Here is a 114,014-nt window from a genome sequence, read left to right on the forward strand (position 1 = left end):
TTTTTGAGATTCGCTCGCTCCACCTCACGGCATCGCAGCTCATTGTACCGGCCATTGTAGCACGTGTGCAGCCCAAGACATAAGGGGCATGATGACTTGACGTCGTCCCCACCTTCCTCCGAGTTGACCCCGCAGTCTCCTGTGAGTCCCCATCACCCCGAAAGGCATGCTGGCAACACAGAACAAGGGTTGCGCTCGTTGCGGGACTTAACCCAACATCTCACGACACGAGCTGACGACAGCCATGCACCACCTGTACACCGACCACAAGGGGGCGACCATCTCTGGCCGTTTCCGATGTATGTCAAGCCTTGGTAAGGTTCTTCGCGTTGCGTCGAATTAAGCCACATGCTCCGCTGCTTGTGCGGGCCCCCGTCAATTCCTTTGAGTTTTAGCCTTGCGGCCGTACTCCCCAGGCGGGGCACTTAATGCGTTAGCTGCGGCACGGACGACGTGGAATGTCGCCCACACCTAGTGCCCAACGTTTACGGCGTGGACTACCAGGGTATCTAATCCTGTTCGCTCCCCACGCTTTCGCTCCTCAGCGTCAGTATCGGCCCAGAGATCCGCCTTCGCCACCGATGTTCCTCCTGATATCTGCGCATTTCACCGCTACACCAGGAATTCCGATCTCCCCTACCGAACTCTAGCCTGCCCGTATCGAATGCAGACCCGGAGTTAAGCCCCGGGCTTTCACATCCGACGCGACAAGCCGCCTACGAGCTCTTTACGCCCAATAATTCCGGACAACGCTTGCGCCTACGTATTACCGCGGCTGCTGGCACGTAGTTAGCCGGCGCTTCTTCTGCAGGTACCGTCACTTGCGCTTCTTCCCTGCTGAAAGAGGTTTACAACCCGAAGGCCGTCATCCCTCACGCGGCGTCGCTGCATCAGGCTTGCGCCCATTGTGCAATATTCCCCACTGCTGCCTCCCGTAGGAGTCTGGGCCGTGTCTCAGTCCCAGTGTGGCCGGTCGCCCTCTCAGGCCGGCTACCCGTCGTCGCCTTGGTAGGCCATCACCCCACCAACAAGCTGATAGGCCGCGGGCTCATCCTGCACCGCCGGAGCTTTCCACCCACCGAGATGCCTCGGCAGGTCATATCCGGTATTAGACCCCGTTTCCAGGGCTTGTCCCAGAGTGCAGGGCAGATTGCCCACGTGTTACTCACCCGTTCGCCACTAATCCACCACCGAAGCGGCTTCATCGTTCGACTTGCATGTGTTAAGCACGCCGCCAGCGTTCGTCCTGAGCCAGGATCAAACTCTCCGTGAATGCTTACCGGACTCATACCGGTTCAACACTCGCGTTGAGCGGAACAGCCAGGCGGAATAAGCCCGGCCGTTCACAGCGTCCTCGCTGTGTTTTTCAAAGGAACCTCATCCCAACCGGTCAAACCGGCCGGAACGGGGTTGTTTTATAGTCTGGCGTTGACTTTTGGCACGCTGTTGAGTTCTCAAGGAACGGACGCTTCCTTCGCTCCTGTTTCACCAGGCGCTCCGGGCGCTTCCCTTCGTTGTTTCCAACCTTACCAGATCCGATTTCTAGTTTCCGGCCCCCTGCTGGATCGGGGTTTGCCTTCTCGCTTTCGCTGTCCGGCGATTTCGACTTTATCAGATTCGAGGCGAGCCGATTCGCACCGGCTTTTCGCTTCCGATAAGGAGTCAAGGTGCTTCATGTGGAGCGACCGAGCGGTCACTGCGCGAAGCGTTGTAGATGCTAACCGTTGAGAGCGATCTAGTCCAACCGCCTCAACCGTTTGAATCTACCTCCCTCGGGGGCCGTGTCAACGGTCCTCTTGGGGCAGATGAAACCTTACCAGGCTCCGACATCCCCCGCACACGCCCCCTCAGTCGAAGACCGTCGGCGGGCTCTCGAGGTCCTCGAGCTCGACGCCCGGGGCCGAGAGGACGACGTCGCCGGCGAGGTGGACGGTGTGCCGCTCCCCCGTGTCCAGGGCGCTGACCTGGTACTCGTCCACTTCGATGACCCCGTTGTCAGTGGGGTGTGGTGTCCTTCCGACCAAGGACCACGACTGGTCGACGGTGAGGGGGCGAGGACGGGGCGGTGAAGGCCACCAGGCGGATGCGGGTCGAGGGGCCACCGGGGGTCAGGCGCAGCAGACGGGCGAGGGCCACGTAGAAGGCGGGGGAAGCGCCGGTGAAACCGTGCGCGCGGACGTTGCCCTCAGTGGCGTGTTCGCCCGACGGGTCCGTGCGGACCCAGGTCACGCCGTCCAGCAGGGCCGCCCGCACCTGCCAGTCGGCGGACCGGAGCTGGAGACGGACGGGGCGGCCCAGGGCGTCGATCGAGAGATCGGCGGAGCCGGCGGGCTCGCCGGACGGAGTGGTGGTCGTGGAGACGTAGCGCCAGCCGGAGGGGCCGGCGGCGCACTGGAAGTGCTCGTCACCGAGGGGGTGTGGTCGTGCGGATCGTGGAGCGAGTAGCGGCCGCGGGGCATGGTGGGTTCCTTGACGCGAACGGGCCAGGCCCCCGCCGCGAGGGCGGGGGCCTGGCCGGCCGGTGGCTTCACCGGCTGCTGACGTTGCTCGTGCCGGTCCTGCCGGCACGGATGCGATCGTCAGTAACGGTAGTGGTCGGGCTTGTACGGGCCCTCGACCTTGACGCCGATGTACGCCGCCTGCTCCGGGCGGAGCGTCGTGAGCTTGACGCCGAGCGCGTCGAGGTGGAGGCGGGCGACCTTTTCGTCGAGGTGCTTGGGGAGCACGTAGACGTCGGTCGGGTAGGACTCCGGCTTGGTGAAGAGCTCGATCTGCGCCAGCGTCTGGTCGGCGAAGGAGTTCGACATCACGAAGGACGGGTGGCCGGTGGCGTTGCCGAGGTTCAGCAGGCGGCCCTCGGAGAGCACGATGAGGACCTTGCCGTCGGGGAAGGTCCAGGTGTGGACCTGCGGCTTGACCTCTTCCTTGACGATGCCGGGGATCTTCGCGAGACCGGCCATGTCGATCTCGTTGTCGAAGTGGCCGATGTTCCCGACGATGGCCTGGTGCTTCATCCTGGCCATGTCGGAGGCCATGATGATGTCCTTGTTGCCGGTCGTGGTGATGAAGATGTCGGCGGTCTCGACGACCTCGTCCAGGGTGGTGACCTGGTAGCCGTCCATCGCGGCCTGGAGGGCGCAGATGGGGTCGATCTCGGTGACGATCACCCGGGCGCCCTGCCCGCGGAGCGACTCGGCACAGCCCTTGCCGACGTCGCCGTAGCCGCAGACGACCGCGACCTTGCCGCCGATCAGGACATCGGTGGCGCGGTTGATGCCGTCGACGAGCGAGTGACGGCAACCGTACTTGTTGTCGAACTTCGACTTCGTCACCGCGTCGTTGACGTTGATCGCCGGGAAGAGCAGGGTGCCGTTGGCCTGCATCTCGTAGAGGCGGTGGACGCCGGTCGTGGTCTCCTCGGTGACACCGCGGATCTCCGACGCGAGCTGGGTCCACTTCTGCGGGTTCTCGGCCAGCGTGCGGTTCAGCAGCGTGAGGATCTGCGCGTACTCCTCGCTGTCCGCCGTGGACGGGTCCGGCACGGCGCCGGCCTTCTCGAACTCGACGCCCTTGTGCACCAGGAGGGTGGCGTCACCGCCGTCGTCCAGGATCATGTTCGGGCCGCCGGTCGGGGAGTCGGCCCAGGTCAGCGCCTGCTCCGTGCACCACCAGTACTCCTCCAGCGTCTCGCCCTTCCAGGCGAAGACGGGCACGCCCTGGGGGTTCTCGGGGGTGCCGTCGGGGCCGACCGCGATGGCGGCGGCGGCGTGGTCCTGGGTGGAGAAGATGTTGCAGGAGGCCCAGCGCACCTTCGCGCCCAGCGCCACCAGCGTCTCGATCAGCACCGCCGTCTGCACCGTCATGTGCAGCGAGCCGGTGATGCGGGCGCCCGCCAGCGGCTGCGCCTCCGCGTACTCCTTGCGGATCGCCATCAGACCGGGCATCTCGTGCTCGGCGAGGGTGATCTCCTTACGGCCGAAAGCCGCCAGGGAAAGGTCCGCGACCTTGAAGTCCTGGCCGGTGGAGGTGGTGGTCATACGGGCTGCTCCTCCTGAAGGGCGAGCGAGGGATGGGTACGGCCGTGCGACGGACAGGTCGCATGCGCGACGGTTGCCCTGAGGCTCCCGCGCGTCACACCTGGCCGCAGCGCAGTCCGTCGGAGGCCCTCTCTCCCTCGGCCGGTCCGTCGTGCGAACCGCCCGACCGCCATCAGCAGCGACGTCTGGCACCGCGTCCGAATCTACACCGGGCGGTGCGCCGAACCCCAGCCCCTTTGGGGTCCCGATCCGCGGAGCGATCGGTTCCGGACTGCGCCTGCCGCGCCGATCGGAGCACGTCCCGGCATCGCTCGGCCCCGGCGCGTAACACAATGTGATCACTCGCGTACGTATCGGAAGGATCCGGAGAGGAGAAAGCGTGTGACCAGTCCGGCCGGTTCCGCCGACGACGCGGGGGCCCGGGGAGGCGGAGCGGCCGGGGACGGCGCCCGGGCCGGGGGGCAACGGCTCAATCTGCTCGCCATCACCGCCTGCCCCACGGGCATCGCCCATACCTATATGGCGGCGGAGCGGCTGGCCCAGGCCGCCCACGCGCTGGGGCATGAGATCAAGGTCGAGACGCAGGGGGCGGTGGGGGCCGAGAACGTCCTCACCCCGCGCGACATCGAGGAGGCCGACGGGGTCGTCGTGGCGGCCGACAAGGACGTCGATCTCGGCCGGTTCGACGGCAAGCGGGTGCTGGTCACCGGTGTGACCGAGGGCATCGAGCATCCCGAGCGGCTGATCGAGGGCGTGCGCACGGCCCCCGTTCACCGGGCGGGCCGGCCCGGAGGCGGCAGGCGTGCGGGCGCGGTGGTCTACCGGGCGCTGATGACGGGCGTGTCGCACATGATCCCGTTCGTCGTCGTCGGCGGACTGCTGATCGCGGTGTCGCTGGCGCTGGGCGGGCACCCCGGTCCGAGCGGCCTGTTGCCGGCCGAGGGGTCGTTCTGGAGGCATCTGCACGACATCGGGGCCATCGGGTTCACGCTGATGCTGCCGGTGCTCTCCGGCTACATCGCCTATGCCGTCGCCGACCGGACGGCGCTCGTGCCCGGGATGGCGGGCGGCTGGCTCGCCGACCACGGCGGGCTGTACGACTCACGGTCGGGCGCGGGGTTCATCGGCGCCATCGTCACCGGCTTCCTGGCCGGCTGGCTGGTGCTGGGGCTCCGGCGGGTCACCGTGCCGGCGTTCGTCCGGCCGATCGTGCCGATCATCGTCATCCCGGTGGTGGCGACCTCCGCCCTGGGGCTGTTCTTCGTGTACGTCCTGGGCCGGCCGGTCTCCTGGGTCTTCGAGCACCTCACCGACTGGCTGGGCGGGCTGACCGGGGCGAGTGTGGCGGTGCTCGGGGTGCTCCTGGGGCTGATGATCACGTTCGACATGGGCGGGCCCGTGAACAAGACGGCCTTCCTCTTCGCGGCCGGGCTCATCCCGCGGAACCCCGAGGTCATGGGGATGTGCGCGGTGGCGATCCCGGTGCCGCCGCTGGGTCAGGGGCTGGCGACGCTGCTGCGGCGCGGGCTGTTCCGCGCGCAGGAGCGGGAGGCCGGGCTGGCGGCGTTGTTCATGGGCCTGTTCGGCCTTACGGAGGGAGCCATTCCGTTCGCTGCGGCCCGGCCGGTCCGGGTGATCCCGGCGAACATGCTCGGCGGCGGGGTGGCGGGCGCGATCGCCGGACTCGGGGCGGTCACGGACGGGGTGCCGCACGGAGGGCCGGTGGTGGTGGCGCTGGGCGTGGTGGGGGGCGTGCCGATGTTCCTGGTCGCGGTCGCGGTGGGGACGGTGGTGACGGGGGTGGCGACGGTGACCCTGATGTCCCTCGGCGGGGGCGGGCGCCTCCGGGTGGTCGGCCCGGAGGCGCCCGCCCCGGCGGTCGTCGTACCGCCGGCGTCGGCCGCTCCCGCCGCTGCCGCCGTACTGTCCGGCCGGCTCAGCGAGCGGACGGTGCGGCCGTGGCTGGCCGCGCGGGACAAGGAGGAGGCGGTCCGGGAGCTGGCCGAGCTGATGGCGGCGGACGGCGGCGTCACGGACGTCGGCCTCCTCGTCGCCGATGTGCTGCGGCGGGAGGAGCGGGGCACGACCGGGTTCGGGGAGGGCGTGGCGATCCCCCATGCCCGCTCCGACGCGGTGGTGGCGCCGGTCGTCGCCTTCGCGCGGTTGGAGGAGGGCGTGGACTGGGGCTCGCCGGACGGTACGGCGGCGCGGCTGCTCTTTCTCGTGGCGGTACCGCGGGGGGCCGCGGCGGACGAGCACTTGCGGATCCTGGCCGCGCTGGCCCGGAGGCTGATGGATCCGGGGTTCCGGGGGCGGTTGATGACGGCGGAGGGGGTGCGGGCGATTGTGGGGGTGTTGTCGGAGATTCGGTGACGGGGGGTCTGCAGGACGGGCCGGATCAGCCCGCGGCCCCCGGGCCGCCCGGCGTGGCCGCCGGGTCGGGGCCCGCCGCGGCGGCTGCCGCGTCGTAGATGTCGGGCTCCAGGTAGATGACGCGGGCGATGGGGACGGCGTCGCGGATGCGGGCTTCGGCCGCGTCGATGGCGCGGGCCACCTGCGCCGCCGTGTCGTCGTGCCGCACCGCGACCTTCGCCGCGACCAGCAGCTCCTCCGGCCCGAGGTGCAGCGTGCGCATGTGGATGACGCCGGTCACGGTCTCGCCGTCGACGGCCGCGGCCCGGATGCGGGCGACCTGTTCGGGCCCGGCCGCCTCGCCCAGGAGCAGGGACTTCGTCTCGGCGGCCAGGACCAGCGCGATCAGGACCAGCAGCGCGCCGATGCACAGCGTGCCGATGCCGTCCCACACGCCGTTCCCCGTCGCGATGGTGAGTGTGACGCCGAGCAGCGCGAGCACGAGGCCGACCAGCGCGCCGAAGTCCTCCAGCAGGACCACGGGGAGTTCGGGCGCCTTGGCCGTGCGGATGAACTGGCCCCAGGACTGCCGGCCCCGCAGTTCGTTCGACTCCTTGACCGCCGTCCGGAAGGAGAAGCCCTCCGCGACGACGGCGAAGACGAGCACGCCGACGGGCCAGTACCAGTTGTCCAGCGCGTGCGGTTCGCGGATCTTCTCGTAGCCCTCGTAGAGCGCGAAGACGCCGCCGATGGTGAACAGGACGATGGAGACCAGGAAGCCGTAGACGTAGCGCTCGCGCCCGTAGCCGAAGGGGTGTTCCTCGCTGGCCGCCCGGCGGGCCTTCTTCCCGCCGAGCAGCAGCAGCGCCTGGTTGCCGGAGTCGGCGACCGAGTGCACGCCCTCGGCGAGCATCGAGGACGACCCGCTGAACACGAAGGCGACGAACTTCGCCGCCGCGATGGCCAGATTGGCCCCCAGCGCGGCGACGATGGCCTTGGTCCCGCCTTGAGCACTCATACGCAGTCGTTGTCCTTTGCTGTTCCTTTGCCGCTTCGGCGGGCCATTGTCGCAGCAGGCGCGGCTGGGACGGGCGCGCCGCGGTCAGACGGCCACGGTGGCGCGGAAGACGGTGCACGCGCCGTCGAGCACGGCGTGCTCCCCGGCCCGGACGAAGACCGACTCCCCGGGGGCGAGCGGCAGTTCGGAGCCGTCGTCGCCCCGGAGGAGGGCGGTGCCCGCGGTGCACAGCAGGATCTGGGGGGCGCGCGCGTCCAGCGGTCGCGCCGGCGCGCCGACGGGCCGCACATACCGGGAGAGGCGGAACTCGCGCACGGGCGCCGCGTACACCTCCTCCCCGTCCGCCCCGGCCTCGGGCCGCAGCACACCGGGGACGCTCGGCTCGAAGCGGACGACGCGCAGCAGTTCGGGGACGTCGATGTGCTTGGGCGTGAGGCCGCAGCGCAGCACGTTGTCGGAGTTGGCCATGATCTCGACGCCGAGGCCGTCGAGGTAGGCGTGCGGCACCCCGGCGCCCAGGTAGAGCGCCTCACCGGGCTGGAGCCGCACGTGGTTGAGGAGCATGGCGGCGACGACGCCCGGGTCGCCGGGGTAGTGCCGGGCGACGAAGGCGTAGGCGGCGTAGTCGTCCCGGTGCGGCCCCTCGCGCCCGGCGAGCCGCTCGGCGGCGGCCCCCGCGGCGACGGCGGTCTCGGCCATGGCCGCGCGGTCGGCGGTGAGGACGGCGGTGAGGACCTCGCGTAGCGCGTCCGTCCCGGGGTGGGCGCGCAGCAGGTCGACGTAGGGCTTGAGCGGGTCGACGTCGAGGGCCGCGAGCAGGTCGGCCGTCGCCGCCGGGTCGCGGAAGCCGCACAGGCCGTCGAAGGGGGTGAGGGCGCAGAGGAGTTCGGGCTTGTGGTTGGTGTCCTTGTAGTTGCGGTGCGGGGCGTCGAGCGGGATACCGAGGGCCTCCTCGGCGGCGAACCCGGCGACGGCCCCGGCCCGGTCGGGGTGCACCTGGAGCGAGAGCGGGGCGGCCGCGGCGAGCAGCTTGAGCAGGAACGGCAGGACGGGGCCGAACTCCCGGACGGCCGCGGCGCCGAGCTCGCCGTGCGGGTCGGCGGCGATGACGTCGGAGAGGGGGCGGGGGCCGTCCCCCCGGTCGACGCGGGACGGGGCGCCGGGGTGGGCGCCCAGCCACAGCTCGGCCTGCGGCTCACCGGTCACCGGCGTGCCGAGGAGCTCGGGGATCGCGGTGGTGGAGCCCCAGGCGTAGGGGCGCACGGCGTTGGCGAGGCGGTCCATGAGGCGGTTCCTGACGTGGTCGTACGGGTCGGGCCGCGCGCGCCCGCTAGGGGGTGTTGGCGAGGGCCAGGTAGACGGCGGCGAAGTCGGTGACGGCCAGCAGCTCGGCGGCGGTCTCCAGCGCTGTGCCGTCCTCGGCCCCCTCCAGTTCGCTGACGGGTGCGCCGCGGTGGAGGGCGAGTTCACGGGCGCCGGGGGCCGGTGAGGTGACGTCGGGGGCGCGTTCGCGGAGGAGGACGACGCGGGCGTGGAGCGCTTCGGGGTCCTCGACCCGGTCGCGGAAGAAGTCCTCCGGGTCGGCCCCGGCGGCGAACGCCCCGGAGAGCAGGGTGCCGTGGGCGGTGAGCGCCTCGGGCAGCTCGGCGGCGAGCGCGGGGCGGCCGGCGAGCGCGGCCAGGACGGTGGCGAAGCGCCGGCCGGCCGCGGCGGCGAGGTCGCCCTCGGTCCAGATGAGCGGGAGGGTGCCGGCGAGCTCGGCGGCCAGGGTCTTGGCCGGGTTGCCGTAGGTGGCGATGGCCGGGCCGCAGCGCTCGGCGATCTCGTCGAGCCGGTCGGCGAGGCCCTCCAGGGCGCCGGCCGGGGCGTCGAAGAGGCCGATGCGGTCGGCGAGCGCGAGGAGCGGGGTGAGCAGCGACCAGAGGGTGCCGGGGCCGGCCGGCAGGACGTTCTCCCCGTTCTCCGGGGCGGGGCCGGCCGTCGCGGCCTCGTACGGGGTGCTGGTCAGCGGGATGGCCAGGCCGCGGGCTTGGGCGGTGGCGTCGGCCAGCGGCGAGCCGGCCGGGGTGACGCAGACGACCGTGCAGCCGCGGCGGTAGGCGGCCTCCAGCAGCAGGGCGAGGCCGGGTTCGGTGCCGTCGGGGGTGACGACGAGGAGCAGGTCGAGGGGGCCGGTCCAGCCGGGGAGCGTCCAGCGCAGGGCGCCGGGGGCGGGGGCGACGCCGGCCGGGCGGACGGTCGTCACCGGGCAGCTCCCGCCGCACAGGGCGGCCAGCAGCTCGGCGGTGGAGCCGGCGGCCGGGCCGGGGCCGGCGACGAGGACGGCGCGCGGGCGGCCGTCGGGCCGCAGGGCGCCGACGCCCGCCTCGTCGGCGTTGCGGGCGGCCGTGCGCACCCGGGCGCCGGACTCGGCCGCTCCGCGCAGGAGGCCGCGGACGTCCGCGCGGGACAGGGCGTCGGGGTCGTCCAGCAGTGACTCGTCGAACACCGTTGATCAGTCTCCGATCGCCGTCGGGCGGGCGCGGTGGGTCAGGCGGGGCGCCGGGCCTCGTCCACCAGCAGGACGGGGATGCCGTCGCGGACGGGGTAGGCCAGGCCGCAGCCGTCGCCCGTGCACAGCAGCTCGGCGGTCCCGCCGGAGGCGCCGCCCGCCTCGGTGGCCGCTGCCTCGCGGAGCGGGGCGTGGCAGGCCGGGCAGGCGAGGATCTCCAGGAGGCCGGCTTCGAGCGGCATGGGGGGTCCCTTCGGGAGGTGTACGGCTTCGTGCGTGGTGCGGTCAGCGTACCGCCGGGCCGTGGGGCCACGCGCCGCGTGGCCCCAGGGGGGTGACGGGGTCAGGCGCGGACGACGGCCAGGACCTCGTCGCGGACGCGGGCGACGGTGGCGGCGTCGCGGGCCTCGACGTTCAGCCGCAGGAGGGGCTCGGTGTTGGAGGCGCGGAGGTTGAACCACCAGTCGGGGGTGGTGACGGTGAGGCCGTCGAGTTCGTCGACGGTGACGTTCTCCCCGCCGGCATAGGCGGCCTTGACGGCGGCCATCCGGCCGGGCTGGTCGGCGACGGTGCTGTTGATCTCGCCGGAGGCGGCGTAGCGGTCGTAGGCGCGGACGAGCTCGGAGAGCGGGCCGGCCTGCTCGCCGAGGGCGGCGAGGACGTGGAGCGCGGCGAGCATGCCGGTGTCGGCGTTCCAGAAGTCGCGGAAGTAGTAGTGGGCGGAGTGCTCGCCGCCGAAGATGGCGCCGGTGCGGGCCATCTCCTGCTTGATGAAGGAGTGCCCGACGCGGGTGCGGACGGGCTCGCCGCCGTGCTCGCGGACGACCTCGGGCACCGAGTGGGAGGTGATGAGGTTGTGGATGACGGTACCGCCGGGGTGCTTGGCGAGCTCGCGGGCGGCGACGAGGGCGGTGATGGCGGACGGGGAGACGGGCTCGCCGCGCTCGTCGATGACGAAGCAGCGGTCGGCGTCGCCGTCGAAGGCCAGGCCGATGTCGGCGCCGGTCTCGCGGACCTTGGCCTGGAGGTCGACCAGGTTCTTGGGGTCGAGCGGGTTGGCCTCGTGGTTGGGGAAGGTGCCGTCGAGCTCGAAGTAGAGCGCGACCACGTCGATCGGCAGGCCGTCCAGGACGGTGGGGACGGTGTGGCCGCCCATGCCGTTGCCCGCGTCGACGACGGCCTTCAGCCGGCGGATGCCGGTGAGGTCGACCAGGGAGCGCAGGTGGGCGGCGTAGTCGGCGAGGGTGTCGCGCCGCTCGAGCGTGCCGGGCCGGGCGACGGCCGCGGGGGCCCCGCTCTCCGTCCAGCCCTCGACGAGCGCGCGGATCTCGGCGAGGCCGGTGTCCTGGCCGACGGGCGCGGCCCCGGCGCGGCACATCTTGATGCCGTTGTACTGGGCGGGGTTGTGGCTGGCGGTGAACATGGCGCCGGGCAGGCCCAGGTGCCCGCTGGCGAAGTACAGCTGGTCGGTGGAGCAGAGGCCGATCTCGGTGACGTCGGCGCCGCGATCGGCGGCGCCCTCGGCGAAGGCGCGCGAGAGGCCGGGCGAGGACGGCCGCATGTCGTGGCCGACCACCACGGCGCCGGCGCCCGTCACCTCGACGAAGGCCGCGCCGAAGAGCCGGGCGAGCCGCTCGTCCCACTGGTCGGGGACCACACCACGCACGTCGTAGGCCTTCACGAGCTGCGACAGATCGGCCACGTCAACCCCTCCTGGAGTCCTGGAACAGGGACCCCAACCTACCTGGCGGGACCGACAATCCGGACGCCGGACGGCCGACCCGGTGCCGAACCGGTGGTGGACGGCGCGCGAACGGCGGTGGACGGAACGTCACATCGGGGACGTTTCCGCCGTACGCGGCATCAGGAACCACCGTACGCGGGTCAGGAGCCACCGTACGCGGAGTCAGAACCGGCGAACGCGGCGTCAGGAGTCCGGCGAGCGCAGCACCCTGAGGTGGCCCCGGCGGGCGACCTCCATGGGGTTGACCTCCCGGGTGCTCGGCCCGACGGGGCCGACGGCCGGCCCGGCGCCCGGGCCCGCGGCGCGCTCCTGCGGACGGGCCGCCTCGCGCACGGCGTTGGCCAGGGCTTCGAGGTCGTCACTGCTGGGGCGGGCGGGGCCGGTGTCCACGGCGAGGCGGACGACGTCCCAGCCGCGGGGGGCGGTCAGGCGCTCCGAGTGCTCGGCGCACAGGTCGTAGCAGTGGGGCTCGGCGTAGGTGGCGAGCGGGCCGAGGACCGCGGTCGAATCGGCGTAGACGTACGTCAGCGTCGCCACGGCCGGGCGGCCGCACGCGGTGCGCGAACAGCGACGTACAGGGCTCACGACGTTGGACGGTACCGCACTCTTGAGCGGGCCGCGACGACTCACTCCTGGCTCACCCCTCCGTGTCGTGCCGGAGCGTCCCGTGGACACCGGCCCCGAACCGCCTGGCTGACCTGCGCGGGGAGCGATCGGGACGGGAAGGGCGCCGCTGGGACTCAGTCATCACCTGGCCACCATAGTGTCATTCGGCATGGGAGCACCGGTCTCGCGGGGGGCTTTATCCGATCGCAAGCAAGCGCGTAACGCTCATCGGGCGACATCCGATGAGATGCGCGGCTACGGCGCGTGCACGGCCGGGCGGCGGATACCCTCGGGGTGATGGACAGCCCCGTACCGCCACCGGCCGCCGCCGGCGGCGAACCCAGCCCCGCGGGTCCGCGCCCGCGCCATCGCGACCGGCACGGCCGCGGCATGCGCGGCCCGATCGCCCCGCCGCAGGTGCCGCTGTCGGTGAGTCGCGCGGAGGCGTTCGTCGACCTGGTCCACGACTCGGCGGAGCGGCTGGAGCGCCGCTGGCCGCAGCTGGCGTCGGTCGATTTCGCGGTGCGCGAGGTGCCCGTCCCGGGCGAGGACGGCGAGCCGCCCGGGGAGTTCCTCGACGGCGAGTCGGTGCCGCTCGGGCGGTACGTCCCGGCCCACGGCGACCGGCCCGACCGGATCGTCGTCTACCGCCGCCCCGTGGAGATCCGCACCAAGAGCCGCGACGAGCGGGCCCTGCTGGTGCACGAGGTCGTCGTCGAGCAGGTCGCCGAACTGCTGGGCCTGGCCCCCGAGTCCGTCGATCCGCGCTACGGCCAGGACTGAGCCGGCGGCCCGGCGGCGGGGTCAGCGGGTCACGGCCGAGAGGTCCTGACGGACCGTCGGGACGTCCACCAGGGAACGGTCGTCGGGCAGCGGCTGGATGGTGAACGCGGGCAGGCCGTCCTTGGGCAGGGCCAGCATGCGGGACGCGTGCACGGGCCCGCCGGACACCTTCTCCACGCTCACCGCCCAGACCCCCTTGCCCCCTTCGGGCTTCGGCGGCTCGACCGCCAGCGTGGTGCCGCCCTTGACGGTGTAGGTCTTCGACGCCGGCGTCCCGCCCTCGCTGCCCGCCGAGGCGACCACCTTGACCTGCGCGTCCTTCTCGGGGGCGGCGAGCGAGAGGGTCGTCCCCCGCGCGCGGGCGTCCGCGACGGTGCCGCGGGTGGCGACCGGGCGGACGGCCGGGACGAAGGCGGTCTCCTGTTTGTCGCCCTTGCCCCGGGTCACCCGCAGTCCCGCGGTGAACGGGACGCCGCCGTCGGACGTCAGCAGCAGCGACCCCGGTTCCCCCTTGGTGAGCGCGCCCAGGTCGGCCGAGGCGGTCATCCCGCTCTTGACGTGCAGCGTCTCGTGACCGGCCGGCCGGATGGAACCGCTCGGCCCGGCCAGCCGCAGCGACAGGTCGGCGTCGTCGGAGCCCGGCGCGAAGGCGACGAGCCGGACGGAGGTGGCGTCGGCGGGGATGCCCGGAAGCACCGCGCCCGTCCCGGCGTCGGAGGCCGGCAGCCAGTCGCCGCCGGCCTTCTCGTCGTTGGACTGCACCGCGGCGCCCACCCGCCCCGACCGGGCGGCCACGTGCAGCGTCAGATCTCCGTCCGTTCCGTCGGACGTCTCGGGCAGCGTGGCCAGCAGCACGGGCACGGTCGAGCGGGGCGGGACGGTGACGCCCTCGCCGGTGGGGGCGGCGACGCGGCCGTCCTCGCCGTAGAGCTCCAGGTCGACGACGGCGGCCGTGGTGGCGTCGGGGTTGGTCAGGTGGACGTAGTCCTGGCGGCCCTTGGCCGTGGCCACGCCCGGGAACCAGAAGGAGGTGTCCGGCGCCGTGCAGGTCAGCCCCTGGAGCCCGCGGCCGCTGCCGGCGGCGATCGTGGTGGTCTGCTGCACCGTCCAGCCGGGGGCCAGCGCCCCGTCCGCGGACCCGACCAGGGCGGGCGCGTCGGAGCGCCCGGTCGTGGCGGTCGCCGGCCGGCCCGGCGCCCTCAGGGACAGCACCGGCTTGCCGCCCGGCTTCTTCGCGTCGTCCTTCTTGCCGTCCGCCGCCGGCACCAGCTCCGCCGGCCTCGTCTCCCCCCGGCCGCCGCCCGGGGCGTACGCGGTGTACGTCGTCTCGCCGACCTCGCTGGAGGTGGGCGCCGGGCAGAGCGCGGAGGTGTGCTGGACGGGCATCCGGGCGGCGGTCCCGCGGGGCGCGCTCCCCCCGGCGTGCGACGGCCCGCCGACCACGGCGACGCCGGTGACGGCGGCGAGCGCCGCGGCCGTCGCGAAGAGGGAGAGGGTCGTGCGCTTCACTGCTGCTCGCTCCCGTCGCGGCGGGCCCCGTCGGCCCCGCCGTACGTCGTGTCGTAGGGCTGCGCGCCGTAGCCGTACGGGTCGTAGCCGCCGCCCGCGTAGGGATCCGCCGGGTACGTCCCGTCCTGTCCGGGGCCGGGCTGGTACGCCTGCTGCGCGTACCCGTGGTCGTAGCCGCCCTGCTGGTAGGGCTGTTGCTGCCCGTAGTACGCCTCCCAGCCCTCGGCGGCGGGCGCCTGGGCGTAGGGCTGCTGCGGTACGGCGGCGTAGGGGTCGGCCACCGGCTGCGCGTAGGCGTCCTCCGGCGCCGGGGCCGGCTCCGGTACGGCGGCGGGCGCGCCCCCCGCGGCCGCGCGCAGCCGGCGGGCCCGGCGGCCCTCCCCCGCGACGGCCTGCGCGGGCACGGCCGCGGCGGGCGCGCCGGCCTCGGGCAGGTCGTCGTCCACGTCGCGCCGGCGGCCCGGCAGGGCGAGGACGACGAGGACGACGCCGAGCAGCGCCTGCGTCCACACCCAGGCGGTGCGGGTGAGCGGCGTCTCGTACGAGAGCGTCAGCTTCCCGCCGTTCGCGGGGAGCCGGAAGCCCTGCGCCCAGCCGTCGACGGTGGTGCGGGGGAGCTCCTTGCCGTCGAGGGTGGCGTGCCAGCCGGGCGCCGCCCTGTCGGCGAGGCGCAGGACCCGGCCGCCGGGCCCGGCGGGCAGGGTGGCGCGGGCGCCGACGGGGCCGGAGGCCACCGGCACCGGGGCGGCGCCGTCGGCGACGACGGTGACGCGGGCGACCTGCCGGTCCACCCGCCACAGCGCGGTGCGGCCCTCCTGGCTGAGCCGGGTCAGGCCCGGCGTCGCGTCCAGCGCGGGGCCGAGCTCCTTGGCCGCGCCGTCGCGGACGAGGACGAAGCCGACGGCGTACCCGGCCAGCCGCGCCGCCTGGTCGGCCCCGGAGCCGGAGACGAGGTCGGCGACGACCGCGTCCAGCCGGCGGTCGCGCCCGCCGCCCAGGGCCTCGTCGCCCATGCGCACGCCGGCGCCGCGGACCAGGGCGTAGGTCAGGTCGCCGGACGTGCCGCCCAGGACGAGGGTGCGGGCCTGGTCGCGGGTGGTGGCGGCCTCGGCGACGAACGCCGGGACCTGCGCCGGGTCCCGCCGCTCCAGCGGGCCGCCCGCCCCGCCCGCCGCCCAGGCGACGGCGGTGACCAGCGGGCCCGCGGCGGCGGCGAGCGCGATCAGTCCGGCGACCGGCTGCCGCCAGCCGAAGCTGCGCGCGGCGACCCGCTCGCGGGCGCCCTCGGCGCCGACGACGGCCGCCGCGATCAGCGCGAGGCCCTGGACGAGGGTCGCGGGCCCGGCCCACGCCGAGCGGTTGGCGAGCGCCGCCGCCAGCATCCCGGCGAGGGCCACGGCCCAGGCGGTGAGGACGACGGGCCGCCGCTCGGCCCGCAGCAACGCGCCGAGCGCGGCGAGCAGGACGCCGGACAGCACCAGCCCGCCGAGGGTTCCCGGCCCGCCGGGGTCGCCCAGGAGCAGCCGCCACGCCGCGGCCGTGCCGCCGCCGTACGCCGTCCCGGCCTGGCCGAGAAAGCGGCCCGGGTGCGCGAACAGCCCGAACGACCAGGGCGCGAGCACCAGGACGGGGGTCAGCGCCACCGCGAGGAACGCCGGTCCGTGGGCCTTGAGCTGCCCGCCCCGGACGCGCAGCACCAGCACGCCCAGCCCCAGGACGACGGCGACCGGCCAGACCAGGGGCGTGAAGGCGGTGGTGACGGTGAGCAGGAGGGCGTACGCCCAGACCGCGCGCCAGGTGGGCCGGGCGCCCGCCGAGCGGAAGCCGCCGGCGGAGACGGCCGCGCGGGCCATGAGCGGCAGCAGGATCGCGAGCACCGCGGTGCCCAGCCGGCCCGTCGCGAGCGCCCCGGTGGCCGCCGGCAGGAAGGCGTAGGTGACGCTGCCCCAGGCCCGCAGCAGCCGGGAGCCGACCAGCGGCCGGGAGGCGAAGTAGGCGGTCAGCCCGGCCAGCGGGACGGAGCAGACGAGCAGCACGGTCAGCGTGAGGTGCACCGAGCCGAGCAGCAGCACCGACAGGCCCGCCAGGACGGCGAGATGGGGCGGGCCGCCGGCCGTGTCCCCGGTGCCGACGGGGTGCCAGCCGTCGGCGAAGCGCGACCACAGGCCGCCGATGCCGTCGGGCGCGGGCAGCAGGGCGCCGCCGGACAGCGCGCCGCCGCCGTAGAGCCCCCGGCAGGCGAGGGCGGAGACCACCAGCAGGAGCGCGAAGAGGACGGGTCCGGGCTTGCGGGCGAGCCGCTTGACCCGGGCGAACTGCTCGATCTCCAGGAAGTCCGCCTCGTCCCCGCCGGGCCCGGACTCGACCGCGCCGTGCCGCCCGGCCGACGACGCGGCCGGGTCCGACCGCCCGCCGAAGGCGGCCGTGAGCTGCTCGAAGGCGGCGCGCAGGCTCGCCCCGGGCGGCGGGAAGAGGGGACGCAGCTCCTTGGCGGGGACGGTCCGGGCCCCGGCCCGGCGCCTGCGGGCGGCGAGGACGCGGCCCGGCCGCAGCAGGACGGAGCCGAGGCCGGTGAGTTCGTCGAGGGCCGGGCCGGGGGCCTTGCCGACGAGGTAGCCGAGGACCCTCAGCAGCGTGCCGAGGACGATGCGGAACAGGACGTACGGCAGGGCGGCGCCATGGGTGTTGGCGAGCAGCGTGTGGACGGCGCCGGCCTTGTCCACGCGGTGCGGCGAGAGCGGCTTGCGGCCCGCGCAGTCCACCGGGCGGCGCTCGCGGGAGGCGGCCTCGGCGTGCCGGAGCACGGCGTCGGGGGCCACGAGGACGCGGTGGCCGGCGGCGTGGGCGCGCCAGCAGAAGTCGACGTCGTCGCGCATCAGGGGCAGCCGCGCGTCGAAGCCGCCCAGCGCCTCCCACACGTCGCGGCGCACCAGCATGCCGGCGCTGGAGACGGAGAGGACGGGGCGCACCTGGTCGTGCTGGCCCTGGTCCTGCTCGCGGCGGTCGAGTCCGGTCCAGCGGCGGCCGCCGCGGGCGATGGCGGCGCCGACCTCCAGCAGCTGCCGGCGGTCGTACCAGCTGCGCAGCTTGGGTCCGACGACGGCGGCGTCCTCGGCGTCGGCGACGCGCAGCAGCTCGTGCAGGGCGGCCGGTTCGGGCGCGCAGTCGTCGTGCAGCAGCCACAGCCACTGGACCGGGTCGCCGGTGGCGCCCCGGGCGTCGAGGTCCGAAGGGTCCTCGCGCCAGGTGCGGCTGACGGGATCCCAGCCGCTGGAGCCGGCGAGGTAGGGCAGGTCGTCGGCGGTGGGCGCGGAGGTGGCGCGCACCGCCTCCTCGACGGCGGTGCCGAAGCCGGCGCGACGGGCGAGGCGCAGGACGCGGTCGTCGCCGAGGGCGTCGGCGAGCAGCCGGGCGGAGTCGTCGTCGCTCCCGGTGTCGACGGCGACCGCCCGCTGGACGGGCCGGTCCTGGCCGAGCAGCCCGGTGAGCGCGTCGGGCAGCCAGCGGGCGCCGTCGTGGGCGACGAGGACGGCGGTGACGACGTGCCGGGGGAACGCCGGGGGGTGGGTGAGGTCGAACGCGGGGGTGCTGTGCGCGGACATCGGGGTACGGGCCCTCCGGCCGGTCGGACGGGAGGTGGTGCTCCCGGCGGACCGCGGTGCTGGACTGCGGTGGACGTGTGCGACCCCGGGTGGGGCGCCGGTGCGTCACGGACGGCACCCCAGACTAGTGGCTGGCAACACGGCGGTCCGCCTCCTGAGTGCGGGGCGCGGAGGCGGACCGGGCGGTACGAGCGGGTGGGGGGTTCGGTGCGGGCCGGACCTCGGGTCCTGCCCGGTTCACGCTCCCGGGTCACGGCGGACCGGTCGCGGCGCCCGGGGGGCGGCGTCGGTCCCGTCCCGGACGGGAGTCGGTGCGGGGTCGTGCGGGGTGGTGCGGAAGCGGTGCGGGGTGGTCGCGCAGCCGGTGCGGGCGGCTGACGCTGCCTCAGTCGCCTGGGAAGGCGGCCTTCTTGGGACCGCGCTTCGTCAGACCGCGGCCTTCTTCAGGCGGCGGCGCTCGCGCTCGGACAACCCGCCCCAGATGCCGAAGCGTTCGTCGTTGGCGAGAGCGTATTCGAGGCACTCGGAGCGGACTTCACAGGCGAGGCAGACCTTCTTCGCCTCGCGCGTGGAACCGCCCTTCTCGGGGAAGAAGGACTCGGGATCGGTCTGGGCGCAGAGCGCGCGCTCCTGCCAGCCGAGCTCCTCGTCCGCCTCCTCGACCAGCAGTTGCTGAAACAGCTCGGTCATGTGCGCCCCTCGTCTGTCATTGCGTCCCCGTGATGCTGCCGTGATCAGTACGGCAGAACGACACGAGTGAAATTACAAGTGCGCCGATCCGGGCCAGTCAAGCCGAGATCTGCTATTGGGCCCCTTATTCACTCTGCGGAACCAAGGCCGAGCGGAAAGTTGCCAAATCGCCACAAGAGTGGACACATCTCCCGCCCGCCACAAGCGTCCCGAGAGTCCCTCGCCATGAAGTACGGACGCCGTCCGCGGAGATCCAGTTGCACCGCGGGGGACGGAGGATGTTTGAGGGCCAGGATGCCGGGCGATTGTCCGGCGACGCGCCGACACAAACACTTCGCCGGACTCCGTTACCGGATGAGGTGAAAGATTGGCATCAAAACGGACATCCGGTTGACACCGAGCGGGTCACCCCGGTCTCCTTGTCAGCATGCTCGCGACCTCACCCGCCCCGTCCGGCCTGACCCGTGCCTACGGGTCGCGCTGTGCCGCGCAGGCGCGCTGTCGCTGTTCCAGCTGTTGACGCCCCAGAGCTCCGGCTGACACCTCTCCTTTCTCCGCCCTCCTCCGCCCTGCCCTCCTCCGGGCCGGGCCGGTCCGTGGCACCGCCTTCCCGCCCGCTCCCCGCCTGCGCGCACCGAGGAACACGACTTCCATGAACAGCGACGTCCAGATCGCCGGCGACCCGCTCGCCCTCCCCCACCTCATGCCTCCCCCGCCCGCCCACCCCGCCACGGTCGCCGAGTTCGCCGGCCTCTCCCGCGCCGTCGCCGCCGACCGCGCCGCCTGGTCCCGCCTCGTCCGCTACGACGCCACCAGCCGCTGGTACCGCCGGCTGCGCACCGGTCCCGGCTACGAGGTGTGGCTGCTGAGCTGGGTGCCCGGCCAGGGCAGCGGGCTGCACGACCACGGCCGCTCCTCCGGGGTGCTCACCGTCCTGCACGGCGAGCTCACGGAGACGCACCGGACGCCCGGGAAGGCGGTCCGGCGCCGCCTCGCCGCCGGGGACCAGCGGGTCTTCGCCCCCGGTCACGTCCACGAGGTCGTCAACGACTCCCTGGAGCCGGCCGTCAGTCTCCACGTCTACTTCCCCGGCCTGACCGAGATGCCGTTCCACGACCGGCACACCGGGGGCGCCCTGCACAACTCCCCGGCGCCCGCCCGCCAGTACGCGCCCCGGGACTGACACACTGGCGCTCATGCGCATTGTGGTTCTGGCCGGCGGGATCGGGGGCGCCCGCTTCCTCCGCGGCCTCAAGTCAGCAGTCCCCGACGCGGACATCACGGTCATCGGGAACACCGGCGACGACATCCACCTCTTCGGGCTCAAGGTCTGCCCCGACCTCGACACCGTGATGTACACGCTCGGCGGCGGCATCCACGAGGAGCAGGGCTGGGGGCGGGCCGGTGAAACCTTCGCCGTCAAGGAGGAGTTGGCGGCCTACGGCGTCGGGCCCGAGTGGTTCGGGCTCGGCGACCGCGACTTCGCCACCCACATCGTCCGCACCCAGATGATCTCCGCCGGCTATCCGCTCAGCGCGGTCACCGAGGCGCTGTGCGACCGCTGGAAGCCCGGCGTGCGGCTGCTGCCCATGAGCGACGACCGCGTCGAGACGCACGTCCTGATCGACGACCCGGAGGGCGAGGGCGGCCGCCGCGCCGTCCACTTCCAGGAGTACTGGGTGCGGCTGCGCGCCCGGGTGCCGGCCCGCGCCATCGTCCCGGTCGGTGCCGAGCAGGCCAAGCCCGCGCCCGGTGTGCTGGAGGCGATCGCCGCCGCGGACGTGATCCTCTTCCCGCCGTCCAACCCGGTCGTCAGCGTCGGCACCATCCTCGCCGTGCCCGGCGTCCGCGAGGCCGTCGCGGGGGCGGCGGCGCCGGTCGTCGGCCTCTCCCCGATCGTCGGGGACGCGCCGGTGCGCGGCATGGCCGACAAGGTCCTGGCCGCCGTGGGCGTGGAGTCCACCGCCGGGGCGGTCGCCCGGCACTACGGTGCCGACCTGCTGGACGGCTGGCTGGTGGACACCGTGGACGCGGAACAGACCGCCGGCGTGACGGCGGCGGGCATACGCTGCCGCGCCGTCCCCCTGATGATGACGGACACCGAGGCGACGGCGCGGATGGCCGCGGAGGCGCTCGCCCTGGCCGAGGAGGTACGCGCATGACGGAGACCCCTTCCTACCGCGTCTGGGCCCTGCCCGGCATCCCCGAGGTCCGCCCCGGCGACGACCTCGTCAAACTCGTCGCCGCCGCGGCCACCGCCGAGGGCACGCCCGGCCTGGCCGACGGCGACGTGCTGGTCGTCACCTCGAAGATCGTCAGCAAGGCGGAGGGGCGCGTCGTCGAGGCGGCGGACCGCGAGGCCGCGATCGACGCCGAGACGGTGCGGGTGGTGGCCCGGCGCGGCCCGCTGCGCATCGTCGAGAACCGGCTCGGCCTCGTCATGGCCGCGGCCGGCGTCGACGCCTCCAACACCCCTTCCGGCACGGTGCTGTTGCTGCCCGAGGACCCCGACGCCTCCGCCCGCGCGCTGCGCGCCGGGCTCCGCGCGGCGCTCGGCGTGGACGTCGGTGTCGTCGTCACCGACACCGCCGGGCGCCCCTGGCGCAGCGGGCTGACGGACATGGCGATCGGCGCGGCCGGCGTCCGCGTCCTCGACGACCTGCGCGGCGGGACGGACGCCCACGGCAACCCCCTGAACGCGACGGTCGTCGCGACCGCCGACGAACTCGCCGCCGCCGGCGACCTGGTGAAGGGCAAGGCGGGCGGGCTGCCGGTGGCGGTGGTGCGCGGGCTGCCGCACGTGGTGGACGGGACGGCGGACGAGGGCGCGCGGACGCTGGTGCGGGACGCCGCGTCCGACATGTTCCGGCTGGGGACGTCGGAGGCGGTGCGCGAGGCGTTGTCCCTGCGGCGCACGGTGCGGGAGTTCACGGACGATCCCGTGGACCCGGGCGCGGTGCGGCGCGCGGTCGCGGCCGCGCTGACCGCGCCCGCGCCGCACCACACCACGCCGTGGCGCTTCGTCCTGCTGGAGTCCGCGGAGTCCCGGACCCGGCTGCTGGACGCGATGCGCGACGCCTGGGTCGCGGACCTGCGCCGGGACGGGCGCTCCGAGGAGAGCGTCGCGCGCCGCGTCCGCCGCGGGGACGTCCTGCGCAACGCGCCCTACCTGGCCGTGCCGTGCCTGGTCATGGACGGCTCCCACGACTACCCCGACGCGCGGCGCTCCACGGCGGAGCGGGAGATGTTCGTGGTGGCGACGGGGGCCGGGGTGCAGAACTTCCTCGTGGCGCTGGCGGGGGAGCGGCTGGGGTCGGCGTGGGTATCGTCGACGATGTTCTGCCGGGACGTCGTGCGGGACGTTCTCTCGCTCCCCGCCGACTGGGACCCCATGGGCGCCGTCGCCATCGGACGCCCCGCGGCCCCCCCGCGCGACCGCGCCCCGCGCAGCGCGGAGGCCTTCATCGAGGTGCGCTGACCTTCCCGGCCCGGCCCTTTCCCCCCGGGCGGGGGCCGCGCCCGCCGCCTTCCTTTCGGTGCGGCTTCGCCGCCTTGTCCTCGGGGGCGCAACGGCGCGAGAGAGGACAGCAAGCGGCGGGAGGCAGCCCGAGGCAGCCGGGGCGCGTAGCCCGAGTGCGGGTCGGGGGGCGGAGCCCGGGCGGAGTGCAGGGGCGCAGCCCCGCTCGCCGTGCGCAGCGCGGCCCGGGCCGCAGCCCACTCCGCCCGGGCGCCACACGCTCCCCGCCCATGCGAGCCAGGGGACGGAGCCCAGCGGGGTGCAGGGGCGCAGCCCCCTCGCCGGGTCCGAGGACGGCCCGGCGCGGAGCGCGCTCCCGGGTGTGCCGCGCCCCCGCGGGGTGGCGCAGGGGGGAGCCCCTGCGGAAACGGGTTAGGGCGGGGCTGGGGCCGAACCCCCTACCACCCACGGATGTCGTTGACGGAGAAGCGCGGCGCCCGCCGCGGCTGCCCCCTGCTCATCAGCAGGATCAGCCGGCACGCCCGGTGCCGCTGCCCCGCGTAGGGGGCGAGCAGCGACAGCATCCCCGCGTCGTCCACACCGCGCACACCCGACAGCGCCCACCCCACCGTCTTCGGCAGGTGCAGGTCCCCGACCGTGACCGCGTCCGCCGCGCCGTGGCTGCGCTGGACCGTCTCGGCCGCCGTCCAGGGGCCGATGCCGGGCACGGCGCGGAGCAGGGACGCGGCGCGCGCGGGGTCCAGGGAGGAGGCGGACTCCAGGCGGGACGCCACCCGCGCCGCCCGCACGATCGTCGCCGACCGCTTGCCGTCGACCCCCGCGCGGTGCCACTCCCAGGAGGGGATCATGGCCCAGCCCCGGGCGTCGGGCATGACCCGCATGCGCGGCATCCCGGCCGGGCCCGGCGCGGGCTCGCCGTGCCGCCACAGCAGCAGGCGCCACGCCCGGTACGCCTCGTCGCTGGTGACCTTCTGTTCCAGGACGGCGGGCACCAGCGACTCCAGGACCAGGCCGGTGCGGGCCAGCCGCAGGCCGGGGTGGCGCCGGTGCGCCTCGTGGAGCAGCCGGTGCCGGGGGACGAACGCGGCGGGCTCGTCGTCCGCGCCCAGCAGCGCGGGCAGGTGGTCGAGGAGCCAGTCGCCGCCGGGGCCCCACGCCTCCGCGCACACCCGCCCGTCCCGCGCCGCGATCCGCACCGTGCCGGGACCGAGCGGGGTGCGGCTGGCGCGCCAGACGGCCCCGTCCCCGGCGACCCGGTACGCGGGGTCGCCGGGGCCGCGCGCCAGGACGCCGAGGGTGCGCCCCAGGTCGTAGGGGCCCGGCGGGGCCCAGGTGCGGGTGGCCATCCGGCCAGCGTAACTCCGGCGGCCGACGGCCCTGCTCGCCCCTGCTCGCCCCTACTCGTCGGACGAGAAGCGCACCGCCGCCGCCGGGATCTCCGCCCCGCACCACACCCGGGCCCCGGCCCGCAGCTCGTTGTCCGCGCCGACGACCGCCCCGTCGCCGACCACCACGCCGTCCAGCACGGTGCGCGCCCCGACGCGCGCCCCCGCGCCCACCAGCGAGTCGCGGATCCGCGCGCCCGGCTCGACGACGGCCCCGTCGAGGACGGTGCTGCCGTCGATCCGCGCGCCGGCCCCCACCCGGGCGCCCGCGCCGATGACGGTGCCGCCCATGAGCTTGGCGTCGGCGGCGACCTCGGCGGAGTCGAGGACGAGGCGCTCGCCGCGGCGGCCGGGCACGGCCGGCGAGGGGGCGCGCCCCAGGACCAGGTCGGCCGAGCCGCGGACGAACGCCTGCGGGGTGCCGAGGTCGAGCCAGTAGGTGGAGTCGACCATGCCGTGCAGGTGCGCCCCGTCGGCCAGCAGCCCGGGGAAGGTCTCGCGCTCGACCGAGACCGGCCGGCCGGCCGGGATGGTGTCGATGACGGACCGGTTGAAGACGTAGGCGCCCGCGTTGATCTGGTCGGTGACGATCTCCTCGGGGGTCTGCGGCTTCTCCAGGAAGGCGGTGACCCGCCCGTCCGGGTCGGTGGGCACGAGCCCGTACGCCCGGGGGTCCTCGACCCGGGTCAGGTGCAGCGACACGTCCGCGCCCGCCGCGCCGTGGGCGGAGATCAGCGCCCGGATGTCGAGGCCGGTGAGGATGTCGCCGTTGAAGATCAGGACGGGGTCGTCGGGGCCGGAGCGCAGCCGGTGGGCGACGTTGCGGATGGCGCCGCCGGTGCCGAGCGGCTCGATCTCCGTGACGTACTCCAGCTCCAGGCCCAGCGCGGACCCGTCGCCGAAGTACGGCTCGAACACCTCCGCCAGGTAGGACGTGGCGAGCACGATGTGCTCGATCCCCGCCGCCCGGGCCCGGGCCAGCTGGTGGGTGAGGAAGGGAACCCCGGCCGCCGGAACCATGGGCTTGGGGGTGTTCACCGTGAGCGGGCGCAGCCTGGTCCCCTTGCCGCCGACCAGGAGGATCGCTTCGCGCGACGGGGGCGGCTGGTGCGGTTCAGTCAACGGTTCGTCTCTGCTTCCTGGTGGGGCCGGGCCGTGAACGGCGGCCAGTGTATGCAGAACGTACGGTTCCGGCCGCGCCCGGTCAGCGTCGGCGCGTCAGCGGCCCTGGGCGCGGGCCGCCTTCGTGCGGACGGTGCCGAGCTTGCCGTAGAGCTTGTCGCCGGGGCACTCGGTGGAGTAGCCGTCCCGGTGGCCGGAGATGACCTTGAGTTTGACCTTCGCCCCCTTTTTGAAGAGGTTCCCGCCGGCGGAGACCAGGGTGGCGGTGCCGCGCGGGTTGGCGTTGTAGAGGCCGAGCTTCCATGCGGTGAGGGCGGCGATGGCGTTCACCGCGGCGGTGGGCGGGTTGGTCTTGCCGAACGTGCCGAGGACGGCGATGCCCATGCTGTTGGTGTTGAAACCGAGCGTGTGGGCGCCCTTGACGGGCTTGGCCACGCCGCCCGCCCGGCCCTCGTAGACCGTTCCGCACTTGTCGACGAGGAAGTTGTAGCCGATGTCGCGCCAGCCGCTGCTGACGACGTGATAGCGGTAGATACCGCGGATGACGGAGGCCGACTGCGAGCAGGTGTAGGTGTTGCCGGAGGCCGTGTGGTGGATGAAGGCGGCCTTCACCTTCTTGGTATAGACGAATCCCCGTTCGCGGAGCGACTCGTCCGCGCCCCAGCCCGCCCGGGTCACGATGCGCGGCCGGGGCCCGGCGTATCCGGCGTAGGCGCCGTTGTCGCCGTCCTCGTCCGCCTCGGCGTCGTCGTCGAAGACGTTCTCGTCGCTCCGCTGCGGGCCGTCGGACGGGCGGTCGGGACGGTCGGGGCGCTCGGGACGGTCCGGGCCGTACGGGCGGTCCGGCCGGTCGTGGCCGTAAGGCCGGTCGGGCCGGTCGGGGCGGTCGTGACCGTAGGGACGATCCGGACGGTCGTGGCCATAGGGACCGTCGTGGGTGTAGGGCCTATCGGGGCGGTCATGGGTGTACGGACGCCCGGGACGATCCGGGCGGTAGGGCCGGTCGGGGCGGTCGGGGTCCGTGGCGGCGGAGGTCCCGGCGGGTCCGTCGCCGGCCTTCCCCTCCCCCCGCGCGCCCTCGTCCTCCGCACCCGGCCGGTCCCGGTCGCGATCCCGGTCCCGGTCGCGGTCCCGCCCGCCGCTGCCGCCGCCGTTGGTGCCGGGAAGGGCACCCGGCAGGGCTCCGCCGTGCGCCGCGCCGGCCGCATCCGCCGAACTGGCGCGGCTCGCCGTGGCCCCGGCGTCGACCGCCGTGATGGCCTCGACCTCCCCCGCGCTCGGGCGCTTGCCGGAGGCGGGGATCTCGGTGGCGCCCAGCGGGGCCAGCGGGGCGTTGACCGCGGAGCTGTTGCGCTCCTCGTCGTCGGGGGACGGCATGGCCCGGGTCCGGGGCCGCCGCGCCGGGTCGGCGCCCGGATCGACGAGCTCGATGCGCATGCCCTTGGGGAGCACGGCGGCGGCCGGCTTGCGCCCGCCGGGGGCGGCGGGACGCACCCGTACCTCGACGGCGTCGGAGGCACCCACCCACAGCGGGGCGGTCGAGCCGCGGCGTCCGGCGCGGGCCTCGGAGGTGTCGAGGTCGGGCCGGTCGTGGTCCTGGGCCTGGACGTCCTGCCAGCCGGACCAGGCGCCGGTGTTCATGTTGCGGGTACGGACCTGGGCGCGGCCGCGCAGTTCGGCGCCCGCGTTGTCCCAGACGATGCCGACGAGGGAGAAGGGCTTGACCTTCTGGGCCCGCAGCCCCTGCGCGGGGGCGGCCTCGGGGGTCCGGGCGGCGCCGGTCTGGACGGTGTCCGCCGGCAGGGGCACCAGGGGCAGCGAGTACGTCGCACCCGGCAGGTCGGGCAGGGCCGGCGCGGCCGGCCGGGCGGCGGGTGCGGGGGCCCGTACGCCCGGGGCGGGCGCGCCGGGAACGACGGCACCGGAGGCGGCGAGGGAGGGCAGCACCAGGGTGGCGGCGCAGGCGGTGACGGCCGAGGTGACGAGGATTCCACGCATAACAAGATCCTGGGCATATCGGTACATATCTGTCCATTCGTAAGATGACACCCCGTCGGCCGGGGCCGCCCGCCGGGCGCGTCCGTCCGACTGACCGTCACCGGCCCCGCGGCGTACCCTGGCCGCGATGAACGCCACCGACCGCACCCCCGCCGACCTGCTGCGTTCCGCCCTCGCCGCGGACCCGGCCCGCCCCTTCGTGACCTTCTACGACGACGCCACGGGCGAGCGCGTGGAACTGTCCGTGGCCACCTTCGCCAATTGGGTGGCCAAGACCGCCAACCTGCTCCAGGACGACCTCGCCGCGGCCCCCGGCGACCGCCTCGCACTCCTGCTGCCCGCCCACTGGCAGACCGCCGTCTGGCTGCTGGCCTGCTCGTCCGTCGGCGTCGTCGCCGAGGTGGACGGCGACCCGGCCACAGCCGACCTGGTGGTCGCCGGCCCCGACCGCCTGGAGGAGGCGCGCGCCTGCTCCGGGGAGCGCGTCGCCCTCGCCCTGCGCCCCCTGGGCGGCCGCTTCCCCGAGCCGCCGCGGGGCTTCGCCGACTACGCCGTCGAGGTGCCGAGCCAGGGCGACCGCTTCGCCCCGTACGTCCCGGTGGACCCCACGGCCCCGGCGCTGGCCGTCGGCGGGCTGGAGCTGACGGGCGCCCAGCTCGTGGAGCGGGCGCGCGCGGACGCCGCCGGGCGCGGGCTCGGCCCGGGCTCCCGGCTGCTGTCCGGGCTGCCGTACACCACCTGGGACGGACTGTCCGCCGGCCTGTTCGCCCCGCTGGCCTCGGGCGCCTCGGTGGTGCTGTGCCGAAACGCCGACCGGCTGTCCGCCGAGGACCTCGCCGCACGGCAGGAGAGCGAGCGCGTCACCGTGACGGCCCTCTGACGCTGCCGGACCGCCGCACCGGGGCGATGATCGACGGGTACGCACCGCCGGAACCGCCCCGGAGGGAGGTCGCGCAGCCGTGGTCCACTCCTCCCGCAAGGCCACCGCGCGCCGCGGGCGCCGCTGGCTGCGCGGGACCGCCCTGGCCCTGGCGGTGCTCGTGCTGGCCGCCGGAGTCACCACCTGGGTGCTGTACGAACGCCTCAACGGGAACATCACCACGGACACCCGCACGGCGGAGGAGCTGCGGCGGTACGAGCGCGAGCGCCCCTCGGCGCTCGTCGCCGGCGCCCAGAACATCCTGATCATCGGCTCCGACAACCGCGGCGGCGGCAACGGCGCGTACGGCGCCGACAGCGGCACCCAGCGCTCGGACACCACGATCCTGCTGCACCTGGCCGCCGACCGCAGAAGCGCGACGGCCGTCAGCATGCCGCGCGACCTCATGGCACAGATCCCCCGGTGCCGCAGACCCGACGGCTCCTTCACCAACGAACGCTTCGCCCAGTTCAACTGGGCCTTCCAGTTCGCCGGCGCGGCCTGCACCATCCGCACCGTCGAGAACATCACGCACATCCGGATCGACCACCACATCATCGTGGACTTCTCCGGCTTCAAACGGCTCGTGGACGCCGTCGACGGCGTCGAGGTCTGCCTCCGCAGGCCGGTCGACGACCGCGAGGCCCGCCTGCGGCTGCCCGCGGGCCGTCAGATCCTGCACGGCGAACAGGCCCTGGGCTTCGTCCGGGCCCGCTACGGCATCGGCGACGGCAGCGACACCGAACGGATGGGGCGTCAGCAGGAGTTCCTCGGCGCCCTCTTCCAGGAGATGCACAGCGACGGCGTCCTGCTCAACCCCACCCGCCTCTACCCGGTGCTCGACGCGGCCACCAAGTCCCTGACCACCGACGCCGGACTGGGCTCGCTGCGCAAGATGTACGACCTGGTGCGCACCGTGCGCACCATCCCCACCGAGCGCGTGCAGTTCCTGACGGTGCCCCGGCGCCCGTACCCGTACAACGCGGAACGCGACGAGCTGGTGCAGCCGGACGCGGACCGGCTCTTCGAGCTGCTGCGCCACGACCGGCCGGTGTCCCTGACCGCGCGCATCCGCCCGGCGGACGGCAAGGCGGGACCGGACGACCCGTACGAACTCTACGAACCGTACGAACCGGACAGCGCCGAGACCCCGTTGGCACCGGACACCTCGTACGCCTCTCCCGCCCCGTACACCTCCACCACCCCGGCACCGTCCGCCCCTCCCTCCCCCACCGCTCCCCCCACCTACGAGGGCACCACCGCCGCCCGTGGCATCTGCGGCTGATCACCGCGGGGGTACGATCGGATTTTTCGTTCCGTCATTCCCGGGTGGGCAGTGTGGAGAAGAGATGGGACGGATTGCCCGGTTGTAAGGGAAGTGCGATTTGTCACCGGCGTCGCGCCCCGCTGAACTGGGCGGATAGTGTGAGCGGTCCGGTGCGCACGGCCGGGTGACCGCGCACTGCAAGACGACATGACCGAGCGCCTCGGGATACAGGCGCCGCGTGGCACCGACGGAGGATTCGAGCGACCGTGGACGCGCAAGGCCGTGGGCAGGCGGACGGCATCGACCCCGCCGACCAGTGGGTCTTCGACCCCAAGACCGGCAGCTACGAGCTGCGCCTGGATCCCCCCTCCGGCTCCCCGGGGCATCCCTCCCCCGATTCCGGCCGGTCCAATCCCGCCTCCGGCACTTCCCCGGCACGCAAGGTGCCCGCCCCCGCGAAGCCGGCGCCGTCCCGCGGCAAGGGCAAGTCCCTGCCCGAGCAGCGCGGTGGCGGACGGCGCGGCGCCAGGGCGGCGGCCGCCGCGGCCACGACGGGCCGGCGCAAACCCAAGCCCAGGAAGAGCGCCAAGAAGAAGGTCCTGCTGTGGACCGGCGGCACGCTCGCCTTCCTGCTCGTGGGCGGCTCGGTCACCGCGTACCTGATCTACGACCACTTCAACAACAACATCGACAAGGTCGATGTGGGCGTGTCCAACGAGGCGGTGCCGGACGGGCCGGTCAACATCCTGGTCATCGGCACGGACAAGCGCTCCGGCAAGGGCAACACCGGCTACGGCGACAACGGCAGCGTCGGCCACGCCGACACCACCCTGCTCTTCCACGTCTCCGAGGACCGCACCAACGCCACGGTGATCTCCATCCCGCGCGACATGATCACCGACATCCCGCAGTGCACCGCGAAGAAGGACGGCACGACCAAGACCATCCCCGGCTCGAAGGGCGTCCGCTTCAACGAGAGCCTGGGGCAGGAGGACCGCGACCCGGGCTGCACCTGGCGGACCGTCGAGCAGATCACCGGGCTGAAGGTCAGCCACTTCATGATGGCCGACTTCAACGCGGTCAAGGAGATGTCCTCCGCGGTCGGCGGCGTCGAGGTGTGCCTGGGCAAGGACATCAACGACAAGGACTCGCACCTGAAGCTGCCCAAGGGCCGCCACCGGGTCGAGGGCGAGCAGGCGTTGGCGTTCGTCCGCACCCGGCACTCCGTCGGCTTCGGCGGCGACCTCAGCCGGATCCAGCTCCAGCAGCAGTTCCTCAGCTCGATGATCCGGGAGATGAAGTCCTCGGACACGCTGTCCGACCCGGGGAAGCTCTACCACCTGGCCGACGCGGCGACCAAGTCGCTCACCGTCGACACCGGCATAGGATCCATCTCCAAACTGACCGCGCTGGCCAAGGAGCTCAGCAAGGTCAACCTGAAGAACATCACCTTCACCACCCTCCCCGTCCTCGACAACCCGGCCGACGGCAAGGTCCACAAGACCGTCATCCTCGACAAGGCGAAGGCCGATCCGCTGCTCGCGATGGTCCGCGACGACGTCTCCCTCACGGAGGTCAAGCGCAAGGAGCAGGAGGCGAAGGACAAGGAGAAGGCGGCCAAGAAGGAGCAGGACGCCAAGCAGGCCGCGCTGCTCAAGGGCCCCAAGGCCGAGCCGTCCAAGGTGCGCGTGAAGGTCCTCAACGGCAGCGGCAAGATCGGCGCCGCCCAGGAGACCGTCACCTGGATGCAGAACTCCCAGGCCATCGCCCACAGCAGCAACGGCGGCAACGCCCCCGGCGGCGGGAAGTCCGCCAAGACCACGCTGGAATTCGCCCCCAACCAGGCCGACCAGGCGCGCCGGATCGCCGAGGCCATGGGCCTGCCCGCCGACGCGCTCAAGCAGACCGGCACGGACACGGCCCCGCTCGCGGAGATGACGCTCGTCCTCGGCGCCGACTTCAAGGGGGCGGGCGTTCCCGTCACCCCGCCGAAGGCCCCGAAGAAGGCCCCCGAGGGCATTCAGAAAATCGAGGCCGACGACAAGAACATCTGCGCGAAGTGAATCCGGCGAACGTCCTTGCGCATCTCACTACCTGGTAACAGAGTCACCAGGTACGAAGCATCTGCCCATCGGGCCGGACGCACCACTCAGGGGAGGGCCCATTGGGGATCGGCAACGCGCGGGGGGACGAGAAGACGGAGACGACGACCGAGGACAAGCGCGACGCCGCCACCGAGGAGCGGGCGCCCCGCCCGAAGCGCCGCCGCGGCGTGCGAATAGCCCGCTGGACCGCCCTCTGCCTGGCGGTCCTGGTGCTCGCGGCGTCCGCGACCGGCTGGTTCTACTACCGGCACCTCAACCACAACATCCGCAAGAGCAACCTCAACCTCGGTGACAAACAGCTCGACCGCAGCGTCCCCAACGCTGCCGGCCAACGCCCCCTCAACATCCTGCTGCTGGGCTCCGACAGCCGCAGCGGCAAGGAGAACCAGGACCTCGGCGGCGCCCGCGAGGACGCCGACCGCCCCGCGCTCGCCGACGTCCAGATGCTCGTCCACGTCTCCGCCGACCGCAGCAACATGTCGGTCGTCAGCGTCCCCCGCGACACCCGGGTCACCATCCCCAAGTGCACCGACCCCGCCGACGGCAAGGTCTACAAGGAGACCAGCAGCCAGATCATCAACACCAGCCTCCAGAACGGCGGTCCGGGCTGCACGGTCGCCACCTGGGAGGAGCTCACCGGCATCCCCGTCGACCACTTCATGATGATCGACTTCGCCGGGGTGGTGAGCATGGCCGACGCGGTGGGCGGCGTCCCGGTCTGCGTCAAGGACAACATCCGCGACACCAAGTCCGGCCTGGAGCTCACCAAGGGCAGCCACACCATCAAGGGCGAACAGGCCCTGCAGTGGCTGCGCACCCGGCACGGCTTCGAGGACGGCAGCGACATCGGCCGCACGCACGCCCAGCACCTCTACATGAACGCGATGGTCCGCCAGCTCAAGAGCGGCACCAAGCTCAGCGACCCCGGCCAGCTCACCGACCTCGCCGAGTCGGCCACCAAGGCGCTCACCGTCGACAAGGACCTCGGCTCGGTCAAGAAGCTCTACGACCTCGCCAACGACATCAAGCGCGTCCCGTCCGGCCGGATCACCATGACCACCATGCCCTGGGTGCAGGACCCCCAGGACCCGGACGCCCATGTGATCCCCAAGCCCGGCGACGCCGACAAGCTCTTCTCGCTCATCCGCAACGACATCGCGCTCGACGGCAAGGACAAGAAGAAGCCCGAGAAGCCGGCCCCCTCGAACTCCCCGACCGCCAGGAGCGACGTCGCCGTCACCGTCTTCAACGGCACCGGCACGGCCGTCCTGCCGCCGGTCGGCGCCCGCGGCTCCGACATCGCCGCCCACCTGGTCAAGCAGGGCTTCACCAAGGCGACTTCGGACTCCAGCCCCCGCATGCAGGCCGACACCACCATCACGTACCCGAAACCGGCCCAGCGGGCGGACGCCCTGGCCGTCGCCAAGGCCATCGGCCTGCCGGAGGACGCCGTACGGCTGACGCCGGAGGCGACGGGCGTCACGCTGGTGATCGGCGGCGACTGGCGCGAGGGCACGTCCTACCCGAAGGCACCGGGCGCGGCGGAGAAGGCTGGCGCCAAGGGCGACGGCGACAAGGCCGACGGCAAGGACAAGAAGAAGGACAAGAAGGAAGAGAAGCCGGAGGACAACAAGGCCCCGGAGAGCTCCAACCCCCTCAACGGCGACGACAAGTCGGCCTGCATGGAGGTCAATCCGCTCAACAGGTTCTGAACGGAGCGGGCCGCCCCCCGCGTCGGGGGACGGCCCGTCGCCTCACGCCCTGACCGCGGGCCGGCGGCTGGCGATGACCCGCTTCGCCAGCGAGCGCGGGCTGGTCAGGAAGCCGAAGCCCCACGACATGTGCATCGTCGCCAGCGCCACGGGGATCTGCGCCCGCGCCCTCAGCGGCAGCCCCCGGCCCGCCGGCACCGACCCGGCGACGATCGCCGCCAGGTAGCCGCCCGGCACCACCAGCGCCCAGGGCGTCACCGCCGCACCCACGACCAGGCCCGCCGCGATGGCGACCACCGCCGTCGGCGGGGCCAGGTAGCGCAGATTGATCGACCCCTTGTGGAAACGGGCCACGACGTGCCGCCAACGGCCGTAGTCCTTGTACTGCTTGGCGAGCGCCCGCACGCTCGGCCGCGGCCGGTACGAGACCTTCAGCTCCGGCGAGAACCAGATCAGCCCGCCCGCCTCACGGATGCGGAAGTTGAGCTCCCAGTCCTGTGCCCGGATGAACTCCTCGTTGTAGCCGCCCTGCTGCTCCAGCGCCTGCCGCCGGAAGACGCCGAGATAGACGGTCTCGGCCGGACCCGCCTCGCCGCCCGTGTGGAACGCCGCGTTCCCCACCCCGATCCTCGAGGTCATCGCGGCGGCGACGGCGTGCTCCCAGTCGTTCTCGCCCTCGGCGTGCATGATGCCGCCGACGTTCTGCGCGCCCGTCTCGTCCAGCAGCCGCACGGCCGTCTTGATGTAGTCGGGCGACAGCATCCCGTGACCGTCCACCCGCACCACGACCGGATGGCGCGACGCCTTGATCGCGGCGTTCAGCGCGGCGGGGGTGCGGCCCGTGGGGTTCGGCACCGTGTGCACGCGGGGGTCCTCGCGGACGAGCTCGGCGGCGATCTCGTCCGTACGGTCCGTGGACGGGCCGAGGGCGATCACCACCTCGAGCTCACCGGCGTAGTCCTGCTCCAGGATGTGCCGCACGGCGGTGCGCAGATGGCGCTCCTCGTTGAGCACCGGCATGATCACGGAAACGGCGGGCGGCTGCTGCTCTGGCATGGTTCCTCGGGGGTACGGGGGTCGGAGTGCACCCCGTGGCGGTCTGCGGGATCGTCGGCCACGTTACCGCGAACGGGGGACGGCCGGCCGCGCCGCCCGGGTGGCGGGCCCCGGGCCGACGGCGCGGTGACGCGGACCGCTGATCGTATGGGCTTACGGTGACGGATCCCCGCCCTCCACCGGCAGCGGAGGTCCCCGTGTCCGTACCGCCCCGCCCCCGAGCCCGTCACGGCGCCCCGCACCGGCCCCGCTGGGGACTGCGCCTCGCCGCCGGGGTGGCCGTCCTGGTGCTGGCGGTCAGCGGCGCGGGCCACACGGTGGTGCACGGGATCGAACGGCGCCTCGCCCGCACCGACCCCTTCGCCGGGCTGCGCGACCGGCCCCGGCCCGGCCTCGGCACCAACCTCCTCGTCGTCGGCACCGACGGCCGCGACGTGATCACCGAGGAGGAGCGCGTCCGCTACCGGCTGGGCGGGGCGCCCTGCCACTGCACCGACACCGTGATGCTGGTGCACCTCTCCGAGGCGCGCGACCGGGTGACCGTGGTCGGCCTCCCGCGCGACTCCTACGCGATGCTCCCCGAGCACAAGGACGCCTCGGGCGTCCGCCGCCCCGCCCATCCGCAGAAGCTCAACGCCGCCTACGCGGAGGGCGGCCCCCGGCTGACCGTGCGCACCGTCGAGCAGCTCACCGGCGTGCACGTCGACCACTACCTGGAGATCGACTTCACCGCCTTCATGCGGACCGTGGACCTCCTCGGCGGGGTGCGGGTCTGCACGGAACGGCCCCTGCGGGACGCCTGGAGCGGGCTCGACCTGCCGGCCGGCCCCAGCACGCTCGACGGCGGGCGGGCCCTGCAGTACGTCCGCTCCCGGCACCTGGGCTCCGGCTCCGACCTGGAGCGGATGGAACGGCAGCAGCGGTTCCTCGCCGCGCTGCTGGAACGGGCGGGAAGCGGGGCGCTGCTCGATCCGGCACTCCTCCACGAGGTGCTCGTGACCGCCCTCGGCTCCGTCCGCGCCGACCGGGGCCTGGACGGCGAGCGGCTGGTCGAGCTGGGCGGCGCGGTGCGGCACCTGACGCCCGCCACGGCCGAGTTCGTCTCCGTGCCGGTCTCCGTGGCCGACTACCCCGTCCCGGGCGTCGGCTCGACCGTGCGCTGGGACGGGCCCGGGGCCGAGCGGATCTTCCGCGCCCTGCGCACGGACCGGCCGCTGGCCCCCCGCTCCGCCCGCTCCTCCCACGACGGGAAGGCGGGCGCGCCGCAGCCGCCGCGCTTCGTCGAGGTGCCGCCGGGCCGGATCCGCGTCCAGGTGCTGGACGGCAGCGGGCGGCGGAGGCTCGGGGGGACGGCGGACGCCGCGCTCCGGGCCACGGGCTTCGCGACGACGGGCGTGCCCGTCGCGGCCCCCTCCCCCGCCCCGCGCACGGAGATCGCCTTCGATCCGCGCTGGGACCGGTCGGCGCGGTCGCTGGCGGCGGCGGTGCCGGGGGCCGTGCTGCGGCCGGCCCCCGGGCAGGGGCCGCTGATGCGGGTGACGCTGGGGGCGGACTTCGCCGGGGTCCGTGCCGTACGGGCCGTGCGGCCGTCGCCCCCGGCGGGGGACCGCCCGGCGGTGCTCACGGGGGACCGGGCGGTCTGCCCTCCGGCGTCCGGGCCCCTCGGCGGTCAGTCGTCGTAGCCCTCGGCCGCCCGGTTCTGCCGCAGCTCCATGATCGCCCGCCGCCGCGCCAGCCGGTGCGTGCGCCGGATCTGCGCCTCCTGGTAGCGCCGCCGGTCACGGTCCGTCTCCGGGATCACCGGAGGCACGGGCCGCGGCTTCCCTTCCTCGTCGACGGCGGCGAAGACGAGATAGGCGCTCCCCACCTGCGTCGCGGGCCGCGACTCGTTCCACCGCTCGGCGAGCACCCGCACCCCGATCTCCATCGAGGACCGGCCGGTCCAGTTCACCTGGGCCTTGACGTGGACGAGGTCCCCGACGCGGACGGGCTCCAGGAAGGCCATCTCGTCCATGGAGGCCGTCACGGCGGGCCCGCCGGAGTGCCGGCCGGCGACCGCCCCGGCCACGTCGTCCACCAGTTTCATGATCACGCCACCGTGCACGGTGCCCAGCAGATTGGTCTCGTTGCTGGTCATGATGTGGGACAGCGTGGTGCGGGACGCCGAGGTCGGCTTGCCGGGTATCCCGGCCCCACCGGACTCGGCGGTCCGGTCGTGAGTGGTCATGCGTCCCACTGTATGCGGGCGGCGGGACGCGGGCCGCATCTGCATCAGGTCTGCAACAGCCCTGCTCCGGTCTCGTACCACCCCGCGGGGCACCTCGCGCGGGCGGGCACACTTGCCCTCATGAACCAGTGGCCCGAAGCGCGGAACAACGACCCCCGGAACCCGTACGGGAGCCCCGGCGCTCCCATACGTCCCCAGGGCTCCCCCGCCCCGCCCCCGCGCGACGGCTACAGCACGGGCCAGGTCTACGGCCGCGGCGGCGCCGTCCCCCCGCGCACGGGAGGCCGGCGCCCCAACTGGCGCAGGCGCATCACCATAGGTCTGCTCGCCTTCGTCGCGGTGCTGCTCGTCGTCTCCGTGAGCACCTACTTCTGGGCGGACTCGAAGCTGCGGCGCGAGGTGGACCTCGGCAAGGTCGCGGACCGGCCGCCGGCCGGCGAGGGCACCAACTACCTGATCGTGGGCTCCGACAGCCGCGAGGGCCTGTCCGACGAGGACAAGAAGGAGCTGCACACCGGCTCCGCCGACGGCAAGCGCACCGACTCGATGATGATCCTGCACACGGGCGACAACGGCACCACGATGCTGAGCCTGCCCCGTGACTCCTACGTCACCATCCCCGCCTTCACCGGCGCGAAGTCCGGCAAGCGGTACCCCGCCTCGACGCACAAGCTCAACCAGGCGTACGCGGACGGCGGTGCCGAACTGCTCGTCCGCACCGTCGAGTTCAACACCGGGCTGCGCATCGACCACTACGCGGAGATCGGCTTCGGCGGCTTCCGCAGCCTGGTCGACTCGCTCGGCGGCGTGGACATGTGCATCGACAAGCCGATCAAGGACCGTGACTCCGGCGCCGACTTCAAGGCCGGCTGCCAGACGCTGGACGGCAAGCAGTCGCTGGCGTTCGTCCGCCAGCGCCACCAGGAGGCGGACCAGGACCTGGGCCGGATGCGCAACCAGCAGAAGTTCCTCAACACCCTGGCCAAGCAGGCCGCTTCGCCGTCCACGATCCTCAACCCGTTCCGGCTCTACCCGGTGATCGGCTCCGGCCTCGACACGCTCATCGTCGACAAGGACATGGAGCTGTGGGACCTGACCTCGATGTTCTGGGCGATGAAGGGCGTCACGGGCGGCGACGGCCGGCAGCTGACGGTGCCGGTCGGGACCGCCAACCTGCCGACGCGGGGCGACGGCGTCGCGGTCAAGTGGGACCCGGTGAAGTCCAAGCAGCTCTTCGCGCAGCTGAAGAACGACGAGAAGGTGACCGTCCAGTAGCAGCGGCTCAGGCGGCCTCCGGCATCGCCGACTCGATGACCGCGAAGATCCCGCCCTGCGGGTCGGAGACGACCGCCATCCGGCCCGCCACCATGTCGAAGGGCGGCTTCAGCACCGATCCGCCGGCCCGCACCAGCGCGTCCACGGTGGTGTCGGCGCCGTCCACGGCGAAGTACGTCAGCCAGTGCGGCGGCGTGCCCGGCGGGAGGCGGTCGAGCCCGTGCAGCCCGCCGACGGGCCGGCCGTCCACCGTGAGGACGTAGTAGCCGGGCACCTCCGGGGACGGCTCGACCTCGACGCCCAGCGCCGCCGGGTAGAAGGTCCGGGCCGCGTCCACGTCCGGGCTCGCGAGCTCGTTCCAGGTCAGCGCGCCCGGCTCGTTGACCACCTCGCAGCCGAAGAAGTCGCGCGGCTCCCAGAGCCCGAAGACCGCCTCCGAGGGATCGGCGACGATCGCCATCCGCCCGAAGGTCAGCACGTCCATGGCGGGCATGACGACCGTACCGCCGTGCGCCGCGACGGCACGGGCCGCCGCCTCGGCGTCGGCGACCGAGAGGTAGGTCGTCCAGGCCGTGGGCGGCGCGGGCTGTCCGTCCTGGGCCATGGCGGGGCCGATGCCGGCCACCGCGCGGCCGTTCAGCGCGCACACCGCGTACCCGCCGGTCTCCGGCGGCCCGGGCTCGCCCTGCCAGCCGAAGAGATCGCGGTAGAAGTCGAGCGCCGCGCGCTGGTCCGGCGCCATGAGATCGACCCAGCAGGGGGTGCCGGGCGCGTAGCCGTTGCGTACCTCGGGCATGCCTCCAGCCTGGGCCCGGTCCCGGGCGGCCGCCACTCGGCGGGGTCTAGGCCCGCGGCCGGCCCATCGCCCGGTACGTCCAGCCCGCCGCCCGCCACGCCGCCGCGTCCAGCGTGTTGCGGCCGTCGAGCAGATGCCGTTCCGCGACGACGGAGCCCAGGGCCTCCGGGTCCAGGGCGCGGAACTCGCCCCACTCCGTGAGGTGGAGGACGGCCTTCGCCCCCCGGCACGCCTCCAGCGCGCTGTCCGCGTACGCCAGCGTGGGGAAGACGCGCCGCGCGTTCTCCATGCCCTTGGGGTCGTAGACGGTGACCTGCCCGCCCTGGAGGTGGATCTGGCCGGCGACGTTGAGGGCGGGCGAGTCGCGGACGTCGTCCGAGTCGGGCTTGAAGGTGGCGCCCAGCACGGCCACGCGCTGGCCGAGGAAGCTGCCGCCGACCGTCTCGCGGGCGAGCTCGACCATGTGGCCGCGGCGGCGCATGTTGATGGAGTCGACCTCGCGGAGGAAGGTGAGCGCCTGGTCGGCGCCCAGCTCGCCGGCGCGGGCCATGAAGGCCCGGATGTCCTTGGGCAGGCAGCCGCCGCCGAAGCCGATCCCGGCCCGCAGGAACTTCCGGCCGATCCGCTCGTCGTGCCCGATGGCCTCCGCCAGCTTGGCGACGTCGCCGTCGGCGGCCTCGCAGACCTCGGCCATGGCGTTGATGAAGGAGATCTTCGTGGCGAGGAAGGAGTTGGCGGCGGCCTTGACCAGCTCGGCGGTCGGGTAGTCGGTGACGACGAACGGCGACCCCTCGCCGACCGGCGTCGCGTACACCTCGCGCAGCACCTTCTCCGCGCGCTCGCCCCGGACGCCGACGACGATCCGGTCGGGGTGGAGGGTGTCCTCGACGGCGAAGCCCTCGCGCAGGAACTCCGGGTTCCAGGCGAGCTCCACCTCGGCGCCGGCGGGCGCGAGTTCGGCCAGCCGGCGGGCCAGCCGGGCCGCCGAGCCCACCGGCACGGTGGACTTGCCGACGACCAGCGCGGGCCGGCGCAGCCGCGGCGCGAGCGACTCGACGGCGGCGTCGACGTACGACATGTCACAGGCGTACTCGCCGTGCTTCTGCGGGGTGTTGACGCAGACGAAGTGGACGTCGCCGAACTCGGCGACCTCGTCCCAGGAGGTGGTGAAGCGCAGCCGCCCGCTGGAGCCCTCCAGCCCCGCGACGTGCTTGCGCAACAGTTCCTCCAGTCCCGGCTCGTACATCGGGACCTCGGCGCGGGAGAGCATCTCGATCTTCTCGGGGAGCACGTCGAGGCCGAGCACCTCGAAACCGAGTTCGGCCATGGCCGCCGCATGGGTCGCGCCGAGATAGCCGGTGCCGATCACGGTGATCTTGGGGGCCATGCGTGCTCCAGGGACGTACGGGGTGCCGATTGCGTGCGCCCGAGCATAGTCGGGGCCCCGGTTGGGGAGATTCCGGGTGATCGGGTGCTGTCGGCAAGCTCACGTATCCGGCCACGTCCGGCGCCCCTAGAATCACGGTTACTAGTCGGTAATTAATGCGCTCTGGGGAGTTTCGCCGTGGCGGGAAACAAGGACTTCGACCTGTACAAGGTGTCCGAGGAGCACGACGAGCTCCGCAAGGTCGTGCGCTCGCTGGCCGAGGCGAAGATCGCGCCGTTCGCCGCCGAGGTGGACGAGGAGGGCCGCTTCCCGCAGGAGGCCCTCGACGCGCTGGTCGCCGCCGACCTGCAGGCCGTGCACGTCCCCGAGGAGTTCGGCGGCGCCGGTGCCGACGCGCTGGCCACCGTCATCGTGATCGAGGAGGTCGCCCGCGTCTGCGCCTCGTCCTCCCTGATCCCGGCCGTCAACAAGCTCGGCTCGCTGCCCGTCGCCCTCTCCGGCTCGGACGAGCTCAAGAAGCGCTACCTGGGCCCGCTCGCCAAGGGCGACGCGATGTTCTCCTACTGCCTCAGCGAGCCCGACGCGGGCTCGGACGCCGCCGGCATGAAGACCCGCGCCGTGCGCGACGGCGACTCCTACGTGCTCAACGGCGTCAAGCGCTGGATCACCAACGCCGGCGTCAGCGAGTACTACACGGTGATGGCCGTGACCGACCCGGAGAAGCGCTCCAAGGGCATCTCCGCCTTCGTCGTCGAGAAGTCCGACGAGGGCGTCTCCTTCGGCGCCCCGGAGAAGAAGCTCGGCATCAAGGGCTCCCCGACCCGCGAGGTCTACTTCGACAACGTCCGCATCCCCGCCGACCGCATGATCGGCGAGGAGGGCACCGGCTTCGCCACCGCCATGAAGACCCTGGACCACACCCGCGTCACCATCGCGGCCCAGGCCCTCGGCATCGCCCAGGGCGCCCTCGACTACGCCAAGGAGTACGTCAAGGAGCGCAAGCAGTTCGGCAAGCCGATCGGCGACTTCCAGGGCGTCCAGTTCATGCTCGCCGACATGGCGATGAAGCTGGAGGCGGCCCGGCAGCTGACCTACGCGGCGGCCGCCAAGTCCGAGCGCACCGACGGCGACCTGACCTTCTTCGGCGCCGCCGCCAAGTGCTACGCCTCCGACGCCGCCATGGAGATCACCACCGACGCGGTCCAGCTGCTCGGCGGCTACGGCTACACGCGCGACTACCCGCTGGAGCGGATGATGCGCGACGCGAAGATCACCCAGATCTACGAGGGCACCAACCAGGTGCAGCGCATCGTCATGGCGCGCAACCTGCCGTAGCCCGTTCTTCCCGGAGGTCCGGAACAGCCTCGAGAGGGGCGGCTGTTCCGGACCTCCGGCGTACTACGCCTGCGGGCGGATGAGGGCGAGCAGCCTGAGCACGTGCCCGGCCTCGGCGAGTTGGCCGTCCCGTTCGGGCGCAGGGAGCAGCCAGAACGCCCCCGGGCCCTCCCGACGCCCCGGATGGGGCGTGCAGAGGTACCGGAGGTGATCATGTACCCCGACCGACGTGGTGCCGGATACGCGCCATGCCCGAGCCGTGCCCGGTTGCACGAGGACCGTGTAGAGGTCCCGGCGGCGGGAGACAACGACACCGTGACCGATGCCGACACGACGGAACGCCATCTCCACCGCGTCGTCGGTTCTGATGCCGGTGACGGCGGCCTCGACGATGCCGCTGGGCAGGTTGATGGCGTCGAAGCGATGCCCGATCTCGATGGCCGGTGTCTGACCCAGCGCCCATGCCTCGTGGACGAGTCGGGGGTGCACGACGCGGGAGACGAGCCACAGGGCGCCGGGGTGGCGTTGGGTGGGGTGGACGACGGGCGTCATGGGCGTACCTCGGAGGCGTTGTACATGCGGTGGGCCGACTGGAGCCGGCTGCGCTTCGGCGACTGTCCTCGCGGACCGACCGGGACGTCGTCGCTGCAGGCGCAAGATCTCCCATAGAAGACGCAGTGCGACCCGGTACAGCGACTCATGCGGCATGCGGTCATGGGCAACCCGCCGCACCGTTTGGCCGGGGCTCATCAGCGCCTCCGGGTATGCGGGTGCTGCCGCAGCTCGACGTTGCAGTCGGTGGCCTGCGAGAAGTCGCCGGTCCGCCGAGCCTCGACGCGCTGCCGTGCCAGCGCTCCGCAGACATCGCATCCGGGCGCGGGCTCGGGATCGTCCGTCAGCGCGGTCGCGGAAATATGGACGGGGACGGGTTCGTGCACGGTGGTCATCCCATGACCTCCAGCGCTTCCACACACAGGGCGATGCGCCCTACAGAGGACGGGACGGCCCGCAGTAGCGCGTGCTGACAGGTAGTTTGGAGCACTGTCATCAACCTCCATCTGGTTGGTGGCCACGCCCCCGGACGGCTCGCATCCGTCGCGGGGGTCTTCTCGTGCAGCCTGACTCTACCGCACTTAGTACGTCTTAGAACGTATTATCACGTGCCTACTTGACCTATGCTGGCCCGGCCTGACCTTTTACGCTCCACCTATGATCGAGATCGATCGGGAGAGCATCACCCCGATGTATGTGCAGCTGGCGTCCGTCCTGCGTGAACGCATCCGACGCGGGGAAATCCCGGTTGGCCGCCGCATCCCCTCCCAGCACGAACTGGAACTGGAGACCGGTGGCGCGGTCAGCCGCCGAACGATCAAGTCCGCTATCGGCGCGCTCGAAGCCGAGGGCATCGTTCGGGGTGTCCAGGGCAAGGGCGTGTTCGTCATCGCAAAGCCTGACGCGGCGACTCCGTCCGAAGGGCCAGGGTCCGCCGACTGAGTCTTGCGCGGTCCTGGACGCGTCCTTCGTCAGCTCTGGCGGGCGGGACGGCCGATCCGTTCTTCCCGCGCCTCGGCTCGTACGACCAACGTCCCTTCCCGCTCACCGTGCGGCGGATCGATGATCTCTGTCGTGATGTTCGCGAAGCGGGCTGACTCCAGCAAAGCGGCCCACTTACAGGGGGAATGGTCCCAACGCGACACCGCACGTGCTTCTCGAAGGGGCTCCCCTGGCTGCGGATCGGGCCGTGGCGGCTTGTGCGAGAACACGAAAGCCCCGCCTGCGGTCAGGCTCTGTCGCACCAGCGGCAGGAGCGTCGTCGGGTCTATGAACCAGACGGGCCCGAAGATCGACAGGACCACGTCGAAGCTGTCGGGGTGAGCGGCCAAGAACTCCGTCGCTTCTGCGGTCCGGAAGGAGAGGCCGGGAAGGTGGCCCCACCGGGCCGCCGCCTTTTCGCGCTGAGTTGGAGCGATATCGATGCCGACACATTGGGCGCCAAGTGTCGAGAGGTGAGCAAGGTTGCAGCCGGTACCGCATCCGAGTTCCAGCACGCGACGCCCATGGATCTCGCCGATCACCGACTCGTCGGGGCCGTGGTCGGCGTACTGAGTCCAGTTCAACCACGTAGTAGCCCCGGCCGCGTTGTGGGTCCTGCGTGGCGTCCGGCCAGCCGCGTATCGTTCCCACGCTGCGGTGACTGCTTCCATGCCGCTCCTTCCACGCGTGACGGCTCCCCCGAGTTGGGGGAGCCGTCCGTCTGACGAACCTCGCTGTTACTTCCCGCCGACAGGGCTGTCAGTGCACCCGGCGTGACACTGGGAACAGTCGGCTTCATCGGCGTTCCACAGGTCGTGGTTGACGGCGAACCCGGCTGCCTTGATCGCTCGGACGGTCTCCCCCAGAGAGGGAGCCTCGCCGCCCTTTTGTTGGGGGAGGTGCGGGACGTGGTGGATGTAGTGTCCGGCGACCGCGTTGCAGAACGCCGTGTAGTTGATGCTGTCGAGCACGAACGAGTGAACGCCGAAGTCCACGCGCGGGGCCGGGCCCATGTGGACGTCCGACCGTTCGGTGGACGTGACCAGGTAGGCGATCGTCTGGCCGAAGGTGCGTTCCGCCGTTTCGTGGTCCATGCCGTGGTCACGCATGATCAGCTGTACCTCACCCTCCCAGACTTCGGGGATGACGCAGGTGCGAGGATCCCTGAGCCGTACGGCTGTTGCCACCGTGTTCCCTTTCTCTTGATGGAGTGGACAGCCTGGGCTATCCGCGGGGGTGGTGCGTTGGAGCCCGGCAGTGCCGGCGGCGGTGGCCCGTGACGTGTTCCCAGGGCTGGCGCCGCTTCGCCGACTCCGCGTAGACCAGGGCGTCGATCAGCTTGCGGGCGGTGGGCAGCGGCACGGTCCCCAGGTACAGCGACGGCTCGCCGGAGAGGGAGGCGCGGCCCGTCATCTGGGCCACGAGTCCCGCTCTCCGACGTTGATGCCCATCTCCGCCAGCACCCGCGTGAGCATGAACGCGGTGTCGTCGGCCTTCCTCTTGCCCGCCATGAAGGCGTCGGCTTGCTGCGCGACCGCTTCGGTTTCCGTGGTCATGGTGAGGATTGCTCCCACTCTGCTGTCTGCCTGGCCGTGTCACTCAGTCAACCCCCATACACACGGGGGAACTTGCACAGCGTTTGCACAACGGGTGTGCGGTCAGGCGCGCAGCCTGTGAGCATGGACGACAGGACCTGCATCCGCGAGGAAGACATGAGCCCATGAGCACTGATCTGGCCCCCGGCGCGAACCTGGCGGTCCTCCGGAAGGCACGCGGCCTGTCGCAGGCCCGGCTGGCCGGAAAGGCGAACGTCTCTGTCTCCCTGCTGTCCAGGATCGAGGTGGGAGACCGGGCCCTCACACCTGCGACTGCCGCCGCTCTGGCCGAAGCTCTGGGGCTGTCCATGGCCGAAGTGCAGGGCAAGGTCACCGTGGAACACGACTCGGAAGCGCATCTGTCGGCGCTGCGGTCGGCCATCAGGAACTACGACCTACCCGGAAAGCAGAAGGTCAGGAAAGGAGAGATCAGCTCCGCCCTGGAGGCCGCTGGGCAACTCCGGGACGACGTAGAGGTGACCCGTCCCATGGCCATGCTGCCGAAGCTGCTCAGGGACGCCACGGCGTTCGCGTACACCGCGAACACGGCGGAAGCCTGGGCGGCGCTCACGGACGCCTATGGCACCGCCTATTGGCTGGCCGCACGGCACAGGTGGATGGACATGGCAGAGCTGGCCGTGACTCGTCAGCGGTGGGCTGTCGAGCAGCGGCACAACCCGCTGAGCGAGGCCATCGCGGCGCGAGACAGGGCCGGGGCGTACCTGAACGGCGGTGACTTCGAAGGCGGGCTGACCATCGTCGACCGCGCCATCGGTGCGGCTCAGAGGAGCCTGTCAGGGCAGGAACGCGCCTTCGCGGTCGGCCTGCTCAACCTTCGCGGCATGACCTTGGCGGGTCGGCTCAGGGGCAAGGAGGAAGGCAAGCGGCAAGCGGAGCGGCACATCGCGTCCGCCGCCGAAGCCGCTGAATGGTTCAGTCAGGACTGGAACCGCCACCACATGATCTTCGGCCCCCAGAACATGGCCACACACGTACTCGCCACCCGGCTGGACCTGGGCAAGCCCCGTGAGGCACTGAGCGCGGCAGAGAACATTGACGCCGTGCTGGACGGGCTGCCGCCCACTCGCATCGCCCCGACGCGGATCAACATGGCGCGGGCTCAGCTCGACATCGGCGACCGGGACGGGGCCCTGGAGAACCTGACCACCGCTTGGGGCGTGGCACCGCACATGGCGCGCATCCATCCGATGGGGCGGGAGGTCTTCCGAGTGCTGTCGTCCCTTCACCGCCGGAGCAACCCTCAACTCCTCAAGCTGTCGAAGCTGTCGGGAATCGCGGTCTGACGAGGGCCACCGAATCTCCGCCCTGAGGTCGAAGTCCTTCGCAACCTGACCGATCGAGCGGCCACCACGCCGGCACAGCTCCACGTCTCAGCTTGAACCCATGGGCGAATACGAGCGACGCGGACGCAGCTTCTTGTCGGCCGTGCTCTCCATGACGGACATCCGGGGCCATAGCCTCTGGCCTCGGATGTCCGTCAAACCGAATCAAGCCCAGGACACTACGGCTTCACGCCGAAGCCCTGCCCATTTATGGAGCGCTTTGACCTCGACCGAACCCCATGCCAGACCAGAAAGATAAGGACGGCCACCGCCACGAGTCGGGTGACATTCCAGGTGGCGGCGGCAACTGCCCCCTGCGAAGAGGATTCCACGTTGAGCCGCATTGATGTCTCAATGATAGCCACCAGCGGAATCGACGCCCGAAAGAGGACTCCACGAAGTTCAGGGTTCCGTCCCAGATGTCCGGCCACTCCCAGGAGCAGACCAAGAACTATAGCTGCCGCACACCAGAACAGCATTTTTGACAGGAACCCAGCCCAATAGATATGAGTCCCCTGCGAAGGGTCATCCAAGTTTACCCATTCTCGGAATTCCCCTTGAGCCAGTTTGGTCACATAGTAGGCAATCACACCTGCAGCCAGGGCGGCAGGAGCCAACACAGCAGACTTGATCCTGGATTTACACGCAAGGCCGACGCAGAAAGCCAAGGCCGCCCAAGACCATCCTGCCGCCAAGACGAGGTGCAGGACGTGAATTACTGGCGCATCAACCGTTCCAAGGAGCGGAGCGAAAATCCCGAGCGCCACGCCGGCGATCAGCGCGATCGCGGGGGCCAGAACAAAGGAGCGTAAAGGGGACACGAGATTCGAATGAGTCCTTTTCGGTAGCGAGCTATCCACGACCCTGCCGCCAAGCGAGACTTGAGAGTCTACCGGAGGCAGCGACATTTAACCACTACTTACCCGCCCTTAGAGCTAAGACAACGGGCCACAAAGCCCACTCGCCCATGTGCGATATTCCTGGCCGAAGTTTGCACTGTTGAGGTGCGGTATCACGCGCGCTGACATTGGAAGCCCGGACCGGCATTCGGGCATGGCATTCAGATCATCCGGATGCTAGCCAGTGACGCCCCAGTACGCGTGACACGTATACGCGGCACCGGCCGTCTTGCTGGCCCTGGCCGTCTCGCCGGCTTTCGCACCGACCTTCAAGCTGCCGCCGCCTATCTCTACGGTCGCGTTGTGCAGCTTCGAGCCATGGTAGTAGTACGAGTAGCACCGCTTGCCACCGGGCGTCAGTTCGGTGCCATATTCCCAGGTGCCACCGCCGACGTTCTTGCTGGCCATCGGGGCCGCCAACTTGGCGTTCGGGTCGACCTTGATCTCGACCATGCCCCACTCGGTGACGTTGCCCAACTCCTTGGGCGGACGAGGGGTTGCGCCGCTGGCGGGCGAAACCAGAACGCCAGCAGCCACGGCCGTGCTCGCGGCGACAACAACCAAGGATCTACCGAAAAGCTTCATGAGCGTTACATCCCTCCGTTGAAGTTCCCAATGCGTGGGCTCACGGAGGAAGATCCTGGCTGATGCAGACCTGTATTGTGAAGTTAATTTCAGAACTCTGTCCGAAAAACATCCCTAGATGCAGGGTGCCATTAGTTCATTTATGAGGTATCACCCACTCCACTTCATTGGAAAATGTCCGAATTTTTCGGACTGCCGAGCATCCTCTTCTCCGAGGCAGTCAGCATCCTTCTGCCCTGTTGCGGCCTCGTGTGACCGCTGGAGTGCTGTCTGCACGCCGGGAAACAGCAGGCTGTTGACGGTGCATACCTTGATCCGGCGGATCTCACCGCGGCCTTGCCCGTGTTCACAGGTCCGTTCCTGCGGATGTGGTGAGCGCCACGTCCCGGAAAAGTAGGTGGCGTGGTCGCACTGGGTGTGCGACACATCGCTGGTCACCACAGCACCGTCGAGGTCGGTGCTGTCCAGCAGCAGTTCGGCCGGGCGATCGGCGACTTCCAGGGCGTCCAGTTCATGCTCGCCGACATGGCGATGAAGCTGGAGGCGGCCCGGCAGCTGACCTACGCGGCCGCCGCCAAGTCCGAGCGCACCGACGGCGACCTGACCTTCTTCGGCGCCGCCGCCAAGTGCTACGCCTCCGACGCCGCCATGGAGATCACCACCGACGCGGTCCAGCTGCTCGGCGGCTACGGCTACACGCGCGACTACCCGCTGGAGCGGATGATGCGCGACGCGAAGATCACCCAGATCTACGAGGGCACCAACCAGGTGCAGCGCATCGTCATGGCGCGCAACCTGCCGTAGGACCCCCTCCCGCCGGGACGGCGCCGGGCGCACACCGCGGGCGGCCAGGATAAGGAGGCCGACCCCTCCCTATCCTGGCCGCATGGCTGAGACGCACACCTATGACGTGGAAATCGAATGGACCGGCAACAACGGCTCGGGAACGGACAGTTACCGGTCCTTCAGCCGTGCCCATGAAGTCCTGGCGACGGGAAAGCCTCCCATCGCCGCCTCCTCCGATCCGGCCTTCCGCGGCGACCCGGCCCGCTGGAACCCCGAGGAACTGCTGGTGGCCTCCGTCGCCCAGTGCCACATGCTCTGGTATCTCCACCTGTGCGCCGTCGGCGGGGTGACCGTCGTCGACTACGAGGACCGGGCCCACGGGGTCATGACGATGGACGCGAGCGGCGGCGGAGGGCAGATCACCGAGGTCACGCTCCGCCCCGAGGTGACCGTCGCCGATGTCTCCATGACGGACAAGGCCCGCGCACTGCACGACGAAGTGCACTCGGTGTGCTTCATCGCGCGCTCGGTGAACTTCCCCATCCGCCACGAGCCCCTGATCCACGTCCAGTAGGCGATCGCCGCGCTCAGCCGTCCAGCGCGCCGATCGTCGCCACCGACGGACCCCGGCGGGAGCTGACGTCCCGCGCGACGGCCTCCGCGTCGCGCAGCACCCGCACCGCGTTCTTCCAGGTCAGCTTCGCCAGATCCGCCTCCGACCAGCCCCTGCGCAGCAGCTCGGCGATCAGGTTCGGGTAACCGGCCACGTCCGCCAGATCCACCGGCGTGAACGCCGTCCCGTCGAAGTCGCCCCCGATCCCGATGTGATCGACGCCCGCCACCTCCCGCATGTGGTCCAGGTGGTCCGCGACCGTCGCCGCCGTCGCGACGGGCCGCGGGCGGGACGCCTCGAAGGCCTGGTGGACGGCCATCGCCTCCGGCGTCGTGTCCAGGTGGTGGAAGCCGTGCGCCCGCATGTTCTCGTCCGCCGCCGCGGTCCAGGCGACCGCCTCCGGCAGGATGAACTTGGGGACGAAGGTCGCCATCGCCACGCCCCCGTTGGCGGGCAGCGAGGCCAGCACGTCGTCCGGCACGTTGCGCGGATGGTCGCAGACCGCCCGCGCGGACGAGTGCGAGAAGATCACCGGCGCCTCGCTCACCCGCACCGCGTCCCGCATGGTGTCGGCGGACACGTGCGAGAGGTCGACGAGCATGCCGAGGCGGTTCATCTCGCGGACGACCTCCTCGCCGAAGCGGGTCAGGCCGCCGGCGCGGGGCTCGTCGGTCGCGGAGTCCGCCCAGGGGATGTTGTCGTTGTGGGTGAGGGTCATGTAGCGCACGCCGAGCGCGTGGAGCGAACGCAGCGTGGCCAGCGAGCAGTTGATGCTGTGGCCGCCCTCGGCGCCCATCAGGGAGGCGATGCGGCCCTCCGAGCGGGCCGCCTCCACGTCGTCGGCGGTCAGGGCGAGGCGCAGGTCGCCGGCGTAGCGGTCGGTCAACTGGCGGACGATGTCGATCTGTTCGAGCGTGGCGCTGACGGCGTCGTCGCCGGACATGTCGCTGCGGACGTAGACCGACCAGAACTGGGCGCCGACGCCGCCGGCGCGCAGCCGGGGCAGGTCAGTGTGGAGGCCGGCGCCGCTCTGGTCGGCGGCGATGTCGCACCGGTCGAGGTCGTAGGCGACCTGCTGGCGCAGTGCCCAGGGCAGGTCGTTGTGTCCGTCGACGACGGGGTGCGCGGCGAGGAGTTCGCGGGCGCGGTCGAGTGCGTTCATCGCTGTCCGCCGAACCCGAAGCCCGTGGCGCCCTCGGCCTTCGCGCGCAGGCGGCGGCCCTTCTCCGTGGCCTGCTCGTTGAGCTCGTCCTGGAAGCGCCGCATCCGGTCGCGGAGTCCGGCGTCGTGGGCGGCGAGCATGCGGACGGCGAGGAGCCCCGCGTTGCGCGCGCCGCCGACGGAGACCGTGGCGACCGGGACGCCGGCGGGCATCTGCACGATGGAGAGCAGGGAGTCCATGCCGTCCAGGTGCTTCAGCGGGACGGGGACGCCGATCACGGGCAGGGGGGTGACGGAGGCCAGCATGCCGGGCAGGTGGGCGGCGCCGCCCGCCCCCGCGACGACCGCCTTCAGGCCCCGGCCGGCCGCCCCCTCCCCGTAGGCGATCATCTCGCGGGGCATGCGGTGCGCGGAGACGACGTCCACCTCGTACGGGACGTCGAACTCGGCCAGGGCCTGGGCGGCGGCTTCCATCACGGGCCAGTCGGAGTCGGATCCCATGACGATGCCGACGACGGGGGCGGAACTGCTCATTCGGTGATCGTTCCTCGCAGGTATCCGGCGGCGTGGGCGGCGCGCTCGCGCACGTCCGCCAGGTCGTCGCCGTAGGTGTTGACGTGTCCGACCTTGCGGCCGGGCTTCACGTCCTTGCCGTACATATGGATCTTCAACCCCGGGTCGCGGGCCATGCAATGGAGGTACGCGGAGTACATGTCCGGATAGTCGCCGCCCAGCACGTTGGCCATGACGGTCCACCTGGCGCGCGGGCGGGGGTCGCCGAGCGGGAGGTCGAGCACGGCGCGGACGTGGTTGGCGAACTGCGAGGTGATCGCGCCGTCCTGCGTCCAGTGGCCGGAGTTGTGCGGGCGCATGGCGAGCTCGTTGACGAGGACCCGGCCGTCGCGGGTCTCGAAGAGCTCGACGGCGAGGTGGCCGACGACGCCGAGCTCCTTGGCGATCCGCAGGGCCATCTCCTGGGCGTGCGCGGCCCGTTCGGGCGCGAGGCCCGGCGCGGGGGCGATGACCGTGTCGCAGACGCCGTCCACCTGGACCGACTCGACGACGGGGTAGGCGACGGCCTGCCCGTGCGGGGAGCGCACCACGTTGGCGGCGAGCTCGCGGGCGAAGTCCACCTTCTCCTCGGCGAGGACGGGCACCCCGGCGCGGAACGGCCCGGCCGCCTCCCGCTCGTCGCGGACGACCCAGACGCCCTTGCCGTCGTAGCCGCCGCGGACGGTCTTGAGGACGACGGGGAAGCCGGCGCCCTCCTCCGCGAAGCGCCGCACGTCCGCCGGGTCCTCGACGATGCGGTGGCGCGGGCACGGGATGCCGATCGCGTCGAGCTTCGCGCGCATCACGCCCTTGTCCTGGGCGTGCACCAAGGCGTCGGGCCCCGGGCGGACGGGGATCCCGTCGGCCTCTAGGGCCCTGAGGTGTTCGGTCGGAACGTGCTCGTGGTCGAAGGTGATGACATCGCACCCTTGTGCGAACGCACGAAGGGTGTCGAGGTCGCGGTAGTCACCGACGACCACCTCACCGACGACCTGCGCAGCGGAGTCCTGGGGGGTGTCGCTGAGCAGCTTGAACTGGATGCCGAGGGGGATGCCCGCCTCGTGGGTCATGCGCGCGAGCTGGCCGCCGCCGACCATGCCGACTACCGGGAACGTCACGCCCCCAGGGTATCCGTACGCACGACCGCCCCGGGCCGCCCCTTGGACGATCCTCCAGAGGCCTTCCGCGAGGGGTTCGCCGGACGTTCATCCACACCCCGGGCCGCCCGGGGGCCGGCTCGCTAGCATGGACGTTTGTGCCCCACGCCCTGCCCGCCCATCCCTACGGAGCCTGACGAACTTATGAGTCATCGGCGCACAGTGCGTTCCCGGCTGGAGCGGCTGGCCCGCGAAATCGCCAAGTTCGGCGCGGTCGGCGCCATGGGATTCGTGGTCAACCTCATCGTCTTCAACATCTGCCGGCACGGCATGGACCTCGCGGTGGTCCGCTCCGGCGTGATCGCCACGGCCGTCGCCATCGCCACGAACTACGTGGGCAACCGCTACTGGACGTACCGGCACTGCGACCGGAGCCGGCGCAGCCGGGAGATGACGCTCTTCCTGCTCTTCAGCGGCGCGGGCCTGGTGATCGAGAACGGCATCCTCGCGCTGTCGCACTACGGCTTCGGCCTGACCTCGTCGCTCGCGGACAACATCGCGAAGAACGTGGTCGGGCTGGGCATCGGGACGGTCTTCCGCTTCTGGTCCTACCGGACGTGGGTGTTCCGGACGCTGCCGGTGCAGACTGCCGAATCGTTCCTGGCCGACGTGCCGCGGCAGCGGTCGAAGGCGCCCAGCCACTCCCGCTAGTCCCCGCTCAGCCCTGCTCGCCCTCCATGCTGAGGAACAGGGCGAAGACCGGCGGGCTCTGCTGGAGCAGCTCCAGCCGCCCCCCGTCCGCCTCGGCGAGGTCGCGGGCGACGGCGAGGCCGAGGCCGGTGGAGTTGCGTCCGCTGACGGTGCGCTCGAAGACCCGCGCGCCCAGGTCCGTGGGAACCCCGGGCCCCTCGTCGGAGACCTCGACGACGGCCTGGTTGCCGGTGACCCGGGTGCGCAGGGCGACTGCGCCGTCCCCGTGCGTCAGGGAGTTCTCGATCAGCGTCGCGATCACCTGGGAGACCGCGCCGGGCGTCCCCACGGCCCGCAGGCCCTGCTTGCCGGAGCGCACCAGGGCGCGGCCGCCGGCCCGGATCGCGGGCCGCCACTCGTCGAGCTGCTGCTGGATGACCTCGTCGAGGTCGAAGGTGACGGCCGACCCGGTCTTGGGGTCACGGGAGTTGGTCAGCAGCCGCTGGACGACGTCGGTGAGCCGCTCGACCTGGGTGAGGGCGATCGTCGCCTCCTCCTTGACCGTCTCGGGGTCGTCGGTGAGCGTGATCTCCTCCAGCCGCATGGAGAGCGCGGTGAGCGGGGTGCGCAGCTGGTGCGAGGCGTCCGCCGCCAGCCGGCGCTCGGCGGTGAGCATCCGCGCGATGCGCTCGGCGCTGGAGTCCAGGACGTCCGCCACCCGGTCGAGCTCGGGGACTCCGTAGCGGCGGTGCCGGGGGCGGGGGTCGCCGGAGCCCAGCCGCTCGGCGGTCTCGGCGAGGTCGGTGAGCGGGGCGGTGAGCCGGTTGGCCTGCCGTACGGCGAGGAAGACCGCCGCCACCACGGCCAGCAGCGCCACGGTGAGGATCACCAGCAGCGTCCGTCCGACTTCCTTGCTGACCGTCGCCCGGGACTCCTCGACCCGGACGGTCTCCCCGTGCTCGCCGGTCTCGGTGGAGGTGATCAGCCCGCCCTCGGGGCGGCTGCCGATCTCGATGGGCGCCCGGCCGGGGATCTCGACGCGGGCGTAGCGGTCGGTGGTGACCTGCTGGCGCAGCACCCCCGACTCCACCCGCTCGCCCCCGGCCAGCCGGCCCTCGACGATGCTCACCAGGCGCACGGCCTCGGACTGCACGCTCTCGCGCGCGCTGTTCTCGATCGTGCGGGTCTCGACGATCACGAGCGAGATGCCGAAGACGGCGATCACGACGAGGACGACGGCCAGCGTGGAGTTGATCAGTCGGCGGCGCACGGCGGTGCTTCGGTCCCGGTTCCCTGGGCGGTCAGTTCTTCTCGAACCGGAAGCCGACGCCCCGGACGGTGGCGATGTAGCGCGGGTTGGCCGCGTCGTCGCCGAGCTTCTTGCGCAGCCAGGAGATGTGCATGTCGAGGGTCTTGGTGGACGACCACCAGGTGGTGTCCCAGACCTCGCGCATCAGCTGGTCGCGGGTGACGACCCGGCCGGCGTCCCGGACGAGCACGCGCAGCAGGTCGAACTCCTTGGCCGTCAGCTGGAGTTCCTCGTCGCCCATCCAGGCGCGGTGCGACTCGACGTCGATGCGGACGCCGTGGGTGGCGGTGGCCTGCTGGGGGGACTCGGCGGCGCCGCGCCGGAGCAGGGCCCGGACGCGGGCGAGCAGCTCCGCCAGGCGGAAGGGCTTGGTCACGTAGTCGTCGGCGCCGGCGTCCAGACCGACGACGGTGTCCACCTCGTCGGCGCGGGCGGTGAGGACGAGGACGGGGAAGCCGTGACCCTCGGTGCGCAGCCGGCGGCAGACCTCCAGGCCGTCCATGCCGGGCAACCCGAGATCGAGGACGAGCAGGTCGACGTCCCCCTTGATCCCGGCGGCGAGCGCGGCCGGACCGTCTTCACGCACCTCCACCTCATACCCCTCACGGCGCAGGGCGCGCGCGAGCGGCTCCGAGATGGACGCGTCATCCTCGGCGAGCAGTACTCGGGTCATGGAGGTGATGGTAGTCCGCTCGGGCGCACGTCAGAGCGCACTCCGGAGCACAGGGGGCGAGGGTTTGCCGAACCTACTACCACTCCCCGGGCGGGTGGAATGGTTCCGTATCTCACTGTGATCCACGTCTCAACCCCCTCCAAATCGGGGCGCGGTGTGACGTATGGTTACCGGAAGTCTTGGCATCAATGGGGGACCTTCGGCACGACAGCACCGCCGGAGGTCCCCGTTGTGCACGGGCCCGGAACCCGACCGGAGAACCCCCGGTCCCGTTCCTCCAGTGAATGACCTGTCGGCCGGGTCCGTCGCGCGAAGGTGCGCGGGGGCGTGGATCCCGGCGTACGGCCGCTCTGCCGGCTCCCCCGCGCGGGGAGGCGAACCCCAAGGGCGTGGGGGCGAGCGGTGCCGTAACCGGTGCCGGCCAACCCCCATACGGGCGCGCAGCAGCTCCACGCGCGTCCTCGGAACCCAAGGATCGACCATGGCGTCCAGCCTGACGAAGGAGTCAACCGCGCGGGACAACACCCCCGTCGCCGGCGGCAAGACCCTCTTCGGCCACCCCCTCGGCCTGGCCCCCCTCTTCCTGACCGAGATGTGGGAGCGCTTCTCCTACTACGGAATGCGCGCCCTCCTCGTCCTGTACCTGATCTCCGGTGGCCCGGACGCCAAGTCCGGAAGCCAGGGCGGCGGTCTGGCCATGCCGGAGTCCACGTCGCTGGCCATCTACTCGGTGTACGTGGCGATGGTGTACCTGCTGGCCATGCCCGGCGGGTGGTTCGGCGACCGGGTCTGGGGCCCGCGCAAGACGGTGGCCATCGCGGCCAGCGTGATCATGTGCGGCCACCTGCTGCTCGCCCTGCCCGGCAAGCCCACCTTCTTCGCCGGTCTGGCGCTGGTGGCGATCGGCTCGGGTCTGCTGAAGTCCAACATCTCGACGATGGTCGGCCACCTCTACAACGGCCCCAAGGACCCGCGTCGCGACGGCGGCTTCACGCTCTTCTACATCGGCATCAACCTCGGCGGCCTCGGCGCCCCGCTGGTCATCGGCACCGTCGGCCAGAAGGTCAGCTGGCACCTGGGCTTCACCCTCGCCGCGATCGGCATGGGCCTGGGCCTGGTGGCGTTCCTCATCGGCACCCGCTGGCTGGACCCCAAGAGCGCCACGGTCCCGATGCCGCTGACGGCCGCGGAGCGCAACTCCTGGCTGCTGAAGGGCCTGATCTGGCTGGTCATCGCCGCGATCTTCTACGGCGTCGTGGTCGGCACGGGCCACTTCACGATCAACTGGGCGCTGGTGCCGATCGCATTGATCGGTCTCGTCGTCCCGATCTTCGTCCTCGCCCGCATCAAGCGGGACAAGGAGCTCACCTCCGAGGAGCAGACGAAGGTCAGCGGCTACATCTGGTTCTTCGTCGCGGCCGCGGTGTTCTGGGGCATCTTCGACCAGGCCGGTTCGACCATGTCGACCTTCGCCGAGAAGAAGACCACCGACAACGTCTTCGGCCTGCACTTCCCGTCCACCTGGTTCCAGTCGATCAACTCGGCGTGGGTGCTCGTCCTCGCCCCGGTCTTCGCGGCGATGTGGGTGGCGCTGGCGCGCCGCAAGCGCGAGCCCAGCTCCACGGTGAAGTTCTCCGCGGCGATGCTGCTGGCCGGTGCCTCCTTCGTGCTCTTCGCCATCCCCATGGCGATGGCGACGGACGGCAAGACGGTCAGCCCCCTGTGGCTGATCACCATCTACATGCTGCAGACCCTCGGTGAACTCTGCCTGTCGCCCGTGGGTCTGTCGCTGACCACGAAGATGGCGCCGCAGAAGTACGCCAGCCAGATGATGGGCGTCTGGTTCCTCGCGGTCACCGCGGGCGACTGTGTGATGACCCTGATGGCCACCAGCGGTGTGAACCTCAACAGCTTCGGCGTGATCCTCGGCGAGGCCGTGGTCGCGGCCGTCGCGGGTGCGGCGGTCTGGACGTCCCGCAAGAAGATCGAGGGCCTGATGGGCGACGTCCGCTGACGGACGGCGTCCCGTACGGCGAGAGGGCCCCCGGCGCAACGGCGCGCCGGGGGCCCTCCGGTGTCTCCCGCCGCCCTCCGGGCGGCCTCTCCCCTCCGGCGCTACCCCGGGGCCGCCAGCTCGGCCCACACGGTCTTGCCGACGCCGCCCTCGTGGCGGACGACGCCCCAGTCGAGGCAGAGCCGCTGGACGATGAACATGCCGTGGCCCCCGGGGCGGCCCGCGCGGTGCGGGGTGCGGGGGGCGGGCTCGCCGGCGCCGAGGTCGGAGACCTCCAGGCGCAGCACCTTGGCGCCCCGGGTGACGAGCAGCTCCTCCGGCCCGCCGGCGTGCAGGCAGGCGTTGGTGACCAGCTCGGAGACCACCAGCAGGACGTCCTCGGCGGCGGCCCGGTGGTCGGCGCTGGCCGCCGGCAGCCAGCCCCAGTCGGCCAGCGCCTGGCGGGTGAAGTCGCGCGACATCGGGACCGCGCCGCCGACGCCGACGAGGTGGAGCCTGCGGGACGGCCCGGCCGGCCCGGCGGGGCCGCCGGCCGCGGCGGAACCGTGCGCCTCCGGGCCGGGCTCGCCCGGCGCCGGCCGGGACGGCCGGGTGGTGCTCATCAGCGCTTCACCTCACCGATTGACCGATAGAGAAGTTGGGAAGAGGGGGTCGGCCCCGCCGTCGTGGACGGGTCCAGCTGGCTCCTGCCCGGCCGTGCGCGGCGGACACCTGTGACGCGGCTCGCGTGCCGCGGCCGGTGCGGCCGGCCGCTACTCGGCCAGCGCGGCGTCGAGCGTGCCGTGGACGACGAAGACCGCGCCGGCCCCGGTGATCTCGAAGACCCGGGCCACGACGGGGCGCATCGCCGCCAGATGGACCGCCCCGCCCGCGGCCTCGGCCTTCAGCCGGGCGCCGAGCAGGACGTTGAGTCCGGTGGAGTCGCAGAACTCGAGCTGTGAGCAGTCGACCACGACGCGTGCGCCGGTCTCCGCGGCGCAGTTCTCGAGGGGTTCGCGGAGCAGCTCGGCCGTATGGTGATCGAGCTCACCCCGCGGTGTCACGACGGCGCTGGCGCCGTGCCGCCGGACCTCCACCCGCAGCCGGGCCCCGCTCACGACTCCGACACCTTTTCCCTGGTATCTCCGCTTTTCATCGCGTATCCCTCCGTGGTGTGCCCATGCCGTGCCATGCCCGCTGAGGACAGCGGAAACCCTACGCGTTCCTTACGGGAGCCGAAAGTCCAACTTCCGGCATTTCAGCCCTGATCCGGACATATCGGACTTGCCAAGGTGAGGTAAAGACCGATACGGCTAGAGGAGTACCCAGAGCGGAGTACGAGCACATCGCCCACCACGACGGCCCGGAGGCGCCGCAAACCGCAGCACGAGCTCATGGCACCGGCGGCCATATGCCGAGAACGATGGAGGAGACCATGTCACCCCGGCTCGACGAACCGCGTTCCCCCCTGATCATCGGGGCCACCTGTGGGACCGCCTCTCCGGAGGCCCCGGAGAGCGCCTCGTCGGCACCCGCACCGCTCCCGCCCCTCCCCGACATCCCCCCGTACGACGAGGTGGAGCCGGTCGACGCGCGGGCCCTGTCCAAAACCCTCTTCGCGCGGCTGGAGTCGCTCGAGGAAGGGACGCACGAGTACCAGTACGTGCGCAACACCCTCGTCGAACTGAACCTGGCCCTGGTCAAGTTCGCGGCCTCCCGGTTCCGCACCCGCAGCGAACCGATGGAGGACATCGTCCAGGTCGGCACCATCGGCCTCATCAAGGCCATCGACCGCTTCGAGCTGAGCCGGGGCGTCGAGTTCCCGACCTTCGCGATGCCGACGATCATCGGCGAGATCAAGCGCTTCTTCCGCGACACGAGCTGGTCGGTGCGCGTACCGCGCCGCCTCCAGGAGCTGCGCCTCTCCCTCGCCAAGGCGGGCGACGAACTCGCCCAGCGCCTGGACCGCTCCCCCACCGTCGGTGAACTCGCCGCCCACCTCGGCATCTCCGAGGACGAGGTCGTCGAGGGCATGAGCGCCAGCAACGCCTACACGGCCAGCTCGCTGGACGCGCCCGTCGAGGCCGACGAGGGCGACGGCGCCCTCGCCGAGCGCATCGGCTACGAGGACCACGACCTCGAAGGCGTCGAGTACGTCGAGTCGTTGAAGCCCCTGATCGCCGAACTCGCCCCGCGGGACCGGAAGATCCTCTCCCTCCGCTTCGTCGCCAACATGACCCAGTCGGAGATCGGCGACGAGCTCGGCATCTCGCAGATGCACGTGTCGCGGCTGCTGTCGCGCACGCTGGTGCGCCTGCGGCGGGGGCTGCTGGGCGACGGGTGACGGCGGCCGTGTCCGGCAAGCCCCCGGCCGGACACGGCGCTCCCTCAGCCCTCCAGCGCCCGCGCCACCGCCGCCTCGGCGTGCAGCCGGGCCGTGGGGAACAGCGGCACCGGGCTGTCCTCGGGGCGCACGAGCAGCTCGATCTCCGTGCAGCCCAGCACGACGCCCTCCGCGCCGCCCGCGACGACGAGCTCCCGGATGATCTCGCGGTACGCCGCCCGCGACTCCTCGCGCACGACCCCCGCGCACAGCTCCTCGTAGATGACGCGGTGGACGGTCCGCCGTCCCTCCTCGCCGGGGACGAGGACGTCCAGACCGCCCGCCGCGAGCCGGTCCTTGTAGAAGGACTGCTCCATCGTGAAGGCCGTCCCGAGCAGGGCGACCCGGCGGACGCCCGCCGCCCGCACCGCCTCGGCCGTCGCGTCCGCGAGGTGCAGCAGGGGGACGGACGTCGCCGCCGAGACGTGGTCCGCGACCTTGTGCATCGTGTTGGTGCAGAGGAGCAGCAGCTCGGCCCCCGCCGCCTCCAGCGCCTTCGCGGCCCCGGCGAGCACCTCGCCCGCCTCCTCCCAGCGCCCGGCGGCCTGGAGCCGCTCGATCTCCGCGAAGTCCACGGAGTACAGCACGCACCGGGCGGAGTGGAGCCCGCCGAGCCGCTCGCGGGTGAGGGTGTTCAGCAGGCGGTAGTACTCGGCGGTGGACTCCCAGCTCATGCCGCCCAGCAATCCGATCGTCTTCATCGGATCACCTTCGCCGCCGGAGCGCCGCGGCGCAACGCACTTACCGCACGCGGACGCCCCGCTTCCACACCCCCGCCACCAGCGGCACCCCCGGCCGGTAGGCGAGGTGGACGTGCGAGGGCGCGTCGAGCAGCACCAGGTCGGCGCGGGCCCCGGGCGCGATCCGGCCGACGTCGGTGCGGCGCAGGGCCGCCGCACCGCCGGCCGTGGCGGACCAGACCGCCTCGTCGGGCGTCATCCCCATGTCCCGCACGGCGAGCGCGATGCAGAACGGCACGGAACTGGTGAAGGACGAGCCGGGGTTGCAGTCCGTGGAGAGCGCGACCGTGACCCCCGCGTCGAGCAGCCGCCGCGCGTCCGGCCACGGCGCGCGCGTGGAGAACTCCGCGCCGGGCAGCAGCGTCGCGACGGTGGAGCCCTGCGCGAGCGCGTCCACGTCCGCGTCCGTCAGGTGCGTGCAGTGGTCGGCGGAGGCGGCGCCGAGCTCCACGGCGAGCCGGACGCCGGGCCCGTGCCCGAGCTGGTTGGCGTGGACGCGGGCCGACAGCCCCTTGGCGAGACCCGCCTCCAGGACGGCCCGGGACTGGTCGCCGTCGAAGGCGCCCTTCTCGCAGAAGACGTCCACCCAACGGGCGTGCGGGGCGCAGGCGTCCAGCATCTCGCCGGTGACCAGGGCGACGTACCCGTCCGGGTCGTCCGCGTACTCGGGGGCCACGACGTGGGCGCCGAGGTAGGTGACCTCGTCGGTGTGGGCGGCGGCGATGCGCAGGGCGCGCGCCTCGTCGTGGACGCTCAGCCCGTACCCGGACTTGGTCTCCAGCGTGGTCGTGCCCTGGCGCAGCGCCTCGTCCAGGTAGCGGACGAGCCCCGCCTCCAGCTCCGCGTCGCTCGCGGCGCGCGTGGCCGCGACGGTGGTGCGGATGCCGCCCGCGCTGTAACCGCGGCCCGACATGCGGGCGTTGAACTCGTCGGTGCGGTCCCCGGCGAAGACCAGGTGGGAGTGGGAGTCGACGAACCCGGGCAGGACCGCCCGGCCGCCCGCGTCGACGGCGTTGTCGGTGGCGGGTGCTTTGCTGGTCCCACCGACCCAGGCGACGCGGTCGCCGTCGACGACGACGGCCGCGTCCCGGAGCAGACCGAGCGGACCCGTGCCGAGGGAGGTGTCGTTGGTGACGAGACTGCCGATGTGGGTGATGGCCGTCGTGGTCATGAAGCTGTGGGTGTCCTTCTGTCGCGTCTGTTCCGTCGGCGTTCCGGGCGGCGTCAGCCGCGCAGGGCGGCGATCGACTCGGCGAGGGCGCGCGGCACGTCCGGTACGAGCAGGTGCCGCCCGTCGCGGACGATCCGCCGCCCGCCGACCGTCACATGCCGTACGTCCGCGGCCGTGGCCGCGAATACGGCCGTCTCGGCGGCCAGTTCGGGCCCGGGCCCCGCGGTGCGGACGGAGTCCAGCGCCACGGTGGTGAGGTCGGCGGGCGCGCCCGCCTCGATGCGGCCGGCCTCGGGCCAGCCGAGGGCGGCGTGCCCGTCGGCGGTGGCGGCGCGCAGGAGCTGGGCGGCGGTCCAGTTGCCCCGGCGGTGGGTGCGCAGCCGTTCGTCCAGCTCCATGGCGCGGGCCTCCTCCAGGAGGTCGGTCACCGCGTGGCTGTCGCTGCCGAGGGAGAGCGGCGAGCCGGCGTCCTGGAGGGCGCGGGCGGGCCCGATGCCGTCGGCGAGGTCGCGCTCGGTGGTGGGGCACATGCAGACGCCCGTGGCGGAGCCGCCGAGGAGCCGGATGTCGCCCGGGGTGAGGTGCGTGGCGTGGACGGCCGTGGTGCGCGGGCCCAGCACGCCGTGGTCCGACAGCAGGGCGGTGGGCGTGAAGCCGTACGCCTCGACGCAGGCGTCGTTCTCGGCGATCTGCTCGGAGAGGTGGACGTGCAGCGGGGCCCCGCGCTCCTCGGCCCAGGCGGCGACGGTGGCGAGCTGGTCGGCGGGCACGGCGCGCACGGAGTGGACGGCGGCGCCGATCCGGGCGTGGCCGGAGGGCTCGATTCCGGCCGCCCGTTCGGCCCAGGCGTCGGCGGTGCCGTCGGAGAAGCGGCGCTGGTGCCGGCTGGGCGGTTCCCCGAATCCGGAGGAGAGGTAGGCGGTGTCGAGGAGGGTGATGCGGATGCCGGCGTCCGCGGCGGCGGCGAGGAGGGCCTCGCCCATGGCGTTGGGTTCGGCGTAGGGCGTGCCGCCCGGGGCGTGGTGGACGTAGTGGAACTCGCCGACGCAGGTGATCCCGGCGAGCGCCATCTCGGCGTAGACGGCGCGGGCGAGGGCGAAGTAGCTGTCGGGGGTGAGCCTGTCGGCGACGCCGTACATGACGTCGCGCCAGGTCCAGAACGTCCCCTCGCCGGCCTGCGCGGCGCCGCGCAGGGCCCGGTGGAAGGCGTGGGAGTGGGCGTTCGCCAGGCCGGCCAGCGTGAGCCCCCGCAGGGTCTCCGCGCCCGGCGGGGGCGTGGCGGCGCCCGTGCGGACGGCCGTGATCCGGCCGTCCGCCACGTCGAGGGCCACGCCCGGCTCGACGCGGTCGCCGAGCCAGGCGTGCTCCGCCCAGTAGGTCGTGGTCACCGGCACGCGAGGCCCTCCAGTACGTCGGCGAGTGCGGTCACCCCGGCGACGCAGTCGTCCTCGGCTGCCGTCTCGGCCGGCGAGTGGGAGACGCCGGTGGGGTTGCGTACGAACAGCATGGCGGTCGGAACGCTCGCGGAGAGGATTCCGGCGTCGTGTCCGGCCCCGGTCGGCAGGACGGGTACGCCGCCGAGCAGCCCGGCGAGCCGGTCGCGCAGGTCGTGCGCGAACTCGACGACGGGCGTGAACGACTCGCGGGTGACGCGCACCTCGACGCCGTCGCGCCGGCCCCGCTCGACGGCGGCGCGCTCGATCTCGCCGACGACCTCGGCGAGGGTGGCCTCGTCGGCGGCGCGGGAGTCCAGCCAGGCGCGGACCAGGGAGGCGACGGCGTTGACGCCGTTCGGCTCGACGCCGACCTTGCCGAAGGTGGCGAGGGCGCCGGCGAGGCGGGCCTTCTTGCGCGCGGCCAGCACGGTGTTGGCGTAGGTGAGCATCGGGTCGCGGCGGTCCTCCAGGCGGGTGGTGCCCGCGTGGTTGGCCTCGCCGTGGAAGTCGAACCGCCAGCGTCCGTGCGGCCAGATCGCGGAGGCGACGCCGACGGGGTGCGGCGTGGCCGCGAGGGCACGGCCCTGTTCGACGTGGAGCTCGACGAACGCGCCGACGCGGGCGAGGCGTTCGGGGTCGGGCCCGATGGCCTCGGGGTCGTACCCGGCGCGTTCCATCGCCTGCGGCAGCGACACCCCGTCGGCGTCGCGCAGGCGGCGCGCCGCGTCGGCGGTGAGCTGCCCGGCGGTCAGCCGGGAGCCGACGCAGGCGAGGCCGAAGCGCGCGCCCTCCTCGTCGCCGAAGTTGACGACGGCGAGGGGGCGGGACGGGCGGGCGCCGCGGGCGCGGAGCTCGTCGAGGGCGGCGAAGGAGGAGACGACGCCGAGCGGGCCGTCGAAGGCCCCGCCGTCGGGGACGGAGTCCAGGTGCGAGCCGGTGACGACGGCGTCCCCGGCGGAGGGGTCACCGAGCCAGGCCCACTGGTTGCCGTTGCGGTCCACCTCGTGGGCGAGGCCGCGGGTCTCGGCCTGCGCCCTGAACCACGCGCGGCAGTCGGCGTCGGCGCCCGTCCAGGCGAAGCGGCGGTAGCCCCCGCTCTCCTCGGCCCGCCCGACGGGCGCGAGATCGCGCCACATCTCGTGGAACGAGGGGCCGTTGGCGGGCAGGGGTGCCGCCGGGGCGGAACGACCGCCCGCCACGCGGCGGCCGTCGTCCGTCATCCGGCCTCACCCTCCCGCATGGGGACGCGGACGCCCCGGTCGGTCGCGACCGACTCCGCGATGTCGTAGCCCGCGTCCACATGACGGATGACACCCATCCCGGGGTCGTTCGTCAGCACCCGCCGGATCTTCTCGCCGGCCAGCGGCGTGCCGTCCGCCACCGTGACCTGGCCCGCGTGGATCGACCGGCCCATGCCGACGCCGCCGCCGTGGTGGAGGGAGACCCACGACGCACCCGACGCCACGTTCACCATCGCGTTCAGCAGCGGCCAGTCGGCGATCGCGTCGGAGCCGTCCAGCATGGCCTCGGTCTCGCGGTACGGCGAGGCCACCGAGCCGCAGTCGAGGTGGTCGCGCCCGATGACGACCGGCGCGGACAGCTCGCCGCTCGCGACCATGTCGTTGAAGCGCTCGCCGGCGCGGTCCCGCTCGCCGTAGCCGAGCCAGCAGATGCGGGCGGGCAGGCCCTGGAAGTGGACGCGCTCGCCCGCCATCCTGATCCACCGGGCCAGGGACTCGTTCTCGGGGAAGAGGTCGAGGATGGCCCGGTCGGTGGCGGCGATGTCCTTGGGGTCGCCGGAGAGCGCGGCCCACCGGAAGGGGCCCTTGCCCTCGCAGAACAGCGGCCGGATGTACGCCGGAACGAAGCCGGGGAAGTCGAAGGCCCGCGCATAACCCGCCAGTTGGGCCTCGCCGCGGATCGAGTTGCCGTAGTCGAAGACCTCGGCGCCCGCGTCCTGGAAGCCGACCATGGCCTCCACGTGCTTGGCCATCGACTCGCGTGCCCGGACGGTGAAGTCGGCCGGCTTCTCGGCCGCGTACGAGGCCATGTCGTCGAATTCGACGCCGATGGGCAGATAGGCCAGCGGGTCGTGGGCGGACGTCTGGTCGGTGACGATGTCGATCGGCGCGTTCATCGCCAGCAGCTGCGGGACGAGTTCGGCCGCGTTGCCGAGGACGCCGATGGACAGCGGACGCCGCGCGTCCCGCGCCTCGACGGCGAGCTGGAGGGCGTGCTCCAGCGAGTCGGCGCGCACGTCCAGGTAGCGGTGCTCGATGCGGCGGTCGATCGCGCGCGGGTCGCAGTCGATGCAGAGCGCGACGCCGTCGTTCATGGTGACGGCGAGCGGCTGGGCGCCGCCCATGCCGCCGAGCCCAGCGGTCAGGGTGATCGTCCCGGCCAGCGAGCCGCCGAACCTCTTCGCGGCGACCGCGGCGAACGTCTCGTACGTGCCCTGGAGGATGCCCTGCGTGCCGATGTAGATCCACGAACCGGCCGTCATCTGGCCGTACATGGTGAGCCCGAGGGCCTCCAGCCGCCGGAACTCCTCCCAGTTGGCCCAGTCGCCCACGAGATTCGAGTTGGCGATCAGGACGCGCGGCGCCCACTCGTGCGTCCGCATGACGCCGACCGGCCGGCCGGACTGCACGAGCATGGTCTCGTCCTGCTTCAGCGTCCGCAGGGTACGGACCATCGCGTCGAAGGACCGCCAGTCGCGGGCCGCCTTGCCCGTGCCCCCGTAGACGACGAGCTTGTCGGGGTGCTCGGCGACCTCCGGGTCGAGGTTGTTCTGCAGCATCCGCAGGGCGGCCTCCTGCTGCCAGCCCAGGGCGCTGAGCCCGGTTCCTCGCGGTGCTCGCACGGGTCGCGGTCCTGACATGGGCCCTGCCTCCCTGACACTCACTGAACACGACAGTGACTGAATAGAACACTGCACATACTGCGGAGCTGAATAGCCCTAGTCAACAGCTGCGCGCGCTCCGCCGCGCACCCGTGGCATACCCGCCGCGCCGGTGATGAAGTAGCCCCATGGACCTCCTCGGGAACGACCGGGCGGCGCGGCGGCACGCCGCCGTACGGGCCGCGGTGGCGCGGGGCCTGGTGGACGAGCGGCAGCCGGTCGTCGGGCTGCTGGACGTGGCCGGCATCCGCGCGTCGGCCGCGTCGCTGCGCGAGGCGTTCGCGGAGGTGCGCACCGGGCGCCCCGGCTCCGGCGGCGTGCTGCACGCCTTCGCCGTCAAGGCCGCCGCCCTCGTCCCGGTGCTGCGGCTGCTCGCCGAGGAGGGGCTGGGCTGCGAGGTCGCCAGCCCCGGCGAGCTGGCGCTGGCCCGCGCGGCCGGGGTCCCCGCCGGCCGGATCGTGCTCGACTCCCCCGCCAAGACGACCGCCGAGCTGCGCGAGGCGCTGGCGCTGGGCGTCGCCGTCAACGTCGACAGCCGCGCGGAGCTCGACCGGCTGGACGCGCTCGTCGGCCCGGCCGGCCCCGGCCCCGCCGGATCCCCGCTGGGCGTGCGCGTCAACCCGCAGGTGGGCGGCGGCGCCATCGGCGCGATGAGCACGGCCACGGAGACGTCCAAGTTCGGGGTGGCGCTCCGCGACCCCGGCGCCCGCGCCTGGCTCGTCGAGGCGCACGCCCGGCGGCCGTGGCTGACCCGGCTGCACGCCCATGTGGGCTCGCAGGGCTGCCCGTTGGAGCTGATGGCCGAGGGCGTGCGGATCGTCTACGAGCTGGCCGAGGAGATCAACGACGTCACCGGACGGCGGCAGATCGACACCCTCGACATCGGCGGCGGCCTGCCCGTCGACTTCACCTCCGACGCGGCCCTCCCCGGCCACCGGGAGTACGCGCGTCTCCTCGCCGCCACCGTGCCCGGGCTCTTCGACGGGCGCTACGGACTGGTCACCGAGTTCGGCCGGTCGCTGACGGCGAAGAACGGCATGGTCCTGGCCCGCGTCGAGTACGCCAAGACGGCCGGGGGCCGGCGGATCGCGGTGACCCACGCCGGCGCGCAGGTGGCCACGCGCACGGTCTTCGCACCCGGCTCCTGGCCGCTGCGGGTGGCCGCCTACGACGCGGACGGGCTGCCGAAGGCGGGCGCGCCGGTGCCGCAGGACGTGGCGGGTCCGTGCTGCTTCGCGGGCGACCTGGTCGCCGTCGGCCGCGAGCTGCCGCCGCTGGAGACGGGCGACCACGTCGCGCTGCTGGACACCGGCGCGTACTACTTCTCCACGCACTTCGCCTACAACGCCCTCCCCCGGCCGGGGATCCACGGCTGGCTGGCCGGGGCGGACGGGCGGGTGCGCTTCGCGCCCGTCCGCGCCCCGCAGACCGTCGAGGAGCTGGTCGCCGAGGGCGGCGGGGCGTACCGGGACGGGCTCAGCGCGCTGGGCTGACCGCCGCGCGGCCCGGGGCGCGCCGGGCGCCGCCCGGGGCGGCGTCCCCGGCCGCGAGCCCGGTCGTCAGGTAGCCGGGCACGCCCTTGGCCGCCGGGCTGCCCTTCGCCCACTCGGTGCGCACCCACAACAGGCCGCCGGTGCGCCGCTCCAGGCCGCCCAGCCACTGGGCCTTGGCCCACAGGCCCGCGCCCAGCCCGGCGAGCGCCATGCCGCCCGCGGCCGGCAGGACGAACGAAGCGGCGACCGCCACCGGGAAGGCGAGCAGCAGCCAGGAGCGGCGGGCGCGGCGCCAGGCGCGGGCGGTCACGGCGCGGTCCTGGAGGAAGACGGACTTGCCGGCGCGCGAGGCGCCGCGGATGAGGGCCGCGTAGCGGGCCCTGCGGGCGGTGAACGCGGCCGCCGCGGCCGCGAGGAAGAGCACCGCGCCGGCCAGGACGCCGATCCGGCGGCCCGTCAGGCCCGGGAGGGCCGCGCCGACGCCCGCCGCGAGCAGCCCCGGCCACCACAGCCACGGCACCGGCGCCCGTACGATCACTGCCACCCGCGCCACCGCGTATCCCCCGCGTCCCATGCCCTACCTCCTCACACCGGCTGATTCCAGGCGCAGGTTAGCGGGCGATTCTGAGGAGGGGCTGAGAGCGGCGTGCCGGGTGCCGGGTTCTTCGCCCGGGGCGGGGCGCGGTCACTCCGCGAACAGCCCCCGCGCCACGGCCCCCGCGTCGAACTCCTCCAGGCGGGCCTGCGCGTCCGGCAGGGCGTCGCACATCGCCTCCAGCAGCACCCGCCCCAGCAGCATCGGCGCGCAGGCCGTGTCGAAGGCCAGGCCCGTCCCGACGGCGGCCGGGAGCAGCAGGTCGCTGTGGCGCGCCACGGGCGCGAAGGTGGAGTCCGCGACGGTGACGACCGTCAGGCCCGTCCCCCGGGCGTAGGCGAGGGCGTCCACCACCTCCCGCGGATGCCGCGGCAGCGCGAAGCACAGCAGGGCGCTCGCCCCGGCCCGTACCGCCCCGTCGACGCGGTCGACGAGCAGCGACCCGCCCTCGTCGAGGAGCCGCACGTCGGGGTGGACCTTGCGGGCGAAGTAGGCGAAGCCGCCCGCCTGGGCGGCCGCGGCGCGCAGGCCCAGGACCGGCAGCGGCCGGGACGCGGCGAGCAGCCGGCCGGCCCGCGCCACCGGCGCGGGGTCGGCGAGCAGGGAGGCGAGGTGCCGCAGGTTGTCGATCTCGGCGTGGACGGCCTGCTGGTACTCGTTGAACGAGCCGTCCCCGTCCGGCGCGGCCCCGCCCGGCACCGCCTCGCGCAGATGGCGCCGCAGCGCCGGGTAGCCGTCGAAGCCGAGGGCGACGGCGAAGCGGGTCACCGACGGCTGGCTGACCCCGGCGAGCTCCGCCAGCTCGACGCTGGAGAGGAAGGGCGCGTCGGCGGCGCGCCGCACCAGGCAGTGGGCGATCCGGCGCTGGGTGGGCGTCAGCCGGTGGCCCTCGAAGAGCTTCTGCAGCCGCGCGGTCGCGTCCGGCGCCCCGCCGGTCTCCGTCATCGGCCCTCCATTCATCGACTGCCGTTCCTGCATGGAATTATGCAGCCGGCGGGGCGGCCGCTCACACCGGCGGCAGCAGCTTCTTCTGCGGCTTGCCCATCGCGTTGCGCGGCAACGCGTCCAGGAAGCGCACCCGGCGCGGCCGCTTGTGGACGGACAGCCGCTCGGCGACGAAGTCGATCAGTGCCTGCTCGGCGACCCCGTCGGCCACCACATAGGCGACGATCTCCTGGCCGAGGTCGTCGTGGGGCACGCCCACGACGGCGGCCTCGGCGACGGCCGGGTGGTCGAGCAGGGCGTTCTCCACCTCGCCGGCCCCGACGCGGTAACCGCCGGACTTGATGAGGTCGGTGGAGGCGCGGCCGACGATGCGGTGCGTCCCGTCCGGCTCGATGGCGGCGATGTCGCCGGTGCGGAACCAGCCGTCGGGGGTGAGCGCCGCGGCGGTGGCCTCCGGCCGGCCCAGGTAGCCGGCGAAGAGCGTCGGCCCGGACACCTCCAACTCGCCGATGCCGCCGCCCTCTTCGACGGCGGCCAGCCGCGTCCGCGTCCCCGGCAGCGGCACCCCGACGCGGCCGGGGCGGCGCTCACCGTCCGCCCGGGCGGCGACCGTGATGAGCGTCTCGGTCATGCCGTACCGCTCGACGGGCCCCTGTCCGGCCAGCTCCTCCAGCGCGCGGAAGACGGGCGCGGGCAGCGCGGCGCTCCCGGAGACCAGCAGCCGGGCCCCGGCGAGGGCGCGCGCGGAGGCGGGGTCGCGGGCGACGCGCGACCAGACGGTCGGCACGCCGAAGTACAGGCTGCCGCCGGCCGCGGCGTACGCCTCGGGGGTGGGCCGCCCGGTGTGCACCAGGCGGCAGCCGGTGCGCAGCGCGCCCAGCACGCCGAGGACGAGGCCGTGCACGTGGAACAGCGGCAGGCCGTGGACGAGCGTGTCGTCGGCGGTCCACTGCCACGCCTCGGCGAGCCCGTCGAGGCCGGCCGCGACGGCGCGGCGGGGCACCAGCACGCCCTTGGGGGCGCCGGTGGTGCCGGAGGTGTAGAGGATGAACGCCGTGGCGGCGGGCGCGGGTTCGGGGCCGGACCAGGCCGCCCGCTCCTTGAGGTCGACGGGCAGGCCGACGCCGTCCTCCCCGGCGGCGCCGAGGACGAGTTCGGCGCCGGAGTCCGCGAGGATGTGGTCCCGTTCCAGCGGTCCGGCGTCCGGCGGCAGCGGCACGACGGGCACCCCGGCGAGCAGCCCGCCGACGACGGCGGCGACCGTCTCGGCCGTCGCGGTCGCCCGTACGGCGACGGAGGACGCCCCGGCGATCCGTTCCGCGACGGCGCCCGCCGCACCGAGCAGGTCCTCGCGGGAGAGGGTCCGGCCGGCGACGGACAGGGCGTCCGGCCGGTCGGCCGCGGGCGCGGACCCGGTCAGCGACGACAGCAGCGGCTGCGGTTCGGTCGGTTCGGTCACGACGTCTCCTTCCACGGGCCCGCGGGAGGGGCGGCCCCCCGGCGGATACGGGTGCTGGCCCCACTGACGCGGGGTCCGCAGCGACCGTACCGTTACGGCCATGACCGGCCATGACCGAGACCTCGAGAAGGAACTCGACGCGACCCTCCAGACCCGCAAGGAGCTGGGGGCGGAGTACGAGGCGGAGCTCGTCGACGCCTTCCTGGAGAAGGTGGAGCGGAAAGTCGACGACGCCGTGGACCGGCGGATGCGCCGGCTGGCGGCGGAGCAGCAGATGTCGGCGGCCCGGGGCGGATCCCCGGGGCGGGGCGGGGAGTTCGGCACCTTCGGCGAACGCTTCGGGTTCGCGATCGTGTCGCTGGTGCTGGCGATCCCGCTGTCCGCGATAGGCGCGGGGTACGCGGGGCTGCTGGGGCTGGTGGTCAGCTGGGCGGGGATCGTGGGGGTGAACGTGGCGCACGTGACGCGGGGTCTGCCCTGGCAGCGCGAGCGCTGAGGACCGCGCGGACGGACCCTCGCGGGGGCCGCCGCACCCCGGCCTCGAGGCCGGGATCGGGACGGCGGCGACCCCCACGGACGGACGCGGGAACCCGCGCCCGGACGGCCGTGGAGTCCGGGAGCCGCTCCGGAGGTCCGTGCCGTCGTACCGGGCACCGCGCCGGACGCTCTCCGTCCGGGCGACGCCCCTTCACTATGCGGGGCCCGTGTTAAGTCCGTGCTGCCATCACGTGACGCATACGTACCTTTTACGGGTTCCCTCGTGCCCGTCCCCGCGACCGGGGCGCTACTTCGCGCCGTTGCCCTCCGCCAGGAAGGCCAGCAGGTCCTGACGGCTCACCACGCCGGTCGGCTTGCCCTCGACCAGGACGATGGCGGCGTCCGCCGCGCCGAGCACGGCCATCAGGTCGGCGACCGGCTCGCCGGAACCGACCTGCGGCAGCGGGGCGCACATGTGCTTCTCCAGCGGGTCGGAGAGCGAGGCCCGCTTGGTGAACAGCGCGTCCAGCAGCTCGCGTTCGACGACGGAGCCGATGACCTCGGCGGCCATCACGTCCGGGTGCCCGGCGCCCGGCTTGACGATCGGCATCTGCGAGACGCCGTACTCGCGCAGCACCTCGATGGCCTCGCCGACCGTCTCCTCGGGGTGCATGTGCACCAGCGACGGCAGCTCGCCGTCCTTGCGGCGCAGCACGTCGCCGACGCGGGCGGCGTCGCCGGCCTCCTCCAGGAAGCCGTAGTCCGCCATCCACTCGTCGTTGAAGATCTTGCTCAGGTAGCCGCGGCCGCTGTCCGGCAGCAGGACGACGACGACGTCGTCCTCGGTCAGCCGCTCGGCCAGGCGCAGCGCGCTGACGACGGCCATGCCGCAGGAGCCGCCGACGAGCAGGCCCTCCTCGCGGGCGAGGCGGCGGGTCATTTGGAAGGCGTCCTTGTCGGAGACCGCGATGATCTCGTCGGTCACCGTGCCGTCGTAGGCGGTCGGCCAGAAGTCCTCGCCGACGCCCTCGATCAGGTACGGACGGCCGGAGCCGCCGCTGTAGACCGAGCCCTCCGGGTCCGAGCCGACGACCGTGACGCGGCCGCCGCTGACCTCCTTCAGGTAGCGGCCGGTGCCGCTGATGGTGCCGCCGGTGCCGACGCCCGCGACGAAGTGGGTGATCTTCCCCTCCGTCTGCTCCCAGATCTCCGGGCCGGTGGAGTGGTAGTGCGACAGCGGGTTGTTCCGGTTGCTGTACTGGTCCGGCTTCCAGGCGTTCGGGATCTCGCGGACGAGGCGGTCGGAGACGTTGTAGTAGGAGTCCGGGTGCTCGGGATCAACCGCGGTCGGGCACACCACGACCTCCGCGCCGTAGGCGCGCAGCACGTTGATCTTGTCCTGGGACACCTTGTCGGGGCACACGAAGACGCACTTGTAGCCCTTCTGCTGGGCCACCATCGCCAGGCCGACACCGGTGTTGCCGGAGGTGGGCTCGACGATCGTGCCGCCCGGCTTGAGTTCGCCGGACTTCTCCGCGGCCTCGATCATCCGCACGGCGATGCGGTCCTTCACCGAACCGCCGGGGTTGAAGTACTCGACCTTGGCCAGCACGGTGGCCTTTATGCCTTCGGTCACGCTGTTGAGCTTCACCAGCGGCGTGTTGCCGATGAGCTCGATCATCGAATCGTGATACTGCACGGTGATCTCCGCGGTCGGGGGCACTAGCGGTTCGTCGCGTGCCCGTACGACCAGCCTATTCGGCCGAATGGCGGTCCGGCCGCACCCGCGGCGCGTTGCGGCCGCCCCCGTGCGGGGCACGTACGTATCAGCACGGTTCGGGCTCAGGGTGCGGCACGGAGTGCACCGCGCTCGTGGAGCGGGAGGAGACCCGCCTTATGTCCATGTCGAGGGCGAGGGCCGCCCGGCGGATCGCCGCCGCGGCGGCGTACGGAGGCGGCGGCATCGGTCTGCTGGGGGGTGCGGCGCTGGGGCTGCTGCTCACCGAGGTGGCGCTGGCCAGGAGGGTCGTCGGCGGCAACAACGACACGCCGCCGCAGGCGGACGGGCGGTACGGCTCCTCGTTCGTGCACGCCTCCGGCCGTGAGCCGCTGGTGCTCGGCATGCTGGGCGACTCCACGGCCGCCGGCAAGGGGGTCCACCGGCCCCGCCAGACGCCGGGGGCGCTGCTCGCGACGGGGCTGGCGGCGGTGGCGGAACGGCCGGTGGACCTGCGCAACGTGGCGCTCTCCGGGGCGCAGTCGTACGACCTCGAGCGCCAGGTCACCCTGTTGTTGTCAGGTCCGGGGCCGGTCCCCGACGTCTGCGTCATCATGATCGGCGCCAACGACGTCACCCACCGGGTGCCGGCCGCGCGGTCCGTGCGGCTGCTGTCGGAGGCGGTGCGCAGACTGCGGGACGCGGGGTGCGAGGTCGTCGTGGGCACCTGTCCCGACCTCGGCACGATCGAGCCGGTCTACCAGCCGCTGCGCTGGCTGGCCCGGCGGCTGAGCCGGCAGCTCGCGGCGGCGCAGACGATAGGGGTGCTGGAGGCGGGGGGCCGCACGGTGTCGCTGGGCGACCTGCTCGGGCCCGAGTTCGCCTCGAACCCGCGGGAGTTGTTCGGTCCCGACAACTACCACCCCTCGGCGGAGGGGTACGCCACGGCGGCCATGGCCGTCCTGCCCACGCTCTGCGCGGCGCTCGGCCTCTGGCCCGAGGACGAGGAGCGGCCGGACGCGACGCGCCGCGAGGGCATCCTGCCGGTCGCGCACGCGGCGGCGCGGGCGGCGGCGGAGGGCGGCGCGGAGGTGTCCTCCGCGCGCGGCCGCTGGGCGCTGCTCAAGTACCGGAGGCGCCGGCAGCTGCCCGCCCCGGAGGGGCCGGAGGGACCGGAGGGGCCCGGGGCCGGCGGTCCGCGGGACGGCGGCCCGGAGCGGCACCGGGTGTGGAACCGGGTGGGGCACTGACGGCGGAGCGCCGGCGGCGGCCGCCCGGGCCTTCGACGCTCCCCGCTCACTCCCCGGCGGGGGCACACTCGGAAGCACGGCCCCATGAGGCCCGCATCACAGTCGCACCCCCGTGACCAAGACCTTACGTGCGGGTAACTTCACCGGAGTCCCGCCGCCCACGCCCCGCGCCGACTGGAGAGCCGTGATGCCCGAAGCCGTGATCGTCTCAACCGCCCGCTCTCCCATCGGCCGGGCCTTCAAGGGCTCGCTGAAGGACCTGCGCCCCGACGACCTCACCGCCACCATCGTCCGGGCCGCGCTCGACAAGATCCCGGCGCTCGACCCGCGCGAGATCGACGACCTGATGCTCGGCTGCGGGATGCCCGGCGGCGAGCAGGGCCACAACCTGGCCCGGATCGTGGCCGTGCAGATGGGCATGGACCACCTGCCCGCCACGACCATCACCCGCTACTGCGCCTCCTCGCTCCAGACCTCCCGCATGGCCTTCCACGCGATCAAGGCCGGCGAGGGCGACGTCTTCGTCTCGGCCGGCGTCGAGATGGTCTCGCGGAGCGTCAACGGTTCGTCGGACGGCCAGCCCGGCACCCACAACCCGGTGTTCGCCGAGGCCGAGGCCCGTACCGCCGCCCGCGCCGAGCGGGGCGGCGAGGGCTGGCACGACCCGCGCGAGGACGGCCTCCTCCCGGACGCGTACATCGCGATGGGCCAGACCGCCGAGAACCTCGCCCTGCTGAAGGGCGTCACCCGGCGGGAGATGGACGAGTTCGGCGTCCGGTCGCAGAACCTGGCCGAGGAGGCGATCGGCAAGGGCTTCTGGGAGCGCGAGATCACCCCGGTGACCACCCCGGACGGGACGGTCGTCACCCAGGACGACGGCCCGCGCGCCGGCGTCACACTGGAGGGCGTCCAGGGCCTCAAGCCCGCGTTCCGCCCGGACGGCCTGATCACGGCGGGCAACTGCTGCCCGCTCAACGACGGCGCCGCCGCCCTGGTGATCATGTCCGACACCAAGGCCCGCGAGCTGGGCCTGACGCCGCTCGCCCGGATCGTCTCCACCGGCGTCTCGGCGCTGTCGCCCGAGATCATGGGGTACGGGCCGGTCGAGGCGAGCCGCCAGGCGCTGAAGCGGGCCGGGATGACGATCGGCGACATCGACCTGGTCGAGATCAACGAGGCGTTCGCGGCGCAGGTGATCCCGTCCTACCGGGACCTCGGCATCGACCTCGACAGGCTGAACGTCAACGGCGGGGCCATCGCCGTGGGTCACCCCTTCGGCATGACCGGCGCCCGGATCACCGGCACGCTCGTCAACTCGCTGCAGTTCCACGACAAGCAGTTCGCGCTGGAGACGATGTGCGTGGGCGGCGGGCAGGGGATGGCGATGGTGCTGGAGCGGCTGAGCTGAGCCGCAGCGGAGGGCAGGGGTCGCCTGAGGTACGAAGGCGGCACCTGCCCGCAGCGGAGGCGAAGCTCAACGCGACCGACAAGAGGGGAGCGGCTGGGCTGAGGCCGCGGGGGCACTGTTCCGTTTGTGACCCAATCTCCCCCAGGATGTGACCAACGTCCCGGGGGAGATTCGTTTCCCCAGGTCAGATATGTTGAAGAAACAACCTCAGGGTCATAGGTCCCGCCGGTTTCATGACGTTTTGCACTAGGGGCAGGGGAAGACGCGCGCGAAGCTGAGGTAGGAATTCGGGGGATCCATAGCAACCGGGAGTACGTCAGTGAGCGCCATGTCTCTTGCCCTGCTGCTGGCCGCTGCCACCGCCACGACCGCGGGCGCCGCCGCACTGTGCGCCACGCGCGGACTGCGCCGCCAGATCGCCGGGCTCCGCGCCGACCTGGCGGCCGCCTCGGCCGCCGCCGGGGAGCGGGCCGCCGAGCGGGCCGAGGTGCCGGCCGCCCGGAACGCCCCCGCGGCCGGGGCCCACGTGGCCGGGATCTCCGAGATACGCGCCGCCGTCGCCGACGCCCTCGCCGAGGAGCGCGAGCGCGAACTCGCCGAGGCGCGCGCCTTCTGGGCCGCTCAGGAGGCGCTCGACCTGGGCTCCGCCCCGGGCGCCGACGCCCCGCTGCTGTCCGGCCTGACCGGCCCCGGCACCGACGACGCGGCCGCCGACGGCGGCCCCTACGGCCTGTACATCCCCCGCCAGCCCGACTTCGCGGGCCTGGAGGCGCCGGGCTCCGACGGACCGGAGGCGGAGCGCGCGGACGCGGCGGAGTCCGCCGAGCTGGCCGCCGCCCGCCGCCGCCACCCCTCGCACCCCGACTTCTCCCCGGCCACCCCGGTCACCGACCACGAGCGCACGGTCGAGCTCCTCGGCGAACTCGCCGACGCCGGCGTCCCGTTGGCCGACGTGCGCCCCGGCCCCCTCGGCACCCTCGACGTCTACGTCTTCGCCGACGGCACCACCGTCTGCATGACGCCCGGCCACCGCGAGACCGCCGAGAACCTCGCGCACGCGCTGCGCACCGGCGACGCCCCGGTCCTGCTGGGCGGCTCCGGCGTGGCCGGCGCCTACGCCCTGACCTTCGGCTGCGCCACCGGCAACGTCTACGTGCTCACGGACCGCGTCGTCGCGTCCCACTGAGCCCCGCGCGGGCCCGCCGCCGGGCCCGTCACAGCCCGCAGCGCCGGGCCGCCGCCTCGATGAGCCCGACGGCCTCGGCGACCTGCACCCCGGCCGTCCCGCCGCCCTGCCCGGCGAGCGCCTCCGCCAAGTCGTGGCCCGCGACGGCCACTTGGTCCGCCACCGCGAACATGCCGGCCTCGGGCATCTGCCGCGGCTCGCCCTCGCCCGGTTCCTCGATGCGCTGCGCCCGGGCGGCCAGCTCGCGCGCGAGGGTCAGCGCCTCCGCCGCCGCGCCCCGGCTCAGCCGGGACTGCGGGAGGGCGCGCAGGCGGTCGGCGAAGGCGTCCACGGCGGCCAGGAGAGGTGTCACGTCATCCACGCCCCCGAGACTATGCGGCCGTTGCCGACTGTTGCCAATGGCTGAACACTCAGGCACGGTGACATGAAGGACCATCATCCAAGCGTCCGGAGGCGCCGATGTCCCACGTCATCTCCGACGAGACCCACCGGAACCTGCTCTCCCGAATCCCCCGCTGCACCGGCCGTGACATCGCGGAATGGCTCCGCACGGTCGACGAAGGCCCCGCATTGTCCAGGTTCGAGGAGAAGGTGAGCTGGCTGCGCGGAGAGCACGGACTCGCCTACGGCCACGCCAAGGCGATCGTGCACGAGTACGACCTCCGGCGGGCCGCGCGCAGGCTCCTGTAGCGCCGCGGTCCCCCGCAAACGGGGGACGGGGCCCGGGAAGGCGTCGCCTTCCCGGGCCCCGTCCATGTGCGGAGGCGTCCGCCCGCGCTAGTCCTGATTGAGGATCGCGATCAGGCGGAGCAGCTCGGTGTAGATCCACACCAGCGACAGCGTGAGGCCGAACGCGGCCAGCCACGACTCCTCGCGCGGCGCGCCGTACTTCACGCCGTCCTCGACCTGCTTGAAGTCCAGCGCCAGGAAGCAGGCGCCGAGCACCACGCCGACGATGCCGAAGACGATGCCCAGGCCGCCGGTGCGGAAGCCGAGGCCGTCGCCCCCGCCGAACGCGGCGAAGAGCAGGTTGACGACCATCAGCAGCAGGAAGCCGATCGCGGCGCCCGCGACGAAGCGGGTGAAGCGGCGGTCGACCCGGATGAGCCGGGTCTTGTACGCCACCAGCACACCGGCGAAAACGGCCGTCGTGCCGAGGACCGCCTGCATCGGCGCGCCCCGGGCGATCTGGTTGTACGCCTGGCTGAGGACGCCGAGGAAGAGGCCCTCGAAGACCGCGTAGGCCAGGATGATCGCCGGCGACGGCTTGGCCTTGAACGACTGGACCAGGCCCAGCACCATCGCGACCAGGCCGGCGCCGAAGCCGAGCTGCACGGGCAGCCGCAGCGCCCACGCCGCGCCCGCGGCGACGATCACGGCGGCCAGCGTGATGCCGGTGCGCAGGACGACGTCGTCCATCGTCATCGCGCCGGACCGCGCCGGCGCCTGCGGCATGCCGTACTGGACGTCGGCGGCGCCCTGGGCGTAGGGGTTGTTCGCGTACGGGTTGGTGGGCTCGGCGTAAGGGCTGTTCGCGTAAGGATTTCCCTGCGTCGCGGACCCGGACTGCGGTGCCGCGTTGAAGCCCGCGTAACCGCCTCCGGAGGTGAACCCCCGTCGCGTGAAGACCGGGTTCCTGCTCCTCATTTCACTCCTCCATGGCCACCCTGCGCGGCCTTGCCGTCAAGGGTAATGGGTAGGCAAAGGAATGGCTCTCGTACTGTGGGACGATCTTTTGGCGTATCCCTCTCCTACCAGACAACGCCGTCGCGCGACAGCCGGTTCCGAACGGAGGCGTGGGAAAGGCCGGACGGCGAGGGTTCCGTCCGGCCCCTGCGGTGCGGCCCCGGGCTCAGCGCGCCACGGCGTTGACGCGGACCGCCATGTTCCCCGACGGGTGCTTGTTCTCGTACATCAGCTGGTGCGCCCGGCCGGTGTCCTCGAAATCGCCCACCCAGGAAAGGCACGGATCGAGCTTCTTGCTGCCGGCGAGTTCGATGACGCGGCGGCACTGCTGGAGGTTCGCGAAGTGCGAACCCTGGAGGCGCTTCTGGCGCATCCACAGGAATCGCAGGTCGACGTCGCCGTTGTAGCCGGTCGTGCCGCCGCAGATGACGACCATCCCCGCGGTGTCGCACAGGTACATCGAGGTGGGAATGGTGTTCTGGCCGCTGTGCTCAAGGATGATCCTGGGGTTCCGGCGTTCGCCGAGAATCTCCCAGAAGCGGCTCCCGAAGGCCCGCGCGCCCTTCATCCACTTCGCCATCGCCGCGTTGTCGTCGGTGTCGGGGAGCCGGCCCCAGTGGTCGAAGTCGTTGCGGTTGATGTAGCCCTCCGCGCCGAGCTCCATGCAGAACTTGCCGCGCTCGTCGTCCGAGACGACGGCGACCGGGATGCCGCCGCGGATGCGGGTGATCTGGATCGCCATCGAGCCGAGGCCGCCGGCGCCGCCCCAGATCAGCACCGGGTCGCCGGGCTCGACGGTGTGCGGGGCCCAGCCGGTCAGCTGGCGGTAGGCCGTCGCGCCGGTGAGCAGGAAGCAGGCCGCCTCCTCCCACGACAGCGTCTTGGGCTTGGGGTGGCACTGGAAGTCCTTCACCAGCGCGTACTGGGCGAACGTGCCGTAGTTGGTCTCGTAGCCCCACGCCTTCTGGGTGACCGACGTCATGGGGTCGGCGCCGAGCCGGATATCGTCGGCGCTCTCGTCCCAGGTGCAGCCGGACAGCAGGACCTCGTCGCCGACCTTCACCGAGGTCACGCCCTCGCCGACCGCCCAGACGATGCCCGAGCCCTCCGAGCCGCCGATGTGGAAGTCCTCCGGCTCGCCCGCCTTCTGCCGGCCGCGGATCACGTCGTAGGGGTAGCCCAGCGAGGACCACACGTTGTTGTAGTTGATGCCCGCGGCCATGACGTAGACGAGGACCTGGCCGCGGCCGACCTGCGGCACGTCCACGACCTCCATGGCGAATCCCTGCTCCGGCGGGCCGTAGCGCTCCGGGCGGATCACCGACGCGTGCATCCGCGCCGGCACCTCGCCCAAGGGCGGCATCTGACCGATGTCGTACAGGTCCTTGGTCACTCTTCCTCCACGTCGGATGACACGTCGAAGTGACATGCGTCACATGCGTGTTGCGGTCGTCGTAACGGGCCGGAGGTCACGCCCCGCTCTCCGCCTCCAGCTCCCGGGCGAGCGACGCCGTCGTCGTCCCCTTCCCCGCCAGCCGCGCCACCGGCAGCGCGACCCCCAGCTCCCCCTCCAGCCGCTTCCGCAACTCCGCCGCCATCAGCGAATCCATCCCCAGCCGGTTGAACGGCTTGTTGACATCCAGCCGCGACACGCGCATCCCGAGCACGTCGGCGACGTGCGCGGCGACGCGGTCGGCGATGGGCCGCTCGTCGGCGGGGGCGGCTCCCGCCGCGGGGGCGGGCGCCGCTGCGGCGGGGGCGGGGGCGCCGTATGCCCGGCCGGGCGCTGCGGCCGCCGGGGTGCCGGCCGGGGCCGCCGCAGCGACCACGCCGTACGCCGGTGCGGACACCGGGCCTTGCCCTGCCGCGCCGGCAGCGCCGCACGGGGCCGCGGCCCCGTGCGCCGGGGCGGGCGTGTGCCCCGGTGTGGCCCCCCGCGCGGAGGCCGGTGCCGAGCCCGTCGCGGCGGTGCCGGGCGGCAGGGTGCCCGTACCGGAGATGCGCAGGCTGCCGCAGAGTTCGATGACGAAGGCGCCGGCCGGGTCGGTGAGGCGGAGTTCGCCGGTGAGTTCCACGCCCTGGGCGGGGGCGGCGGGCTGGAGGGCCGGCTCGGCGGGCCTCGTGTGTTCCAGCGGCTCCGTGGCGTTCACGGTGGTCTCCCCGTTCCGGAGGTCGGTGTCTTCGGCCGGACGGCCGACGGGCATGCCCTTGGCCTCGGCGACGAGCCGCTGCGCGTCGTCGAAGAGGGCGACGTCCAGGGCGAGTTCGCCGCCCTCGTCCTCGGTGATCCGGCAGACGGACCACAGGTCCTCGCTCGCGGGGCCGGACACGACGAACTCGGTCAGGCGCGGGGTGAGGAGCGAGGGGTCGGGCACCAGGGCCAGCGCCGGCTGGTAGGCCGAGCGGATCAGCTCCGGGTGGACCGGGTGCCCCGGCCGCGGCTCCGTCCCGGCCGGGCGGCGCAGCCGGGCGACGGCCTCCCCGGTGCCGAGCCGGACCTCGGTGACGACGTGCCGGAGCTCTCCGGCCGCGGCGGTGCGGGCGTAGAAGGCCGCGGCGTCCAGCACCTCCGGGCAGCGGGCGAGGACCGCGGCCGGCGGTTCGGCCGCGGGCGGGGCCGGGAGCGCCGCGACGGTGCCGGAGGCACGCGGCGTCCAGGCACCCGCGTCCGCCCGGCTCGCGACCTCGAAGGCCCAACCGCCGTCGTCCGGCCCCGGCGTGAGCGTGACCCGCAGGACGGGCGCCTCGCCGGGCGGCACGAGCAGCGCCTCGCCGATGTCCGCGCCCGTGACGCGCACCGCCTCCGTCCCGGCCTCCCGCGCCGCGGCCGCCCGCGCCGCCTCCAGGACCTCGGGTCCGTGGACGACGGCCGGCCCGCCGGGCAGCGGGGCGAACGGCGAACCGGGCTCGTCGAGCCGGAACGCGTACGTGCGCGGCAGCGCCTCCAGGTCCTCGACCCAGTAGCTCTCGCGCTGCCAGGGGTAGCGCGGCAGGGGCACGCAGCGCCCGGCGCCGTACAGCTTGTCCCAGTCGACGGCGGCGCCGGCCTCGTAGACCTTGCCGAGGTGGGTCAGGAGGGTCTCGCGCTCGGGGCGTTCGCGGAGGAGCGAGCCGATGACCGTGCCGGGCAGGCCGGCGTCGGCGAGGGTCTCCTCGACCGCCCGGGAGAGCACGGGGTGCGGGCTGATCTCGACGAAGACGGTCTCGGCCTCCTCGGCCACGGCGAGCACCGCCTCGTGGAAGTGGACGCGGCCGCGGATGTTGCGCGTCCAGTACGAGGCGTCGAGGCCGGAGCCGTCGACGAGTTCGCGGGTGACGGTGGAGCGCATCGGGACGCGGCCGGCGCGCGGCGCGATCTCCCGCAGTCCGTCGGCGAGTTCGCCGAGGAGCGGGTCCATCTTGGCGCAGTGGGAGGCGGCCTCGGCCTTCATGACGCGGCAGAAGACGTCCCGCGCGTCCAGCTCCGCCTTGATCTTCTCGATGCCCTCGACCTCGCCGGCCAGGACGGTGGTGCGCGGTCCGTTGCTGGCCGCGACGGCGACGTCCACGGCGAGGGCGGCGATGAGCGCCTCGGCCTCGTCGGCGGTCAGGGCGGCGACCGACATCGTCCCCTGGCCGGCGACGCGGTCGCGGATGAGGCGGGCGCGGCGGCAGACGACGGCTGCGGCGTCGGCGACGCTCAGCGCCCCGGCGACGCAGGCGGCGGCGGACTCGCCCATGCTGTGGCCGAGGACGACGTCCGGCTCGACGCCCCACGCGCGCCAGGTCTCGGCGAGGGAGACCTGGACGGCCCACAGGACGGGGTGGACGATCGCGACGGTCTCGTTCACCAGGTCGGTGCCGTCGGTGAGGCGGTCGATGACGGACCAGCCGGTCTCGGCGCGGACGGCCTCGTCGCAGCGCATGAGCGAGGCGCTGAACGCCGGGGAGACGTCCATGAGTTCGCGGGCCATGCCGATCCACTGGGAGCCGTGGCCGGAGAAGACGAAGGCGACGCGCGGCCGTCCGGCCCAGCCGGCCTCACCGGCCTCGTCGGCCACCTCGCGCAGCCGCTCGGCGAGCGTCGCGTGGCTGTCGCCGACGACGGAGATCCGTACGTCGTGGTGGGCGCGGCGGACGGCGGCGGTGTGGCAGATGTCGGCCACGTCCGCGTCCTTCCCGGCGCCCTCGAGGTGGCCGGCGAGGTCGAGGACGCGCTGCCGCAGGGCCTCGGGGGAGGCGGCGGAGACGGGCAGGAGGTGGTCGGCGCCGCGCTCGGTGACGTCGGCCCGCCGGACGGGGGCGGCGCCGGGGTCCGCCTCGGTGAGGACGACGTGGACGTTGGTGCCGGAGACGCCGAAGGCGCTGACGCCGGCGGTCAGCGGCCGCCCCTCGGCGGCGAGCGGGACGGCGGCGGCGCGCGGGATGTCGAGGCCGGCGGCGTCCCAGTCGACGGCGGTGGTGCGCTCGGTGACGTGGAGGCTGCGGGGGACGGTGCGGTGCTGGAGGGCGAGGACGGTCTTGATGAGGCCGAGGACGCCGGCGGCGGAGCCGGTGTGGCCGATGTTGCTCTTCACGGAGCCGACGAGCAGCGGCCGTTCGCGCGGGGCGCCCAGCTCGGCGGCGATGGCGCCGAGTTCGACGGGGTCGCCGGCGCGGGTGCCGGTGCCGTGGGCCTCGATGTAGTCGACGTCGGTGACGGGGATGCCGGCGTCGGCGTAGGCGAGGCGCAGCATCTCGCGCTGCCCGCTCAGCGCCGGGTTGATCATGGTGTCGCTGCCGGCGCCGTCGTTGTTCACGCCCCAGCCGCGGATGACGGCCCGGACCGGGTCGCCGTCGGCGAGCGCGCGGTCCAGCGGCTTGAGGACGACGGCGCCGACGCCCTCGCTGAAGACGAAGCCGTTGGCGTCGGCGGCGCCGAAACGGCAGTTGTCGCCGAAGACGGCGGCGTCGACGAAGCCGTGGTTCTCGGTGTTGGTGAGCAGCAGCTGGGAGCCGCCCGCGATGGCGGTGGTCGACTCGCCCGCGCGCAGGCTCTGGCAGGCGAGCGCGATGGCGGTGAGCGACGAGGAGCAGGCGGTGTCGACGGAGAGGCCGGGGCCGGTCACGTCCAGGGCGAAGGAGACGCGCCCGGTGGTGGTGGAGCGGGAGCCGGCGCCGAGCGAGGCGTGGATGTCGGGGTACCCGACGGACTGCTGGAGCTCCCAGTAGTGGACGTTGGTGGTGCCGACGTAGACGCCGGTGCGGGTGCCGGCGAGCCGGCCGGTGTCCTGTCCGGCGTCCTCCAGCGCCTCCCAGGCGGCCTCCATGAAGAGCCGCTGCTGCGGGTCCATGCCCGCGGCCTCGCGCGGGGAGATCCCGAAGTACCCGGCGTCGAACCGGTCCACGTCCTCCAGCAGCCCGGAGCGGACGCGGGCGCCCGGCACCTCGTAGGGCCGTCCGAAGCGGGTGGCCGGTACGTCCTGCACCGTGCAGACCTCGTCCGTCAGCAGGCGCCAGAAGGCGTCCGGGCCGTCGGCGCCGGGAACGCGGCAGCCGATTCCCACGATCGCGATCGGAGCGGGACGCACCGGGTCGTTTTCGCCCATGGGTACGTGACTTCCTTATGTCCGGGGGGATTTCGCGCGGCGGGGTCGGCCGTGCGGCTTTCGGCCTCCGACTCTCCGGCACGGTCCGCCGCCCGTTCAACGGGCCGGTCAGGAAACTGCCGGGCCGGAGCCGGGTTGACCGGAAATCCCGGACGGCCGTGACAGGTTCCTGCCGCGCCGTGACACGCCCGACACAAAGGAATGCGGCGCGCGCAACACGGCTATGCGCGCAACAGCCCGGCGTTGGAGGCGTGGACGCCCGCCTGGAAACGGGAACGGGCGCCGAGCAGCCGCATGATGTCCGCGACGCGGCGGCGGTAGGTGCGCACGGAGATGTCGAGTTCGCGGGCGGCGACCTCGTCGGTGTAGCCCTCGCCGAGCATGCGCAGGATGCGCGCGCCGGAGTCCCGGCGCAGGCACTCCTGGAGCCGCTGGTATCCGGCCAGCGGGGCGGCCCGGTACCAGGCCGTCATCATGATGTCGTAGAGCGCCCGGACGACGGCCGGGGCCCGGACGACGGACGCCTCGGCGCCGAAGACGGTGGCCTCGCCGGGGCGGATCAGGGCGACCCGCTGGTCCATGACGGCCGCGGCGTGCCGCACGCCCGCGGCCAGGCGGATCTCCACCCCGTCGAGCAGACCGGCCAGTTCGGCGAGCCGCCGGTCGCCGGCCAGCTCCGGCGGGGCGAGGATCCGCACCCGGGTCTCCTCCGGACCGCGGGCGGCGAGCGCGCCGAGGGCGGCGCCCACCAGGCGCAGGGCGTCCCGGGTCGGGGGGACGAGGAGGGTGACCGACGAGCGGGCCCCCGCCACGAGGGAGTTGAGCGTGTCGACCGCCACGGCCCGGTCGTCGATGACCGCGAGCGCCGACTCCTCCAGCGCGCGGACCTGGTTGTTGTTCACCGCGGATTCGAGTAACGGCCGCATCTGCGCGAGGATGCGGTCGATGTCACCGGATTCCGCACCGCCGGCCGCGGCGGGTATTTCTTCCACGGCGGCCCGGTCGCCCGGACCGGGGACCATGTAGAGGGAATTGGGAATACGCATGCACGCCCCAGTGAGTTCGTTCCGCCCCGTCTGTCGGCGGGGCCGTGAACTCAACTGCGGGGAATGCCTGTGGAATCCACGGGCGACGACGGGAAATCTGCGGAACGTACGCCTCCGCCCACCCGCCCTCCCCACGGGCCACAACCCTACCGATCGGTAACGCTACAATCCGTAGCGTAATTCCGTCAACGCGTCCCCGCCGCGCGGGCGTTGGGATCCGGCCAAAACGGCCGGGGCCTTGCGGAGCGGCGGGGCTCCGCGGCGGCGCCGCGGCCTGCGGCGTCACCGGGCGGGCCGGGGCGCGTAGTTGACGCTTTTTGCGCTCTCCGCAATTTTGCGCACCGCGCATCTTCTGTACGGTGCGGCGCATGAGCACAGCAGCGCGCAGGGAGCCGGCCGGGCCCGGACTGCGGGAGCGCAAGAAGCGGGCGACCCGGACGGCCCTGAGCCTCGCGGCCCTGCGGCTGGCCGCCGAGCGCGGCTGGGCGGCCGTGCGGGTCGAGGACATCGCGGCGGAGGCCGGGGTCTCCCCGCGTACGTTCAACAACTACTTCTCCAGCAAGGAGGAGGCCGTCATGGCCTCCGGCGCCGACCGGGCCGAACGCGTCCGGGAGGAACTGGCCGCGCGCCCGCCGGAGGAACCGCTGTGGGACGCGCTCACCCACGCCTTCGCCGCCGCCCTGGCGGAGCCGTCCTTCGACCCGGCCACCGTCCTGCGCGCCCGGCTCGCCCTGACCCACTCCCAGCTCGCCGCCGAACAGGTCCGGTTCGAGGCCCGGATGGCCGCCATCCTGGCCACCGAGATCGCCCGGCGCACCGGGACCGACGCCGAGCGGGACCTCTATCCGCGCCTCGCGGCCACGCTCGCGTTCACCACGTGCCGCCTCACCTTCGAGCACTGGGTGCGCGGCGGCGGGGACACGCCCGCCGCCGACGCCGTGCGCCGGGCGATGCGGCGCGTGCGCGTCGACCCGTGACCGCCCCACACAGAGAGACGTCCGCCATGCCCCCGACAGCCCCTCCTTCCCCCGGCTGGCGCAAGGTGCCGCTCCTCGTGGTCGGCCTCACGGCCCTCCTCGTGGCCATGCTGACCGCCTTCGCCCTGCCCGCCATCAACTCCGGCCCGCACAAGGTCCCGATCGCCGTCGCCGGGCCCGGCCCGGCGGCCGACAGGATCGCCGACAGGATCGCGGAGGCGAAGCCGGGCGCCTTCCGCATCACGAAGGTCGCGGACGCGGACGCCGCGCGTGAGCGGATCGACGACCGCGACGCGTACGGAGCCGTCGTCCTCGGCCCGAAGCCCGGCGCCAAGCCGGAGGTGTACGTCGCGACCACGGCCGGGCCGTCGGTCGCCGCGACCCTGCGCCTGCTGGCGCTCTCGCTCGACCCGGCCGCGGCGGGGGCCGGGGCGCCCGTCCGCGACCTGCACCCGCCGACGTCCGACGACCCCAACGCGGTCGGGCTCTCCGCCGGGGCCCTGCCGCTGGTCCTCGGCGGCTACCTCGCCGCCGCGGCCATCGTCCTGCTGCTGCGCTCCCCCGCCCAACGGGCCGTCACCGCCCTCGGGTTCGCCCTCCTCGGCGGCTTCTCGCTGACCGCCCTGCTCCAGTACGGCTTCGGCATCACGGACGGGAACTACTTCCTCATCTCCCTGGCCGTCGCCTTCAGCACGGCGGCCACCTCCGTGACCATCATGGGCCTGCACGCGGTGCTCGGCGGGCGCGGGCTGGGCCTGGGCGCCGCCATGATGATCTTCCTCGGCAACCCGCTCTCGGGGCTGGCGTCCGGCCCGGAGTGGCTCCCGTCCGGCTGGGGCACCTTCGGCCAGTTCCTGCCCCCCGGCGCCGGGGGAACCCTGCTGCGCTCCACCGCCTTCTTCGACGGCGCGGGCTGCGGCCGGGCGCTCGTCGTCCTCGCCTGCTGGCTGCTGGCCGGCCTGGCCCTCTTCACCCTCGGCAGCCGCCGCACCCCCACCCCTCCAATCGCCCCGACCCCCACCCCCACCCACCCCGAAAACCGCTCCCCGGTCCCCACAAAGTAGCGACCCGCCCCCCGCCACGGGCCCACGGAGGCCAGCCCCATCGGAGCCCAGGGGGCGCCCCCCGCCGGGGTGCAGGGGCGGAGCCCCACCAGAGCACCGGGGAGCCGACCCCCGCCGGACCCCGGCACGAAGCCCCGCCACGGGCCCACGGAGCCCAGCCCCATCGGAGCCCAGGGGGCGCCCCCCGCCGGGGTGCAGGGGCGGAGCCCCGCCAAGGCCCGGGGAGCCGGCTCCCGTGGGCCCGTCGCCCCCGGGGCGAAGCCCCCGGCGGGCCCGCGGCGGGCCCACGGGGGCCAAGCCCCCAGCCCACGCGCGCAGCGCGACCCGGCGCGGCGCACCACGCCGGGCCGCGCCGGGCCGCGCCGGGCCGCCCAGGGGCGGAGCCCCTGGGGAAGAGGGTTGGGTTGGGGTGGGGCCTAGTCCACGAAGGCGACGACGCGGGCCGGCGCCGCGCTCGTCCCCGTCAGCTTCAGCGGGAAGAAGCCGACCATGAAGCCGGTCAGCGGCAACTCCCCGAGCCCCACGAGCTGCTGCACGATCAGCGCCTCCTTGTCGCGGATCGCGTAGTGCCCGTCCCAGATGTGCCGGGAATCCCCCGTCTCGTGAAACGCCTTGCGCATGGCGGGGATCGGCCGGTCCCACCCGATCGCGTCCGTCCCGAGGACCGTCGCCCCGAGCCCGGTCAGATACCGCGTCCCCGCCCCGGACATCCCGGGGTACGCGAAGTACTCGGGATCGCGCAGCGAGTAGCGCTCCTGGCCGGTGCGGATGAGCACGGCGTCCCCCGGCTCGACGTCCCGCCCCGTCGCGGCGATCGCCTGCTTGAGGGCCTCGACGGGGATCGCCTCCCCCGGCTCGGCCCACGGCCGGACGTCCAGCACCATCCCGGGCCGGTACAGCTCCTCCAGCCCGATGTCGCTGAGGGTGCGCGAGGGGCGCCCCTCGCAGGTCGGCCCGCTGTGCAGCGGAGCGTCCACGTGCGTCCCGCAGTGCGTGCTGATCTCGTGCATGACCTCCCCGGCCGGCCCCGCGCGGCCGGGTACGTCCTCGGGGTCGCACCCGAAGGAGGTGACCATGAAGTCCAGTCCCCAGTCCTCGTGCGTGAAGTAGTCCATCCTCGGGGCCACCACGAGCGCCAGTTCCGGCTGGCCCTCGGGGATGAGGTCGAGGTCACGCGGGTCGATGGGGGAGGTGAGGTCGACGATGCGGCTCATTTCGAATCGTCCCAACTTCCTTGTGTGGGTTCAGGCCTTGCCCTGTCCGTCCGGGAACCGGCCGATCAGTTCCCGCAGTTCGGTCTTCAGCACCTTTCCGTAGGAGTTCTTCGGCAGCCCGGCAACGAAGCGGAAGTGGCGCGGCCGCTTGTACCGGGCCATCTCGGCGAGGCAGTGCCGTTCCAGGTCGAGGGCGAGGGAGTCGCCCCCCGCGCCCCCGTCCGCCGGGACGACGAAGGCCACCGGCAGTTCGCCCCACTCGGCGTCGGCCCCGCCGACGACGGCCGCCTCGGCGACCGCCGGGTGGCGCAGCAGCACCTCCTCCACCTCGCGGGGGTAGATGTTGGAACCCCCGGAGATGATCAGGTCCTTGGCGCGGTCGACCAGCGTGAGGTAGCCGTCCGCGTCGAGGCGCCCCAGGTCGCCGGTGTGCAGCCAGCCGTCGCGCAGCGTCCGGGCGGTGGCGTCCGGGGCGTTCCAGTAGCCCGCCATGACGGTGGCGCCCCGGACGAGCACCTCGCCGGTCTCCCCCGGCGGCAGGGTGCGCCCCTCGCCGTCCGCCACGCGCACCTCGACGCCGGTGCGGGCGCGTCCCACGCCGTCCAGCCGGTGCCCCGGCCCCGCGTGGTCCTCGGGCCGCAGATGGGTGATCGTGCCCGGGGACTCCCCCTGCCCGTAGCCCTGCCACAGGCGCCCGGCGCCGAAGCGGGCGACGACCCGCTCCAGGTCCTCGCGGTACATCGGGGCGCCGCCGTAGAGGATCCGGTGCACCAGCGGTACGAGGTCGTCGGCCAGCAGGGCGGGGTCGAGCAGGCGGCGCAGGATGGTCGGGACCGCGAAGAAGGTGACGGGCCCGAAGGCCCGCAGCGCCTCCCGCAGGGTCTCCGCGTTCACCGCGCCGCCGCGCGGGAAGACCTGGGCGCGGGCCCGGGCGACATGGACCAGGCCGAAGAGCCCGCCGGCGTGCGACATGGGCGCCAGGTGCAGCATCGCGGCGTCGGCACCCGTCCCGATGTCGGTGAGCGCGCTGCGGGTGGCGGCGGCCAGGTTGCCGTGGGTGAGCGTGGCGCCCTTGGGCCGCCCGGTGGTGCCGCTGGTGTAGAAGAGCCAGGCGGGGTCGTCGTCGCGGGTGGCGGCCGGGGCCCGGGCGACGCCGCGCCCGGCGGCGGCCACGAGCTCGTCCGCCGGCACGATCCCGGTCGCCCCGAGGCCCTGTTCCCGCAGCGGACCGGTCAGTTCGCCGGTGGTGACGCACAGGCCGGCCCCGCAGTCCTCGGCGAGCTGCGCGAACTCCTTCGGGTGCAGGCGCGCGTTGAGCGGCACGGCTACCAGCCCGGCCCACCAGATCCCGAACAGCACCTCGGGGTAGAGCGGCGTGTTGCGCATGGCCAGGGCGACCCGGTCGCCGGGCGCCAGCCCGTGGACGCGGACGAGCGCGTCGCCGATCGCCTGCGCGCGGTCGGCGAGTTGGCGGTGGTCGCGCAGGACGCCGGCCCCCTCGCAGACGGCCGGGGCGTACGGGTGCGTGGCGGCGGCGCGGTGCAGCAGCCCGGCGATGTTCATGACGCCCTCCCCGTGGCGGGCCCCTCCGGGCCCCTCGGACCCCCGTCGCCGGGACCGCCCGCGGCCCGGCCCTCCGTGTCGCGGCTGCCCGTGGCGGGCCTCCGCATGCCGGGGCCGCCCGCGGCGGGCGCCTCCAGCACCAGCACCGCCGCCGCGGCCTCCTCGAAGCCCAGGAAGCCGCCGCCGTTCTCCGCGAGCCCGACGCGGGCGCCGGGCACCTGCCGGGGGCCCGCCTCCCCGCGCAGCTGGGTGACCAGCTCGTGGACCTGCCCGAGGCCGGTGGCGCCGACGGGGTGGCCGTTGGACTCCAGCCCGCCCGAGGTGTTGACCGGCAGCCGGCCGCCGAGGGCCGTCTCGCCGCGCTCGGCGGCGACGGCGCCCTCACCGGGCGGGACGAGGCCGAGCGCCTCGGCCTGGAGCACCTCGCCGACCGCCGTGGCGTCGTGGACCTCGGCGACCGAGACGTCCACCGGCCCGAGCCCGGCCCGCTCGTAGGCGAGCGCGGAGGCGCGCCGGGTGATCCCGCGCTCCGGCTCGTCGAGCGTGCGCCCGGTGCCGGAGACGACGACGTCCGCCCGCAGCCGGACGGCCCGGCGCGCCCCCAGCCGGCGGACGGCGGCGGCGGAGCAGACGAGGACGGCGGCGGCGCCGTCGCCGATGGGCGCGCACATCGGGACGGTGAGCGGCGCGGCGACCTCCCGCGCGGCCAGCACCTCGTCGACGGTGAGCGCGTCGCGCCGCGCGGCCAGCGGGTTGAGCGCGCCGTGCCGCCGGTTCTTGGCGGTGACGGCGGCCAACGCCCGCGGCGTACAGGCGGGATGGCGGCGGCGGTGGTCGGCGGCGAGCGCCGCGTAGACGTCCATGAAGACCGACCGGCGTCCCGGCGGCGCCTCGTCCGCCCCGGCGGCCTCGCGCAGCGCCTTGAGCCCCTCCTGCCACCGGGCGACGTCCAGGCCGCCGTGGAAGGCGGCGGTGAGCCGTTCCTCGTCGGCGCCGTACATCTTCTCGGCGCCGACGGCGAGCGCGACGTCCATGTCGCCGGCCCGCACCGCCGTGGCCGCCAGGTGCAGCGCGGTGGCGCCGCTCGCGCAGGCGTTCTCGACGTTGACGACGGGGACGCCCTCGACGCCGGCGTCCCGCAGGGCGGCCTGCCCGCGGACCAGGTGCTGGCCCTCCAGCGCGCCCTGGGTGGCGTTGGCGAAGAACACCCCGTCCACGCCCGCGAGTTCGCATCCGGCGTCGGCGAGGGCGCGCGCGAGGGCCTCCCCCGCCAGCGCGCCGACGGTCAGGCCGGGAAACCTGCCGTAGGCGGTGCGGCCCACGCCGAGCACGTACACAGGGCTCATCAGGGGATCCTGACGGTGTTGCGGAGGACGCCGATCCGCTCGATCTCCAGCTCGACGACGTCCCCGTCCGCGAGCCGGCGGCCGAGGTCGAGCGCCGTACCGGACGGCACGGTCCCGGAGCCGAGGACCTCCCCGGCGTGGACCGCCCGGTCCCGGCTCAGGTGCACGATCGCGTCCTCGAAGCTGTGCTCCATGCCGTCGGTCGTGCCGCGCGACCACTCCTCGCCGTTGACCCGGGCGGTCATGGTGAGGGAGTACGGGTCGGTCAGCTCGTCGCGGGTGACGACGCAGGGCCCGAGGGTGTTGGAGCCGGCGAAGTCCTTTCCCTCGCAGGGCCCGACGCCGGCCCGCATCAGGACGGCCTGGAGGTCGCGCGCGGACCAGTCGTTGAAGACCGTGTAGCCGAAGACGTACGCGGGGGCCTCGGCCGGCTTCACGTCCCGGCCGGTGCGGCCCACCACCGCCGCGAACTCCAGTTCGAAGTCCAGCTCCTTCGACCCGGTGGGCGCCACGACGTCGTCGTCGGGCCCGCCGACGGAGAGGTGGTCGGCGGTGTAGTACATGACGCGCTCACGGAAGAGCGGGTTCAGATCGAACGTCCCGCCGGCCATCAGCCGCTCGAACTCGGCGGCGGGATCCGCGGCCCCGGCGGCCTGCCGCCGGGCCATCTCGCGCAGCCCGCTCTCCAGGTGGGCGATGAACAGCCCGCAGTCGCGCAGCCGCGGCGGACGCGGCAGCGGCGCCAGCAGCCGGACGTCGTCCCGGGCGAGCACGGCCGCGCCCGGCCGCCGGGCGACGAGCTCCCGCGCCCGGTCCAGCCCGGCGTCCCCGGACTCGATCAGGGCCTGGAGGGAGCCGAGGGCCGCGTCGTCCGGAGCGGCGGCGGTCAGGTCGAGGACGGCGGCGTCCCCGTCCAGCAGTGCTCCGAGCCGCGGCCGGTCCCGTCGGCTCCGCTTCTCGAAGGTGATCAGGCGCATGGACAACTCCCGTCGTGCGCGGGTCTGTTGAGTACACCGGGCTGCGGGCGGAGGAGAGAGCGACGAGGGAAGGGGGCCACCGCTTCCGCAGGGCAGGACGCGCCGATGCCAGGACTTCCAAGGCGTACGGCTCGGCTTACCGGCGATAACTGGACGTTGGTCCAATCGTTGAACGCCCGGCACAGGCCGTCAAGTGGTATGCACCTATTGATGTACGGGACTCCGCTTGCCGCCGCGGCCTTCGCCCGCCCGGCGGCCCGTGGAACAATCGCGCCATGGCCGGACGTCGCGAGGAATCAGCACGGGAGAGCCGCCGCCGGCTGCTGGAGGCGGCCACGGAGCTGGTCGCCGAGGGCGGGCCGCGGGCCGCGTCGGTCCAGGCGGTGGCCGGCCGGGCGGGCATCAGCCGCGGTTCGGTCGCCTGGCACTTCGGCTCCAAGGAGGGCCTGATCGCCGAGGTGATCGGGCACGCCTTCCGCACCGCCGAGCGGATGTACCGCGAGCGGCTGCCGGAGACCGGCCCGCTCTCCTTCGGCGCCCTGGTGGACGCGCACCTGGCGGTGGTGGACGCGCCCTGCGGGCGGGTGTTCGCCACGGTCCTGCCGGAGGTGATGGGCGCCCCGGGCCCGCTGCGGGACGCCTATGTGCACGGCTACGAGCACACCCACCGCGTCTGGATCGCCTACCTGGAGCGGATCGCCCCGCGCACCCCCGGGCTGCCCGACGCCAAGAGCCTGGCGGCCGTCGTCTTCGGCAGCGGGGTCGGGGTGAACACCCTGCACGGCCTCGACGGCCTGGTGGACCGGGCGGAGGCGTTCGCCGCCCTCAAGGCCCTGGTGGAGCCCCCGCGCTGACGGGAGCCCCGGCGCCGGGGCCCGCCCCGTCCGGGCACGCGCCCGCCCCCACGGCCCGGAGCCCGTCCGGCCGTGAAGCGAACGCCCGCCCGCGGGCGAACGGTGAACGTGCATATGTGCCCGGAGCCGGACTCGAACCGGCACGGCCCGAAGGGCCAGCGAGGTTTAAGCTCGCCGTGTCTGCATTCCACCATCCGGGCGGGCCCTCGGGCCGCACGTGCGGGGACGCGCGCGCGGGTTCCCTCGAGGAGAACAGGATGAGCCTATCCGGGTGGCGCCCCCCAAACAGCGGAACACTGACCAGAGGTTGTCTTATTTTATGGGCAACTGAGCGCTCATCAGTGCGGAACGGACCCCTTCGGCACATGCCAGAGGCCGATCCCCCCTCCTCACCGCCCCTCCCGGCCCCCTTCCGGGAATTGTCGCAATCTCGACCTCCCCCGGCGGGGGAGGCCCTCCTACCCGAGGATGACGGCACCCCCCGGCCGTACCTCTGGAGTCTGTCCCGAGAACGGGAACCAGGGCTGATCCCGGACCGGCACATGGACAGGACGATGGAAACACCGTCCCGGTTCCGGCCGGCCGGCCACCGACCCGATCAGCGCGTCCCGATCAAGGAGTACAGCCCGTGACCACCAGCCCCTACGGCGCCCCGACCGCCGTCCGCACCGCGGCCCCCGCGGCCGTCGCGACGGACCTGACCAAGGTCTACGGCCAGGGCGAGACCCAGGTGGTCGCCCTGGACTCCGTGTCCGTGGAGTTCCGCCGCGCCGAGTTCACCGCGATCATGGGCCCCTCCGGCTCCGGCAAGTCCACGCTGATGCACTGCATGGCCGGCCTCGACAGCGTCTCCGGCGGCTCGGCCCGCATCGGCGACGTGGAGCTGACCGCGCTCAACGACAAGAAGCTCACCCAGCTCCGCCGGGACAAGATCGGCTTCATCTTCCAGGCGTTCAACCTGCTCCCGACGCTCAACGCCCTGGAGAACATCACCCTCCCCATGGACATCGCCGGCCGCAAGCCCGACCGGCAGTGGCTGGACCAGGTCGTGGAGACCGTCGGCCTCTCCGGCCGGCTCAAGCACCGCCCCAACCAGCTCTCCGGCGGCCAGCAGCAGCGCGTCGCCGTGGCCCGCGCCCTCGCCGGCCGCCCCGAGATCATGTTCGCCGACGAGCCCACCGGCAACCTCGACTCCCGCTCCGGCGCCGAGGTCCTCGGCTTCCTGCGCAACTCCGTCCGCGAGCTCGGCCAGACCGTCGTCATGGTCACCCACGACCCGGTGGCCGCCTCCTACGCGGGCCGCGTGATCTTCCTCGCCGACGGCCGGATCGTCGACGAGATGTACGAACCGACCGCCGACGCCGTCCTCGACCGCATGAAGGCGTTCGACGCCAAGGGCCGCACGAGCTGACCACGACCGCACACGACTCCCAGGACACCTGACCGATGTTCCGCACCGCCTTGCGCAACGTCCTCGCGCACAAGGCCCGGCTGCTGATGACCGTCCTCGCCGTGATGCTCGGCGTGGCCTTCGTCTCCGGCACCCTGGTCTTCACCTCCACCCTCTCCGAGGCCCAGCAGAGGAGCTCCGAGAAGGGCTTCACCGGCGTCGACGTCGCCGTCCAGCCGCACCGGGCCGACCGCGACTCCGGCACCCCCGGCCCCGCCCCCCGCCTCCGGCAGGACCTGCTCGACAAGGCCGCCGCGCTGCCGGGCGTCGCCTCCGCCACCGGCTCGGTGGGCGGCTTCGCCGCCGTCGCCGACAAGAAGGGCGAGCTGGCCGGCTCCGGCTTCACCTCCGCCGGCGCCAACTACTACCCGGGCAAGGACGGCAAGGACGCCCGCTACCCGCTGGTCTCCGGCCGCGCCCCGCAGCGCGCGGGCGAGTTCGCCCTCGACGAGCACACCGCCGCCAAGACCGGCTACAAGGTCGGCGACACCGTCCGCGTCTCCGTCCGCGGCCCCGTCCTGGAGCAGAAGCTCACCGGCGTCTTCACGACCGACGACGGCAACGTCGCCGCCGGCGGCAGCCTCGCCCTCTTCGACACCCGCACCGCGCAGAAGCTCTACGCCAAGCCCGGCCAGTTCGACGAGATCACCCTCAAGGCCGCCCCCGGCACCTCCCAGACCGCCCTCAAGTCCGCGGTGGAGAAGATCCTCCCGCGCGACACCGAGGCCGTCACCGGCCAGAAGCTCGCCGACGACCAGGCCCGCCTGATCTCCGAGGGCAACTCGGGCATGCGGACGATCCTGCTGGTCTTCGCCGGCATATCCCTCTTCGTCGGCATCTTCATCATCGCCAACACCTTCACCATGCTGGTCGCCCAGCGCACCAAGGAACTGGCCCTGCTGCGCGCCATCGGCGCCAGCCGCCGCCAGGTCACGCGCTCCGTCCTCGTCGAGGCGTTCCTCGTCGGCCTCGTCGCCGCCGTCACCGGCCTCGTCGCGGGCATCGGCATCGGCGCCGGCCTCCGCTCCCTGGTCTCCTCCATGGGCGGCGCCGTGCCCGACGGGCCGCTGGTGGTCCCGGTGAGCGCGGTGATCTCCTCCCTCGCCGTCGGCATCCTGGTGACCATGCTCGCCGCCTGGCTGCCCGCCCGCCGGGCCGCCAAGATCCCGCCGGTCGCCGCCATGAACAGCGTGCACGCCGTGGCCACCCCCAAGTCCCTGGTCGTCCGCAACACCATCGGCGCCCTGCTCGCCGCCGCCGGCGCCGGGATCGCCATGGCCGCCACCGACGAGTCCGGCCTCGGCCTGGGCGCGGGCCTGCTGGTCATCGGCGTGTTCGTGCTGACCCCGCTGCTGTCCCGGCCGCTGATCGCCGCCGCGGGGCCCGTGCTGCGCCCGTTCGGCATGTCCGGCAAGCTCGCCCGGCAGAACGCCGTCCGCAACCCGCGCCGCACCGCCGCGACCGCCTCCGCGCTGATGATCGGCCTCACCCTGATCACCGGCCTCACCGTGATCGCCGGCAGCGTCCAGAAGGCCATCGACAAGATGGCCACGGACTCGATCAAGGCCGACTTCGTCGTGGTCAACGCGAGCATGACCCCGCTCTCCCCCGAGGTCGCCAAGAAGCTCGCCAAGGACCCGTCCGTCACCGCCAGCAGCCCGCTGCGCCAGGGCGAGGCCCGGATCGGCTCCGGCACCGAGTTCCTCACCGGCGTCAACGGCGGCGCGATCGGCGACCTGGTCGACCTCGACTTCACCGCCGGCTCGATCGCCGGCCTGACCGGGAACAAGGTCGTCGTCGACGCCGACACGGCCAAGCAGCACGGCTGGCGGGCCGGTTCCTCCTTCACCGCCACCTACGAGGACGGCAAGAAGGGGAAGCTGACGGTCTCCGGCGTCTACAAGGGCAACGACATGCTCAAGGGGATCATGGTGGACAACGCCACCCTGACCCCGCACCTCACGGACTACTCCGACCAGCAGGTGATGGTCAAGACCACGTCCGGCGACGGTGACAAGGCCAAGGACACCCTGCGCAAGGCCCTCGGCAACAACCCGGCCCTCCAGATCCAGAGCAAGCAGGACATCTCCAACGAGATCGCCAAGGTCATCAACCTGCTGCTGAACATGCTCTACGGGCTGCTGGCCATGGCCGTGATCGTCGCGGTGCTGGGCGTCGTCAACACCCTGGCGATGTCGGTCTTCGAGCGCCAGCAGGAGATCGGCATGCTGCGGGCCATCGGCCTGGACCGCCGCGGGATCAAGCGGATGGTCCGCCTGGAGTCGCTGATCATCTCGCTCTTCGGCGGGGTGCTCGGCATCGGCCTCGGCGTCTTCTTCGGCTGGGCCGCCGGCTCCCAGATCGGCGAGAAGATGGCCACCTACGAACTGGTCCTCCCCTGGGGCAGGTTGGGCGTCTTCCTGCTGCTGGCCGCCGCGGTCGGCACGCTGGCCGCCCTGTGGCCCGCCCGCCGGGCCGCCCGGATGAACATGCTCAGCGCCATCAAGGCCGACTGAGCGACGCCCGCACGACGAGCCGTACGACGACGAGGGGCCCGGCAACCGCCGGGCCCCTCGCGCGCGTTGGCGGGCGCGCGGTCAGGAGCGCCACTCCCGGGTGCGCAACGGCAGCCCGGGATCACCGGATCCGGGCGTACGGACCGCGAGCACCTGGTTGACGCCGATGCGGTTGCGCTCGAAGGACAGCGCCGACGCCGCCATGTAGAGCCGCCACACCCGGGCCCGGCCCGGGGAGGTCAGCCGCACGCACGCGTCCCAGTTCTCCTCCAGGTTGGCCACCCAGCGGCGCAGGGTCAGCGCGTAGTGCTCGCGCAGCGCCTCCACGTCGCGGACCTCGAACCCGGCCTCCTCCAGCTGGGCCACCGTCCGCCCCACGGGGGCGAGTTCGCCGTCGGGGAAGACGTAGCGGTCGATGAACTCGTCCACCCGGTAGCCCTCCTCGTCCTTCAGCGGCCGCCGGGCGATCTGGTGGTTGAGCAGCCGGCCGCCGGGCTTCAGCAGGGCGTACAGGTCGGCGGCGTACTCGGCGTAGCGGGCGCGGCCGACGTGCTCGGCCATGCCGATGGAGGAGATCGCGTCGAAGGGCCCGTCGGAGATCTCGCGGTAGTCCTGGACGCGGATCTCCACCCGGTCCGTGAGCCCCGCCTCGGCGACGCGCTTGCGGGCGTAGGCCGCCTGCTCCTCGGAGAGCGTGATGCCGACGGCGCTCACCCCGTACTCACGGGCGGCGTGCAGGGCCATCGAGCCCCAGCCGCAGCCGACGTCGAGCAGGCGCGTGCCCTCCGCCAGGCCGAGCTTGCGGCAGACCAGGTCGAGCTTGGCGCGCTGGGCGTCCTCCAGGGTGCCGCCGGGCTCCCAGTAGGCGCAGGAGTAGACCATGGACGGGCCGAGGACCTTCTCGTAGAAGGCGTTGCCGACGTCGTAGTGGTGGCTGATGGCCTGCCGGTCGCGGCGCAGCGTGTGCAGCGGGCCGGAGGTGCCGCGGGCCTCCTCGGCGGGCGGGGCGGGCGGCGCCCAGGGGGCGGCGAGCCTGAGGAGCTCCCCGGCGGCGGCGCGCAGCCCCGGGTCGCGCACGGCGGCCAGGAGGGCGGCGGGGCCGGAGCGGCGGGGTGCGTCCTCGCCGCGCTCCCAGACCGACTCGGCGAGCAGGTCCAGGGCGTGGTAGAGGTCGCCCTCGACGTCGAGGTCCCCGGCCACCCAGGCGCGGGCCAGGCCGAGTTCGCCCGGCTTCCACAGCAGCCGGCGCAGGGCGCGGCGGTTGCGGACGACGAGCACGGGGGCGCCGGGCGGCCCCGCCTCGCTGCGGTCCCACGCGCGCAGCCGGACCGGGAGCGGTGCCCCCAGTGCCTGTTCGGCGAGAGCGGCGAGCCGTCGGGCGGCCTGGGCCATGTCGCACACCTCCGTGAAGAAGGGTCAGGTTTTTAGGTTCATCTGCCACCTAAACACCTGGGGGGCGTGCTGTAGTCCTTCCCGGCCGGAGTTGGTCAGCTCCACGGGAGGGACGGGAATTCGCCGCCTCGGAGGAGCGCCGGGGAGGCGCCGGAGGAGCGCGGGAAGCGCCGGGGGAACGGGCGCGGACACGCCGGAGGGCGCCCACCCCACGGATTGGTGGACGCCCTCTCACTGGCCGGCGGTCGCGCCGACGGGATGTCAGCCGGCCTTGGCCTTCTGGGCCGGGGCGGCATCCCGCGGGGCGGGCTTGGCGGCCTCGTAGAACTCCTCGCGGGGGTTCTCCATGGCACCGAGCGAGACGACCTCGCGCTTGAGGAACATGCCCAGCGTCCAGTCGGCGAAGACGCGGATCTTGCGGTTCCAGGTCGGCATGGCCATGCCGTGGTAGCCACGGTGCATGTACCAGGCGAGCCGGCCCTTGAGCTTGATCTTCATCTTGCCCATGACGATCATCGCGACGCCCTTGTGCAGGCCGAGACCGGCGACCGCACCCTTGTTGGCGTGGCTGTACTCCTTCTGCGGGAAGCCCCGCATGCCGGAGACCACGTTGTCGCCGAGGACCTTGGCCTGGCGCAGCGCGTGCTGGGCGTTCGGCGGGCACCAGGCGTTCTCGTTGCCGGCACGGCGGCCGACCATGTCCGGCACCTGGGCGTTGTCGCCCGCGGCCCAGATGTAGTCGGTGTCGGTGACCTGGAGGGTCGCCTGGGTGTCCACGTGGCCGCGCGGGCCGAGCGGCAGGCCGAAGCGGGCCAGCGCCGGGTTGGGCTTGACGCCCGCGGTCCACACGATGGTGTTGGCGTCGACCTCGACGGGGGTCTCCGGGGTCTTCAGGACGACGTGGCCGTCGACGCAGGACTCCATGGACGAGTTGAGGTGGACCTCGACACCGCGGCTCTTGAGGTGCTCCAGGCCGTACTGGCCGAGCTTCTCGCCGACCTCGGGGAGGATGCGCGGGGCGGCGTCGACGAGGATGAAGCGCATGTCCTCGCGCTTGACGTTGCGGTAGTGCTTGGCCGCGTCGCGGGCCATGTCCTCGACCTCGCCGATCGTCTCGGCGCCGGCGAAGCCGCCGCCGACGAAGACGAAGGTGAGCGCCTTGCGGCGGATCTCCTCGTCGGTGGTCGAGTCGGCCTTGTCGAGCTGCTCCAGCACGTGGTTGCGCAGGCCGATGGACTCCTCGATGCCCTTCATGCCGATGCCGTTCTCGGCGAGGCCGGGGATCGGGAAGGTGCGGGAGACCGCGCCCATCGCGATGACCAGGTAGTCGAAGGGCAGCTCGTACGCCTCGCCGACCAGCGGGGCGATCGTCGCGACCTTGCGGTCCTGGTCGATGGTGGTGACGCGGCCGGTGAGGACCTCCGCCTTGGGGAGCACGCGGCGCAGCGGCACCACGACGTGCCGCGGCGAGATGCTGCCGGCGGCTGCTTCGGGGAGGAAGGGCTGGTACGTCATGTACGAGCGCGGGTCGACGACCGTGACGGTCGCCTCGCCGTACCGCATCTTCTTCAGGATGCGGCGGGCCGCATACATGCCGACGTACCCACCGCCTACAACGAGGATCCGTGGACGCTCCGTGGTGCTCATGATTCGAGTATCCAGCACACCCCGAAGGGGTGCTCGTGCGCCCCTTCACAAGGCGCGGTGGGGTGTCTGCTACACTTCGCCGCCCACGTGACCGACGCCATAGCCCCGGCGGGGAACCACTTCGCCCCCGAATGCGTTGGAGACCCCCGCTGAGCTGGCCTTGCGACCCCTGGCCGGACTGGACCACCGGGGCCGGTCCCCCGGGTGAACGTTCCCTCAACCCCGTGAGAACAAGGGCGTTCGCGCTCATCCGGGCCCGCCGGCCCCCGAATGGGAGGCCGGAGAGCATCAGTCCGTGGTCCTAGGTCCAATTTTTCATGTGAAGGATTTCACGAAGTTTTTCGGCGGGACGGGCCCGAAGCGCCCTTCACACCGCGCTCCATGCGATCCCGTCGAGGATGTCGTGTTCGCTCACCACGACCTCCCGCGCCCCGGTCCGCTCCATGACGCACTGGAGCACCAGCGCCCCGGCCGCGATGACGTCCACCCGGCCCGGGTGGATCACGGGGATCGCCGCGCGCTCGGCGTGCGTCGAGGAGAGCAGCCGGGCGGTGATCTCCCGGACGCGCTCCAGCGGGATCCGCGCGTGGTGGATCGCGGCCGAGTCGTACTCCTCCAGCCCCAGCGCGACGGCGGCCACCGTGGTCACCGATCCGGCCAGGCCCACCAACGTCCGCGCCGCGCGCAGCGGAACGGTCTGCTCCGCCAGGTCGAGGGCGGCCTCCACGTCGGCCCTTATCGCCGCGACCCGCTCCGCCGCCGGCGGGTCGGACACCTCGCCGTCCACGACGAGATGACGCTCCGTCATCCGCACGCAGCCGACGTCCACGCTGCGCGCCGCCCGGACGTGCTCCTCGCCCACGACGAACTCCGTGGAGCCGCCGCCGATGTCCACGACCAGGAAGGGCCGTTCGAGGTCGGCGCGGCCGGCGAGCTCCTTGGTGGCGCCGGTGAAGGAGAACTCCGCCTCCTGGTCACCGGTGATCACCTCGGGTTCGACGCCCAGGATGCCGACGACCCCGCGCACGAACTCCTCGCGGTTGTCCACGTCCCGGGAGGCGGAGGTGGCCACGAACCGCACCCTCTCCGCCCGGTGCGCGTCGATGACCGCGGCGTACTCGCGGCACGCCGCGAACGTCCGCTCCAGCGCCTCGGGCGCGAACCGCCCGGTGCGGTCCACCCCCTGTCCCAGCCGGACGATCGTCATCCGGCGGTCGAGCTCCTTGAACTCCCCGGTGGCGGGGTCGAGGTCGGCCACCAGCAGACGGATCGAGTTCGTACCGCAGTCGATCGCGGCAACGCGGGTCATGCACACTCCAGCGAGGTCGGGGGACGGTTCCGTGGGTCCGGCGAACCTACTCCTCGGTGCCGCACGGCGTCACGCACGGCCCCTTGCGCCACCACTCCGGCAGCATCGCGATGGCCTCGTCGCCGAGCGGGTTGACGCCCGGCCCGGCGGCCAGCGAGTGACCGACCAGCACGTGCAGGCACTTGACCCGGTCCGGCATGCCGCCGGCGCTCGGGAAGCCCTCCAGCACCTCGACGGCGTCGCGCCGGCGGATGTAGTCCTCGTGCGCCGCGCGGTACTTGGCCGCCAGCTCCGGGTCGCTCTGCAGCCGGGCGGTCATCTCCTTCATGACGCCCTCGGCCTCCAGCGTGCCGATGGCCGAGGCGGCGCGCGGGCACGTCAGGTAGTAGAGCGTGGGGAACGGCGTGCCGTCCTCCAGGCGCGGCGCGGTCTCCACCACGTCCGGGTTGCCGCACGGGCAGCGGTGGGCGATGGCGCGCAGGCCGCGCGGCGGGCGGCCCAGCTGCTCCTTGAAGGCGGCGATGTCCGCCTCGGTGGGCTCGGTGTGCTCGGTCTGGGGAGGAGGCGTGTCCATGTGCTCGCTCGTGCTCGGGTGTCGGGAAGGGAGGGGTGCGGGATCAGCGGTGGCCGTCCGAAGTGTCCACCCCGTCCCAGAGGTTGCTGTACCAGGGCCGGTCGCCGGCGCCCTGGTCCCGGCGCGGCCTGGCACGTCCGCTGCCGTCGACGACGGTGAAGCCGGTCTCGCCGGGGCGCACGTAGTGCAGGTGCTCGCGCGCCTGCTGCTCGACGTACGCCGGGTCCTCCAGCCGCGCCTTCTCCTCGCGCAGCAGCTTGACCTGCTCGCGGGCGCGCTCGGAGCGGTGCCGCTGCTCGTCGATGTCGGAGCGCTGGGTGACCCACTGCCGCATCGGGTAGGCCAGGGCGACGACCAGGGAACAGACGACCAGCGCCAGCAGCGCCGCGCGGCCGGTGAGCCGGCTGCGGCGGGGCGGCCGGGTGCGCCGGCCCCGGGCGTCGGGGCCCTGGACGAGCGCCGTGCCGATCGCCTTGAGCCTGGTCGCGGTGGAAAACCGTTCCGCCGCCACGTCGCCTCCCCGCTGGTCGCTGCACCGAAGCCGAAGCCAAACCGTCCCCGGCCACGGTACGGGACCGTGGCCGGGGACGTGGTGAGGCTTGAGGCTTTGTCAGCCCCGGACGTCAGCCCTCGCCGTGCTTACTGGTTCGCGGTGCGAAACCGCGGGAACGCGGAGCGGCCGGCGTAGACCGCGGCGTCGTCGAGGATCTCCTCGATGCGCAGCAGCTGGTTGTACTTGGCGACGCGCTCGGAGCGGGCCGGGGCACCGGTCTTGATCTGGCCGCAGTTGGTGGCGACGGCCAGGTCGGCGATGGTGACGTCCTCGGTCTCGCCGGAGCGGTGGGACATCATGCACTTGAAGCCGTTGCGCTGGGCCAGCTCGACGGCGTCGAGGGTCTCGGTCAGCGAGCCGATCTGGTTGACCTTGACCAGCAGGGCGTTGGCGGCGCCCTCCTCGATGCCGCGGCCGAGGCGCTCCGGGTTGGTGACGAACAGGTCGTCGCCGACGAGCTGGACCTTGTCGCCGAGCTTCTCGGTGATGGTCCTCCAGCCGTCCCAGTCGTCCTCGAACAGCGGGTCCTCGATGGAGACCAGCGGGTACGCGGCGACGAGCTCGGCGTAGTACTCGGTCATCTCGGCCGCGGTGCGGTCCTGGCCCTCGAACTTGTAGACGCCGTCCTTGTAGAACTCGGAGGCGGCGACGTCCAGCGCCAGCGCGATGTCCTGGCCGGGGGTGTAGCCGGCCTCCTTGATGGCCTCGAGGATGAGGTCGAGGGCCTCGCGGTTGGAGCCCAGGTTGGGGGCGAAGCCGCCCTCGTCGCCGAGGCCGGTGGACAGGCCGCGGCCCTTCAGCACCTTCTTGAGGGTGTGGTAGACCTCGGTGCCCCAGCGCAGCGCCTCGGAGAAGGACTCGGCGCCGATCGGCGCGATCATGAACTCCTGGATGTCCACGTTGGAGTCGGCGTGCGAGCCGCCGTTCAGGATGTTCATCATCGGAACGGGCAGCAGGTGCGCGTTCGGGCCGCCGAGGTAGCGGAAGAGCGGCAGGTCGGACGCCTCGGAGGCGGCGTGCGCGACGGCCAGGGAGACGCCCAGGATGGCGTTGGCGCCCAGGGAGCCCTTGTTGTCGGTGGCGTCCAGGTCGAACATGGCCTGGTCGATCAGGCGCTGCTCGGTGGCGTCGTAGCCGACGAGCTCCGGGCCGATCTGCTCGATGACGGCCAGCACGGCCTTCTCGACGCCCTTGCCCAGGTAACGGTTCTTGTCCCCGTCACGGAGCTCGATGGCCTCGAAGGCGCCGGTGGAGGCGCCGGACGGCACGGCGGCACGGCCGGTGGAGCCGTCGTCGAGGCCGACCTCGACCTCGACCGTGGGGTTGCCTCGCGAGTCGAGGATCTCGCGAGCTACGACGACGTCGATGGACGGCACGAGGGTCTCCTTCGTGTGTGTCTGGAGTTCTGCACCCCGAGCCTAACGGGCCCCGGGGGGTCCGCCCGCCCCCGGACCACCGCCGGACCGGAAAAATGGCACAAACGCCGAGATCACGGGAGGAATGGGCTGGATGTTCGCCCAGCGATGAACGCCGTGGGGAACCGCGGCCCGGAACGGCGGAGCCCCGCCCCGGCGCGGCCCGGGGTGGGCGGGCGCGTCGGAGCGGGGCGTGCCGCGGCTGCTGCGGGACTCAGCTGAGGTGCAGCTTCTGGCCCGGGAAGATGAGGTCGGCGCTCTGGACGATGTCCTTGTTGCGCTCGTAGAGCTTCTCCCAGCCGCCCTTGACCTTCTTGGCCTCGGCGATCTTGGCGAGGGTGTCGCCCTCCTTGACCTCGTACTCGCCGTCGCCCATCTTGATCGTCTTGGGGGCGGCGTGCTTCGGCGCCGACTGCTTGGCGACCGGGGCCTCCTCCTCGCGCTGCGGGGCGGCGTGCTTCGGCGCGGCCTGGCGCTCGCTGCGGTCGGCGTGCGTCCGGGTGGAGACGCTGCGCTCGCCGGTGGACTTCCGGGACTTCGTGGACGTGCCGGAGGTGTCCACGTCGGCCTTCGGGCCGCCGGAGGTCAGCGGGCCGGAGCTGGCGCAGCCCCAGGCGCCCGGGCCCTGCATGGCGAGGAGCTTCTCGGCGACCTGGATCTGCTGGCCCTTGGTGGCGAGGTCGGCGCGCGGGGCGTAGGCGGTGCCGCCCGCGGCGGCCCAGGAGGACTGCGAGAACTGCAGGCCGCCGTAGTAGCCGTTGCCGGTGTTGATCGACCAGTTGCCGCCGGACTCGCACTGGGCGACGCGCTCCCAGGTGTCCACGGAGGCGGCGTGGGCGGAGGTCGCGGCCATCAGCGGGGCGGCGACTGCGGCGCCGGTGACACCCGCGAGCGTGGCGATGCGGACGGCCTTGTTCGGACGACGGTGCTTGCCCTTGGACATGACTCGGTTTCCTCACCGGCGCCTACGAGGTGAGCTGTCGGGTTCGGGCGTGAGTTGCCCGGCCCGGTGGCTTGCGCGCACCGGGCTTCACCCCTAGCCGTCCCGGACCCCGGTCACTGACCGGCGGACCGTCGCGGCGACTTACCGTGGTTCCCCCGCTCCTGCCTACGGCGCTTGCGCGACGACTCCCCCGGCCGCCGGCAGGATTCGGCGTGACGACCGTGGTGCTCGCGGTGGCGAGCGGTGACGACGTTAAGCACAGGCGGCCCGCGGGTTCAAACCCCTCTTTTCGGCCACCGGCTGGATCCCACACCCCGGTAAACCCCTCGTTTCCGCAGGTGGGAGACGGTTCCTCGACTTCTGACGGGCCATATCCGAGCGACTGTCAACGAGACCCATGTCTCACTTTCGTTCGGAACGGACATTCGACCCGAACTGCCCTCCTACTTCTTCAGTTCGAGCTGTTGACCGGGATGGATCAGGTTCGGATCGGAACCGACGACCTTCTTGTTGTCGTGGTAGATCCGGTGCCAGCCACCGGGGACGGAGTGCTCCTGCGCGATGGCTGACAGGTTGTCACCGGGGCGCACGGTGTAGTCCTCGGCACGGGGCCCGTGCCCATGTGCTTCCGCACCACCGCGCGAAGCGCGTCCGGAGTCCGAACGCGGGGGCTGCGCGCGGTGCTTGCCCGTCCCCGCTCCGGCGTCCGCGCCGGTGGCGGCGTCCGCGTCCGCGCTCTTGTCCGCGCCCCGGCCCTCGTCGGCGCCGGACGTGCTGCCGGGCGCCGGCGAGCGCGGCGTACGGGTCGGCTCGCCGGAGCGGGACGGCGCGGGGGTGCTCTCCGGCGCGTCCGGGGTCTTCTCCCGGCTGTCCGGCGCCTGTTGGCCGGTCCCGTGGGCCGGACCGCCCTTCGCGTCCTCCGTTCCGCCGTCGGCCTCCCGCGCGTCCTCCGCCGGCTTGCGGTGCTTGCCCTTGGAGGTTCCGGTTCCGGTGGGCTGGTCCGACGGCCCGTGGGCCGGGGCGGGCGTCGGGGACGACCGGTCGTGGTCCCGGGCGTCGGAACCAGCGGTGCCGGAGTCCCCGCCGCCGGTGCCCCCGGCGTCGTCCGCCGGCTCGTGCCGCGGCTCCGGAGTGACGTCCGCGCGCCCGGGGTTCACGTCCGGCGCCGGGCCCTCCTTGGCCAGGTCCGACTTCACGGCGCAGGCGGGCCAGGCGTACGGGCCCTGCTGCTCCAGGACCCGCTCGGCCACGGCGATCTGCTGGGCGCGGCTGGCCTGGTCGGGGCGCGGCGCGAACTCCGTGCCGCCGCCGGACTCCCACATGTCCTGCGTCATCTGGAGCCCGCCGAAGTACCCGTTGCCGGTGTCGGCGCTCCACAGCCCGCCGCTCTCGCACCGGGCGACGCGGTCCCACGTGTGGACGTCCGCCGCGTCGGCGGTCGTGGCGCCGAGGAGCGGCAGGGCGATTCCCGCGCCCGTCACGCCCGCCGCGAGGACGGCGGCGGGAACCTGACGGGGACGGCGATGTCGGCCTTTCCCGGAGAGCATGCGGTCACCTCTCGTGTGGCGGCTGAATATGACCGTCGAACATAGCGACGGCCCCCAGCGGTCACAAGCAGGCGCGAGTGCGGTCGGGTGACGGTCAAAGGGAGTTGACCTATAGTCATGTGCCCGTGTGCCCGGGCTCCGGCGAGAAGGCCACGGGCAGGGTCCGCAGACCGCGCATGATGAGCCCGCCGCGCCACCGCAACTCCTCGGGATCCACGGAAAGCCGCAGGTCGGGGAGGCGGCGCAGCAGAGTCGCGAGGGCGGTCCGGCCCTCCAGCCGCGCGAGCGGCGCGCCGAGGCAGTAGTGGATGCCGTGCCCGTATCCGAGGTGCTGATTGTCACTGCGGGACAGGTCGAGCGCGTCGGGGTCGGCGAACCGCTCCGGGTCGCGGTCGGCGGCCGCCAGCACGACGAGCACGGGGTCGCCCTCGGCTATGCGCTGTCCGCCGATCGTCAGGTCCCGCGTGGCGAACCGCCAGGTCGCGAGCTCCACCGGGCCGTCGTAGCGCAGCAGTTCCTCCACGCCGGTGGCGAGCAGCCCCTCGTCGCCCGCCGCAAGGGCGTCCTGGAGCCGCGCGCGCTGCCCCGGGTTGCGCAGCAGGGCGTAGGTGCCGTTGCCGATGAGGTTGACGGTCGTCTCGAAGCCGGCGAAGAGGAGGATGAAGGCCATCGCGGCGGCCTCGTTCTCGGTGAGGTGCTCGCCGTGGTCGCTTGCCCTGATCAGGCCCGAGATGAGGTCGTCGCCGAGGTCCTCGCGCTTGCGGTGGATGAGCTCCGCGAGGTACGTCCGCATCCGCTTGACCGAGCGCGCCACCCCGCCGCGCGGGCCGCCGCCGTGCCGGATCATCATCCCCGCCCAGTCCCGGAAGTCGTCCTGGTCCTCCGGCGGGATCCCGAGCATGTCGCAGATGGCGTAGATGGGCAGCGGGAAGGCGAACTCGTGGATGAGGTCCGCCTCGCCCCGGCCGGCGAAGCCGTCGATGAGCCGGTCGGTCAGCTCCTGCACCCGGGGCGCGAACTCCGCGACCCGGCGGGGGGTGAACGCCTTGGAGACCAGGCGGCGCAGCCGGGTGTGGTCCGGCGGGTCGATGTTGAGCAGGTGCGTCATCAGGTTGGCGCTGCGTTCGCCCGGAATGCCCACCTTGCCCTTGCCGTGGGCGGCCTCGGAGTGGTGCACGGGGTTCTTCGACAGCCGCTGGTCGGCGAGCGCCTGCCGGGCGTCGGCGTAGCGGGTGACCAGCCAGGCCTCGACGCCGCTGGGCAGCGCGGTGCGGTGCACGGGGGCGTGCTCGCGCAGCCAGGCGTAGGCGGGATACGGGTCGCTCGCGAATTCCCAGGTGAAGAGGGGCGGCATGGGAGGGGGACTGTTGTCGTGCACGTCCTCGACGCTACCCGGCTCCTCGGGCGGGCCGCGTTCCCGCGGCGGACGGCGGACGGCGGACGGCGGACGGCGGACGGGGGGAACGGCGCGAGCGGCCACAACGGCGCCGCGGCCGGCCGGCACCCGGCGCGGCACCTGCGCGGCGCGCTAGTGGTGCCCGCCCCCGCCGCTGCCGAACGAGCCGCTGCTCCCCGGGTTCCACTTCTTGCGCTCCTCGGTGAGCTCCTCCGGGTGGCTTCCGGGGTTCCGGATCTCGTGCGGGAGCACCCGCTCCCCCGGGCCCTCGGTCCGCAGCCGGTCCGCCTCGCGGTGCTCGGTGACGTAGCCGACCACGTCCTCGTCGTCGGTGTGGCCCGGGCCGTGGTCGGGCGAGGACGGACCCCGGTCGTGCTCCTCCCGGGTCTGCCACGCCCCCTGCCGACGCTGGGGCTGGCTCGGTGGCGGCGGCTCCCTGTCGCGCCACCGCTGGCCGAAGACGAAGGCCAGGATCAGAAGGGCGCCGACGCAGAGCCCCACGATGAAGGGGGCGATGCCGCCGGCCCACGCGGGCAGGGCGTAAGTCATGTGGTCGCGCATGGAATGCGGGTACCCGGACGGGACCACGACAAGGCCGCCGCTGAGCCGAACGGGTTTCCGCCCGCCCCCGGCCTACGCCCCGGCGCCGCCCGCCCGCTCGGCGGCCAGGATCGCGTCCCGGTAGGCCCGGGCCGCGGCCCGCAGGGCGGTCTCCGGCTCGACGCCCTCCGCCTCGGCGCGCACGGCCATGGCCAGCAGCGCGTAGCCGATGCCCTCCCCGGCGGGGACGGCCACGTCGAGTCCCTCGGCACGGGCCCGGGAGGCCAGCTTCGCGGCGAGCGCGAGGGCCGGCTGGCCCAGCGGCACGCCCTCGGTGACGGACTCGCGCCGCTTCTCGGCCGCCTTGGTCCGGTCCCAGTGCTCCTTGACGTCCTCCGGCGTCAGCGCGGACGCGTCGCCGAAGACGTGCGGGTGCCGGTGGACGAGCTTGTCGACGATGCCGCCGGCCACGTCGTCGATGGCGAAGGGCTCGTCCGGGTCGTCCTCGGCGATGCGGGCGTGGAAGACGACCTGGAGCAGCACGTCGCCCAGTTCCTCGCGGAGCGCCTCGCGGTCGCCGGTCTCGATGGCCTCCAGGAGTTCGTACATCTCCTCCAGGCCGTACTTCGCCAGGTCCTCGTGGGTGCGGATGCCGGTCCAGGGGCAGGAGCGGCGGATCCGGTCCATGACCTCCACCAGGTCCAGGAGCCGGGCGCCGGGCAGGTCGTAGGAGCCGGGCAGCAGCTCCAGGGCGGGCATCGTCTCCCGGCCCGAGCCGGCGAGCCGGGCCAGCCCGTCGGTCAGGGCGGACTCCCCCGCCGCCGAGGTGATCACGACGGTGGTGCGGCCCCCGGCCCGGCAGTGCTCGACGAGCTCACGGGCGTCCGGCGCGGCGACCTCCGCCTTGACCCCGGCCTCCCGGAGATAGGGGAGCAGCGGGTGGCCGGGGTCGGCGCACAGCACCCGGTCGGCGGCGTGCAGCGTCCGCCAGGCCGGCCAGGACAGCAGTCCGGGGGCGACGCGGTGGCTGGTGGTGAGCAGGACGATACGGCCGGGTGCGGAGTCGTTCACCCTGCCGAGCGTAGGGGACGGGCGGGCGCGAGGGGCCGCGCGGGTGCGGCTACACCGGGCTTTCGGGGTCGGGCACGGCGGCGGGGCGCAGCCAGGGTTCCTGCACCGGGCGGGCGGTGCCGCGCTTGGCGTCCCAGGTGCCGTAGCGGGGGTTGACGTCGACGCGCAGGGCCTCGGAGGTCTGCATGAGGACCTGGTTGGTGCGCGCGGGGCCCAGCTTGCCGTCGAGCTTGGTGCGCAGGAGGTCCATGGAGAGGGCCTCGTCGATCTGGCCGGGGGCGATGCCGAGGGCGAGGAAGCGGGCGCGGACGGCGTCGGCGCCGCCGTTGGCCCGTTCGACCTGGAGCCGCTCCTCCTGGAGCTCGTGCCGGCTGACGTCGAGGCCGTTGTCCCGGCCGGCCTTCTCGATGATGCGGTACTGGATGAGGCGGACGAGAGTGTCCTGGCCGAGGCGGGCACTGTTGGCCATCAGCTGCTCGCCCTGCGGGGACGCCTCCTGGGCCTCGCGCACGTCCGCCACCTGGCGCTGGAGCTGTGCCACGGTGATCCGGTCCTTGCCGACGACCGCAGCGGCGCCCGGGTGCGGGGTCGATCCGCAGGCGGTGAGGAGCGGGGTCGCCGCCAGCAGGGCGGCGGCCGCGGCGGCGGGGAGCGCGGCCCTCCGGCGGGTGCTGCGGGCGCGGAGGACGCGGCGAAAGCGGGGGATCGGGCTGGTCGGACTGGTCGGGCTGGTCATGAAGCCTCCCGGCGGCAGTGATCGTGCGGCGGTGCGGCGATCGATCCGGCGTTGATCGATGGTAGGGAGTCCGTGTGGCCGGGGCCACTGATTCGACCAACGATTCGCCGAGAGCCGGGATGCGCGGGGCTCCTGTTGCTCCTGGGGCATCAGGTGGCCTGCGATCCAAGGCTGTTGGGCCCAGGTGCCCGGGTGCGCGCTCCGGTGCGCTCAGGCCCTCACCTCCCCGAGGTGGCGCAGGGTCTGCCGTATCTCCGCCGGAAGCGGATGGTGCGGACCGTGCAGCCGCTCCGCGTCGAGGAGCAGGGCGACGAGCGCGTCGTGGGCCGCCCGGCGGTCGCCGAGGGAGAGGAGCAGGTGGCCGATGCGGCGGCGGATCTCGAAGGGGGTGGCCGGGTCCGCCGGGTCGTTCTCGAAGCGCGGCAGCAGATCCCGGTACTCGCCGAGCGCGACGGCCGCCTCGCCCAGCTGCTCCAGGCACTGGGCGGCGTCATAGCGGAGCCGGAGCACCTGGCGGGCCGCGTGCGGGCCGGTCTCCGCGGCGTACTCCTCGACGAGGCGGCGCAGCTCGGGCAGCGCCCGGCGGTACTGACCGTCGTCCATGAGCGTGGCCGCGTACTGCTTGCGCAGGCTGCGGACGATCCCGGACCGCTCCCCGTGCTCGGCCGCGGCGGCCGGGAGGATCGCGCCGAGGAGATCGACGGCCTGGGTGACACCGCCCTGGTCGAGCAGGCGCTTGACCTCTTCCACGGCCCCGGCGACGTCGGGCCCGGCGGCGGGAACCGGCGCAGGCGGCCACCCCTGAGCCGCCGTCACCGACGGCAACGGCGCCGGCGCGGCCGAGGGAGTGGGCGCGGGCGGTGGCATCGGGCCGGGGAGCCGCGGCGCGGCCGGGGCGGGCATCGACCTGTCGGGCCAGGGCGCATGCGGCATAAGAAAGGGGCGCGTGGGGTTCATGGGGCCTGTGGCCATGCCGGGGGCAGCGGTGGCACCGGCCGCGACACGGCCGGGCGCGGGCAGCAGCGGAGCGAGCGCCTCGTAGACCTCCTGGGCGTCGGCGGGCCGCTCCCGGGGGTCCTTGGCCAGCAGGCGCAGGACGAGTTCCTCGAGGGCGGGCGGCACCTCCGGGCGGACGCGGCGGACCGGGAGCGGCGCCTCGTAGAGGTGGCGGTGCAGCACCCCGAGCGCCGTCGAACCGGCGAACGGCACCTCTCCGCTGAGGAGTTCGTGCAGCAGCACGCCGAGGGCGTACAGGTCGGTGAACGGGCCGACGGCTCCGCCCATCGCCTGCTCGGGCGCCATGTACGCGGGGCTGCCGATGGGCGAGCCGGTGCGGGTGAGCCGGGTGGTGTCGGCGTCCATGACGGACGCCACGCCGAGGTCGAGGACGAGCACGGAACCGTCCGGGCGCACCATCACATTCCGCGGCTTGAGGTCGCGGTGGATGATCGGCACGGCGTGCACGGCGGCGAGCACCGAGCACAGCTGGGCGGCCACGGACACCGCCCAGGGCCACGGGTAGGGGTCGTGCTCGACCAGGTGGTCGGCGAAGTCGGCGCCCTCGACGTAGCGCATCACCAGGTAGAGGTCGTCCCCGTCGCTGCCCGCGTCGTGCACGGTGACCAGGCCGTGGTGGTCGATCTGGGCGGTGACGCGGCACTCGCGGACGAAGCGGCGGCGCAGCTCGTCCACGCCGTCCTCGGTGACCGCCACCCGGTCGGGGCGCAGCAGCTTCACGGCGACGCGGCGGTCCAGCCGCTGGTCGTAGCCGGTCCACACCTGGCCCATGCCGCCCTGGCCGATGAGGGTGGCCAGCTCGTAACGGCCCGCGATGACACGTCCGTTCACCGTCCCCGCTCCCGCTGCTCCCCGGCCTCCTTGCGCAGGAGGTCGCTCAACTCGTCCAGCTCCGCCCGCACCTGACGTATCCGCTCCGGTGTCCGGTGCCCGGCGGCGGCCTGCCGGGCCGCATCCCGCGGTGCCCCCTCCGGCACATGGGGATAGCCGTATCCCGGCTGCGGTACGGCCGGCGGCGCACCGGTCACCGGCTGCGCCTGCGGCGGACAGCCCCCCGGCTGCCCATAGGGCGCCGCCCCCTGACCCGGCACGGTCAGGCCCGGCTGGTGACCGGGGACCGGGGTGTCCGAGCCCGGGTACGGCGGGGGCGGGGCGAAGGAGGGGTAGGGCCCGGGCTGCGGCGCCCCCGGCCCACCCGGCCCGGCCCCGGGGAAGGGCTCCGGCCGGCTCCCCGGCTGCGGCTGCGGCTGCGCGGGGAGCGTCACCGCATACGGGGGCGCGTATCCGCCGGGGGCCGCCGCCGGAGCGGCGGGCCGGAAGTGGCGGATGTCGGCCCAGAGGTAGTAGGCGATGGACAGCGAACCGACGCATATCGCGGCGATCAGTCCGACGCTGTTCGTCGTCTTCGAGAACCGCTCCTCCATCATCACCAGACAGCCCACGGAGACCACGAGCACCGTCCAGAACAGCGCCCAGTCCTTCCCCCGGCGCCGGACGATGGCCACCCGCAGCACCGGGATCCAGCTCATGAGAAAGACCGTGAGGACGGTGATGGCGACGATGACCACGCGGATGACGACGATCATCGCCCTGCTGGCTCGGGGCGACTGCGGTCGCAGCTGTCCGGGCTCAGGGCCGGGGCCATACATGGCTGCTCCTCGGATGCGGGGTGTGATCAGAGCCTAACTACCGACCTCCGAGCTCTCACGAGGGTTGTACGCCTGGGGCCGCCGGAGCGGAATGTCACACCCGCTCCGCGGGATCCCCACCGGCCGCCACCGCCCTCAGTCGGGGCGGACGCTGCCGTCCGTGAGCCCGTCGTACAACCCCTGTATCAGGGACGTCCCCAGACGCTCCGTCACCCGCAGGGCCTCCTCGAAGTCGGCCAGCGCCCGGAACCGGTCGCCGTATCGGCGCTGGTCCGCGAGAGGCAGCCGGGGCACCTGGAGCCGGCGCACGTCGAGCCGGGTGGCGGTGGACGCGTAGCTGCTCGCCTGGCGCTGGTTGGCGGTACCGCGCAGGAACCCGGCGAGGAACCACGGGTCTATCGCCGCCGGATCCGGACGCAGCAGGAACAGCCCCCGCCCCAGCGCCGCCCCGGCCGTGGCCTCGTCGATCACGCGGGCCACCGTGACATCGCCCAGCACCGGCAGGACGACATCACCGGCCTCGACCAGCACCGGCGCCTCCTCCGGCCCCTCGGGCAGCACCCCGGACGGCGCGAGCCCGGCCTTGACGTCGTAGTCCGTGAGGACGGGCGGCGCATCCGGCCCGGAGGCGGAGCCGGGGCCGCCGGCACGCATCACCAGGGCTCCGGCGCGGGCGAGTTCACCGACGGTCGTAGCCGGCCAGCGGGCGCCGTCGGCCGACCCGGCCGGCACGGCGGGGGCGAGCTCGGCGGCCCTCCCCAGGGCCGTGGTGAGCCGGTCGTGGACCGCCGCCAGATCGGCGCCGCTCCCGGAGGAGACCGGCGGGGGGAGGTGCCGCGCGGGGGCCAGGTCGACGTCGTCGTCGAGCAGGTCGATGACGGGCAGCGAGCGCCGCTGTCCTGGTTTCTCCTCGACCGTGCCGGACCGTTCGAAGTCCTGCCAGGCCTCCAGCACCGCCGAGGTGACGGCCTGCCAGGGCAGCTTCTCCCGCCCGGCGGGGGCGAGGTCGGCGGTGTCGACGAGCAGGAGGTGCGGGGTGGGGGACGTCCGGGCGCCGGGCCTGCGCAGCACCCAGAGGTGCAGCGGAATGCCATAGGGCGGGGCGGCGCCGGCCGGCAGCGCTATCACCGCCCGCAGCGCTCCCCGCCGCAGCAGGTCGGCACGGATGCGGCGGCCCGACCGGCGGGACGCCACCGCCGGCGGCATCAGCAGCACGGCGGTGCCGCCCTCCCGCAGCCGGGCGAGGGCGTGCTGGACCCAGGCCAGCTCGGATTCGGTGCGGGCCGGGAAGCCGTACTCCCACCGGGGGTCGTAGGCGAGCTCCTCGTGGCCCCAGTTGCGTTCGTTGAACGGCGGGTGGCACAGGACCGTGTCGACGGCCAGCCCGGCGAAGGCGTCGGCGCGCAGGCTGTCACCGGCGTGCACACGCACCCGCGCGTCGGAGTGCAGGGCGAGCCGCAGGGCGGTGAGCGCGGCGAGGTCGGCGTCGGCCTCCTGGCCGAGCACCGACAGCCCGGCCACGGAACCGGACGGGCCCGCGGCGCTCAGCAGACTGCCGGTGCCGCACGCGGGGTCGAGAACCGTCTGCGGGCCCCGGCCGTCGGCCGCGCCCCGGCCGAGCGCGGCCATGAGCTCGGCCGCGGCGGGCGGGGTCAGGGAGTACTGCCGGGGGTTGGCGTCGAGGTGACGGCCGAGCAGGAACTCGTAGGCCGAGGCGGCGCCGCGGGCCGAGGCCAGCTCGGCCGAGCCGCGCACGAGCGCGGCGGAGACCGCGAGTTCGGCGGTGGTGGGGACGGGGACGGCGTGGGCCTCGCCGAGGCGGTCGGCCAGCGCCTCCTCGAGGGCCGTCGGCAGGGCGCCGGCGAGATCGGCGTCGGAGAGCTCCGCGAGCTCCAGCCATGCCGTCGGCCGGTCGCGGACCAGCAGGAGCACCGAACCCGCGTAGCGCAGCGCGGTCACCGCGCCGGCCGGGTGTCCCGCGAGGTGCTGCCAGACGCGCTCCCGCAACGGCACCTCGGCGATCTTGCCCTGGTGGCGCAGCCACCGCTCGACGTCCCCGAGGTAGAAGGTCGGGCTCGTCTCGGTGCCCCCGACGGGCTGGGGGAAGTCGGCATGCCGCCGGCGCCAGTTGCTGACCGCCGCACGGCCCACCCCGGCCAGCCGGGCGATCCCCGCCGCGGTCACCTCTGCCGCGGTCATCTCCGCCGCACTCTCCGCCACCTGACTCCCCTCCTCCTGTGTCGCGCACAGCGCCTCCGATGTGGTGACGAGCATACCCCCGGGGTGTTCACGAACCCCTTCACAGGCGTGGCATCACCCCATCTCGTGAACATGGTTGACTCGGTTAACAGCGTCTGCTGTCATTGATGCGTCGGTTCACGGGAACCGTCTCGAGGGGGTCTCATGTATCAGCAGGTCCAGCACCAGCGGCAGGAGCGGCGGAACTGGTTCGCGCGGCACAAGGTGCTCACCGGCGCCGGGGCGCTCGTCATCGTCGTCGGGCTCGGCGCCGCCGTAGCGCCCGGAGGGAACGACGGGGGAGACGGCGGCGACAAGGCGTCCGACCGGGTCGTGACGTCCTCCGGATCCGGGGGCGCCGGCAAGAGCGGCGGGGGCGACGGGGCCAGGGCCGCGGGCGGCGACGACGCGAAGGCGGGCGGGAGCGGGAAAGCGGGCGGGAGCGGGAAGGGGGGCCTTTCGGGCAACGGCACCTTCCGGGTCGGTTCCGACATCAAGCCCGGCACCTACCGGAGCGTGGGCAACAAGGCGGATGACAACTGCTTCTGGGAGCGCGCCAAGGACGCCAAGGGCGAAGCGGATTCGATCATCACGAACGACAACGTCGTCGGGACCGGCTATGTGACGATCGCCGCCGGCGACAAGATCTTCAAGACCCGCGGCTGCAAGAAGTGGGAGCCCGCGACGGACAAGCCGGGCGGTACGCCCAGGACGTCGGTCCCGGGCGACGGCATGTACCGCGTAGGAGTCGACATAGCCCCCGGCACCTACACCTCCGGGGGCAACGGCGCCGACAGCAACTGCTACTGGGAGCGCACCAAGGACGCCCTGCACGGCATCGA

95 protein-coding genes, 1 tRNA gene, 1 rRNA gene, 2 pseudogenes and 1 riboswitch (1 of these 100 running past the window's edge) are annotated in these 114,014 nt (G+C 73.1%); of the genes and pseudogenes, 31 read left to right on the top strand and 68 right to left on the bottom strand.

From position 1 onward, the window contains the following. The 3 genes and pseudogenes from AC230_RS00005 to ahcY all read right to left on the bottom strand — a co-directional run. A 16S ribosomal RNA gene (locus AC230_RS00005) occupies positions 1 to 1,273 on the bottom strand; the annotation flags it as partial. Positions 1,274 to 1,847: 574 nt separating this feature from the next. Further along, positions 1,848 to 2,459 (bottom strand): annotated as a pseudogene (locus AC230_RS00010) (hypothetical protein). Positions 2,460 to 2,579: 120 nt separating this feature from the next. Then, positions 2,580 to 4,037 (bottom strand): adenosylhomocysteinase, encoded by a 1,458-nt coding sequence (gene ahcY / locus AC230_RS00015; RefSeq protein WP_049713831.1) that lies wholly within the window; start codon positions 4,035 to 4,037, stop codon positions 2,580 to 2,582. Between the two features lie 381 nt (positions 4,038 to 4,418). Here ahcY and AC230_RS00020 point away from each other — a divergent pair, with 381 nt between their 5' ends. Then, positions 4,419 to 6,410, top strand: coding sequence for a fructose-specific PTS transporter subunit EIIC (locus AC230_RS00020; protein ID WP_049713832.1), 1,992 nt, complete (start codon positions 4,419 to 4,421; stop codon positions 6,408 to 6,410). 25 nt (positions 6,411 to 6,435) lie between these two features. Here AC230_RS00020 and AC230_RS00025 read toward each other — a convergent pair whose 3' ends face one another. From AC230_RS00025 to AC230_RS00050, 6 genes are all read right to left on the bottom strand, one after another. Next, the gene (locus AC230_RS00025) at positions 6,436 to 7,407 is read right to left on the bottom strand and encodes a cation diffusion facilitator family transporter (protein WP_049713833.1); all 972 of its coding nucleotides are present in this window, start codon (positions 7,405 to 7,407) and stop codon (positions 6,436 to 6,438) included. An 84-nt stretch (positions 7,408 to 7,491) separates the two neighbouring features. Further along, positions 7,492 to 8,691 carry a mannose-6-phosphate isomerase, class I gene (gene manA / locus AC230_RS00030; RefSeq protein ID WP_049713834.1) on the bottom strand — a complete coding sequence of 400 codons (1,200 nt, stop codon included), beginning with the start codon at positions 8,689 to 8,691 and terminating at the stop codon, positions 7,492 to 7,494. Positions 8,692 to 8,737: 46 nt separating this feature from the next. After that, positions 8,738 to 9,895, bottom strand: coding sequence for an SIS domain-containing protein (locus AC230_RS00035; protein ID WP_049713835.1), 1,158 nt, complete (start codon positions 9,893 to 9,895; stop codon positions 8,738 to 8,740). Between the two features lie 41 nt (positions 9,896 to 9,936). Further along, positions 9,937 to 10,140, bottom strand: coding sequence for a Trm112 family protein (locus AC230_RS00040; protein WP_049713836.1), 204 nt, complete (start codon positions 10,138 to 10,140; stop codon positions 9,937 to 9,939). A 101-nt stretch (positions 10,141 to 10,241) separates the two neighbouring features. Continuing rightward, positions 10,242 to 11,600: a phosphomannomutase/phosphoglucomutase gene (locus tag AC230_RS00045; protein ID WP_049713837.1), complete on the bottom strand. Its 1,359-nt coding sequence runs from the start codon at positions 11,598 to 11,600 to the stop codon at positions 10,242 to 10,244. Positions 11,601 to 11,825: 225 nt separating this feature from the next. Next, on the bottom strand, positions 11,826 to 12,272 hold the full coding sequence (locus AC230_RS00050; RefSeq protein WP_078870836.1) for a DUF3499 domain-containing protein: 447 nt from the start codon (positions 12,270 to 12,272) through the stop codon (positions 11,826 to 11,828). Positions 12,273 to 12,545: 273 nt separating this feature from the next. Here AC230_RS00050 and AC230_RS00055 point away from each other — a divergent pair, with 273 nt between their 5' ends. Then, complete coding sequence (locus AC230_RS00055) at positions 12,546 to 13,031, top strand: metallopeptidase family protein (protein WP_049713964.1); 486 nt, start codon at positions 12,546 to 12,548, stop codon at positions 13,029 to 13,031. Positions 13,032 to 13,052: 21 nt separating this feature from the next. On the opposite strand, the gene AC230_RS00060 is transcribed toward AC230_RS00055, so the two are convergent. The 3 genes from AC230_RS00060 to AC230_RS00070 all read right to left on the bottom strand — a co-directional run bounded on the left by AC230_RS00060 (position 13,053) and on the right by AC230_RS00070 (position 18,832). After that, the gene (locus AC230_RS00060) at positions 13,053 to 14,540 is read right to left on the bottom strand and encodes a DUF5719 family protein (RefSeq protein ID WP_049713839.1); all 1,488 of its coding nucleotides are present in this window, start codon (positions 14,538 to 14,540) and stop codon (positions 13,053 to 13,055) included. Continuing rightward, on the bottom strand, positions 14,537 to 18,142 hold the full coding sequence (locus tag AC230_RS00065; RefSeq protein WP_049713840.1) for a glycosyltransferase family 2 protein: 3,606 nt from the start codon (positions 18,140 to 18,142) through the stop codon (positions 14,537 to 14,539). Before AC230_RS00065 ends, AC230_RS00060 begins: the two co-directional genes overlap by 4 nt. 426 nt (positions 18,143 to 18,568) lie before the next feature. Beyond that, on the bottom strand, positions 18,569 to 18,832 hold the full coding sequence (locus AC230_RS00070; RefSeq protein WP_004952403.1) for a WhiB family transcriptional regulator: 264 nt from the start codon (positions 18,830 to 18,832) through the stop codon (positions 18,569 to 18,571). A gap of 652 nt (positions 18,833 to 19,484) precedes the next feature. On the opposite strand from AC230_RS00070, the gene AC230_RS00075 reads away from it, so the two are divergent. The 3 genes from AC230_RS00075 to AC230_RS00085 are packed head-to-tail and all read left to right on the top strand — an operon-like array spanning position 19,485 to position 22,310. Further along, entirely contained in the window at positions 19,485 to 20,015 is a 531-nt protein-coding gene (locus AC230_RS00075) for a cysteine dioxygenase (protein WP_049713841.1), read from the top strand. Positions 20,016 to 20,028: 13 nt separating this feature from the next. Further along, entirely contained in the window at positions 20,029 to 20,994 is a 966-nt protein-coding gene (gene cofD / locus AC230_RS00080; protein ID WP_049713842.1) for a 2-phospho-L-lactate transferase, read from the top strand. After that, a complete protein-coding gene (locus AC230_RS00085; RefSeq protein WP_049713843.1) occupies positions 20,991 to 22,310 on the top strand; it encodes a coenzyme F420-0:L-glutamate ligase in 1,320 nt (439 codons plus the stop codon). Before cofD ends, AC230_RS00085 begins: the two co-directional genes overlap by 4 nt. A gap of 437 nt (positions 22,311 to 22,747) precedes the next feature. Here the strand turns inward: AC230_RS00085 and AC230_RS00090 are convergent, their stop codons facing one another. The 3 genes from AC230_RS00090 to AC230_RS33260 form a co-directional block, all read right to left on the bottom strand. Continuing rightward, the gene (locus AC230_RS00090; protein WP_049713844.1) at positions 22,748 to 23,656 is read right to left on the bottom strand and encodes a DNA-3-methyladenine glycosylase family protein; all 909 of its coding nucleotides are present in this window, start codon (positions 23,654 to 23,656) and stop codon (positions 22,748 to 22,750) included. Positions 23,657 to 23,707: 51 nt separating this feature from the next. Beyond that, the gene (manB, locus tag AC230_RS00095) at positions 23,708 to 24,817 is read right to left on the bottom strand and encodes a mannose-1-phosphate guanylyltransferase (RefSeq protein WP_049713845.1); all 1,110 of its coding nucleotides are present in this window, start codon (positions 24,815 to 24,817) and stop codon (positions 23,708 to 23,710) included. 96 nt (positions 24,818 to 24,913) lie between these two features. After that, on the bottom strand, positions 24,914 to 26,815 hold the full coding sequence (locus tag AC230_RS33260) for an N-acetylmuramoyl-L-alanine amidase (protein ID WP_422125543.1): 1,902 nt from the start codon (positions 26,813 to 26,815) through the stop codon (positions 24,914 to 24,916). Between the two features lie 127 nt (positions 26,816 to 26,942). Here AC230_RS33260 and AC230_RS00105 point away from each other — a divergent pair, with 127 nt between their 5' ends. From AC230_RS00105 to AC230_RS00120, 4 genes are all read left to right on the top strand, one after another. Beyond that, on the top strand, positions 26,943 to 27,695 hold the full coding sequence (locus AC230_RS00105; protein ID WP_049713846.1) for a TIGR03089 family protein: 753 nt from the start codon (positions 26,943 to 26,945) through the stop codon (positions 27,693 to 27,695). Positions 27,696 to 27,774: 79 nt separating this feature from the next. After that, positions 27,775 to 29,019, top strand: coding sequence for an LCP family protein (locus AC230_RS00110; RefSeq protein ID WP_049713847.1), 1,245 nt, complete (start codon positions 27,775 to 27,777; stop codon positions 29,017 to 29,019). Positions 29,020 to 29,267: 248 nt separating this feature from the next. Continuing rightward, positions 29,268 to 31,064 (top strand): LCP family protein, encoded by a 1,797-nt coding sequence (locus tag AC230_RS00115; RefSeq protein ID WP_049713848.1) that lies wholly within the window; start codon positions 29,268 to 29,270, stop codon positions 31,062 to 31,064. Positions 31,065 to 31,165: 101 nt separating this feature from the next. Next, complete coding sequence (locus AC230_RS00120) at positions 31,166 to 32,818, top strand: LCP family protein (RefSeq protein WP_422125544.1); 1,653 nt, start codon at positions 31,166 to 31,168, stop codon at positions 32,816 to 32,818. Between the two features lie 42 nt (positions 32,819 to 32,860). Here the strand turns inward: AC230_RS00120 and AC230_RS00125 are convergent, their stop codons facing one another. Then, complete coding sequence (locus AC230_RS00125) at positions 32,861 to 33,874, bottom strand: glycosyltransferase family 2 protein (protein ID WP_049713849.1); 1,014 nt, start codon at positions 33,872 to 33,874, stop codon at positions 32,861 to 32,863. Between the two features lie 197 nt (positions 33,875 to 34,071). Here AC230_RS00125 and AC230_RS00130 point away from each other — a divergent pair, with 197 nt between their 5' ends. Further along, positions 34,072 to 35,556: an LCP family protein gene (locus AC230_RS00130; protein ID WP_241833009.1), complete on the top strand. Its 1,485-nt coding sequence runs from the start codon at positions 34,072 to 34,074 to the stop codon at positions 35,554 to 35,556. Here AC230_RS00130 and AC230_RS00135 read toward each other — a convergent pair. After that, positions 35,544 to 36,101, bottom strand: a complete 558-nt coding sequence (locus tag AC230_RS00135; protein ID WP_049713850.1) for an acyl-CoA thioesterase — start codon at positions 36,099 to 36,101, stop codon at positions 35,544 to 35,546. The genes AC230_RS00130 and AC230_RS00135 overlap by 13 nt on opposite strands. 120 nt (positions 36,102 to 36,221) lie before the next feature. On the opposite strand from AC230_RS00135, the gene AC230_RS00140 reads away from it, so the two are divergent. After that, on the top strand, positions 36,222 to 37,376 hold the full coding sequence (locus tag AC230_RS00140; protein ID WP_049713851.1) for an LCP family glycopolymer transferase: 1,155 nt from the start codon (positions 36,222 to 36,224) through the stop codon (positions 37,374 to 37,376). A gap of 7 nt (positions 37,377 to 37,383) precedes the next feature. On the opposite strand, the gene AC230_RS00145 is transcribed toward AC230_RS00140, so the two are convergent. Together AC230_RS00145 and AC230_RS00150 are read right to left on the bottom strand one after the other, a co-directional pair. Further along, the gene (locus AC230_RS00145; RefSeq protein WP_049713852.1) at positions 37,384 to 38,172 is read right to left on the bottom strand and encodes a VOC family protein; all 789 of its coding nucleotides are present in this window, start codon (positions 38,170 to 38,172) and stop codon (positions 37,384 to 37,386) included. Positions 38,173 to 38,218: 46 nt separating this feature from the next. Next, on the bottom strand, positions 38,219 to 39,559 hold the full coding sequence (locus tag AC230_RS00150; RefSeq protein WP_049713853.1) for a UDP-glucose dehydrogenase family protein: 1,341 nt from the start codon (positions 39,557 to 39,559) through the stop codon (positions 38,219 to 38,221). Positions 39,560 to 39,736: 177 nt separating this feature from the next. Here AC230_RS00150 and AC230_RS00155 point away from each other — a divergent pair, with 177 nt between their 5' ends. Beyond that, positions 39,737 to 40,894, top strand: a complete 1,158-nt coding sequence (locus AC230_RS00155) for an acyl-CoA dehydrogenase family protein (RefSeq protein ID WP_049713854.1) — start codon at positions 39,737 to 39,739, stop codon at positions 40,892 to 40,894. A 63-nt stretch (positions 40,895 to 40,957) separates the two neighbouring features. Here AC230_RS00155 and AC230_RS00160 read toward each other — a convergent pair whose 3' ends face one another. Continuing rightward, positions 40,958 to 41,446, bottom strand: a complete 489-nt coding sequence (locus AC230_RS00160; protein ID WP_049713855.1) for a hypothetical protein — start codon at positions 41,444 to 41,446, stop codon at positions 40,958 to 40,960. Between the two features lie 197 nt (positions 41,447 to 41,643). Continuing rightward, on the bottom strand, positions 41,644 to 41,841 hold the full coding sequence (locus AC230_RS00165; RefSeq protein ID WP_049713856.1) for a hypothetical protein: 198 nt from the start codon (positions 41,839 to 41,841) through the stop codon (positions 41,644 to 41,646). Between the two features lie 262 nt (positions 41,842 to 42,103). Between AC230_RS00165 and AC230_RS00170 the strand changes: the two genes are divergently transcribed. Beyond that, positions 42,104 to 42,388 (top strand): GntR family transcriptional regulator, encoded by a 285-nt coding sequence (locus AC230_RS00170; protein WP_049713857.1) that lies wholly within the window; start codon positions 42,104 to 42,106, stop codon positions 42,386 to 42,388. A gap of 29 nt (positions 42,389 to 42,417) precedes the next feature. Here AC230_RS00170 and AC230_RS00175 read toward each other — a convergent pair whose 3' ends face one another. From AC230_RS00175 to AC230_RS32320, 4 genes are all read right to left on the bottom strand, one after another. Further along, entirely contained in the window at positions 42,418 to 43,098 is a 681-nt protein-coding gene (locus tag AC230_RS00175) for a class I SAM-dependent methyltransferase (protein ID WP_049713858.1), read from the bottom strand. A 66-nt stretch (positions 43,099 to 43,164) separates the two neighbouring features. Then, complete coding sequence (locus AC230_RS00180) at positions 43,165 to 43,536, bottom strand: glycine-rich domain-containing protein (RefSeq protein WP_241833010.1); 372 nt, start codon at positions 43,534 to 43,536, stop codon at positions 43,165 to 43,167. A 115-nt stretch (positions 43,537 to 43,651) separates the two neighbouring features. Then, positions 43,652 to 43,849: a hypothetical protein gene (locus AC230_RS00185; protein ID WP_049713860.1), complete on the bottom strand. Its 198-nt coding sequence runs from the start codon at positions 43,847 to 43,849 to the stop codon at positions 43,652 to 43,654. After that, a complete protein-coding gene (locus AC230_RS32320) occupies positions 43,837 to 43,983 on the bottom strand; it encodes a hypothetical protein (RefSeq protein ID WP_157868462.1) in 147 nt (48 codons plus the stop codon). Before AC230_RS32320 ends, AC230_RS00185 begins: the two co-directional genes overlap by 13 nt. A 164-nt stretch (positions 43,984 to 44,147) precedes the next feature. On the opposite strand from AC230_RS32320, the gene AC230_RS00190 reads away from it, so the two are divergent. After that, complete coding sequence (locus AC230_RS00190) at positions 44,148 to 45,326, top strand: helix-turn-helix domain-containing protein (protein WP_049713861.1); 1,179 nt, start codon at positions 44,148 to 44,150, stop codon at positions 45,324 to 45,326. 218 nt (positions 45,327 to 45,544) lie between these two features. Here AC230_RS00190 and AC230_RS32325 read toward each other — a convergent pair whose 3' ends face one another. After that, positions 45,545 to 46,186 (bottom strand): DUF6518 family protein, encoded by a 642-nt coding sequence (locus AC230_RS32325; RefSeq protein WP_157868463.1) that lies wholly within the window; start codon positions 46,184 to 46,186, stop codon positions 45,545 to 45,547. A gap of 255 nt (positions 46,187 to 46,441) precedes the next feature. Further along, positions 46,442 to 46,849: a lactococcin 972 family bacteriocin gene (locus tag AC230_RS00195; RefSeq protein WP_078870837.1), complete on the bottom strand. Its 408-nt coding sequence runs from the start codon at positions 46,847 to 46,849 to the stop codon at positions 46,442 to 46,444. 399 nt (positions 46,850 to 47,248) lie between these two features. Between AC230_RS00195 and AC230_RS00200 the strand changes: the two are divergent. Together AC230_RS00200 and AC230_RS00205 are read left to right on the top strand one after the other, a co-directional pair. Then, positions 47,249 to 47,653 (top strand): annotated as a pseudogene (locus tag AC230_RS00200) (acyl-CoA dehydrogenase family protein); the annotation flags it as partial. Between the two features lie 82 nt (positions 47,654 to 47,735). Beyond that, positions 47,736 to 48,209 (top strand): OsmC family protein, encoded by a 474-nt coding sequence (locus AC230_RS00205; RefSeq protein WP_049713864.1) that lies wholly within the window; start codon positions 47,736 to 47,738, stop codon positions 48,207 to 48,209. Between the two features lie 13 nt (positions 48,210 to 48,222). On the opposite strand, the gene AC230_RS00210 is transcribed toward AC230_RS00205, so the two are convergent. Genes AC230_RS00210 through AC230_RS00220 form a run of 3 tightly spaced genes read right to left on the bottom strand, consistent with a single transcriptional unit; the run spans position 48,223 to position 51,058 of the window. Next, on the bottom strand, positions 48,223 to 49,410 hold the full coding sequence (locus AC230_RS00210) for a dipeptidase (protein WP_049713865.1): 1,188 nt from the start codon (positions 49,408 to 49,410) through the stop codon (positions 48,223 to 48,225). Beyond that, the gene (gene purE, locus AC230_RS00215) at positions 49,407 to 49,943 is read right to left on the bottom strand and encodes a 5-(carboxyamino)imidazole ribonucleotide mutase (protein ID WP_049713866.1); all 537 of its coding nucleotides are present in this window, start codon (positions 49,941 to 49,943) and stop codon (positions 49,407 to 49,409) included. The genes AC230_RS00210 and purE overlap by 4 nt, the downstream gene beginning before the upstream one ends. Then, positions 49,940 to 51,058, bottom strand: coding sequence for a 5-(carboxyamino)imidazole ribonucleotide synthase (locus AC230_RS00220; RefSeq protein ID WP_241833019.1), 1,119 nt, complete (start codon positions 51,056 to 51,058; stop codon positions 49,940 to 49,942). The genes purE and AC230_RS00220 overlap by 4 nt, the downstream gene beginning before the upstream one ends. Positions 51,059 to 51,262: 204 nt before the next feature. Here AC230_RS00220 and AC230_RS00225 point away from each other — a divergent pair, with 204 nt between their 5' ends. Next, positions 51,263 to 51,769, top strand: coding sequence for a GtrA family protein (locus AC230_RS00225; RefSeq protein ID WP_049713868.1), 507 nt, complete (start codon positions 51,263 to 51,265; stop codon positions 51,767 to 51,769). Between the two features lie 7 nt (positions 51,770 to 51,776). Here AC230_RS00225 and AC230_RS00230 read toward each other — a convergent pair whose 3' ends face one another. Together AC230_RS00230 and AC230_RS00235 are read right to left on the bottom strand one after the other, a co-directional pair. Then, complete coding sequence (locus AC230_RS00230; protein WP_049713869.1) at positions 51,777 to 53,018, bottom strand: ATP-binding protein; 1,242 nt, start codon at positions 53,016 to 53,018, stop codon at positions 51,777 to 51,779. 31 nt (positions 53,019 to 53,049) lie between these two features. After that, positions 53,050 to 53,730, bottom strand: a complete 681-nt coding sequence (locus AC230_RS00235; RefSeq protein ID WP_049713870.1) for a response regulator transcription factor — start codon at positions 53,728 to 53,730, stop codon at positions 53,050 to 53,052. Between the two features lie 481 nt (positions 53,731 to 54,211). On the opposite strand from AC230_RS00235, the gene AC230_RS00240 reads away from it, so the two are divergent. Next, positions 54,212 to 55,744, top strand: coding sequence for a peptide MFS transporter (locus tag AC230_RS00240; protein WP_049713871.1), 1,533 nt, complete (start codon positions 54,212 to 54,214; stop codon positions 55,742 to 55,744). Positions 55,745 to 55,845: 101 nt separating this feature from the next. Here AC230_RS00240 and AC230_RS00245 read toward each other — a convergent pair whose 3' ends face one another. Together AC230_RS00245 and AC230_RS00250 are read right to left on the bottom strand one after the other, a co-directional pair. Further along, positions 55,846 to 56,346 (bottom strand): ATP-binding protein, encoded by a 501-nt coding sequence (locus AC230_RS00245; protein WP_049713872.1) that lies wholly within the window; start codon positions 56,344 to 56,346, stop codon positions 55,846 to 55,848. A gap of 150 nt (positions 56,347 to 56,496) precedes the next feature. Then, positions 56,497 to 56,841 (bottom strand): STAS domain-containing protein, encoded by a 345-nt coding sequence (locus AC230_RS00250; RefSeq protein ID WP_107082019.1) that lies wholly within the window; start codon positions 56,839 to 56,841, stop codon positions 56,497 to 56,499. A 305-nt stretch (positions 56,842 to 57,146) separates the two neighbouring features. Here AC230_RS00250 and AC230_RS00255 point away from each other — a divergent pair, with 305 nt between their 5' ends. Beyond that, the gene (locus AC230_RS00255; RefSeq protein ID WP_422125545.1) at positions 57,147 to 58,067 is read left to right on the top strand and encodes an RNA polymerase sigma factor SigF; all 921 of its coding nucleotides are present in this window, start codon (positions 57,147 to 57,149) and stop codon (positions 58,065 to 58,067) included. A gap of 44 nt (positions 58,068 to 58,111) precedes the next feature. On the opposite strand, the gene AC230_RS00260 is transcribed toward AC230_RS00255, so the two are convergent. The 5 genes from AC230_RS00260 to hutU all read right to left on the bottom strand — a co-directional run bounded on the left by AC230_RS00260 (position 58,112) and on the right by hutU (position 64,334). Then, entirely contained in the window at positions 58,112 to 58,807 is a 696-nt protein-coding gene (locus AC230_RS00260) for an aspartate/glutamate racemase family protein (RefSeq protein ID WP_049713874.1), read from the bottom strand. A 40-nt stretch (positions 58,808 to 58,847) separates the two neighbouring features. Further along, entirely contained in the window at positions 58,848 to 60,017 is a 1,170-nt protein-coding gene (hutI, locus tag AC230_RS00265; RefSeq protein WP_049713875.1) for an imidazolonepropionase, read from the bottom strand. Between the two features lie 53 nt (positions 60,018 to 60,070). Then, entirely contained in the window at positions 60,071 to 61,411 is a 1,341-nt protein-coding gene (locus AC230_RS00270) for a formimidoylglutamate deiminase (protein ID WP_049713876.1), read from the bottom strand. Then, complete coding sequence (locus AC230_RS00275; RefSeq protein WP_198535368.1) at positions 61,402 to 62,589, bottom strand: allantoate amidohydrolase; 1,188 nt, start codon at positions 62,587 to 62,589, stop codon at positions 61,402 to 61,404. Before AC230_RS00275 ends, AC230_RS00270 begins: the two co-directional genes overlap by 10 nt. A gap of 80 nt (positions 62,590 to 62,669) precedes the next feature. Then, positions 62,670 to 64,334, bottom strand: coding sequence for a urocanate hydratase (gene hutU, locus AC230_RS00280; RefSeq protein WP_049713878.1), 1,665 nt, complete (start codon positions 64,332 to 64,334; stop codon positions 62,670 to 62,672). 149 nt (positions 64,335 to 64,483) lie between these two features. On the opposite strand from hutU, the gene AC230_RS00285 reads away from it, so the two are divergent. Further along, positions 64,484 to 65,848: a type III PLP-dependent enzyme domain-containing protein gene (locus tag AC230_RS00285; protein WP_049713879.1), complete on the top strand. Its 1,365-nt coding sequence runs from the start codon at positions 64,484 to 64,486 to the stop codon at positions 65,846 to 65,848. Here AC230_RS00285 and AC230_RS00290 read toward each other — a convergent pair. The 3 genes from AC230_RS00290 to AC230_RS00300 form a co-directional block, all read right to left on the bottom strand. Next, positions 65,832 to 66,422 carry a hypothetical protein gene (locus tag AC230_RS00290; protein ID WP_049713880.1) on the bottom strand — a complete coding sequence of 197 codons (591 nt, stop codon included), beginning with the start codon at positions 66,420 to 66,422 and terminating at the stop codon, positions 65,832 to 65,834. The two genes, AC230_RS00285 and AC230_RS00290, sit on opposite strands and share 17 nt — an antisense overlap. Positions 66,423 to 66,533: 111 nt before the next feature. Continuing rightward, a complete protein-coding gene (locus tag AC230_RS00295; protein ID WP_049713881.1) occupies positions 66,534 to 67,388 on the bottom strand; it encodes a MurR/RpiR family transcriptional regulator in 855 nt (284 codons plus the stop codon). A 61-nt stretch (positions 67,389 to 67,449) separates the two neighbouring features. Continuing rightward, complete coding sequence (locus AC230_RS00300; RefSeq protein ID WP_049713968.1) at positions 67,450 to 68,820, bottom strand: acyl-CoA synthetase; 1,371 nt, start codon at positions 68,818 to 68,820, stop codon at positions 67,450 to 67,452. Between the two features lie 127 nt (positions 68,821 to 68,947). On the opposite strand from AC230_RS00300, the gene AC230_RS00305 reads away from it, so the two are divergent. After that, positions 68,948 to 69,343, top strand: a complete 396-nt coding sequence (locus AC230_RS00305; RefSeq protein ID WP_049713882.1) for a hypothetical protein — start codon at positions 68,948 to 68,950, stop codon at positions 69,341 to 69,343. A gap of 288 nt (positions 69,344 to 69,631) precedes the next feature. Here AC230_RS00305 and AC230_RS00310 read toward each other — a convergent pair whose 3' ends face one another. Then, positions 69,632 to 71,023, bottom strand: a complete 1,392-nt coding sequence (locus tag AC230_RS00310; protein ID WP_049713969.1) for a cystathionine beta-synthase — start codon at positions 71,021 to 71,023, stop codon at positions 69,632 to 69,634. 197 nt (positions 71,024 to 71,220) lie between these two features. On the opposite strand from AC230_RS00310, the gene AC230_RS00315 reads away from it, so the two are divergent. The 3 genes from AC230_RS00315 (at position 71,221) to AC230_RS00325 (ending at position 74,885) form a co-directional block, all read left to right on the top strand. Beyond that, complete coding sequence (locus tag AC230_RS00315; protein WP_049713883.1) at positions 71,221 to 72,291, top strand: SGNH/GDSL hydrolase family protein; 1,071 nt, start codon at positions 71,221 to 71,223, stop codon at positions 72,289 to 72,291. 187 nt (positions 72,292 to 72,478) lie between these two features. Continuing rightward, positions 72,479 to 73,699: an acetyl-CoA C-acetyltransferase gene (locus AC230_RS00320; protein WP_049713884.1), complete on the top strand. Its 1,221-nt coding sequence runs from the start codon at positions 72,479 to 72,481 to the stop codon at positions 73,697 to 73,699. Between the two features lie 328 nt (positions 73,700 to 74,027). Beyond that, positions 74,028 to 74,885, top strand: coding sequence for a hypothetical protein (locus AC230_RS00325; protein WP_241833012.1), 858 nt, complete (start codon positions 74,028 to 74,030; stop codon positions 74,883 to 74,885). A gap of 28 nt (positions 74,886 to 74,913) precedes the next feature. On the opposite strand, the gene AC230_RS00330 is transcribed toward AC230_RS00325, so the two are convergent. Then, entirely contained in the window at positions 74,914 to 75,246 is a 333-nt protein-coding gene (locus AC230_RS00330) for a hypothetical protein (RefSeq protein ID WP_049713886.1), read from the bottom strand. Between the two features lie 98 nt (positions 75,247 to 75,344). Between AC230_RS00330 and AC230_RS00335 the strand changes: the two genes are divergently transcribed. Beyond that, positions 75,345 to 75,575: a DUF4287 domain-containing protein gene (locus AC230_RS00335; protein WP_049713887.1), complete on the top strand. Its 231-nt coding sequence runs from the start codon at positions 75,345 to 75,347 to the stop codon at positions 75,573 to 75,575. An 87-nt stretch (positions 75,576 to 75,662) separates the two neighbouring features. On the opposite strand, the gene AC230_RS00340 is transcribed toward AC230_RS00335, so the two are convergent. From AC230_RS00340 to AC230_RS00355, 4 genes are all read right to left on the bottom strand, one after another. Further along, on the bottom strand, positions 75,663 to 76,532 hold the full coding sequence (locus AC230_RS00340; RefSeq protein ID WP_049713888.1) for a Bax inhibitor-1/YccA family protein: 870 nt from the start codon (positions 76,530 to 76,532) through the stop codon (positions 75,663 to 75,665). A 205-nt stretch (positions 76,533 to 76,737) separates the two neighbouring features. After that, positions 76,738 to 77,964 carry a crotonyl-CoA carboxylase/reductase gene (gene ccrA / locus AC230_RS00345; RefSeq protein ID WP_241833013.1) on the bottom strand — a complete coding sequence of 409 codons (1,227 nt, stop codon included), beginning with the start codon at positions 77,962 to 77,964 and terminating at the stop codon, positions 76,738 to 76,740. Between the two features lie 76 nt (positions 77,965 to 78,040). Beyond that, entirely contained in the window at positions 78,041 to 82,138 is a 4,098-nt protein-coding gene (locus AC230_RS00350) for a type I polyketide synthase (protein ID WP_049713890.1), read from the bottom strand. 221 nt (positions 82,139 to 82,359) lie between these two features. Next, positions 82,360 to 83,184 carry a helix-turn-helix transcriptional regulator gene (locus AC230_RS00355; RefSeq protein ID WP_049713891.1) on the bottom strand — a complete coding sequence of 275 codons (825 nt, stop codon included), beginning with the start codon at positions 83,182 to 83,184 and terminating at the stop codon, positions 82,360 to 82,362. Between the two features lie 368 nt (positions 83,185 to 83,552). On the opposite strand from AC230_RS00355, the gene AC230_RS00360 reads away from it, so the two are divergent. Continuing rightward, the gene (locus AC230_RS00360; protein ID WP_053160910.1) at positions 83,553 to 84,161 is read left to right on the top strand and encodes a TetR/AcrR family transcriptional regulator; all 609 of its coding nucleotides are present in this window, start codon (positions 83,553 to 83,555) and stop codon (positions 84,159 to 84,161) included. Positions 84,162 to 84,187: 26 nt separating this feature from the next. Next, the gene (locus AC230_RS00365; protein WP_198535360.1) at positions 84,188 to 85,225 is read left to right on the top strand and encodes a GumC domain-containing protein; all 1,038 of its coding nucleotides are present in this window, start codon (positions 84,188 to 84,190) and stop codon (positions 85,223 to 85,225) included. A gap of 416 nt (positions 85,226 to 85,641) precedes the next feature. Here AC230_RS00365 and AC230_RS00370 read toward each other — a convergent pair whose 3' ends face one another. Genes AC230_RS00370 through AC230_RS00385 form a run of 4 tightly spaced genes read right to left on the bottom strand, consistent with a single transcriptional unit; the run spans position 85,642 to position 90,325 of the window. Next, entirely contained in the window at positions 85,642 to 86,454 is an 813-nt protein-coding gene (locus AC230_RS00370) for a cyclase family protein (protein ID WP_157868464.1), read from the bottom strand. A 15-nt stretch (positions 86,455 to 86,469) separates the two neighbouring features. Beyond that, entirely contained in the window at positions 86,470 to 88,002 is a 1,533-nt protein-coding gene (locus AC230_RS00375; protein WP_049713893.1) for an AMP-binding protein, read from the bottom strand. Next, the gene (locus AC230_RS00380) at positions 87,999 to 89,348 is read right to left on the bottom strand and encodes a thiolase family protein (protein WP_078870839.1); all 1,350 of its coding nucleotides are present in this window, start codon (positions 89,346 to 89,348) and stop codon (positions 87,999 to 88,001) included. The genes AC230_RS00375 and AC230_RS00380 overlap by 4 nt, the downstream gene beginning before the upstream one ends. After that, complete coding sequence (locus AC230_RS00385) at positions 89,348 to 90,325, bottom strand: fumarylacetoacetate hydrolase family protein (protein ID WP_049713894.1); 978 nt, start codon at positions 90,323 to 90,325, stop codon at positions 89,348 to 89,350. The genes AC230_RS00380 and AC230_RS00385 overlap by 1 nt, the downstream gene beginning before the upstream one ends. A 275-nt stretch (positions 90,326 to 90,600) precedes the next feature. Between AC230_RS00385 and AC230_RS30185 the strand changes: the two genes are divergently transcribed. After that, entirely contained in the window at positions 90,601 to 91,179 is a 579-nt protein-coding gene (locus tag AC230_RS30185; protein ID WP_053160911.1) for a TetR/AcrR family transcriptional regulator, read from the top strand. A gap of 117 nt (positions 91,180 to 91,296) precedes the next feature. Here the strand turns inward: AC230_RS30185 and AC230_RS00395 are convergent. Beyond that, a tRNA-Leu gene (locus AC230_RS00395) sits at positions 91,297 to 91,379 on the bottom strand. A 428-nt stretch (positions 91,380 to 91,807) separates the two neighbouring features. Here AC230_RS00395 and AC230_RS00400 point away from each other — a divergent pair. Beyond that, on the top strand, positions 91,808 to 92,590 hold the full coding sequence (locus tag AC230_RS00400; protein WP_049713895.1) for an ABC transporter ATP-binding protein: 783 nt from the start codon (positions 91,808 to 91,810) through the stop codon (positions 92,588 to 92,590). Positions 92,591 to 92,625: 35 nt separating this feature from the next. After that, positions 92,626 to 95,145, top strand: a complete 2,520-nt coding sequence (locus tag AC230_RS00405) for an ABC transporter permease (RefSeq protein WP_049713896.1) — start codon at positions 92,626 to 92,628, stop codon at positions 95,143 to 95,145. A gap of 81 nt (positions 95,146 to 95,226) precedes the next feature. On the opposite strand, the gene AC230_RS00410 is transcribed toward AC230_RS00405, so the two are convergent. The 15 genes from AC230_RS00410 to AC230_RS00480 all read right to left on the bottom strand — a co-directional run bounded on the left by AC230_RS00410 (position 95,227) and on the right by AC230_RS00480 (position 113,133). Further along, the gene (locus tag AC230_RS00410; RefSeq protein WP_049713897.1) at positions 95,227 to 96,537 is read right to left on the bottom strand and encodes an SAM-dependent methyltransferase; all 1,311 of its coding nucleotides are present in this window, start codon (positions 96,535 to 96,537) and stop codon (positions 95,227 to 95,229) included. 261 nt (positions 96,538 to 96,798) lie between these two features. Further along, a complete protein-coding gene (locus AC230_RS00415; protein WP_049713898.1) occupies positions 96,799 to 98,184 on the bottom strand; it encodes an NAD(P)/FAD-dependent oxidoreductase in 1,386 nt (461 codons plus the stop codon). A 367-nt stretch (positions 98,185 to 98,551) separates the two neighbouring features. Beyond that, positions 98,552 to 99,493 (bottom strand): Ppx/GppA phosphatase family protein, encoded by a 942-nt coding sequence (locus AC230_RS00420; protein WP_049713899.1) that lies wholly within the window; start codon positions 99,491 to 99,493, stop codon positions 98,552 to 98,554. Positions 99,494 to 99,539: 46 nt separating this feature from the next. After that, positions 99,540 to 100,067 carry a DUF501 domain-containing protein gene (locus tag AC230_RS00425; protein WP_049713900.1) on the bottom strand — a complete coding sequence of 176 codons (528 nt, stop codon included), beginning with the start codon at positions 100,065 to 100,067 and terminating at the stop codon, positions 99,540 to 99,542. Positions 100,068 to 100,110: 43 nt separating this feature from the next. Next, positions 100,111 to 100,578 (bottom strand): FtsB family cell division protein, encoded by a 468-nt coding sequence (locus tag AC230_RS00430; protein ID WP_049713901.1) that lies wholly within the window; start codon positions 100,576 to 100,578, stop codon positions 100,111 to 100,113. A gap of 128 nt (positions 100,579 to 100,706) precedes the next feature. Continuing rightward, a complete protein-coding gene (eno, locus tag AC230_RS00435) occupies positions 100,707 to 101,996 on the bottom strand; it encodes a phosphopyruvate hydratase (protein WP_049713902.1) in 1,290 nt (429 codons plus the stop codon). A 253-nt stretch (positions 101,997 to 102,249) separates the two neighbouring features. Then, positions 102,250 to 102,978, bottom strand: a complete 729-nt coding sequence (locus AC230_RS00440; RefSeq protein ID WP_049713903.1) for a transglycosylase family protein — start codon at positions 102,976 to 102,978, stop codon at positions 102,250 to 102,252. Between the two features lie 4 nt (positions 102,979 to 102,982). Further along, positions 102,983 to 103,161: riboswitch (cyclic di-AMP (ydaO/yuaA leader) on the bottom strand. Positions 103,162 to 103,421: 260 nt separating this feature from the next. After that, positions 103,422 to 104,525 (bottom strand): LysM peptidoglycan-binding domain-containing protein, encoded by a 1,104-nt coding sequence (locus AC230_RS00445; RefSeq protein ID WP_049713904.1) that lies wholly within the window; start codon positions 104,523 to 104,525, stop codon positions 103,422 to 103,424. A gap of 115 nt (positions 104,526 to 104,640) precedes the next feature. Continuing rightward, positions 104,641 to 105,879, bottom strand: coding sequence for a cytochrome P450 family protein (locus AC230_RS00450; protein ID WP_107082020.1), 1,239 nt, complete (start codon positions 105,877 to 105,879; stop codon positions 104,641 to 104,643). A 174-nt stretch (positions 105,880 to 106,053) separates the two neighbouring features. Next, positions 106,054 to 106,482: a DUF6479 family protein gene (locus AC230_RS00455; RefSeq protein ID WP_049713905.1), complete on the bottom strand. Its 429-nt coding sequence runs from the start codon at positions 106,480 to 106,482 to the stop codon at positions 106,054 to 106,056. Between the two features lie 72 nt (positions 106,483 to 106,554). Then, positions 106,555 to 107,532, bottom strand: a complete 978-nt coding sequence (locus AC230_RS00460) for a nucleoside triphosphate pyrophosphohydrolase (protein WP_049713906.1) — start codon at positions 107,530 to 107,532, stop codon at positions 106,555 to 106,557. A gap of 49 nt (positions 107,533 to 107,581) precedes the next feature. After that, complete coding sequence (locus AC230_RS00465; RefSeq protein WP_078870840.1) at positions 107,582 to 108,268, bottom strand: SurA N-terminal domain-containing protein; 687 nt, start codon at positions 108,266 to 108,268, stop codon at positions 107,582 to 107,584. A gap of 210 nt (positions 108,269 to 108,478) precedes the next feature. Next, complete coding sequence (locus AC230_RS00470) at positions 108,479 to 110,116, bottom strand: serine/threonine-protein kinase (protein ID WP_049713907.1); 1,638 nt, start codon at positions 110,114 to 110,116, stop codon at positions 108,479 to 108,481. Next, positions 110,113 to 110,871 carry a hypothetical protein gene (locus AC230_RS00475; protein WP_049713908.1) on the bottom strand — a complete coding sequence of 253 codons (759 nt, stop codon included), beginning with the start codon at positions 110,869 to 110,871 and terminating at the stop codon, positions 110,113 to 110,115. Before AC230_RS00475 ends, AC230_RS00470 begins: the two co-directional genes overlap by 4 nt. Before the next feature lie 198 nt (positions 110,872 to 111,069). Further along, positions 111,070 to 113,133 (bottom strand): N-6 DNA methylase, encoded by a 2,064-nt coding sequence (locus AC230_RS00480; RefSeq protein ID WP_198535369.1) that lies wholly within the window; start codon positions 113,131 to 113,133, stop codon positions 111,070 to 111,072. A 204-nt stretch (positions 113,134 to 113,337) separates the two neighbouring features. Between AC230_RS00480 and AC230_RS00485 the strand changes: the two genes are divergently transcribed. Further along, on the top strand, positions 113,338 to 114,014 hold the 5' portion of the coding sequence (locus AC230_RS00485) for a hypothetical protein (RefSeq protein WP_198535361.1). 109 nt of this gene lie beyond the right edge of the window; the window shows 677 of its 786 coding nt (coding positions 1–677); it begins with the start codon at positions 113,338 to 113,340; its stop codon lies beyond the right edge, outside the window.

The organism is Streptomyces caatingaensis (assembly GCF_001187435.1).
Taxonomy (GTDB): Bacteria; Actinomycetota; Actinomycetes; order Streptomycetales; family Streptomycetaceae; genus Streptomyces; species Streptomyces caatingaensis.

Excerpts from the sequence above, each read along its gene's own strand:
- ahcY (WP_049713831.1), bottom strand. The coding sequence starts at position 4,037 with ATGACCACCACCTCCACCGGCCAGGACTTCAAGGTCGCGGACCTTTCC.
- AC230_RS00025 (WP_049713833.1), bottom strand. The coding sequence starts at position 7,407 with ATGAGTGCTCAAGGCGGGACCAAGGCCATCGTCGCCGCGCTGGGGGCC.
- manA (WP_049713834.1), bottom strand. The coding sequence starts at position 8,691 with ATGGACCGCCTCGCCAACGCCGTGCGCCCCTACGCCTGGGGCTCCACC.
- AC230_RS00040 (WP_049713836.1), bottom strand. The coding sequence starts at position 10,140 with ATGCCGCTCGAAGCCGGCCTCCTGGAGATCCTCGCCTGCCCGGCCTGC.
- AC230_RS00055 (WP_049713964.1), top strand. The coding sequence starts at position 12,546 with ATGGACAGCCCCGTACCGCCACCGGCCGCCGCCGGCGGCGAACCCAGC.
- AC230_RS00065 (WP_049713840.1), bottom strand. The coding sequence starts at position 18,142 with ATGTCCGCGCACAGCACCCCCGCGTTCGACCTCACCCACCCCCCGGCG.
- AC230_RS00070 (WP_004952403.1), bottom strand. The coding sequence starts at position 18,832 with ATGACCGAGCTGTTTCAGCAACTGCTGGTCGAGGAGGCGGACGAGGAG.
- AC230_RS00075 (WP_049713841.1), top strand. The coding sequence starts at position 19,485 with ATGAACAGCGACGTCCAGATCGCCGGCGACCCGCTCGCCCTCCCCCAC.
- cofD (WP_049713842.1), top strand. The coding sequence starts at position 20,029 with ATGCGCATTGTGGTTCTGGCCGGCGGGATCGGGGGCGCCCGCTTCCTC.
- AC230_RS00085 (WP_049713843.1), top strand. The coding sequence starts at position 20,991 with ATGACGGAGACCCCTTCCTACCGCGTCTGGGCCCTGCCCGGCATCCCC.
- AC230_RS00090 (WP_049713844.1), bottom strand. The coding sequence starts at position 23,656 with ATGGCCACCCGCACCTGGGCCCCGCCGGGCCCCTACGACCTGGGGCGC.
- AC230_RS33260 (WP_422125543.1), bottom strand. The coding sequence starts at position 26,815 with ATGCGTGGAATCCTCGTCACCTCGGCCGTCACCGCCTGCGCCGCCACC.
- AC230_RS00105 (WP_049713846.1), top strand. The coding sequence starts at position 26,943 with ATGAACGCCACCGACCGCACCCCCGCCGACCTGCTGCGTTCCGCCCTC.
- AC230_RS00125 (WP_049713849.1), bottom strand. The coding sequence starts at position 33,874 with ATGCCAGAGCAGCAGCCGCCCGCCGTTTCCGTGATCATGCCGGTGCTC.
- AC230_RS00135 (WP_049713850.1), bottom strand. The coding sequence starts at position 36,101 with ATGACCACTCACGACCGGACCGCCGAGTCCGGTGGGGCCGGGATACCC.
- AC230_RS00140 (WP_049713851.1), top strand. The coding sequence starts at position 36,222 with ATGAACCAGTGGCCCGAAGCGCGGAACAACGACCCCCGGAACCCGTAC.
- AC230_RS00145 (WP_049713852.1), bottom strand. The coding sequence starts at position 38,172 with ATGCCCGAGGTACGCAACGGCTACGCGCCCGGCACCCCCTGCTGGGTC.
- AC230_RS00150 (WP_049713853.1), bottom strand. The coding sequence starts at position 39,559 with ATGGCCCCCAAGATCACCGTGATCGGCACCGGCTATCTCGGCGCGACC.
- AC230_RS00160 (WP_049713855.1), bottom strand. The coding sequence starts at position 41,446 with ATGACGCCCGTCGTCCACCCCACCCAACGCCACCCCGGCGCCCTGTGG.
- AC230_RS00165 (WP_049713856.1), bottom strand. The coding sequence starts at position 41,841 with ATGACCACCGTGCACGAACCCGTCCCCGTCCATATTTCCGCGACCGCG.
- AC230_RS00170 (WP_049713857.1), top strand. The coding sequence starts at position 42,104 with ATGATCGAGATCGATCGGGAGAGCATCACCCCGATGTATGTGCAGCTG.
- AC230_RS00175 (WP_049713858.1), bottom strand. The coding sequence starts at position 43,098 with ATGGAAGCAGTCACCGCAGCGTGGGAACGATACGCGGCTGGCCGGACG.
- AC230_RS00180 (WP_241833010.1), bottom strand. The coding sequence starts at position 43,536 with ATGCGTGACCACGGCATGGACCACGAAACGGCGGAACGCACCTTCGGC.
- AC230_RS32320 (WP_157868462.1), bottom strand. The coding sequence starts at position 43,983 with ATGACCACGGAAACCGAAGCGGTCGCGCAGCAAGCCGACGCCTTCATG.
- AC230_RS00190 (WP_049713861.1), top strand. The coding sequence starts at position 44,148 with ATGAGCACTGATCTGGCCCCCGGCGCGAACCTGGCGGTCCTCCGGAAG.
- AC230_RS00195 (WP_078870837.1), bottom strand. The coding sequence starts at position 46,849 with ATGAAGCTTTTCGGTAGATCCTTGGTTGTTGTCGCCGCGAGCACGGCC.
- AC230_RS00205 (WP_049713864.1), top strand. The coding sequence starts at position 47,736 with ATGGCTGAGACGCACACCTATGACGTGGAAATCGAATGGACCGGCAAC.
- AC230_RS00210 (WP_049713865.1), bottom strand. The coding sequence starts at position 49,410 with ATGAACGCACTCGACCGCGCCCGCGAACTCCTCGCCGCGCACCCCGTC.
- purE (WP_049713866.1), bottom strand. The coding sequence starts at position 49,943 with ATGAGCAGTTCCGCCCCCGTCGTCGGCATCGTCATGGGATCCGACTCC.
- AC230_RS00220 (WP_241833019.1), bottom strand. The coding sequence starts at position 51,058 with ATGGTCGGCGGCGGCCAGCTCGCGCGCATGACCCACGAGGCGGGCATC.
- AC230_RS00225 (WP_049713868.1), top strand. The coding sequence starts at position 51,263 with ATGAGTCATCGGCGCACAGTGCGTTCCCGGCTGGAGCGGCTGGCCCGC.
- AC230_RS00235 (WP_049713870.1), bottom strand. The coding sequence starts at position 53,730 with ATGACCCGAGTACTGCTCGCCGAGGATGACGCGTCCATCTCGGAGCCG.
- AC230_RS00240 (WP_049713871.1), top strand. The coding sequence starts at position 54,212 with ATGGCGTCCAGCCTGACGAAGGAGTCAACCGCGCGGGACAACACCCCC.
- AC230_RS00245 (WP_049713872.1), bottom strand. The coding sequence starts at position 56,346 with ATGAGCACCACCCGGCCGTCCCGGCCGGCGCCGGGCGAGCCCGGCCCG.
- AC230_RS00255 (WP_422125545.1), top strand. The coding sequence starts at position 57,147 with ATGGAGGAGACCATGTCACCCCGGCTCGACGAACCGCGTTCCCCCCTG.
- AC230_RS00260 (WP_049713874.1), bottom strand. The coding sequence starts at position 58,807 with ATGAAGACGATCGGATTGCTGGGCGGCATGAGCTGGGAGTCCACCGCC.
- hutI (WP_049713875.1), bottom strand. The coding sequence starts at position 60,017 with ATGACCACGACGGCCATCACCCACATCGGCAGTCTCGTCACCAACGAC.
- AC230_RS00275 (WP_198535368.1), bottom strand. The coding sequence starts at position 62,589 with ATGTGGCGCGATCTCGCGCCCGTCGGGCGGGCCGAGGAGAGCGGGGGC.
- hutU (WP_049713878.1), bottom strand. The coding sequence starts at position 64,334 with ATGTCAGGACCGCGACCCGTGCGAGCACCGCGAGGAACCGGGCTCAGC.
- AC230_RS00285 (WP_049713879.1), top strand. The coding sequence starts at position 64,484 with ATGGACCTCCTCGGGAACGACCGGGCGGCGCGGCGGCACGCCGCCGTA.
- AC230_RS00290 (WP_049713880.1), bottom strand. The coding sequence starts at position 66,422 with ATGGGACGCGGGGGATACGCGGTGGCGCGGGTGGCAGTGATCGTACGG.
- AC230_RS00295 (WP_049713881.1), bottom strand. The coding sequence starts at position 67,388 with ATGACGGAGACCGGCGGGGCGCCGGACGCGACCGCGCGGCTGCAGAAG.
- AC230_RS00305 (WP_049713882.1), top strand. The coding sequence starts at position 68,948 with ATGACCGGCCATGACCGAGACCTCGAGAAGGAACTCGACGCGACCCTC.
- AC230_RS00315 (WP_049713883.1), top strand. The coding sequence starts at position 71,221 with ATGTCCATGTCGAGGGCGAGGGCCGCCCGGCGGATCGCCGCCGCGGCG.
- AC230_RS00320 (WP_049713884.1), top strand. The coding sequence starts at position 72,479 with ATGCCCGAAGCCGTGATCGTCTCAACCGCCCGCTCTCCCATCGGCCGG.
- AC230_RS00325 (WP_241833012.1), top strand. The coding sequence starts at position 74,028 with ATGTCTCTTGCCCTGCTGCTGGCCGCTGCCACCGCCACGACCGCGGGC.
- AC230_RS00335 (WP_049713887.1), top strand. The coding sequence starts at position 75,345 with ATGTCCCACGTCATCTCCGACGAGACCCACCGGAACCTGCTCTCCCGA.
- AC230_RS00340 (WP_049713888.1), bottom strand. The coding sequence starts at position 76,532 with ATGAGGAGCAGGAACCCGGTCTTCACGCGACGGGGGTTCACCTCCGGA.
- AC230_RS00350 (WP_049713890.1), bottom strand. The coding sequence starts at position 82,138 with ATGGGCGAAAACGACCCGGTGCGTCCCGCTCCGATCGCGATCGTGGGA.
- AC230_RS00355 (WP_049713891.1), bottom strand. The coding sequence starts at position 83,184 with ATGCGTATTCCCAATTCCCTCTACATGGTCCCCGGTCCGGGCGACCGG.
- AC230_RS00360 (WP_053160910.1), top strand. The coding sequence starts at position 83,553 with ATGAGCACAGCAGCGCGCAGGGAGCCGGCCGGGCCCGGACTGCGGGAG.
- AC230_RS00365 (WP_198535360.1), top strand. The coding sequence starts at position 84,188 with ATGCCCCCGACAGCCCCTCCTTCCCCCGGCTGGCGCAAGGTGCCGCTC.
- AC230_RS00375 (WP_049713893.1), bottom strand. The coding sequence starts at position 88,002 with ATGAACATCGCCGGGCTGCTGCACCGCGCCGCCGCCACGCACCCGTAC.
- AC230_RS00380 (WP_078870839.1), bottom strand. The coding sequence starts at position 89,348 with ATGAGCCCTGTGTACGTGCTCGGCGTGGGCCGCACCGCCTACGGCAGG.
- AC230_RS00385 (WP_049713894.1), bottom strand. The coding sequence starts at position 90,325 with ATGCGCCTGATCACCTTCGAGAAGCGGAGCCGACGGGACCGGCCGCGG.
- AC230_RS30185 (WP_053160911.1), top strand. The coding sequence starts at position 90,601 with ATGGCCGGACGTCGCGAGGAATCAGCACGGGAGAGCCGCCGCCGGCTG.
- AC230_RS00405 (WP_049713896.1), top strand. The coding sequence starts at position 92,626 with ATGTTCCGCACCGCCTTGCGCAACGTCCTCGCGCACAAGGCCCGGCTG.
- AC230_RS00410 (WP_049713897.1), bottom strand. The coding sequence starts at position 96,537 with ATGGCCCAGGCCGCCCGACGGCTCGCCGCTCTCGCCGAACAGGCACTG.
- AC230_RS00415 (WP_049713898.1), bottom strand. The coding sequence starts at position 98,184 with ATGAGCACCACGGAGCGTCCACGGATCCTCGTTGTAGGCGGTGGGTAC.
- AC230_RS00420 (WP_049713899.1), bottom strand. The coding sequence starts at position 99,493 with ATGACCCGCGTTGCCGCGATCGACTGCGGTACGAACTCGATCCGTCTG.
- AC230_RS00425 (WP_049713900.1), bottom strand. The coding sequence starts at position 100,067 with ATGGACACGCCTCCTCCCCAGACCGAGCACACCGAGCCCACCGAGGCG.
- AC230_RS00440 (WP_049713903.1), bottom strand. The coding sequence starts at position 102,978 with ATGTCCAAGGGCAAGCACCGTCGTCCGAACAAGGCCGTCCGCATCGCC.
- AC230_RS00445 (WP_049713904.1), bottom strand. The coding sequence starts at position 104,525 with ATGCTCTCCGGGAAAGGCCGACATCGCCGTCCCCGTCAGGTTCCCGCC.
- AC230_RS00450 (WP_107082020.1), bottom strand. The coding sequence starts at position 105,879 with ATGCCGCCCCTCTTCACCTGGGAATTCGCGAGCGACCCGTATCCCGCC.
- AC230_RS00455 (WP_049713905.1), bottom strand. The coding sequence starts at position 106,482 with ATGCGCGACCACATGACTTACGCCCTGCCCGCGTGGGCCGGCGGCATC.
- AC230_RS00465 (WP_078870840.1), bottom strand. The coding sequence starts at position 108,268 with ATGACCAGCCCGACCAGTCCGACCAGCCCGATCCCCCGCTTTCGCCGC.
- AC230_RS00475 (WP_049713908.1), bottom strand. The coding sequence starts at position 110,871 with ATGATCGTCGTCATCCGCGTGGTCATCGTCGCCATCACCGTCCTCACG.
- AC230_RS00480 (WP_198535369.1), bottom strand. The coding sequence starts at position 113,133 with ATGACCGCGGCAGAGGTGACCGCGGCGGGGATCGCCCGGCTGGCCGGG.